Source organism: Bacillus cereus group sp. MYBK101-2, from assembly GCF_051918845.1.
GTDB lineage: Bacteria > Bacillota > Bacilli > Bacillales > Bacillaceae_G > Bacillus_A > Bacillus_A paranthracis.
Genome location: NZ_JBQAIE010000006.1, coordinates 57,672 through 173,014 on the forward strand (window position 1 = coordinate 57,672; position 115,343 = coordinate 173,014).

Sequence of the window (115,343 nt, forward strand, 5' to 3'; positions counted from 1 at the left end):
CAAGAAGCTTTAAAGTTAGAAAGATTACCTTCTAGTTTGTTATCATCGCCAGAATTAAATAAATTAGCAGAAGAAATAAGTTATATAAATACAGGGAGTATGAAAGACTCTTCTTTGCAATTAATCAGTTCACTTATAGAGAATCAAAAGGGTGAAAACCTATCTGATATTCTTAATTATCACATCATTAAATGGTGTAAATTATATTTGGATGACTCCGGGTCAAGTTGGACGATGCCAAATCGAGAGAAAGGTTTGTATCGTGCGTGGCATCACCTTATTACATTTGATCCAGCGCTTAGTAAAAATGAACGTAGTGTTTTAAAAGATTGGCCACAGGATGCTCAGGTAGCTTTAACAAGAGCTTTATTTGAACTAGGAATTCCTGAATCTAACAAGCAAGCTTACCTTGAAGGGCACTTGCTTGCTTTGCCTGGGTGGGCAGGAATGATATTATGGCGTTCCCGACAGTCAACTCAGGAGCAGAAACTCGTTATAGAATATTTAGCCGTTCGAATTTCTATGGAGCTAGCCATTGCAAAACCGTATTTACCTATAAAAAATCAAAAGGCTGATGAAAAAGTTGCGATTGTCCCACTTATAGCTTCTTGGATCCATTGGGGGAATATTTCAACCCTGGAATGGTCACAAATGTCTGCAGCTGAACAAAGCGAATTATTAGCATTTGCCTATCGTTTTGATGAAAATATTCGCAGGAAACTTTGGCTAGAAGCTTGGGAACAGACGCATGCAGAGCAATTAAGGGAGAAGATTGCTTCTAAGCAACGTGCAACTCATGATAAAAAGCGTGTAGTAGCTCAATTAGCATTTTGTATTGATGTACGTTCAGAACCGTTTCGTCGCCACCTTGAAAAATTAGGTCCGTTCGAAACGTTTGGAATAGCTGGTTTCTTTGGGTTACCAATTGCGACTACTGAACTAGGTAGTAATGACAGCCATCCTTCTTTGCCAGTTATATTAAAACCGAAACATCAAATAAAAGAGCTCACAGATGAAAATGAATGTAAATCTTATGAACAACGTAAGATGGTAGGCAGTTCGGTACGTTATACATTTAAAACGATGAAACAGAACGTACTGACAAGTATGTTGCTACCTGAAGTAAGTGGTCCTTTACTTGGTTTACAAATGGTGACAAGGAGTTTTGTGCCAAGAAGAGTAGGTGGCTTCATTCGTAACCTTCGTAAAAATATGTTGCAAAAGCCTGATACAACTTTCTCGCTTAATCATGTTCATGATACAAACTGTGAGATACCGATCGGTTTTACGAAAGAAGAAAAAGTGAACTATGTGCGTCAAGCTTTAAAAATGGTGGGATTAACAGAAGGTTTCGCTCCTTTAGTTGTAATGTGCGGCCACAGTAGTCAAAGTACGAACAATCCTTATGCTGCAGCGCTTGAGTGTGGTGCGTGTGGCGGAGCAGCGGGAGGATTTAATGCAAGAGTTTTCGCTACTTTATGTAATCTTCCAGAAGTGAGAGAGGCGTTGTCTGCTGAAGGTATTAAAATTCCTGAGGATACCATTTTTGCAGCAGCTGAACATAAAACAACAGTGGATGAATTGGAATGGATTTACGTCCCAGAACTTTCGGAAACTGCGCAAGAAGCATTTGATCGTATTGAGTCGGTTATGCCAAATGTGAGCCAACATGCAAATAGAGAGCGTTTAACGCAATTACCTAATTTTAAAACGAAAATAAAAAATCCGAGTAAAGAGGCACATCGATTTGCAGAAGATTGGAGTGAAATACGTCCGGAATGGGGATTAGCCCGTAATGCATCTTTTATTATCGGGCAACGTCAATTAACTCAGGATTGCGACTTAGAAGGTAGGGCTTTCCTTCATAATTATGATTGGAAACAGGATGAAAATGGCGATATATTAGCTAGCATCATAGCTGGACCAGGAACAGTAGCGCAGTGGATCAATCTACAATATTACGCTTCAACTGTAGCTCCTCATTATTATGGTAGTGGAAACAAAACAACACAAACCGTTACGGCAGGTCTCGGTGTTATGCAGGGAAATGCAAGTGATTTGTTATCAGGCTTACCTTGGCAATCCGTTATGCAGTCAGATAGTGAGACGTATCACTCACCACTTCGTTTACTCATTGTAATTCAAGCGCCTATTGAATATATAGAACGCTTGCTAAATAAGGATTTCACATTTCGAGAAAAAGTTCAAAATGGATGGGTCAGACTTGCAAGTATTGATCCAGAGGGACGCTGGAAAAACTGGTAAAAATCATGTAATGAATCATTGTTACTAGCTTAAAAGTTTCATAAATACAATCATGAAGAAGGAGTGCTATATATGAATGCAAAGCATAAAAAGGTTTTATTGTTAACAGACATTGAACAAGGAATAGAGCCTATTATCCAACAAGTAACTAACATTCAACGAGAAAATATGTTGACTATACACAGCTGTGATTCTGTAATTGTACATCCTTTTGGAGATATAATGAGGTCTATTATTATTGCTATTTATCAAGAAAATGTGGAAGAAATTTTTGTTGTCGGAATAGAGGATAAAGAAACTAATGTAGTTAATCTGCAAATTCAACGTGATTCTATAAAAAATAACAAGGAACTAGACTATCTCTTTGAAAATTGTATGCCTGAATTTTCAAGTGGTAGCCTTGAGGAATGGCTAAGTGGAAAAGGAAATGTTAGTGAAAATATTGAGAAGAGTATAGATATGATTCGTCATCATCCGTTAGTGCCTTCTAATGTTAAAGTTCAGGGTTTCAAGATTGATAGAACAGGTGGAAAAGAAACGGTTGTTGAAGTTTCTGCTAATCAAGTAGTAAAACAAATGCATTCTTATGTGTAAATTATCGATAGATAAGCAACTTTTATTTGGACTTATGTCTTTTACAAAGAGCAAAAGAAATCTTCTATAAATGGGGATCTTTTGCTCTTTTTGTTTGAATTTTTAATGTGTTTTATAGGAGATATCTAATATGTACATAATAAAAATATATAACCTTTTGCATGAAATGTTAAGGACGGATTAGCAGGCGGGAAATAAAAATTTATGTTGTGATTTATCACGCTTTAATGGGCAGTAAGACCCCCACCTCAAAATTCAGCGAAAGCAAAGAAGTTAGGCGGGGGATCAACTGCCCATAAAAGTCCGATTGGTTCAACTAATAATCAGTGGGGGATGAAGAAAACCCCCACTGATTAAAGTTTCACTTTATTTTAAGATTATTATTAAAAATAATGGAGATTCTTTAATTATGACAATAAAACAGTTAAAACCTAAAATAATATGGAAAAAAAGAATGTTGTTAACTATTTGTATTGTTTTCGGATTGATTATTGCGGGAGTTGTTTTTTGGAATGTTTCACCTATTCCAAAAGCGTTTCTCATAAAAAAAGCATTTGAAGGTGGAATGTTTGTTCAATCTAACAATTATAAAAATGCTCTAAAAGAGACACGAATTGTTAAAGATATCAATTATAATTCTAAATTTCCTGATGGTACATTAGATATTATTTATCCCAAAAACCTTACGGGAAAAAAATCTGTTATTTTTTGGGTGCACGGGGGTGGGTTTGTAGGTGGAGATAAATCAGACATTACTGGTTATGCAGTAGAATTAGCTGCTCGTGGTTATACAGTAATAAATATAAATTATGCTCTTGCTCCTAAAAGAAAGTATCCTACACCAGTACTACAACTTGGTGAGGCTTACGAATATATAAAAGAAAATGCAAAGAAATATAATGTGAAACTAGATGACCTGTATTTTGCCGGAGATTCTGCTGGAGCGCAAATATCTGGACAATTCGTTACTATTCAAACATCTCCAGATTATGCGAAATTAACTGGAATCGACGCTATTGTTGCTCCTTCTACAATTAAAGGTATACTGCTATTTTGCGGTCCGTATAATATGCCTGCATTAGCTAAAATGGAAACATCCAAAGAAGTGCAAGACTTTATGCGTACTACTGGCTGGGCTTACTTTGGGAAAAAGAAGTTTGAAACATTACCTGAAATGGAAATCGCCTCTATTTATCAACACGTTACAAAAGATTATCCACCAACGTTCATTACAGATGGAAATACTGCATCATTTGAAGAGCAAGCTAAAGCATTAGCTTCTACTTTACAAAATAAAGGAGTACCTGTAGATACACTTTTCTTCGATAAAAATATCTCTGGCGAGTTAGCGCATGAATTTCAATTTAAAATGAACACTCCAGCAGGTCAAGAAGCTTTTAACCAAGTTCTTAAATTTCTAAATGAAAATAAATAATATATATACTATTAACTTTTTATAAGCTTAGTTTAATACCAAATATGAGTGGACAAACATATTGTACTAATAATTTAATGATAGCAAGAATAATTTTGATAAGAAGTATATAGTAAGAATGATTTGGAGATACAGATGGGGATATAACTATTTTATTTAGGACGGTGCACTTTAAATGGATTTACAGACAGGGAAATTATATTGGAACACAACTTTTTCTAATACACCTTCTTATCCTCGGTTGGAAGAAGATATAAAATGTGACGTACTAATAATAGGAGCAGGGAGCTCCGGTGCTCAATCCGCATACTATTTAAGTGAATCAGATTTAAAGATTGTTGTCGTTGATAAAAGAAAGGTAGGACATGGAAGTAACCTTACAAATACAGCACTTATTCAATATTTAGGTGACAAGATGTTTTTTGAACTTGTAAATACATTTGGAGAAGAGTATGCAGTTAAGCATATGAAATTATGTGAACAAGCTATTAATGATATTGAATATGCTGATCAAAATACACCTTATTGCTCTGACTTTAAACGACGTGACAGTTTATATTATGCAAGTTATGAAGAGGATATAAAGAAATTAGAGAAAGAACTGTATTATTTACATAAGCATGATTTTAAAGCGACTTGGCTATCAAAAGAACAAATTGGACAGAGATATCCATTTACAAAACGTGCAGCTATTTATACGTATAACGATGGTGAAATAAACCCGTATAAATTTACACATAGTTTATTAAAACAAGCTTCTAATAGAGGAGTCCACATTTATGAAGATACGGAGATTGTTGGCAAAAAGTTAGCGGAAGAATGTGCTGTTTTTTATACAAAAGGGGGCAATTCTATTACTGCCGATAAAGTAATTGTGGCTGCAGGATATGAAGGTTTGGAATTTAAAAAGGAAAAGAACGCTACACTAATTAGCTCATATGCAATTGTTACTAATCCTGTAGAAGATTTATCTTCTTGGTATAAACGTACTCTCATTTGGGAAACTGCGAGACCATATATTTATATGAGAACTACTGCAGATAACAGGATTATTATAGGTGGGTTAGATGAAGATACAAACATTGCACAAGAAAGAGATTCAAAATTAATCCATAAAAAAGAGAAATTAGTGAATGAATTTAATAAGCTCTTTCCAAATATTACGGTTGAACCTGAATTTTATTTAAGCGCTTTTTATGGTGGTACTCATGATGGTTTACCTATAATTGGAATGTATGAAGAGTTTCCAAATTGTCACTTTATCTATGCGTATGGAGATAATGGATTAGTATATAGTATGGCACTTTCTAAAATTGTTCGAGATGTAATTATTAGCGGTTCAAGTCCAGATTTGAATTTATATTTACAAACTAGACCAAAACTAAATGAATAAGCTACGTGTATGCAAAATCAAAGTAGTATAAAGAAGTGATCGTTTTAACGGTTTTAATTATTTTATATAGGAAGCAATTCTACATTTGTAATCTCTCCAATATATTTTGGGGGGATTTATTTTTTTATTGAAAAATAGTCTAATTAAACTATAATGAGTATATAGTTTAATTAGACTATTTATTCTGTTGGGTGTGAAAAAAGGAGGAAAGAGGCATGGTTGCAAAAGAGACCAACTTACGCTTAGTAATAGCTGGTTTAATGCTAGGCATTTTAATGGCTGCAATGGATAATACAATTGTTGCTACTTCAATTGGTACAATTGTCTCAGATTTGGGTGGATTGGATAAATTCGTCTGGGTTACTTCTGCTTATATGGTTGCAGTTATGGCTGGTATGCCTATTTTTGGGAAATTATCTGATATGTATGGTAGAAAGAGGTTCTATATTTTTGGTTTATTAATCTTCTTAATTGGTTCTGCATTATGTGGTACTGCGCAAAGCATTGTTCAGCTAAGTATTTATCGTGCAATTCAAGGTATAGGTGGGGGCGCACTTATGCCAATCGCCTTTACCATTGTATTTGATATTTTTCCTATTGAAAAAAGAGGAAAAATGACTGGATTATTAGGGGCCGTATTTGGTTCTTCAAGTGTATTAGGACCTTTATTAGGCGCGTATATAACAGAAAATATTAGTTGGCATTGGATTTTTTACGTCAATATTCCAATTGGTTTAATGTCATTAATTTTTATTTTAAAAGCTTATAAAGAAAATAATCCACCTACTAAGCAAAATATTGATTGGTGGGGGGCGATAACGCTCGTAATAGCAGTAATTAGCTTAATGTTCGCTTTAGAATTAGGAGGAAAAGAGTTTAAGTGGGATTCGATACAAATCATTGGGTTATTTACATCGTTTATTGTATTTTTTATTGGCTTCCTATTGGTAGAAAGAAAAGTGAAAGATCCGATCATATCATTTTGGATGTTTAAGCGTAAGGAGTTTGCAATATCTCAAATTATTACATTTTTCTATGGAGCAACATTTGTTATTTTAACAGTATTCATTCCTATTTTTGTTCAGGCTGTATATGGTGGAACAGCAACTAATGCTGGATTAATTTTAACACCAATGATGTTAGGTTCTGTCGTAGGTAGTGCCATTGGCGGAATATTTCAAACGAAAATTAGTTACCGCAACTTAATGTTATTATCTGTAATATCCTTTGGGATAGGTATGTATTTATTAGGAACGATGGATCCGCAAACAAGCCGTGCACTTTTAACGATATACATGATTATAACGGGATTTGGGGTTGGATTTTCGTTTTCTTTACTTCCTACAGTTTCTATTCATAATATGGAACCGAGATTCCGTGGTTCAGCTACTTCAACAAATTCATTTTTTCGTTCACTAGGTATGACAATTGGGGTAACGATTTTTGGCTCCATTCAAAATAGTACCTTTACAGCTAATTTAAAGGATGCTTTTAAGGGAATAGAACACAGTTCCAGCATGTTAAATAATTTAGGTGATCCAAGTGCAATATTTCGCTCAGATATAAGGGCCAGTATCCCTACTTTTATTCTTGAAAAAATTATAGCTGCTATGTCATCTTCGATTACTACTGTATTTCTACTAGCTTTACTTCCCATTATCGTTTCGTTTATGGCGATATTATTTATGGGGAACGTTAAAGCCGGTACAAAGGATAATAAAGTGAATTTGAAGTCATAAATTTTATAAAACAAAAAGATTCTTTGCTTATTTTTAGCTTATACTATTGGTATAGGTTATTAAGGAGTGGAGAGTTATGAATACAAAGCTTTTTATGCTGGGCCTTCTTATGGAGAAAAATAGGCATCCGTATGAAGTCCAGCAACTTTTAAAAAATAGTGAAATGAAATATTATATAAAAATTACAAAAGGCTCTTTATATTATACATTTGAGCAACTTGAAAAGAAGGGCTTTATAGAAGTTGTTGATATTATTCGTAATGAACAACGCCCTGAACGGACTATTTACGGTATTACTCAAAGTGGTAAACAAGAATTTGAGCATTTATTATTAGAGCAAATGATAAAGAAAGAGGATATGCATCGTCCTATATATGAAGCGTTACTTTTTGCACAATACGGGGAGGAACAATTAATTCTAGAACAGCTAAAAATTAAAATTTCTCAACTGACGTTATATCTTACTACTCTTCAAAAAGTATATGAAGAGAAGTGTGGAAAAGAGAGTTTAGCTAAGCTATATATATTATCTAGTGTCATTTTACATTTAAGAACAGAGTTAAAGATTTTACAGAGTTTATATAATAACGTAAAAAATGAAAAGATAGATAATATAGGAAATGATGTACTTAGAGAGATAGAAAATCAATGTTTATAATGAAGAAGATTATAAAATAAAAAGAACGATTGTTATAATCATTTAAAAATAACAGAAGTACTTGTTCGAATAAAGAATGAATTGTACTTTAAGAATGGGAAAGGATAGCCATGCAAAATAAAATCATCGTTATGTTTCAAAAAGATTTTCGTTTAGATGATAACCCAGCTTTATTTGAAGCTGCTCAGTCTGGTGAGGTTCTTCCGCTATATGTATATGATGAAACTTTTTCAATAGGAAGTGCGTCAAAGTGGTGGTTACATCATGCTATAATAGATGTTCAAAAGCAACTTGAGGCATTGGGCTCTACTTTAATAATTCGTAAAGGAAATACACAGGAAGAAATACTTTCTCTCATAAAACAGTTAGGTATAACGGCTGTATATTGGAATATTTGTTATGATCCGGAAAGATTACAATTTAATCAAAAAATGAAAATGATGTTAGAAGATAAAGGTATTACCTGTAAGGAATTTAATTCGCATTTATTATTAGAACCGTGGGTTATTAAAAAGAAAGATAACACTGAATATAAGGTGTTTACGCCTTTTTACAATGCATTTCAAAAGCAGATAGTACCTAAGCCTATTAGTAAAGTGCAGCGTATAAAAGGAGGAAACTCTTTACCAGCAAGTTTATCTGTTTCAGAATTACATTTGTTGCCGACTATACGGTGGACAACTCATATGGAATCAATATGGGATCCTACAGAAGAAGTGGCATACAAAACATGTAAGAAATTTTTCTCTAGCAAATTAGCCTCTTATAGTGAAGGAAGAGATTTTCCAAATGAAAATGCTCATTCGATGTTGGCACCTTATCTTTCATTTGGCCAAATATCAGTGAAGTGGATGTATCATTACTTAATCGATAAAAGTACCGAAAGACAATGTAGTCTTTTTGAAAAACAAGTGAATAGTTTTATCCGTCAATTGATTTGGCGAGAGTTTTCTTATTATTTGCTATATCATTACCCATTTACAGTATATAAACCGCTTAATAAAAACTTTGAACATTTTCCATGGAATAAGGAAGAGGAGTTATTAACAGTATGGCAGAAGGGGGAAACTGGTTATCCGTTTATTGATGCGGGAATGAGGGAACTATGGCAAACAGGTTTTATGCATAATCGGGCAAGAATGGCTGTAGCCTCTTTTCTTGTAAAGCATTTGTTAATTCCGTGGCAAGAAGGTGCAAAATGGTTTATGGATACACTACTAGATGCTGATATTGCAAATAATACAATGGGATGGCAATGGATTGCTGGAAGTGGAGCAGATGCATCACCGTACTTTCGTATTTTTAATCCTATCACACAAGGAGAAAAGTTTGATAAAAATGGAGAGTATATAAGAAAATGGGTACCAGAATTAAGAGATATACCGAATAAGTATATACATAAACCTTGGGAAGCACCTGAGCATATTTTACAAAAGACCAATATTAAGCTTGGTCATACATATCCTTTGCCAGTTGTTGACCATAAGGCAGCACGAGAGAGAGCGCTTTGTGCATATAAAAGTATGAAAGAGTTCGCATAAAATAGATTAAACAATATGTATTTGAAATTTAAATATTAGAATGTTACCCATTAAAGGGACTGAATAATCATATAGAGTTTCTAAAACCTTCTATTGAAAAAGGAGAATGTTTATGAAAAAATCTAGTATTCTAGTATTTTTACTAACATATGGTTTGTTTTATGTTTCTAGTATTTTATTTCCTATTGATCGTATGTGGTACGATGCACTAGAAAAGCCGTCTTGGACACCTTCTGGTATGATAATCGGAATAGTTTGGGCTGTACTATATGGACTTATTGCATTGTCGGTTACAATGATTTACAACAAATATGGAGGTAAGCCAAAAACATTTTGGTTCGTATTCCTTTTAAATTATATTTGCAATCAAGCGTTCAGCTACTTTCAATTTAGTCAAAAAAATTTATTTTTAGCAACAGTAGATTGTTTACTAGTCGCTATTACTACGTTACTTCTCATAGCGGTTTCTTCCAAATTATCTAAAGTATCGGCATGGTTGCTAATTCCATATTTTTTATGGGCTACATTTGCTACATATTTATCTTGGAGCATTTATAGTATAAATTAAAGACGTAAATGAAAACTTGAGCATAATAAAAATGCTCGAGTTTTTATGTGTGCTAATGAAAATCTGAAATATAGAATATATACATCTTAGGGAGGTCATCTTTGTGAAGAAATGGATAAAAATTATTCTGTACTCTTTACTAGGTATTTTACTTATAGGAAGTATTAGTTTTTTTGTTTGGTCCCAGTTTACTTATAAACCGACGACAGAGGCTTTGTCGTTAGTAGATGATAAAAAAGATGGAGAGAATATCGTTTTTGGAGAGAAAGATGCTAAAATAGGGGTTATTTTTTATCAAGGAGCTAAAGTAGAAGCTGAGGCTTATAGTTACTTAGGAGAAGCTCTTGCAAAAGATGGACACTTTGTAGTAATACCTAAGTTGCCATTAAATTTAGCGATATTTGGAATCAATGCAGTAGACAGTGTAATGGAACAGTATCCTGAAGTTCAAAAATGGTATGTTGCAGGGCATTCAATGGGCGGAGCTATGATTTCTAAGTATGCCTTTCAGAATGAAGAAAAGGTAGATGGAATCATTTTCTTAGGCTCGTACCCTGCAGATGACTTCTCTACGAAATCGATTCCGATGTTATCTATTTATGGAGAAGTAGACGCTTTAGCAACTGTAGAAAAAATAGAGAACAATAAAAAGTTCATGTCAAAGAATACAACTATGCACATGATAAAAGGCGGAAACCATGCTCATTTTGGCATGTATGGTGAGCAAAAAGGTGATAATGCGAGCTTAATTACGCCAAAAGCACAACGAGATGAAACAGTGAAAGTAATTGAAGAATGGTTGTTGAAACAATGATAGACGGGAGAGCCAACTCATACGAGTCGGCTCTTTTATTTAACTGCTATCTTCAATTTCCCTCTTATTTTCTCTGGAATATCCTCTTCAGCGATAATATCGTAAGAATACACATACTTTCCTTTTACATGAATTTTCAAGTAAGTTTTTTTTATAAAATCATTAGGGGTACTAGTTCCTACTGTATATTCTTTCTCATTCCTTGATTCATCAACACCTTTTAGGGCGTACATAGCTCGTCCTTTATGATGATAATCCGGAACACCATATCCCTTCGCAATGGCGTATACATTTTTTTCTTCAGCAATCGGATTAAATCTATCCAAATCCCCTCGTAATATGAAAGGTAGTATGTATATAGGTAGGCCTATTCCTAGTATGCAAAGTACAAATTTCTTCATAAGCATTTCTCCTCTTGTTCATTTACATGATTCAGTATAGAAAAAAATTCTTATAAATATAGAGGGAAATTCCTTAAGGTTTTCTTAACAAAGTTTAACCGAGTGAAAAAAGATTAACTTGAGTATTAAGCTTAAGGAATGAATAGCCAAATAACCTGTTTTCTTTATTTTTGATGGTAAGTTATTTAGTTTTACATTGGTATGAGTGAATTAAGAAATAAGTGAGATTTAGGAACTATAATAAATGTATTTTATAGTAATAAGAGAATTATCTAAATAAATTTATAGTGCGAACCATTAAAGAAAGCATCTAGCGAGATGCTTTCTTTTGGAATAGAGAATTCTATGGGATAGTTACATGTAATGCAGCGCTGTGCTTCTATGTCATTGGAAAATCCAATGATAAAAAAGAGGCTTGTCTTCTAAGCAAATTGTTATTTGTAACACTGTTATCAAAGCAAAGTTCTCATGACAGTGCTTGGATATTCAAAAACATTAATAACCTATTGTATAAAATTTTTTGAAAATTTAGGTTTAACATCTTTAAAATAGGTGTATTACATATTACATAACAACTAAATAAAAAAATAAAAAATCTAAAGGAGGAAAAATCCAATGCATAAGAATGAAAGAAAACCGGTGGTTCATGAATATGAAAATGAACAGGAAGTAGTTATGAAAGTAAAAGAGCTAGAATTGCAAGGGATTCACCAAGATGACATTTACGTCTTAACACATGAAAAACATATAACAAAAAAGATTGCGGATGATACAAACACAAATACGATTGGAGTAAAAGAACAAGGATTGGGCACAAGTATTATCAACTTTTTCTCTAAAAAAGGGGACGAGCTCAGAAATCAAATGGAAGAAATGGGGTTGTCGAAGGAGGAAGCTAACTTATATGAAGAAAAACTAGATCAAGGGAGAATTTTACTCCTAGTAACAGATGGAACACTAACGGCGAGTGATAGGCAGCCGCAAAACTATCATTCTCTCTAATAGATTGCAATAGGTAAGGTAATTATTTTAGGTTGTAGCATGGAAGAAATTAAAAGTAGAGAAGGGTGAGAAAAATGAAACATACAATATTTAAATATGCTGTGATTGGGATTACGACCGGAGTGATAGTCTCCTTATTAAAAAAAGAAAATCGGAAAGCTATACAAACAACAGGAAAAAACGTAAAAGACAAACTACAAGAAGGAAACATAAAGGAAACATTAGAGAAGGTAACTGAGACAAGTAAACAATTCTCTGTAACTGCAGCTAATGTTGCAAAACAAACATTACCACAACTGCTTACAGCCACACCAGTTGTTATTTCTACCATTAAAGATTTAACAGAAAACGAAAATAATAAAAAGAAAAAAGATGAAAAGGATTACGAAAAAAATGAAAATAGTAAGGAAATAGACGGGGAAAAAACGAAAAATGAAAAGAAATATGTGAAAGAAGGGAAAGAAGAGAGTGCTTAGATTTAATTCTAAAAATAGAAAGTGAGGAAAAAAGTATGAAATCTTTGTATGCAATTGATGTAGGAATCGGCTTTACTAAGCGAGCATATCGACAGGATGAAGATTCTGAGGTGACGGTTAAGAGTGAAGCTTCCACACTAGCCCCTGTACCTAATCATGATGAAAGTGAAGATTTAACAAAGGTGAGTTTTATAGACTTAGACTTTGCATACTACATGGGAAATGAAGCGCATCAATCTGACGCTTCATTTCTTCCTCCATTTGAAGAAGAAATAGAAAATTATTATGAAAGCGAACAGTTTAAACAACAAATATTTGGTTGCATTGCAAAGGATTATAAAGAAAATGTCGTGTTACCTTTAGTTGTTACCGGGCTTCCTGTCACTTATTTTGGTAGTCAGCATGAGCAATTACAACGTGCGCTAAAAAAAGAAACTTCCGTACAAATTGATGGCAAATTTATTCATATTACGGTGGAAAATGCTTTGATTCTTCAGCAACCGGTCGCTTTACATGCTTATTTCTTAAAAGAGGGAATCATTGAGGAACGAGATCGTATCTTAATTATTGATGGTGGATTTCGTACATTAGAAATGACAGATATGAAACAGAATGTCATTTTAAATCATTATGAGACGGAACTAGGATGTAGCAAGCCTTTGAAAAACATTAAGAATATCGTGCAGAATCATGCGGGGGAAAGTGGTCACTTGCATATTAACGACATGCCAAACATATTAGAAAAAGGATATGGAGGTCGAGAAGAAAATCCTCAGGCAAGTCAGGTTCATACTTTGATTCAAAAAGAGTTGGATACACACTTCCAAGACGTTATGTGTGTATTACAAGAACAATTTAAGTTAGACCAGTATGACACTATTATTTGGACAGGAGGAATAGTAGATCTCCACAAAAAACGAATTGAAAAAATGCAAGGTGAAATTTCTTCTTTCCGTATGGTAGACGCTTCGAAAGAGGCTGCACTTCATGGGTACTATATGATTGGAAGTCAAGTATTTGACGACATCACCAATCAATCTGTATATGAATCTAAATTATAATAACGACCGAAATGGAGTTCGTTGAATAGACGTGCCACATATAAATAAGAAAAGATAAAAAGTGCTTGTATAGAGGAACTGTTTAAAATTGAGAATACAAATAACTAATATATAGGGGGTCTTCCTTGTAACAGAAGAAGACCTCCTATGCCATTTAGTTTGTAATGTAGAGGATCTAAAAACTTTTCCTCCAAGACATGAATACCTACATATAAATTTCATATTACGGATACTATTCAATGAAACATAAAACTATTCAGAAAGGAAGAATAATATGGAATGCATAAAAATGCCGAAATGGGATTGGTATCATGTGAAAACCAGTGAACTTGAAAAACCTTCTTCTATCATCCCTCGTGATGTAACACCTTATTTCTCTCAATTTGTAAAAAAAAGAAGTTCTCCTTGTGAAAATGGATTATATGTTTATACGTTATCACCAAATCAAACTTGTGTATATGGTTCGTTTTTATATGATCAAGATAAAAAGGACGCCAAAATTCAAAAATTTCTTCATTATTTCGTAGCTCATGGAATACTGATAACGGTCCAGGAAAAAGAGGAAGAGGATTTCCAAAAATTAATACATAATTCCTCTTTTAGTGTAAAAAATTGTAATAGTTCCGCTGAAGGATTATGTGCTATCTTATCAATCTTTATATCTCACTACTTGCGAAAGGTTGACTATTTCGAAAACAATTTTAGAAATGTATTATGGGATTTTTATCATCATAATAACATAGCAGTTTTAGAAAGAATTTATCATATTCGTCATGAATTATTTATGAATACACATGTGTTTCGCTTAATACAAGAAGTGTTACAAGGCTTGGAGGAAGCTTGGTTAGAAAACTTAACAAACACCCTTTGTTATAAACAAACACACGTAAAATTAGAGCGTGGATTACAACTTGTTAAAGAGTACCAAGAAGAATTAGACACGATGATTCATTTACAAGAAGTTGTTTCTTCTCATCGTGGGAATGAAATTATGAAAGCCCTTACTGTATTAACTGCTGTAAGTACGCCGTTGACAGCTTTAGGAGCATTATGGGGTATGAACTTTAAATATATGCCTGAACTAGAATGGAAATATAGCTATTTAATCGCTCTCTTATTTATCATTTTTACAACAGGGGGTATGTATTTATATATGCGAGTCAAAGGATGGACAGGTGACTTATTACGAGTAAAGAAAAAGAAATCTTTTTTTAAATCTAATTAATCTTGTTTATAAAAAATATGATAGATATTAACTTAGAAATATGGTTAGTAATATTTATTAATTGGGGTAGTGCCACCCAATAAGCTAAGCTTATATAAGTTTAATTTCACATGAGATTTCTTTCTTTTTCTAAAAATCCAGTGTCAGTTCTTTAAGGATTTGCATACGAAATAAATCCTAACGAGTTTCCTTTTTTGAATTAATCCGTTTAATTATTAGACTTAGTACAAGTGTAAACGACACCTAATATATCAAAGACTGTTTTCTTCCCATACCGATGAGATTTTCGTCCGTTTTGTTGTAGGTGATTGAACAGGCGAAGTAACACCTTTGATAGTTCTTGGGTGTTTTTCTGTATGGTTTGATAAATAAGAAGAAAATAATCTTTAATCATATATATGACCTTATATTCACTCAGTTCTTGTTTCTTTTCATAAGAAGTAATTGATGCATTTGAAACATAATAGCAGAACAGAGTAGGGCGCGATCAATTGACCATACAAATAGTAGGATGCTATTCCGATAATTGTAGTTTGCTAATAATTTTACCTTACATAAATGTAATACAAATGAAAGGTAAATGAATATGTGAAATTCCATAAAACAATTATTCTATATAAAGAGCAAATACAAATTAAAGAAACGGTATACGTATAGATGATGTGCAGCAATTATCTTAACTAGTTAAGCCACCTTTAAACAATAATTCTAAGGAGATTAAAAATGAGAAAAATCATTAACCTATGTATGATTGGAGCCATCTTATTTGGTTTATACTTGGCGTTCACGCCTAAAGAACCAAGAAATGGAATTTTGATGTTGGGAGATAAACAAGCTTTACAAGATATACGAAGTGAAAATAAAAGTAAAATTAAGTCTATCGATTTATATAAAGTTAAAACAGCACAATATAATGGAGAATCAGTATTTATTATGGATCAAAAAACAAGTGAAGCCGTAATAAAAAAAGGGATATTACGAGAGGGAGAAGATCATTTTACACCGATTTCAGATCCAATAAAGTCTATGCCTAAAATAACAAATGATACTGCTGTGTTATTTGCGAGTGAAAAAAATAAAAATATAAAAAAAGTAGTAATTGCTGACAAAGAAATACCGGTAAAATATGATAGTAATACTTGGTTTGGGCATTATCGTAACTCGAATTATGAACAGTGTATTTTAATTGTCAATAATTCTATGTTTACTCAAATTCCTATACAAGAAACCTATATGGGAATTTTTGAACTTAACAAAGTTTATGGAAATAATCATGGAGTTGTCGATACCGAGGATAAAAACTCAGTACAAGTGGAGAAAGAATTTCAAAGAATTATTGAGAGTAGAAAAGATAATTCACAGTTTTTAGAAGCGTTATCAATTATAAAATAATAAGCCTAAAAAAGGTGAAAATTAACTGAAAAATAATATAAAAATTACGGAGGATTCATATGGCTGGCGTTATAGGACATACAGTAGTTACCGCAACTGTAGGATTAGTATATAAAAAACATTTAAATATCACAACTTTATTTTTCGGTATGGCGATTCCAGATGCTATAAGCATGTTCATTGGAAAGGTACCGCTTATACCAGGAGGAGCGGTAGATGAGAGTTTCATAGGTGGACTAGCTTGCGCTTTAGTGTTGACTTTACTAATTAATCTAGGTCTTAAAATAATACCTAGATTAATGAAACTGTTTACTTATAAACAGAGCTCTTCATTAAAAATTATTTTTATTTCTGCTTTAATAGGTACAGAATTACATGTATTGATGGACCTTATTGCCATAAACGGATGGCTGAATGGAACCATATTATAATAGTTTTATTTTAATGAAATATATAATTTAGGAATATCACTTCTTTTATTGTAAGGAGTGGTCTTTTTTATATATAGGCTAAATTCTCACAAATAACTGTAAAGGGAAAATTTCGTTATGGAGGTGTCTCAAAATCTTAGCTTGATGGTGATGGGGTAGTACTATATCCCACCAAGTTAAAGTTTTGATGTCTCCGCAATGATAAAAATGGTGAATATTTATCCCGCGTTAACGGACAGTAAAACCCCCACTGATTAAAACTAGTTGACTTTGTTAATAATGATAATTCGAGCATAGTTCGTATTATTGATCCGACACCAAGTTAAGATATTAATCTTATTCACTTTATGGTAACTTTGTTGTATCTCTTTAAACATACCTATATTAAAACCCAAATTTCTCAATTTAATGCTGAGAAATTTGGGTTTTTCTAAAGTAATCAATTTTTTAAAAAATTTTTAGAAATTTAAAGATAAAGTATTGTATACATGTAAGTATGATTAAAAATGAAAAGTTGTAAATGCTAAATTTAATGAAATACGCCTTACTCTCTTTACCATTGGCCTGAATGAATAGTTTATAGGAGATTACACTGGCTAAAGATGCGATAATTGTTCCAAGCCCTCCAATATTTACTCCTAGTAATAAAGCTTTCCAATCAGAAGTAAAGTTTGATAGAAGAATTGAAGTAGGAAAATTACTAATCAATTGACTCAAAAATATGGAACTAAAGAAGACTGAAGTATCTCCTCTTAAATTAGCGCGAGCGAAGGTCTCCAGTGCATCAGAATGAGAAATGTTTCCAATAAAAATAAAAAAACAGACAAAGGTTATTAGAAGAAAGTAATCAACTTTTAATAGTAAGTTTCTATCTAACGTAAAAGCCGCCATCAGTGTAACTATTAGCGCAATGTAATAATTAATGAAACCAAAAATAGATGCAATGATAGTGATAAGTATCAAAATCCAGATGGTAGCTTTTTTTCGATTCTTCACGGTAATAACAGGTAATTCTATTTTTAAATCTGTTTTTTGAAGTTTTTGAGTAAATATAAATAACAAACTAATTCCAAGTACAGCTAAAAGCAGAATTGAACCTAAAAATGGGATGAGCTTAATTCCATAGTAAGAATATAAGTATAAATTTTGTGGGTTTCCCATAGGCATCAAGCTACTACCGATGTTTGCCGCAATTGTCTGTAGGATGATTGTATCCATCATGTTCATTTGTGTTTTTTTACTAATGACAAGTGTTATTGGTACAAAAGTGAGGAGAGCAACATCATTTGTTACAAACATGGAGCAAATAAAGCATAACAAAATTAGAATAATAGATATTGACCTGCTGTTATTGCATTTATTTAAAATCGCAACGGCAAGTTTGTCTAATATCTTTAGCTGTTCCAAGGCCTTAATGGCCACCATTAGATTAAATAAGCTAATCAACACTTCAAAGTTAATATATTCGATCTTTGGCGAATGTATTAAGCAGCTTACAATTGCTAGTATCAGTGAAATGGTAAGTACTAAATCCTTTTTTAAAAATTCGAATTTCATAAGGAGTCTTTTTTTATTTTGAACGAATACTATTTCTTTCACAATACACCACCTGTAATCTATGTTAGTAAATATACGTTTTTTGGGATAACTCGATATTGCTAGAAAAGAGGATGTCATAAGGTCCTAAATAAGAGTTTTGCAATGTTTCATCCCTTCAACAAAATCCTTTTTTTCTTAGTGTCTTTAATGTTGTAAATATGTGCAATATAGACGAACCCAACTAGGGGGATTAATTGAGAAAACAAATGTTTTTTGTATGATACCATAAATAAATTAAATGTTTTATTTTTTAAATATTCTTATAATATCCTGTTGATTCTTGATTTCAAATACTTTATATGAACTTCTAAAAGAGAAAAAATATGCATGTTTTTATGAAGAAAATAGAGGCTTGTCAGAGATTAGGTAGAACAGCATCCGCGACGTTTGGATACTGTATAAAATTCACAAAATCTCACTGTTTTTTTAGATGAAAAATCTTAAAATATTTTTTTGTTTTTATAAAAATCTGTACTTTTTCGTAACATTCTGTACTTTTAATTATAAATTAAAGACAAGCTTCTCTTAATTGAAGATTGAAAGCGCTTTATAGATTTTTCGTGAAGTTTTTACCTAGACTATTTTGAGATTAGTAGTGAGAAAGGAGATATTTCCATGTTGTTGCAAAAATTAATAAAAAACCAGTTAATCACTATTGATTATTATGATTTAAATGTAAATCACCGGTAAACGAAACAAACATAATAGTACAACAACATTAGTGGATAAGAATATTAGTTTTACAGAAGGGGATAGAGCACCGGGTGTATAAACGTGAAGTTCTTCAAAATTTCAGTTTTACAGTTGCATATTGTAATGTTTGCTTAAACAGACCAATCCTATTAGTATAGGAAATTTTTATCCTTGTTGTATTTGAATATGAATGAGGTATTTATGTCAGGGAATATAGGTGATTTTATATAGATTATGATAGATAAATTTTTGGTATGGGGTGATAATATGGAAAGGTTTTTTGTAGATTTAGTCGGATCAACGAATGATTTTTTATGGTCTAAATTGTTAATTATTATGCTTGTTATTTGCGGAATTTATTTTACATTTAAATTGAATTTTGTACAGTTTCGAATGTTAAAAGAGATGGTCCGTGTATTAATGGAGGGGAAAAGTGGTTCTAAAGATCAAATCTCTCCTTTTCAAGCGTTTTGTATTGGTATGGCAGCCCGCGTTGGAACAGGGAATATCACAGGAATTGCGATTGCAATTGCATTAGGTGGTCCTGGAGCTGTATTTTGGATGTGGATTATTTCTATTATTAGCTCGGCCTCCAGTTTTGTTGAAAGTACATTAGCACAGATATATAAAGTAAAAGATAAAACTGGTTTCCGCGGTGGTCCATCCTATTATATGGAAAAAGGGTTGAATAAACGTTGGATGGGAGTATTATTCTCTATTTTAATCACAATTACTTTTGGTCTTGTATTCAATTCAGTACAATCAAATACAGTTACAATCGCTTTTCAAAACTCATTTGGTACAGATCGTCTAACAGTTGGGATAATCATGGCCATTGCTTTTGCTGCAATTATTTTTGGTGGTGTACAACGTATTGCAAAAATGGCTGAATACAAGGTGGTATTTTTAGCGGTATTATACATTGGAGTTGCATTATTTGTTGTAGTTACCAACATATCAAAAATGCCGGAAGTTCTTTCTCTTATTGTTCAAAACGCATTTGGTTTTAAACAAATAGCAGGTGGTTCAATTGGTGCAGCACTTATGAATGGAGTTAAACGCGGTTTATTCTCAAATGAAGCTGGTATGGGAAGTGCACCAAACGTTGCCGCAACAGCAACAACAAGCCATCCAGTGAAACAAGGACTGATTCAAGCATTTGGTGTATTAACGGATACATTAATCATTTGTACTAGCACTGCCTTTATTATTTTGCTGTCTGATGCATATAAACAACCGGGATTAAATGGTATTGCACTGACACAAGCAGCATTAAGTGAACACATCGGTCCTTGGGCATCGGGTTGTCTTGCTATCTTTGTTTTTTTATTTGGATTTGGTGCGTTAATTGGCAACTATTATTATGGTGAAACAAATATTCGCTTCTTACATACAAGTAAAGTGTGGTTAATGATATACAGAATAAGTGTGTTGGCTATGATTGTATTTGGTTCTGTTGCAAAGATCCAAATTGTATGGGATTTAGCGGATTTATTTATGGGCTTTATGGTTATTATTAATTTAATTGCTATTACCTTACTTTCAAAAGTAGCATTTGCGGCGTTACAAGATTATATAAACCAGAAAAAAGCTGGTAAAGATCCTATTTTTTATAAAGAAAACATTAAAGGACTTGAAAATATTGAATGTTGGGATAGTTATGAGAAAACTTCAAAAAAGAAAAGTGTGTAATAAGAAAAATATTCAGACTGCAATATGTCTGAATATTTTTCTTGGTTCTAGTGCAAATATTATTGATTATAGTAAAGAAAAAATCATTCTATATAAAGTTAATAGTACGGGGGAATATGATTAAATGATAAAGGATTCTAGCGTTCAAGTTGAGGGTCAAGAAAAAGTTTGCTTAGATCAATGGGTAGCTCATTATCGAACGTATGCAGCTAAGGGACGAAGCGCCAGTTATATTCCAGCTCTGGGGGAAATAAATGTATCGCAGTTAGGTATTTGTATAGTAAAGCCAGATGGAACAATGATAAAGTCAGGAGATTGGGAGATACCTTTCACATTACAAAGTATATCAAAAGTAATCGGTTTTATAGCCGCTTGTTTAAGTCGCGGTATTTCTTATGTATTAGAACGAGTTGACGTAGAGCCAACTGGAGATGCCTTTAATTCGATTATTCGTTTAGAGATACATAAACCAGGAAAACCTTTTAATCCTATGATTAATGCTGGAGCAATTACGATAGCTTCACTTTTGCCAGGGACATCGGTGCAAGAAAAATTAGAATCTATATACGTATTAATTGAAAAAATGATAGAGAAGCGTCCCGCTATTAATGAAATAGTATTTCAATCAGAATGGGAAACGGCTCATCGTAATAGAGCATTAGCATACTATTTAAAGGAGAACGGTTTTCTAGAATCAGATGTGGAGGAGACACTAGAGGTTTACCTAAAACAATGTTCGATTGAAATAAATACAGAAGATATTGCCTTAATAGGGCTTATACTGGCACATGATGGATATCATCCTATTCGCAAAGAACAAGTGTTCCCTAAAGAAGTAGCTAGGTTAACAAAAGCTTTAATGCTTACTTGTGGAATGTACAATGCTTCTGGAAAATTTGCTGCTTTCATTGGATTACCAGCTAAGAGTGGGGTATCCGGCGGAATTATGACACTTGTTCCCTCAAAATCTAGGAAGGATTTATCGTTCCTAGATGGATGTGGCATTGGTATTTACGGACCAGCCATTGATGAGTATGGGAATAGTTTACCAGGAATTATGTTGTTAGAACATATTGCAAAAGAATGGGATTTAAGTATATTTTAAAAAGGAGCACAGATATTTTGGTGTTAGAGCGAGTCCAAAAGTGTTCAGACCTTATATTGTGTCTGAACATTTTTGAGTTATAAAGTATCTTTCTAAAGTAGAAGAGTGTAATGAATACTCACAATCTATAATGCTTTCGTTTATATCTTATTTATCAGTTTTTGAAAAAAATAGAGTAAGTATTGTATTAATGCAAATAGGTTTGTATACTGACTGTTAGGCGAAAGTGAGAAGTGATTATTTTGAATCTTAGTAATTTAGTAAAAAAAGACATCTATATTCTCGTTTTAATGATACTTACAGTACCCTTAGTAGGTGAAATAAAGTCATTTCCTTTAAATGAAACATTTAGAATGAGCTTTGGTGCACCAACATTTTTCTTTTTTTTGTTATTGTTTCGACGAATTCCAGCATTTTTACCGGGTTTTTTAACAGCAATAGTCGTGGTAGTATTTCGTATCTCAATGGATGTCATTATAAAGGGAAATATGGATTGGCTAGCCGCTTTTCATACTCACTATCCTAGTTTTTTCTTTTATTTTACGTATTCGTATCTCTTTCATTTAGCAAAAATCAAACGTTTTTATCATCAACCACTAATGATTGGTTTGATTGGTTGCATGATTGAAATACTGTCAGACTGTGTGGAATTAATGATTCAATATTTCGTATTAAAAACATCAATCACATCCGAGGCAATAAATGAGATCATTGTTATCGCATGTTCCCATAGTTTTATAGTTCTAAGCTTTTTCAATATGATGAAATTGTATGAAGCGCAATCAAGGGAGAGACATATAAAGAAGCAAAATGAACACATGCTCATGCTTATCTCTAATTTATATGAAGATGCTGTTCATTTAAAGAAAACATTACAAGATGCTGAGAATATAACAAAAAAATCTTATGATTTATATAAAACCTTAGACTCTTTTGAGCACAAACAGATGGATTTTCAGTTTGGGGATTTAAGGCAACAGGCATTACAAATTGCTGGCGAGGTCCATGACGTTAAAAAGGATAACCAACGTATTTTTGCGGGACTTTCAAAACTAATTTCTGATGAAAGTTTTACAGATTATATGTCTGTACATGAACTAGTAAATATCATTATACGGGCAAATACGAAATATGCACGGTTGCTAGAGAAAGACATCCAATTTGTGTATAAAATTGATGGTGTGCATGCTCATTATCATATTTACACAATCTTATCTATTATAAATAATATCGTTACAAACGCTGTAGAAGCTATCCAAGGTATGGGAACCATCACAATTGACATTAATAAAGACCACCATTTTGTTGAATTTCAAATAGGCGATAATGGTCCTGGTATTTCTTCAAAATATAAAGATTCAATTTTTGAGCCTGGTTTTACTTCTAAATATGATGATTTAGGCAATCCATCGACAGGTATCGGATTATCGTATGTTAAAGAAATGGTCGAACAACTAGAAGGTGATGTTACGCTTGAGGACAGAACCGAAGGAAAAGGATCAATTTTTATAATTAGATTAGGGATTGATCATATAATTTCGAAAGGGTGATTCTATGTATTTTTATATAGTAGATGATGAAAAAGCGGTTCGCTCAATGTTGGCTCAAATTATCGAGGATGAAGATCTTGGAGAGGTTATAGGAGAAGCTGAGGATGGTTTATCTTTAGAGCAACACATGCAAACCCTTAAAAAGATTGACATTTTATTTATCGATTTGTTAATGCCGATTCAAGATGGAATAAAAACAATTCGTCAAATAAAGCCTTCGTTTAAAGGAAAAATCATCATGGTTTCTCAAGTAGAATCAAAAGAATTAATTGCTGAAGCTTATTCGCTTGGCGTTGAATACTATATTATTAAGCCAATTAACAGAATTGAAGTATTAACAGTTGTTCGGAAAGTCATTGAACGAATTCGTTTGGAAAAATCGATAAAAAACATTCAAGAATCGCTTAATATGGTATTAAAATTGGATAGTAATGCAAGTACGCAAGAACAATACCGTAATGAAAAACATTTAAATACTTTTAATCACTTTCAAAATTCCATTCATTTTCTTTTGTCTGAATTAGGAATAGCCAGTGAAAGTGGAAGTAAAGATTTAATGGATATGCTAGATTATTTATATAAATATGAACAAGATAACACGTTGGAACAAGGTTTTCCTTCACTAAAAGAGATTTTTATGAATTTAGCTCAAAAAAAACTTGGGGATTCAGCTGAAGACGCCGAATTAAAAAGGTTCATAGAAGCTTCCAAACAACGGATTCGGAGAGCGATATATCAATCATTAAACCATTTAGCTTCCCTTGGACTTACTGATTTTTTAAACCCGAAGTTCGAAAATTATGCTTCTAGATTTTTTGATTTTACTACCGTAAGGAGAAAGATGACAGAATTGAATAATGAACCAACATTACCTGCTCGTATTGATACGAAAAAATTTATTCAAGTTCTTTATTTTGAAGCAAAACGAATACACTTGGAATTAAGATGATAAACTCTTGCTCATTAGTATTTTCAATTAATAGATTGATAGTTGTTTTCATGTTATTTGTTTTATATAGTCTTTCTAAGAGTGGATTTTCCTTTATTTCATATTGATTTTAAAATCAGAAAATTCCGTATCGATTTGGTAGAAGTGTATGAACTTAGAACAAAAGAATATGTATTTTTTATTTTTTTAAACATTAATATTCATTAAAAAAAACGAGTATTTCCACAATAAAATATAAATACATAGTAAGTTGAGTTGAAAAAAGATGCTATCTTCTAGCATCTTTTTTTCTTTAAGAGGAAATATCATCGATCCTTATATTATTTGAAATTCAAATGCGGGCATATAAATAAGGGAAAAGGAGATAATATTTAACAAATTATAATTGGAAATGGTATTTTAGGTCAGAAATGTTTTTATACTAACTAGGTTATTGGTACGAAATAAGCATAATGTCTTGCTTTTCTGCTCTTTAATCTTACAGTTATTTTTTATTAAGTACATACCGTTCTTTAGAAGTCTCAATCCTAGCAGAGTATATAAATTGGGTGATAAAAATGTGGAACATAATTACTTCTTATCTTCCGGATTGGAAAGTCTTTGTACAAGCTTTTATCTTGTTTTTAATTCCGTATACTATCTCAAGATTTTTTCATTGGGTTCGTATGTCAGAGAAAGAGTGGGAAGAATGAGTTGGTGGAAGTCAAGAGACAAACAAGTGAAAAAAAATAATATTCAAAGTAAAACGAAACAAGAGTATAAACCTTCTCAAAATACAATCGTTCATTTCACAAATGATTTTGCCTCTAACTTAGAACTTATAAAGCAACAAATCGGACATAATTCTGATGTTCGTTTTCGGAAGTTTAATATTGGACGCACAGATATTCAAGCTGGGATCATTTTTGTTGATGGTCTATCAGATAAAGAGATCATTGACAAACACATTATGAAGTTACTAATGGATGATTTTTCTGATGAATATAAAAATGAATCTTCTTATGTGGAGGGGACTGTTTCAAAAGAATATATTAAAAATAAAGTTCTTACAATTAGTGAAGTAGCAGAAGTCCATTACATAAAAGATTTAATACCCAAAGTATTGATAGGTTCAACAGCTCTTTTAATTGATGGTTTAGCAGATGTGTTTATTCTTGGTACAACAAAAGCAAATAAACGAAACATTGAAGAACCAGTATCGGAGGCATTAGTCAGAGGGCCACGGGTCGGTTTTACTGAAGTATTAAGTGATAATACCTCACTTTTGCGACGACATTGTGCGGATGAGAGTTTATCATTAGTAAAGCTACCAGTAGGAGAACGTGCAAAGAAAGAGTTAGTTATCGCATTTATTAACGATCTTGCTAGTACAGAATTAGTGGAAGAAATAAAAAGTAGAATTCAGAAAATTGACATAGATAGTGTACTCGAATCTGGTTATATAGAGCAACTTATTGAAGATAATTATCTAAGTCCTTTTCCGCAGATTCAAAATACAGAACGACCTGATCGTGTTATTAGTGCTTTGATGGAAGGTCGAGTAGCTATTTTGTTAGATGGAACACCATTTGTTTTAATTGCTCCAGTTACATTTAGCATGCTGCTGCAATCACCAGAAGATTATTATGAAAGGTGGCTTCCTGGTACACTTCTCCGCTTATTACGCTTCATGACAGCTTTTGTTTCATTATTTGCTCCAGCACTGTATATTTCTTTCATTTCATTTCATCCAGGATTAATTCCCACTAAGCTCGCTATTTCTATTATCGGATCGCGAGAAGGAGTTCCTTTTCCCGCTTTAATAGAAGCGTTAATTATGGAAATAGCTATCGAAGTTTTACGAGAAGCAGGTTTACGTCTGCCTAAACCGATTGGACCGGCAATGGGAATTGTGGGCGGTTTAATAATTGGTCAGGCTGCCGTAGAAGCAGGAATTGTTAGTCCAATAATGGTTATCGTTGTTGCGGTAACAGCTATTTCTTCTTTTACTATTCCGCAATATAGTGTGGGAATTACGTTACGCATTCTTCGTTTTGTAGCTATGTTTTGTGCTGCGATATTTGGCTTGTATGGAGTTATTCTCTTCTTTCTTTTACTTTGCAGTCATTTAGTGAAACTGAAAAGTTTTGGCGTTCCTTATACCAGCCCTGCTGTTCCATATCGATTCAGTGACTGGAAAGATTTTATGGTTCGCATGCCATTAAAAATAATGAGACGTCGACCGAAAATAATGCATACCAAAAAAACTATCCGCAAAAGGTAGCTGATGACGAAAGGAAGTGACCTTCAGTGATTACTATACCTAAAGATCGAATAACAACTTCACAAGCAGTTGTTATAATTGTAAATTACATACTTGGGACAGGAATTCTCACTTTGCCCAGAGCATCTGTGGAAAAAGTGAAAACACCAGATGTATGGTTAAGTGTGATATTAGGTGGGATACTCGCAATGGTTTCAGGAGTAATTATGGTCAAATTAAGTCAGCAGTTTCCAGAAAAAACATTTTACCAATACAGTCAAGATATTGTAGGGAAATGGATAGGCAGATTGCTTAGTTTTCTTATTATAGGGTATTTTCTTACAACTTCAGCATTTCAAATTCGTTCAATGGCAGAAGTAATAAGCTTTTTTTTGCTCGAAGGAACCCCCACATGGGCTATTGTTATGCCTTTTATGTGGATAGGTCTCTATTTGATTATGGGTGGTATTAATTCAATTGCACGGATGTTTGAAATAATATTTCCTATTACTGTTTTTATTTTTTTAATCATTTCCTTTATGAGTATCGGAATATTCGAGATAGATAATCTCCGTCCCGTATTAGGTTTGGGAATTAAACCAGTGTTAGATGGGATAAAAACAACGTCTCTCGCATATACAGGTCCTGAAATTATGTTAATTCTTTTGGTATTTATGGAACAACGAAAGAAAGCAGTAAAAGCTATTTTAGTTGGAATTTCTATACCGTTAATCTTTTATGTAATAACTGTTGTAATGGTCATTGGTGCATTATCAATTGATGGGGTTGTAACAAGAACATGGCCGACAATTGACCTTATGCGCAGTTTTGAAATTTCTGGTTTGATATTTGAACGTTTTGAATCTTTACTGCTTGTAATATGGATTATGCAAATATTTGCTACCTATACGATTAGTTACTATGCAGCTGCATTAGGATTAGCGCAACTCTTTAAAAAGAGTATTCATCCGTTTATTTTTGCTTTGATTCCAATCATTTACATCATTGCTATGACTTCGAAAAATACAAATGACTTGCTTAAATTGGGGGATATGCTCGGTAATGTTGCATTATTTTTATTTGGTTTACTACCACTGCTTCTTCTTATTATTACGCGATTAAAAGGAGGAGTAGTGTGAAACATAAATTTAATTATATGCGGTTCTATTTGGCTTTGTTAGGGACGCTTTTGCTTCTATTTTTAACAGGATGTTGGAGCAGTAAAGAAGTAGAAGAGTTGAGCTTAACTGCAGGTATAGCACTAGATAAAGGGAAGGATTCAATAATTGAGAAAGAGGATGAGGAAGGAGGTTATCCTAAAAGAAACCTTATAACAGCTACTTATCAAATTGTTAGTTCGCAAGCACAAAGTAAAGGAAATGGACAACAAAAACGTTATATAAATGTTTCTGAGACTGGTGATTCCATTCATCAAATTGTTCGTGAGTTTTCATTGAAAAGAGAGAGCACAATGTTCAGCCCACATTTAAAAAACATTGTTATTAGTGATAATCTTGTACGTACATACAGTTTAGAACAATTACTTGAACAGTATCTCCGTGACAATGAAGTTCGGCTTAGCTGTATGCTCTTAATTAGCAAGGGTCTAGCGAAGGAGGTACTGGAATCAAACAAAAAAGGAGAAATCCCAGCATTTCGTTTGTCTGGAATTGCAGATAATAGAAATAGAACAACAAGGATTTTACCTCCTGTATCGCTCGCTAAATTGGAAGGAAAGATGCGGTCAGGGTCCAGTTTTCTTTTGCAAAATGTAATCTCGATACAAGGAGAAACAAAATTTGCAGGAGCTGCTGTAATTAAAGGGAAGACAAAAAAGTTGATAGGCTTTTTAAATGAACAGGAATTGGAAGGAGTAGTATGGATAAACGGAAAAAGGAATGGTGGTGTGGTAAAAACTTTTGATAAAGAATCAAAGAAACTCATTATATACGAAATAAAGTCAATAAAAAGCAAAATCATACCACATGTTAACGGAAATAATATTTCCTTTGATGTAAACATTGAATCAGAAGGGCGTTTGTCTGAAAATTGGATGCAATCAGGAAAAGATTTTGAAAATGAATTTTTTAAAAGAGAAGAAAAAGCTATTGAAAAAGAAGTAAAGCACTTAGTACATCATGTTACAAAAAAAATACAAAAAGAATATCAAGTCGATATTGCGGGTTTTGGAAACCAATTAAGAATTAAGCACCCGAGAACATGGGAGAAAGTCAAAAAAGATTGGGATCGAACATTTAGTAAAGTACCGATTAAATATCATATAAATGCAACTATACAAGATTATGGAGCATCAAGTTTAAAACGGTGAGACGTCTCAATTGACCTTATATTTACACAAAAACAAAAAGTTACGAAAATTTTAATTTGAAAATTTTTGTAACTTTTTGTTTTTTTATGTCCTTCTTATTATAGATTAAAGAAATGATTTTATTAAAAGTTCATTCTTTATCCTATACACTTCTTTTGCACTATAAAGTAAATAACAACCGTTACTAATGGTGTTTTATTTAGCGTTAGGAAAAAAAGAGGAATCGTTATATATCCTTTACAAGTTTGAATAGGAGGGAGTTTGAAGTGCAAGCGAAAGCAGTGCAAATAGAAGGGGATTTTGAAAATAAGTAATTATTAGAGGTATATGTAAGCTCTATATAGGAAGGAGAATTTTTAAATTCTATTGATAAACCCAGTAATTGTAATAGCCCTTATTTAGAATAATAATTTCAAAATCAATAAAATTTAGAGTAGAAGGAGCAAGAGCAAATTATTATGAATAAACAAATAGGATTCATCGGATGTGGAAACATGGGTATTGCTATGATAGGTGGGATGATTAAAAAAAATATAGTTTCTCCAGATCAAATAATTTGTTCAGATTTAAACGTCATTAATTTAAAAAATGCTAGTAATGAATATGGCATAACTATAACTACTAACAACAATGAAGTCGCTAACAGTGCTGACATTTTAATTTTATCAATCAAACCAGATTTATACTCATCGGTAATTAACCAAATAAAAGATCAAATAAAAAATGATGTAATCGTTGTAACTATTGCTGCAGGAAAAAGTATTAAGAGCACTGAGAATGAATTTGGTAGAAAGTTAAAAGTTGTTAGAGTAATGCCTAATACACCGGCACTTGTTGGAGAAGGAATGTCTGCGTTATGTTTTAATGAAATGGTTACAGAAAAAGATATAAAAGAGGTACTGAACATATTTAATATTTTCGGCCAGACGGAGGTCGTAAATGAAAAACTAATGGATGTTGTTACATCTATTAGTGGTTCTTCTCCAGCATATGTGTATATGTTTATAGAAGCCATGGCAGATGCTGCTGTACTTGGCGGTATGCCGAGAAAACAAGCTTATAAATTTGCGGCTCAGGCTGTATTAGGTTCTGCAAAAATGGTATTGGAAACAGGAATACATCCAGGTGAATTAAAGGATATGGTTTGTTCTCCAGGTGGAACGACGATAGAAGCTGTAGTAACGCTAGAAGAAAAAGGTTTAAGAACAGCTATCATTTCAGCTATGAAACGTTGTATGCAAAAATCTATGGAAATGTCTAGTTTAACTAGTAAGTGAGAAGCGAATTTATATAATATTTCAAATCTATTTAATGTAAAAGAAATATTATGAGGCTAGTTAATAACTAAGTAAATTTATATACAACACTAACGAGATGAACAAACCTTATTTTAAAGGGGATACAGAAAATATGAGTAATTTACTAAAAAAGAAATCCGTTACACAATTGTTAGAGCATAATCAAAGCAAGACTTTAACGAAAACATTAGGAGCATTTGATTTAATTATGTTAGGAGTAGGCTCGATAGTTGGAACAGGTGTTCTTGTCTTAACTGGATTAGTAGCAGCAAGAGATGCTGGTCCAGCAGTTATTTTTTCATTTGTACTTGCAGCAATTATATGCGGATTTATAGCATTATGTTACGCAGAAATTGCTTCTACACTCCCGGCGTCTGGTAGTGTATATACGTACTCATATGCAACAATTGGTGAGTTTGTTGCTCATCTAGTAGGTTGGTCATTGCTGTTAATATATATCGTGGCAACAGCAGCTGTCGCTGCTGGATGGACAGGCTATTTCCACAATTTAATAAAGGGATTTGGATTAGAGATACCTAAAGCTCTAGTAACGATTCCTTCGCATGGTGGTATTGTGAATCTACCAGCAGTAATTATTACATTGATATTGGCATGGATGTTATCCCGTGGTACGAGGGAAAGTAAACGAATCAATAATATAATGGTATTGATTAAAATTGGTATGATTTTATTGTTTATTACAGTTGGTATATTCTATGTAAAACCAACGAACTGGATACCAATTGCACCATACGGTTTAAGTGGGATTTTTACGGGTGGAGCAGCTATTTTATTTGCTTTTACGGGTTTTGATATATTAGCAACTTCAGCAGAAGAAGTAAAAGATCCGAAACGTAATCTTCCCATCGGTATTATTGCATCATTAATCATATGTACAATTATTTATATTATGGTATGCCTTGTTATGACAGGAATGGTTTCCTATAAAGAATTAAATGTTCCTGAGGCAATGGCTTATGTAATGGAAGTTGTAGGACAAGGGAAAGTCGCTGGTGCAATTGCTGCAGGTGCTGTAATTGGCCTTATGGCTGTTATTTTTTCAAATATGTATGCGGCAACACGAGTATTCTTTGCAATGAGTCGTGATGGATTGTTACCGAAATCATTTGCGAAAGTTAATAAGAAAACTGGAGCACCCACTTTTATAACTAGATTGTCAGGAATAGGGAGTTCTATAATAGCTGGGTTTATTGATTTGAAAGAATTGGTTAATTTAGTTAATATAGGTAGTTTGGTGACGTTTGCGTTAGTTTGTCTATCAGTTATTATTCTCCGTAAATCTCACCCAAATTTAAAACGTGGATTTATGGTACCTTTTGTACCTGTATTACCAAGCGTTTCAATTGTTTGTTGTGTGTTTTTAATGCTAAATTTACCGTTAAGAACATGGTTGTACTTTAGTATTTGGATTACTATTGGGGCGGTCATATATTTCTTTTATTCGATAAAACACAGTAATTTAAATGAGGAAACGATCTCGAAATTACATGATAAAATTGCGAGATAATAATGATAGAAAATTTTATTAATAATCATATTGATAGTTGAGTAAAATAGAAACAGTTTTTTGACATTTAGCAAGAAATAAAATGAAAAATCCTAGGACAGCTGAGTGCCTTTTTTAGAAACCTTGCCTGTTTTTCATGATTTAAAACTAATAAGGAGAGGAAAGTATGAGTGAATTGCATTTTATGAGTCTAGAAGAACTGGATAATGAATTAGAAAAAGATGACAGTGGTATTTATTTTATTAAAGATTATAATGACAATATTATTTATATAGGCAAGGCTTTTAGTATAAAAAGTAGAGTATTAGCTCATTTTAATAGTTATTCCAATATTAAGGAATATGTACATTTATTTAATAAAGTAGCGTATCTCATTGAAGATAGTTTGTTAAAACGCTCATTGTTACAAGTTACTTATATGATTAAATATAAACCAGTATTAAACAAAGAAGTCCAAAAAGAATTCCCAGAGTTATATACTCAATACATTAAGCAAACAAATAAAAAATCCATGTTGTTAGAAATTGATGAAGCTAAAGAAAAAAGGGATGAGTTAAAGAATAGATTAGTAAAATTAGTGGGTGGAAAAACTATGTTTTATGACATAATTTCTCTGTTAAACAATGGATATAACTATCATGTCCTCGCAAAAGTATTGAGCATAGAACTTCAAACTTTAATTATAATGAAAGAACACCGAAACAAATTCCCGATACCACATAATTATAAGAGAACAATCAAGCATCAAGATATAATGTATGCTTTATCTGGAAAAAAGAATTTAAGTACGTCAAGGTTAAACACTTAACTTTAAAGTAGTAAATTCGTTGCTTTTGTAGCTTTTGTTGTTATATTGAAATGCAATGTACATTTGTGTTTCAAATTTAATTGGTGGAATAAGGGGAGAGAAAGAGTTCCCATAAAAGTACTAGAAGAAATTAGGTTGCTCATGCTTAAATAGCATAATTAGGCACATGTTATTTATAAATATATTGGAAGTGCAATTATAAATATTCAAAGATACAAAAGTAATACAAATGAAATTCTTACTTCTGCTACTACAAGTACTATTGAGCAAATGAAGTATGAAATTGCTTTTGAACTAGGATTCACACTGGGACCTGATACATCATCATCTGTAAATGGTTCGATCGGTGGAGAGATTACAAAACGCTTAGTTCGAATGGCTGAAAAACAGTTAACAGGTCAATACAGATTACACTAAGAAAATAATCCGTATATATATATATGGATTATTTTTCCTTTAATTTACAAAAAAAATAAATTTTGAAATTGAAAAAACATCTCAGATTCCTTTGTAATAACCTTTTGTGGTCGCTTTAATGTAATAGGTATCGAAAGAAGATTTGTTCAATACAAGCGATGTATGAGCCCTTAAAAGAGTTTTGATGTTATTTGTAATTTTAATTCCATAATACTTAAGCCAATATAATAAAATGTTTTATGTCTAAATCGATATAAGGTAATGATTATTAAGAGATATTTCTTTTTTTATAGAATAAGTAAAACTAATGTTGCGACCAGTAATATAATGCCATTTTTTTGAATATTCCATTCGTTATTTTTAGTTGATGAAAAGACCTTTCTCTCAATTAAAAGTTTAATTGAGTACTTGAATTTCCTTCACCTTGTACTTTTCAAAGCATAGTGCTTCAAAAATAGCCTTATCACTTTCAGCTGTTTCCAATTTTATGACTTCGTTATTATCTTTTTTTAAATTTGGAACGAAGTGGTTTTTCAGTTTCACATTTAAATTAGCAGTATTTATTTTTGGAATTCAATTTGTATAAGTGATTGAATTGGAACTTTGTCTGTTGTTTCTTGCGGTGGTACAGTATCTCCTGTAACTTTCGCTGTATTTTAAATCTTTTTCCAGCTTGGTCCTCGCATTGACTACCACTGTATTTTGTAGTACTTCACTGTTTTCACAAGTTCAATAATATATCTTGTAGAATTAAGAAAAGAACTTAGTGTATTTCCTTTACTTATCTACTCTGATATTTAGATGCTAACTACAACTTAAATAATATATGATTTTTATAAAAAAGATATAGTAATATTTTGTTGTGAATTGTACTAATTTGATATTTTATAGTATTATTTGTCGTGAATTATATGTAACAGAATATATTTTATGGATCTATAAAGGAGAATGTAATGAATACTTCCATCGATATACAACACTTGTGTGATCTTGCACATAAAGCATTTAATGCCCCTGTGCATATTTTGTCTACAGACAGAAAAATTTTATATCATTCTACATCTGATAATGTTTGTAGTCCTTTTTATGCTTCAAAAGAAGAACATCTTACTGATATTTATCAAGAAAACGATCCCTGTAACTTGCCACTTTTCCGAAGTAACAACTATCTTGAAAATTTTGTTCTAATTCATATAGAAAATCATGATGATATTAAAGGGACAATTATAATCGGTCCTACTATACATTCAAAAGATTCAGATGATATGATCATAAAATTTCAGAAAGAATTTAAATCAAATGATAACATTCAAGAAAGACTTGCCTATTATCAGTGTTTATCTGAGATTAAAAAAACTACATTAATTGATATGGGAATTTTATTACATTACATGATTTTCAATGAAAAGTTAGATGTAGATATTGTCTTGGAAAAAAATAAAGTACTAGAGGAAGTTCCTAATAAAATTGTGAAACCTGATTTATATATTTTAAAACGCCGACAAAACAAACCTAAAACGCACAATATGGCATTAGTAAATGATTTCTTTTCGACTATCAAAGAAGGGAATAAAAAAAAGTTAATACAGTATATGTATGCGGTTTCGCAAGAAGATGTTGAACTTATGCTAATAGAGGATCCGCTCAGGAATCAAAAAAACCTTGGAATTATTGCGATTACCTTAGCCACTCGATATGCAATAGAAGGAAACCTGCCACCAGATATTGCTTTTGCTCATAGTATTTTATATATACAAACCCTAGAACAATTAGATAATGTAGAATCTGTAAAGCGATTGTCAGGGGACGCTTTACGTACCTTTGCAGATCGTGTGAAAGAATACAATGCAAAAAAGTATTCTTACGCGGTTACTACATGTATAAAACATATTAATAAAAATGTTTACGATGGAATATCTCTGAATGAACTTGCTAATCATTTAGAAATTACGCCTACTTATCTGTCTAAACTATTTAAAAAAGAAATGGGAATTACTTTGAGCGAATATATTCAAAGGGAACGAGTGGAAGAAGCAAAAAAATTATTAACACTCACTACTTATTCGTTATCAGATATCTGTGCGTGGCTTAACTTTAATGACCAAAGTTATTTTATAAGAGTTTTCAAAAAAATCACTAGTATGACTCCTAGGCAGTACCGTGAAAAATATACAGTAATATAAGCTTGTTATATACTGTCTCCAATGTAAAGACTTAAACAGGGGTATAAGTATCCCAAAAAATGAAAATTCACTAACCATTATTTTGTTAAAGGAAATAAAAAGATAGAAGGCTGCAAAGTGCTCCAAGGAAACTTTGCAGCTTTTTTGTAATTTAAAACCTATGTTTATAACGATGATAAGTTTATAGACTAATATCTTCATACTAAATATTTATTAATTATTATATTAGGATGTTTTTTGAAAAAATCAACAATATAACATATATTACTAAATATATCTACATGTTATGCAATTATACATAACTAAATAAAGGTAAAAAAGTATAAAAAGACCTATTATATTATTCTATAAGTATTTTTTCTAAAATAAAATTTCTTGGTTGAGCTAAAATAGTTATTTTTAATCGTATACACATTAATTTGTAATCATTCCAATTACAGAAATGAAATTTACGAATAACTATATTTATATAATTTTTTTCGGGGCATATTTTTATTTAACAGTAAATTATCGAGCTTAATCGACAAAATTTTTCTATTTACGCATTAAAAATTTAATGTTTTAATGAACAACATAACTGGTATGACCAGACAGAAAGGAGAAGGTTACGCTAATAGGAATTATAGTGAAGTTGTAAGTAACATTATGTCGTTAATAATTTTCTAAATAGTCAATTTGTTTATAGGAGGTCAAGAATCAAATTGGTAATAAACGTGTTCTAAGTTTCTGCATAACAAAAGTGAAGTTATTCCGCAATAAAAGTATAAGCAATGTACAGTATAATTTCATCTTTCGTTGTCTAGTAAGGAGTTTGCTGACAAAACTAAGAGGGATATTATCAAATTGAAATTAAACAATGTTATGACAAGATTAACTGTAAGCATTGGTTTATTGATCCTCACGATTCTGTAAGTTAAACCGCAACTTTAGGAAAGAATTAATAATTTACTACTCATAAGGTGCCTGATTCAAATATAGTTAATAAATTTTTGTTATTTATATTTTAAAAAATAGAGTATCGAAATGAGAGATAAATAAAATCCTTACATCCTATTAGAAGTAAAAAACAACGATATTAACGTATCTGAAAGATTTCTCCTTCTTATCCAGTTTACAAAGAGAGCGGTCGTACAAGTTATATGAATTAAGTTATAAAAACAATGGTAAAGGAGTGTACGGAATGAAAACTAAAATAATGACAGGATTATTAGTCACATCCATTGTAACTGGAGCAACTATTCCTATCAATACTCTCGCAACACCAATCGTTCAAGCGGAAACTCAACAGGCAGGCATGGATATTTCCTCTTCATTACGAAAATTAGGTGCGCAATCTAAATTAATCCAAACGTATATTGATCAATCTTTAATGAGTCCTAATGTACAGCTAGAGGAAGTCCCAGCTTTAAATACGAATCAATTCCTAATCAAACAAGATATGAAGGAATGGTCATCGGAACTCTATCCACAGTTAATTCTATTAAATTCAAAAAGTAAAGGATTTGTAACAAAATTTAATAGTTATTATCCGACATTAAAATCGTTTGTAGACAATAAAGAAGATAGAGAAGGGTTTTCGGATAGACTTGAAGTACTTCAAGAAATGGCTATGACGAATCAAGAAAATGCGCAACGACAAATCAATGAATTAACAGATCTTAAATTACAGCTTGATAAAAAATTAAAAGATTTTGATACTAATGTGGCAACTGCGCAAGGCATACTAAGTACAGATGGAACAGGAAAAATAGATCAGTTAAAAAATGAAATATTAAATACCAAAAAAGCAATTCAAAATGATTTACAGCAAATTGCATTAATACCAGGGGCTTTAAATGAGCAGGGATTTGCTATATTCAAAGAAGTTTATAGTCTTTCAAAAGAAATTATTGAACCAGCTGCTCAAGCAGGGGTGGCAGCGTATAACAAAGGAAAAGAAATTAACAACTCTATTCTAGAAGCGGAGAAAAAAGCGGCGCAAGAAGCGACAGAACAAGGTAAAACTGCTCTAGAGATTGAATCAGCAAAAAAAGCAGCTCGTGAAGCAATTGAGAAAAGCAAACAAGGTGAAATAGCAGCCGCAGCCGCAGCAAAAACACAAGAGTATGACCTGATGAAGGTCATTGATACCGAAAAGATTAAGAAAACATTTGGCGTTTTTGCTGAAGTAAATAAATTAACAGCAGAACAGCGAGCATATTTAGATGATTTAGAGAAACAAAATCAAAAAATATATGATTTAACAACGAAATTATCAATAGCTGATTTACAAAAATCAATGCTTCTTCTTACACAAAATGATTTGCATACGTTTGCAAATCAAGTAGATGTAGAACTTGATCTACTAAAGCGCTATAAAGAAGATTTAAATCTAATAAAAAATAGCATTACAAAATTATCTACTAATGTTGATACAACTAACGAGCAGTCTCAAAAAGATACATTAAGACAATTAAAAAATGTAATAAGTTACCTTGAAGAGCAAGTATATAAATTTTGATATTACGTTTTAGTAATCTACAAAGAGTATAAGCATATAGCGAAAGAAGGAGAATAGTCATGAAAAAATTTCCATTCAAAGTACTAACTTTAGCTACATTAGCAACTGTTATAACTGCTACTACCGGTAACACTATTCATGCATTTGCACAAGAAACGACCGCTCAAGAACAAAAAGTAGGCAATTATGCATTAGGCCCCGAAGGACTGAAGAAAGCATTGGCTGAAACAGGGTCTCATATTCTAGTAATGGATTTATACGCAAAAACAATGATTAAGCAACCAAATGTAAATTTATCTAATATCGATTTAGGCTCAGAGGGGGGAGAGTTGCTCAAAAATATTCACCTTAATCAAGAGCTGTCACGAATCAATGCGAATTACTGGTTAGATACAGCGAAGCCGCAGATTCAAAAAACTGCTCGTAATATTGTAAATTACGATGAACAATTTCAAAATTATTACGACACATTAGTAGAAACTGTACAAAAGAAAGATAAGGCAGGTCTAAAAGAGGGCATAAATGATTTAATTACTACAATCAATACAAATTCAAAAGAAGTTACAGATGTGATTAAGATGCTACAAGACTTCAAAGGAAAACTATATCAAAATTCTACAGATTTTAAAAATAATGTTGGTGGTCCAGATGGGAAAGGTGGATTAACTGCAATATTAGCAGGTCAACAGGCAACGATTCCACAACTTCAAGCTGAAATTGAGCAACTTCGTTCTACTCAGAAAAAACATTTTGATGATGTATTAGCATGGTCAATTGGTGGTGGATTGGGAGCAGCTATTTTAGTTATTGCAGCTATTGGAGGAGCGGTAGTTATTGTTGTCACTGGCGGTACAGCAACACCAGCTGTTGTTGGTGGACTTTCAGCTCTTGGAGCAGCTGGTATCGGTCTAGGAACTGCGGCTGGTGTTACAGCATCTAAGCATATGGACTCCTATAACGAAATTTCTAACAAAATCGGAGAATTAAGTATGAAAGCAGATCGTGCTAATCAAGCAGTTCTTTCGCTTACTAACGCGAAAGAAACATTGGCATATTTATACCAGACTGTAGATCAAGCGATATTGTCTCTAACAAATATTCAAAAGCAATGGAATACAATGGGCGCAAATTATACGGATTTACTGGATAATATCGATTCTATGCAAGACCACAAATTCTCTTTAATACCAGATGATTTAAAAGCTGCTAAACAAAGTTGGAATGATATTCATAAAGATGCAGAATTCATTTCAAAAGATATTGCTTTTAAACAGGAGTAGAACTGAAATTTAAAACCTAAATTGGAGGAAAATGAAATGATAAAAAAAATCCCTTACAAATTACTCGCTGTATCGACGTTATTAACTATTACAACTGCTAATGTAGTTTCACCAGTAACAACTTTTGCAAGTGAAATTGAACAAACGAACAATGAAGATACGGCTCTTTCTGCAAATGAAGCGAGAATGAAAGAGACCTTGCAAAAGGCTGGATTATTTGCAAAATCTATGAATGCCTATTCTTATATGTTAATTAAGAATCCTGATGTGAATTTTGAGGGAATTACCATTAATGGATATGTAGATTTACCTGGTAGAATCGTACAAGATCAAAAGAATGCAAGGGCACATGCCGTTACTTGGGATACGAAAGTAAAAAAACAGCTTTTAGATACACTGAATGGTATTGTTGAATACGATACAACATTTGATAATTATTATGAAACAATGATAGAGGCGATTAATACAGGGGATGGAGAAACTTTAAAAGAAGGGATTACAGATTTACGAGGTGAAATTCAACAAAATCAAAAGTATGCACAACAACTAATAGAAGAATTAACTAAATTAAGAGACTCTATTGGACACGATGTTAGAGCATTTGGAAGTAATAAAGAGCTCTTGCAGTCAATTTTAAAAAATCAAGGTGCAGATGTTGATGCCGATCAAAAGCGTCTAGAAGAAGTATTAGGATCAGTAAACTATTATAAACAATTAGAATCTGATGGGTTTAATGTAATGAAGGGTGCTATTTTGGGTCTACCAATAATTGGCGGTATCATAGTGGGAGTAGCAAGGGATAATTTAGGTAAGTTAGAGCCTTTATTAGCAGAATTACGTCAGACCGTGGATTATAAAGTAACCTTAAATCGTGTAGTTGGAGTTGCTTACAGTAATATTAATGAAATGCACAAGGCGCTTGATGATGCTATTAACGCTCTTACTTATATGTCCACGCAGTGGCATGATTTAGATTCTCAATATTCGGGCGTTCTAGGGCATATTGAGAATGCAGCTCAAAAAGCCGATCAAAATAAATTTAAATTCTTAAAACCTAATTTAAATGCAGCGAAAGAAAGTTGGAAAACATTACGAACAGATGCTGTTACATTAAAAGAAGGAATAAAGGAATTAAAAGTGGAAACTGTTACTCCACAAAAATAGGGAAATATTAATTCTGTTGTAAAGTGAACTAAAACATAGAAAGTCTATGATTACACTGTTAAACAGAAAAGTAATAATTAATAAATCCTTATATAACAGAAAGGCGGAGTCTCATTAAAGACTTCGCCTTTCAATTATATAAGTATGATTCGAATAAAAAATAAGCTTGTAGTTTCATTGCTTTTTTAAATTTGCAACAGAATCGGTTAATTTGAAGCAGGTTATATACATTTTCTTTAATACTTAATGATTTGAAGGCTGCTAAAGAAAGTTCAAACGATAGTGATAAAAGATGTAGAACTTATTTTGAAAGACATCGCTTTTTAAGAAGATTAGAACTTGAAACCATACTCTATAGAGGAGGAATACGAAATGATGAAAAAAATCCCTAATAAACTACTCGCTGTATCAGCGTTTTTAACTATAACAACTACTTATGCAGTCATACCACTAGAAACTTTTGCAATTGAAATTGAACAAACGAACAATGAAAATATATCTCTTTCAGCAAATGAAGAACAGATGAAAAAAGCTTTGCAAGATGCTGGTTTATTTGCAAAAGCTATGAATGAATATTCTTATTTGCTAATTCATAATCCAGATGTGAGTTTTGAAGGAATAACTATTAATGGAAATGCAGATTTACCTAGTAAAATTGTACAAGATCAAAAGAATGCAAGAGCACATGCTGTTACATGGAATACACAAGTAAAAAAACATCTTTTTGATACATTGACAGGCATTATAGAATACGATACAAAATTTGAAAATCATTATGAAACATTAGTAGAGGCGATCAATACTGGAAATGGAGATACTTTAAAAAAAGGGATTACAGATTTACAAGGAGGAATTCAACAAAATCAAAAGTCTGCAAAAGCATTAATAGAAGAATTAATTCAATTAAAAAATGCTATTGGAGAAGATGTTAGAACATTTGGAAGTCATAAAGAGACATTGCAATCGATTTTAAAAAATCAAGGTGCTGATGTGGAGGCGGACCAAAAGCGTCTAGAGGACCTTTTAGGACAAGTAAAATATCAGAAAGACATAGAATCTAAGGGGTTAGACATGGTGAAAATCCCTTTTATTCCAACCTTGATTGCTGGTGGCATAATGATAGGTGATGCAAGAGGTAAGTTAGGTTGGCTAGAACCTGAATTAGCAAAATTACGTCAGACTGTAGATTATAAAATAACATTGAATCGTATAGTTGGAGTTGCATTTCATAATATTAGTGATATGCATAGTATGCTTGATAGTGCTATCACTGCTCTTACTTATATGTCTACACAATGGGAGGATTTAGATTCTCATTATTCGGGTGTACTGGGACATATTGATAAAGCTGATCAAAAAGCTGATCAAAATAAATATAAATTCTTAACCCCTAGCTTGAATGCAGCGAAAAACAGTTGGAAAACATTAAAAACAGATGTTGTCACTTTGCAAGAAGGGATAAAAATTGCAGAGAAAAAAGAACAGGATTTTTTGAATCAGCTTCGTCCATCAAACGTTTTCTACTTTTATAAAAAAATTCATAACGCATACACTTTTGAAATAAAGACTGGAACAAATGCGCCAAATGCGTCTTATAAAGTTATGAATTTAACTAAAAACACTGTTCATAATATGTGGAGTGGAGGGGCTAATACTAACATGTGGGCTGATTGGCTTTCATTCAATCCAAATGATGAATTTGCGGTAGTAGCAGTAGTGGATGGTAAAGAATATGTTGTGTATAAAGACAAAGTACAAAATATAATGAACTGAATCTGAAAAGTAACGAAGTAATTGGAGCTGGACAATAAACTGGACACCAAGTTAATTGAAAAATCTCCTTATATCCTAGAATACTTTGCACAAGAAAAAGAATTTGTTCAACGAAAAAGTAAATATTGAACCAAGGAGTTAGTTGTATTATGTGTATGGTTTTAACAAAAGGTTTCAAGTGCTTTACTCATACAATTATGTAGTTATCCTGAAGTATCTACAGGTGTTCTAATCAACTCTTAAGATCCTAAGTGGAGTAATTTTATACAAAATTAAGTGAACGTTTTTGTACATAGATTAGTTGACGTTTATATAGGCTTTTTCTAGTTTTAAAGATAGTTTTGTTTTTTGTGTTATTTTTCAAAAATTACAGATGAAATTTCTATATTCATGAACTTAGCGCATAATGATTGTTCGATGAAACGACATACCACGTCCCTTAGAGTTTTAGACATATTAAGATAACTTAAAGAAAAAGATAATAGTAGTCAACGGTTACTATTATCTTTTTTGAACTATTTTTCATTAAAATATCTCATCTGCTGTGCCCCTTATTTACTTTTCTAGATTTTATCCTAGTTTAAAATTTATGCATTTGAACTGTTTATACAATTTGTAGGATTTTTAGCTTTTTTGTCGAATGCACTTAATGCAAGGAGGGACATTACATGATTATTAAAGATTATTTCATCAACCTTTCTATTTTTTCTTTATTAGTTAGCGCAGCAATATTTATTCAAGTGTTTACAATTAATTCTAGTCGATATTTCGAAAAGCTCTATGGAGGGATTATTGCAGTTACGTTAATGTTCTTTTCTTTTCCATACATGGGATTTTCCTACGATCTTCGAGTTGTTCCTCTTATTCTATCTTTTATTTACTTTGGTCGTATTGCTGGTTGGATTACGTTAATTAGCATAATTTTAATGCGTATCTTTTTCACTGGAGGGTATTGGGAACCTCCTGTGATTGCTTATTTAGGTATGGGGATTCTATTTTCTACTTTTAAAACTTATTTTAAAAAACTACATCCTTTTAAAAGTGCATCTTTATATTTTTCTGTTTTTATTGGAATAAAGTGGTTAGTTGGCGTATTATTTAATACTACATTACTTTACACAGGAGGCTTATTATATATAGCGTTAGGACTTTTAATTGGGCTATTTCTTATGGAAGCCTACCAGAGATTGTATTATTTAACCCAGGACTTATCTAAAATAAATCGAGAATTAAAAAAATCGAAGCAAGAACTTGCAGATACCGTACATGAGCTTCAAGGAGGAATTTTTAAATTTAAAAAAGTGGGTAAGCACTTTATACACACTTTATGTGATGGACAGTTTTATTATCAAAACGGATTTTATTCTGAACAGGTGGTAGGAAAAAGCTTACGTACTATTGATGCTTCTATTGTTCCTCCACATTTAGTTCCACAATTGATGAAGTACTATCTTCAGGCATGGGAAGGAAACGAAATTATATTTGAATTACCTTGGCCAAATGATAAAACTATTATTCTTATTGCGCTTAGGCCGATTAAACGAAATGGACAAGTTATTGAAGTTGTTGGTTCTACAGTTGATATAACTGAAAGGAAAAAGGTAGAATCAGAATTAAGCGCTACCAAAGAATTATTAGAATCATTTATAAAGCACAATCTAGATGCTATTACCATTTCTGATCGAGAAGGGCATATTTTACAAGCTAATAAAGCTTATGAAAAGATATTTGGGTGGTCATCACAAGAAATCATAGGTAAGAGATTACCGTGTGTACCAGATTTTTTAATGGAAGAATCGCTTGAAAATATTCGGAAAATTCTAACAGGTGAATCGGTAGTTACTAGATTAGAAACTGTTAGACAACGGAGCGATGGGAGTCTTCTTGATATTAGTCTGACAGTTTCTCCTATACTAGATGTAAGAGGAAATGTAATAGCTTTATCAGCAATATGTAGAGACATCTCTGAAAGAAAACAAGCAGAAAGAGAACGGCATCGATTACACCAGCAATTAAGAGATAGTGAAATGAAGTACCGTGCACTAATCGAACAAGCAACTGATGCGGTATATGTAGTAGAGCTGAATGAAGATAATGTTCCAAGTCGATTTATTGAGGTAAACCCTGTTGGGTGTAGAAGATTTGGATATAGTAGAGAAGAGTTGCTCTCATTATCATTTTCAAATATAGTACCACAAGATTCTCAAATAATCGTAAGGTTATTAGAAAAAATTAAAAAGGGACAAACTTCCTTCACTTTGCAAGATGAATATGTTTTTCCAACAGGAAAAGTAATAACAACTGAGTTTAGTGTTCGTGTTTTTAACTTAAATGGGAAAAAAGTTTTCCTAAGTATTTCTCGTGATATCACTGAACGGCTAAAAACAGAAGAATTATTACGAAAATCTGAAAAACTTGCTGTTGTAGGACAATTAGCGACTGTAATGGCTCATGAGATTAATAATCCATTAACTGCAATGAAAGGGTTCATGCAATTACTAAAATCAACGGAAAATGAGAATAATCAGGGTTATATTAATATAGTATCATCAGAGATTGAGCGTATAGAGAGCATAACAACTGAATTTATGGCGGTAGCCAAACCACAGGTGGTAAAAATGCAACCTAATAATATTAGTGTGCTAATGGATCAAGTTTTAATGCTACTACAACCTCAAGCAATGATGCATAATATAAAATTTAGAATCGATCTTAACCCTGGTATTCCATTGATTTCATGTGAAGGAAATCAATTAAAACAAGTATTTGTTAATATATTAAAAAATGCAATTGAATCTATGCCGATGGGAGGAGAAATTCTCATTCAATTAAATATACTTGATAATAATCAATTAAGCATTCGTTTTATCGATCAAGGGTGTGGGATTCCAAAAGAACGTATACCATACCTCGGAGAACCTTTTTATAGTATTAAAGAAGAGGGGATTGGCTTAGGGTTAATGATCTGTTATAAAATTATTGAAACACATCAGGGAAAGATATTTATTGAGAGTGAAATGAATACGGGGACTATAGTTGAAGTCACTCTTCCTATTTGTACACTTCAAAATTAATATATTCTTTTACTGAAATTTTTTAAGAAACCATACAGAATGTAATGCTAATGTTACTTAATGAAATAATAAAGAGAAGAACACTGGTAAATGTACCCGATAGAATAGACACTTGAAAAAGCTTGTTATAAAAACATCCTTTCTTTAGAACCAAAAGAAAGGATGTTTTTAATATTGTAATTATGCTCGAAAAAATTTCTGGTTTTTACTTTTAATACATTTTTTAACTAATTTTGGTTAAGTTATTTTCAAAGACGTTATTATTAATTCAATAAGTATACTTACATATCACCATCCCTAATTTTAAAAATAGCAATTTCCTGAAAACTATATAGTTTCTTTTTGAAAGGAAGGGTATTATCAATTGAAACCGTATGAAAGAGTATCTGTTTACTCTATAGAATCTTTACAGGAGTTAATGAAATTACTAAAAAAATCTAAAGATTTTATAACGTTGGAAATTGCTTCTAATAATTCCTCTATAGTCATTTCATATTTTAGAACATTAATCGATATAAATATATTTCATGAAGAGGTTTTAACTTATATAAAAGAGAAGAGCTTCGATTCATTACAAGATATTCGGTCTGTCTTACCCTTTGAAAATTCAAAAATAACAAATCAAATGGAAGATATTCAGGATAGTATTTTAAACGGCTATATACTTATTCAGTTCGATACAGATGAATCAAATGGCTTGTTAATAAATGTGTCAAAGAAAGAAAAAAGAGATATTACAAAAGCTGAAATTGAATACAATATTGTGGGTCCGCAAATCGCATTTGTCGAAGATTTAGATGTAAATTTAAATTTAGTACGTAGAAAGCTCCCAACACCTTATTTACAAATGAAGGAATTGAAAGTAGGCTCTCTCTCTAACACAACTGTTGCGATTGTATTTATTGAGGGAATTGTAAATGATCAAAATCTACAAGAAATTATAAAAAGGGTAAGTCAAATAAAAACAGACCATGTTTTGGATAGTACTTATTTGATGCAGTTAATTGCAGACAACCCAAATTCTATATTCCCTCAATTTTTGAATACAGAACGTCCGGACCGTGTGGCAGCTGTATTAGCAGAAGGGAAAATTGCACTTTTTGTAGATGGCTCGCCTTATGCCATCACTCTTCCAACAACATTAATTGACTTTTTTTCTACGACAGAAGATTACACCATGCCTTGGATTATTGCCTCTTTTTTTCGTCTATTAAGGCTTTTTGCTTTTATGTTTTCTGTCTTAACGACTCCATTATATGTTGCAATCTTAACATATCATTACGAGCTTATTCCAAAAGAACTTCTTGAAACGTTAATCATATCGAGAAGTAAAGTACCTTTTCCTCCATTAATTGAAGCGCTTTTTTTAGAAATAACGATTGAATTACTGAGAGAAGCGGGGGCACGTTTACCAACTAAAGTGGGTCTAACTGTCGGTATAGTAGGTGGTATTGTAATTGGACAGGCATCGGTAGAGGCAAGTCTTACAAGTAACGTATTAATCATCATTGTTGCACTTTCAGCTCTTAGCTCATTTACAGCACCAATATATCGAATTGGTAATACAATTCGAGTAATTCGTTTTCCTTTTATAATATCTGCACACCTGCTGGGCTTATTAGGAATTGTTTTAACAAGTTCTTTCCTTTTAGCACGCTTATTACGTACAGAATCATTAAGACGTCCTTATTTGTTTCCTTTTTATCCTACACGCCCTACAGATTGGAAAGACAGCATTATCCGTTTGCCAATCTCAACGATGTTCCGACGCCCAATTTTTTCAAGATCTAAACAGCGTTTTCGTTTTAATCCAGAAGAGGTAGAGAAAAATAAAATCAAATCACGAAATGATTTTGATGATTGAAATTAACAGGGAGGAGCATTATGAAACAGATCCCAATTGAGTATCAAGTCTCTCCATATATGGTGTTTTTTTTAATTATTACTATACAGATGGGGGTTGGTATGCTTGGTTTTGAAAGGATTAGTGCAAAATTAGTTGGAAATGATGCGTGGATTAGTACGCTGCTTTTTGGAATATCTGTTAATCTTATGATTTGGATCATATATCAGATTTTAAATCAGGGTAATGGAGATATCATTGCAATCAATCAAGACGTACTTGGAAAATGGATTGGTGGATTGTTCAACTTCATTTTTTTATCCTATATTGTATTGTTAGGTGCAACAACACTACATACTTATATCGAAGTAGTACATGTTTGGATGTTTCCTTCCATTTCATCTTGGGTTATAGCGGGGACTTTTTTAGGCTTATGTTATTACATTGTGACTGGAGGATTTCGTGTAGTTGTTGGAATTGGTTTCTTTGGAATCGTGATCCCAAGCACTCTAATCTTCACATTTTTTTATCCTTTGCAGTATGCAGATTTTCAAAATTTATTTCCAATTGCACAGCATTCATTCCTAGAAATTATGAAAGGAATGAAAGGAAATATGTTTAGTTTTTTTGGATTTGAAATGTTATTGTTGTACTACCCATTTATTAAAAAGGCAAGAACGTCTCAAAAATATGCGCACTATGCAAATTTAGTAACGACTATTGTCTACACATACCTTATGATTTTAACTCTTGCGTTTTTTAGTGAAAAACAACTAGCGAGCGCAATATGGGCATATTTAAGCATGATTAAAATTATACAATTTCCCTTTATAGAGCGGTTTGAATACATTATTGTTTCTGTTTGGGCTTTTTTTATATTACCTAACGTTTCCTTTACATTATGGGGAGTAAGTCGTGGTATAAAAGAGGCACTGGGAATAAAGCAAAAATATGTTTTGCCAGTTATCATCCTGTTCATCTTTGTTTTATCATTTTTCTTGAATAACCGTAATAAAATTAACTTATTAAATACTTGGACAGGTCAAATTGGCTTTGTATATATATATGTATACCTACCTGTATTATGGCTAATTCAAACCGCCAAAATAAAGTTAAGGAGATAAACATGAAGCGATGGATACTTTTCCTTATAGTAAGTGTCTTCTTAATAGGGTGTGCTAAAACGAAAATTGTGGATGACATTGACTTAGTTCAAGTTGCGGCATATGATACTGAAGCAAAAGGTAAGCTAAAAGGAACCTTTGCGATTTCAGCTTATAAAGGAGGCGGGGAAGGTGAAACGAAAATCTATTCAGCATCAGGCCAGACTGGTAGAGAAGTTCTTGCAAGAGCATCCGAAAAGTCTTCTGGACCTCTAGAGTTGGGGCAATTGCGTGTTATTATATTTAATGAAAAAATAATTGAAAAGGGAATGCAGGAAATTTTAGAGACTTTGAACCGAAATCCTAGTGTAGGAAATGCAATTTATTTAGCAATTACAAATGTAAAAGGGGAATCATTATTAAAGGGGAACTATTCTAAAGAAAAAGAAATTGCTTCCTATCTATCCTCTTTACTGGAGCAAAATATGGACAATGGAACGCAACCAAAAACAAATTTTTTTATGTTTTTAAATCAACTTAATGATGATGCGAGAGATTCTTATTTACCGATGATATCTAAAAAAGGTAACGTGTTGGAGTTAGATGGAATAGCACTTTTTAAAAGATGTAAAATGGTTGATAAAGTGAACCCTAAAGATTTATTTGTATTTAAATTGTTGACAGATAATTTTAAACAAGGTACATACCAATTCAAACTACCTGGTTCTTCAAATACGTACGCCACGATAGAGAATATAAAGGCTAGAACAAAATATAAGATGGCGGGAAATAGTAAGCATCCATTCGTAAATGCTTATATTCAAGTTAAAGGTGAAATTCAAGAATTTACAAAAACAAAAAATCTAGATAATCCTAAAGAAATAAAAAAATTAGAAAAAATTATGGAAACAGAAATAGAAAAAAAGGCAACTACATTGATAAAGAGATTTATTAAAAAAGACACAGATCCTATAGGACTTAGAAAGCTTGGTAGAACTCACGTAAGAAAATGGAACAGTCAAGAATGGGAAGAATCCTATAAACATTTACGTTTTCGTGTAACAGCTGATGTAAAAGTAACCCAATCTGGTGTTACAGAATAAATAAATCAAATAAGATATAGGAAATTTCAATAAAAAAATATAGTCTCGCAGGAGATTAGGGAGAAGAGAAACGATTAACAAAGCATTTCATAAACATTAAGATGCTTTGTTAATCGTTTTTATATTTGTAGCTTTATCACTTGCAGTAATTATAATAAAAGAACAACGAAACAAATTCCCGATACCACATAATTATAGGAGGACAATAAAGCATCAAGATATAATGTATGCTTTGTCTGGAAAAAAGAATTAAGTACTTCAAGGTTAAACACTTAACTTTAAAGTAGTAAATTCGTTGCTTTTAGCAATTCAACTAGAATGTGCCCCCCGAAATTTAGAAAGATCGGTTTATTAGGTAGCCTTTAGGGAATGAGCTTAGTACAATACTGGGTTCATTCCCTTTGATTTTCCCTTGATTCTTTCATGATTATAGTACTCTATATACTTTGCTAATTGTTGTTTGAAATCTGTTATACTTCCAAATTCTTTCGATACAGAAATAGACATACAAAAACGCCATCCTTTCTTATAAATCTACAGAAAGAATAGCGTATTTTTTACAAATGAGTTCCTTTATTGAAAAGCTTTAGTTCTATATGACTGATAAAAGGGCAAGTAACGCTAAAATAGCGGGAAGTCCTTGTTTTTAGAAGAATATTTTGCATATGCAAAATATTAAAATGTAATTTATAAATATAAAGTTAATAAAATAAATTACATTTTAATAATATTCCTAAAGCTAATCCTATATATACCGTTTACAAATTAATTGTCTAAGTATTTTTTAGTTTAAAAGTGGAGTGTATTCGTTTTTTATTGAATCAATTTTTACATGTTGGTTCAATATTTTCTATTCTCTTGGAACTTAGTTCTCGTTTACTTCTCACAAAAGCAATAAAATCTATTATCTCTTCTGTTGACAGTGCTTCTCCATCTATTAAAAGTGTTGGATCTGGATCGTTTAGGAGTCTTGTTATATCAATTACATCTTTGTTTGGATGTGAATGTTCAATTCGACCTAATATATAATCTACAGACGTATCAAATAAATCGGCTATTTTTGATAAAGATTGTAAGGAAGGTAATCTATAACCATTTTCATAACCAGCATAGGTGCTTTTCGCAATCCCAAGTCGATCTGCTGTCTCTTGTAGGGACCATTTTTGATTTTTTCTTAATTTAGATAAACGTTCCAGCATTCGTCTCATACCCCATCTAATTTTATTAAATTAATTATAACATAGAAAAAGAATCAAGAATAGAAAAAAAGTACGCGTATTGAATACAAAATCTTGATTAATTTAAATTAAGTTCTATAATGATAAATATAAATACGCATTACGCGAACGATATATTGTTGTTTATTTTATGGAGGGGTTGTGTATGAAGAAAATTTTATTACTTGCAACTGGTGGGACAATTGCATCTGTGGAGGGGAATGAGGGGCTTGTTCCAGGATTGTCTGCTGAGGAATTATTGAATTATTTTTCGAAGTCTTCTCGAAACTTAGAAATAGATTGCAAAATCTTAATGAATATTGATAGTACCAATATGCAACCTGAGCACTGGAAAGAAATAGCTAATGCTGTTTTTAATCACTATGATGACTATGACGGGTTTGTGATTACACATGGAACGGATACGTTAGCTTATACATCTTCTGCGTTATCTTATATGCTGCAAGGTTTAAGAAAACCAGTTGTTTTAACAGGTTCACAAGTACCTATTAGTTTTAAAAAGACAGACGCAAAGAAAAATGTAGCTGATGCTCTTAGGTTTGCCTGTGAGAGTGTTGGCGGTGTGTTTATTGTTTTTGATAGTAGGGTGATTATTGGGACGAGAGCAGTTAAAATGCGAACAAAAAGTTATGATGCATTTGAAAGTGTGAATTATCCATATGTTGCTGAAGTAAATGAAGATGAAGTGAAATATCATTGGAAGCCAACTTCCTCACATAATGAACTTTCAATAAATACTAATTTATGTACGGATGTTTTTCTTATGAAATTGTATCCAGGTACAAAGCCAGAGATATTTGATTGTTTAAAAGATTTGTATAAAGGGATTATTATTGAAAGTTTTGGAAACGGTGGATTACCTTTTGAAGGAAGGAACTTGCTTTCGAAAATTCAAGAGTTGACTGAAATGGGGATTGCTGTAGTGATTACTACTCAATGCCTGGAAGAAGGAGAAGACATACTTCTCTATGAAGTAGGACGGAAAGTGGCACAACATCAAGTAATATTGTCTGGAGATATGAATACGGAAGCCATCATAGCAAAATTGATGTGGACGCTTGGAAAAACTAATAAATTAGAAGAGATTAAAAAAATTATTGAAGAGCCTTTAGCCTACGATTTAACAATAAAATCTGATAAGGATTGGTAACGACTTCATATGATTTATTTAGGTTTTACATTTAATATGGGGGAGAAATTAAAATGGCAATGACAAACAAGAACGTGCGAGTAGAGTATGATTTTTTGGGAGGAAAGGAATTACCTATTGAGGCATATTACGGAATTCAAACTTTACGCGCTGTTGAAAATTTCCCGATTACAGGGTATAAAATCCATGAAAGTTTAATTAAAGCGTTCGCAGTTGTAAAAAAAGCTGCAGCGCTTGCCAATACAGATGTAGGAAGATTGGAATTGAACAAGGGCGGCGCGATCGCAGAAGCTGCTCAAGAAATTCTCGATGGAAAATGGCATGATCATTTTATCGTAGATCCAATCCAAGGCGGAGCAGGTACTTCAATGAACATGAATGCAAATGAAGTCATTGCCAATCGTGCTCTTGAATTATTAGGAATGGAAAAGGGAGACTATCATTATATTAGTCCAAATAGTCATGTGAACATGGCGCAATCAACAAACGATGCATTCCCAACGGCGATTCATATCGCTACATTAAACGCATTAGAAGGTTTATTACAAACGATGGGTTATATGCACGATATATTTGAATTAAAAGCAGAACAGTTCGATCATGTGATTAAAATGGGTCGTACACATTTACAAGACGCTGTGCCAATTCGCCTTGGACAAGAATTTAAAGCGTACTCTCGTGTACTTGAACGTGATATGAAACGAATTCAGCAATCACGTCAACACTTATATGAAGTGAACATGGGAGCAACTGCAGTTGGTACAGGCTTAAATGCAGATCCAGAATATATTGAAGCAGTTGTAAAACATTTAGCTGCAATTAGTGAACTATCACTTGTTGGTGCAGAAGACTTAGTAGATGCAACGCAAAATACGGATGCATATACAGAAGTATCAGCAGCACTTAAAGTATGTATGATGAATATGTCTAAAATTGCAAATGACCTTCGCTTAATGGCATCAGGTCCACGCGTTGGCTTAGCGGAAATTATGCTACCAGCTCGTCAACCAGGTTCATCTATTATGCCAGGAAAAGTAAATCCTGTTATGCCAGAAGTAATTAATCAAATTGCGTTCCAAGTCATTGGTAACGACCATACAATTTGCCTTGCTTCAGAAGCAGGACAATTAGAATTAAACGTTATGGAACCAGTACTTGTTTTCAACTTACTTCAATCAATTAGCATTATGAATAACGGTTTCCGTGCCTTTACAGATAATTGTTTAAAAGGAATTGAAGCGAATGAAGATCGCTTAAAAGAGTATGTTGAGAAGAGTGTAGGAATTATTACAGCCGTGAACCCTCATATCGGTTATGAAGCAGCAGCTCGCGTTGCGAAAGAAGCAATCGCGACAGGGCAATCCGTTCGAGAACTGTGTGTGAAAAATGGTGTACTCTCACAAGAAGACTTAGAATTAATTCTAGATCCATTCGAAATGACGCACCCAGGGATTGCAGGAGCAACTCTTTTAAAGAAAAATTAAAAGAAGAGGGGAACAAGCCCCTCCTCTTTGTTTACAATATAAGGATGTTATAAGTAAGTAAACGGTGGCGTCTAATGGTTCATAGAAACAAAATTAAGAGGAGCAGCAATATAATCAACATCACTTTTAAATAAAGAGGATTTCTTAAAACATCCAATTATATTAACAACAAGCTTACATGAGTTTTTATTAAGAACTATGGCCAACCATGAATAAATAGTTGGCCATAATGATCTTAAAGATCCATATCTTTTAATCCGGGACTATGCTCATTTGGCATTTCAGGAAGTTCTGGTACAGGAAAACCTTTTGGCGGTTCCGTTACTGTTAATGTTCCTTTATTTCTACTTGGAGATTCACCTTGGAATATTTCTCCCATTCTTGTTGGATCTAAGCTGAAATTAAATTGTGCATTATGGAATCCCATGTCTACATATTTTCTACACTCTGGATATTTATTAATATCATAGTTCGGCACAGGAAAGAGTTTGCCCCATTCAACGCCTAGTGTCTCTAAAGCTTTTGCAAAAGCATTTTGATGTGCATTATCACGTACAATTAAGAATGCAAGTGTTTCTCTAAAGGTTTGATTAGAACTCATTTCATAAATTCTAGTTTTTTGAAGTACACCTGTAGATTCAAGTACGACATTATCTAGTAAATCGCTAATTAAGTTTCCATGACTATATACCCAAGATCCATTCCATGGATTTCCAGCTGCATCAACAGGTAATGAACTTTGAGCCCCTACAATAAAGTGATGAGGATTTGCATGTTTAACCGCTTCGTCAAGTGGTGCTGTGTCAATACCAGCATTTCCTGGCATAGGTTCACCAGATCCAGTTAATAGTTGGTTAATTGTATGTTGTACCAGTTCTACATGGCTTATTTCCTCTAAAAAAACACCTCGAAGTAAATCACGATATCGCTTCTCTTTCCCCCTAAAATTTGAGCTTTGGAAAAAGTATTGCATCATTGTACGCATTTCACCATAATGCCCACCTAATATTTCTTGTAAAACTTTTGCAGCAGCTGGATCTGGTTTGTCCGGCTTAATCATATTAATTATTTCTTCTTTATAATAAAACATGAAGTACACCTCTTTTTAAGTTAGTTAACATTGTTATCGTGTCCGCTAATTGGTTACTTGATACTTAAATTCATTTTTTTACCAATTTATTACTATCTCGAAATATAAAGTTTTTGAAAATAACTATTTTCGATGTGAGATGAAAGTGGGGGAATAGATACTTAAAATTTAATAAAAAAGATAAGATTACGGAGTGTAATCTTATCTTTGCACTAAGAATAATGAATTGTAGCTTCAAGGTTTCAGAATGACTTTTATACAGTCATCTTCACGATTATTAAAAATTTGATAACCGTAGCTCGCTTCTTCAAGGGGGATTTTGTGTGTAATAATCTCTTTTGGATCGAATTCTTTATTTGTTATTTTCTTAAATAATTCCGGCATAAAATGAATGACAGGTGCTTGTCCCATTTTCAGATTAATATTTCTAACCCAAAATGCCCCGAGTGGAAAGGCATTATAATTACCACCATAAACACCGGTCATTTGAACTGTTCCATATTTTCTTACAGCTTTCGTAGCGATTTGAATAGGACCGAGGGTACCGCCTTGTAATTTTAATTTTTGTTCCAGAAATTCTAGTGGAGATTTTTTCCCATCCATGCCCACGCAATCAATAACTACATCTGCACCACCATGTGTAATTTCCTTTAAATGTTCTCCCATATCAGGAAATTTTGTAAACTCAAATACCTCAACATTGTTAATCTTTTTTGCATAATTCATCCGATAATCTAAGTAATCCACTGCAATTACACGTTTAGCACCTTGCATCCAAGCAAATTTTTGTGTCATTAATCCAACAGGTCCACAACCAAGGACGATAACAGTATCACCTGGCTTAACGCCTGCGTTTATTACACTCCAATAGGCTGTTGGTAAAACATCTGATAAAAATAGTAGGGATTCATCTTCAAGTTCGCATGATTCCGGTATAACAAATGGAGTGAAATTTCCAAAAGGAACTTTCAAATATTCAGCTTGTCCACCTGGATGGTTACCAAATTTCTCTGTATAACCAAAGTATCCACCAGAATCATAATGAGGATTGGAGTTATCACATTGACTTTCCATTTCATGTTGGCAATAAAAACAATGTCCACAAGCAACGTTAAAGGGGATCACAACACGGTCTCCTTTTTTTACGTTCGTAACATCTGGACCAACTTCTTCAACAATTCCCATTGGCTCATGACCAATAATGTACCCTGGAGGTAGCGGCATGTTTCCTTGATATAAATGTAAATCAGAACCGCAAATAGCGGTTGAAGTAATTTTTACAATAATATCATCTTTTTTCTCTAACTTTGCATCATCCACCTGTTTCACTTGTACTTGGTTTGGCCCTTGATAGGTTACGGCTTTCATCTCAAATCTCCTTAGGAATCATTTTTTATAATTTATATGTATCTCTTGGCAAAACAGAAATCTTTAGTAAAGAGGAATCAATACATAGTGTTGTTATGAAAGTATGGTATAGCAACTCTTCTTTCTTATGTCTTTTTCCCTATTTTAAGAAGAAACCCAATATTTATACATAATTCAATTTCCATAAAAAGGATACTTATTATTTCATAATTTGTAGCATATTAAAAACATCGGAGGTGAAACGATAATGGCAAACAATAACAGTGGAAGTCGTAATGAATTGTTAGTTCGAGGCGCTGAACAAGCTCTTGATCAAATGAAATATGAAATTGCACAAGAGTTTGGTGTGCAACTTGGTGCAGATACAACAGCTCGTTCAAATGGATCTGTTGGTGGTGAAATTACAAAACGTTTAGTAGCAATGGCTGAACAACAACTTGGTGGTAGAACTAACCGTTAAGTGAATTGACATAAAATATAGTAGATATGTAAATCAATTTCTTTTGTATATGTATAAAAAACAAACCCTTATAGTAAATGAATTTTCACTCAAAGATTATTGATAATCTTCTTTCATAATCTTTGGGTATTTTATTTGTAAACTACTTTCCTAAACAATAAACACGTGGTGTTGGAAAGGTGTTTTCCATGCATAGTAGAAAATCTTTTGCAGGAAAAAGCATACTTAAAAATTTGATTTCAATATTGAAATCGATATTTATTATGATATTTTCGAAAGGGAGGAATTTAAAAATGGGTATATTAAGTGGAAATCCTCAAAATGAGCCGTTACATTACGGAGAAGTATTCGACATTTGGAGTTATCTTCTTGCTGCACAGGGTGCGATTGCAAGTCATCAAGTGTTTATGAATCATACAGGTGATGAAGATTTGAAGAAGTTTTTAGAAAGTTTAATTGAAAATGATATGAATTCGGAAATAGAAGAATTAAAGGCGCTTTTAAAAGTTAATGGGGTTGCTTTACCGCCTGCTCCTCCAGAACGACCAGTTGCATCTATCGAAGACATTCCTCCTGGAGCACGTATTAATGATGCAGAAATTGCAGCAGCTGTTTCTACAGGATTAGCAGCTGGACTTGTCACATGTAGTCAAGTAATGGGAAAATGCCTTCGAGAAGATGTAGGTATGTTATTTGGACAATTTCATATGAAAAAAGCGCAGGCAGGTGTAACGTTGCTACGTTTAAGTAAGAAAAAAGGGTGGGTAGTTCCACCTCCGTTACATGTAAGAAATTCAGATCAAGCGTAATAAACAAAAATAAAAAAGTGGCGTTGGCCACTTTTTTATTTTTTAGATGTATCCTTAAGCTTGGACTTATTTATTGTGGAAGAATCTATATATTCATCTGATATTTCCATAGCATATTTATCATGATGAATATGCTTGTGATTTGTTAATTCATTGTCGTTACGCAATACTAGCCTCTTCATATAAATGTGGAAGAAAATTTCTGTTCCACCAATAATTAAAGCTGCTATAAATGAAGAAAGTCCAATATTACGAGTAGCATCTAAATCAGTAAATAAGGATGTTAGTAACCAAATGCCAAAGAAGCTTAAGCCTAAATCTGCTATTGTAGCAATCATATTTCCGTATTTAGGTAAAATGAAGAGATCTCCAATTAAATAGGCAGCTCCTGTAAGGAAAAGAGAAATTAGTAATACTCTAGGAATTGAAATGCCTTTAAAGATACTAAGTATGATTAGTAATACTGCAGTTATCGCTGTATATTTAATTAATAAAGCAACAATATGTTTCATCATTTTCCTCCATTGTTTAAATTTATAAGGAATAAAGTGGAACTTTAATCAGTGGGGGTTTTGTTCATCCCCCACTGATTATCAGCCCTCACCAATCGGACTTTTACGAAGGGTTGATCCCCCACCTGACTTCTTTGCTTCCGCTGAATTTTGAGGTGGGGGTCTTACTGCCCGTTAAAGCGGAATAAAATATTTCATTAAAAATGGGTTATGCTTTTATAGAGCGTAACCCGTTTTAATCATCCTTAAATGGTAAGAAGTACAAGCCGGGTAAGAAGCAGGCTTATACTAGGGATAGTATTTGCGGAATATCGAGCTTTATTCACAAAGGGACGTTCCACTCTTATAATCGAGATGTTGCCTAAGTACAGTATTTTTTTACTAAACTTAATAATTTTTGCAGTTTTAATTCTTTAATATAAAAGCCAAAGTTTCTTGTGCTTAATGTATCTTTTTATCTACATATTTCCCGTAATCGGGTACAGCAATTTTATCAAATTCCTTAACGAGTGTTTTGAGGCTTGTTGATAGCAATTCACCTGACATTGGTATTCCATGTCCTGTAACAGCGGCTAGAGTGTTTAACTTCTCTAGCTTAATAACTGATTCTTTAGCAGCGTTCCAGTCTGTTGTTAAATAACGAGGTGGACCGCTTATTTCCTGTTCCTGAGTAATTACCTTATATAGATATTCTTGCTTCACCGTAACAAAAGCGTCCCCAGCAATTAAAGTTCGGTCTTTTTCTCGGAATAATGAAATATGCCCTGGAGTATGTCCTGGTGTATGAATCCATCTAAACTCTTGCATATGGGGAACAGTTCCATCTGCAGGTAGTACTTTTACGCTATTTCCTAAATCAATCGGTTCATTAGGGAACAGAGGCGACATTTTCGCTACCATACCACCTTCAACTGTTGGATCTGGTTCAGGATAGCTTTGTAGTCCAGTCAGGAAAGGTATTTCCATTTGATGGGCATAGACTGGAATATCCCAATACTTAATGAGTTCAATTATTCCCCCAACATGATCAAAATGCCCGTGAGTTAAAATAATTGCTTTTGGGCGACTATTTGTACCAAATCGCTTCTCAGTGACAGAGATAATTTCATTTGCACATTTAGGCATTCCAGCATCAACTAAAATAAAATCATTGGTATGCGGATGTCCAACAAAACAAATGTTGACGATTTGAATCGTGTAACAAAATAAATCAGGCAATACTTCGAGGCCATGACCACTTTCAATTGAAGTTGCCGGAATAAACTTATAATCACTTCCATAATTCATTTCATTGTCCAATTTTTCTCCCCCTTAATTTATTCCAATATGACATTATAGTTCCCTAATTTTGAAAATCCATTTTGGAGCATTTGAGAAAAGAATGAGTGGGGGATTACAAAAAACAATAACTTAGTCTTAGAATTAAGGGGGAGATATGTCAATTTATATAAAATGTAAACAAAGAATATTGATTTTAAAGTCGTAGTTTATATTATTTTTTTGAGTTTAAGTGTATATCTTTTAAGAGGACATACCAAGTTCTTTTGTTTTGATAATTACTTGAAACTTGAACGGGAAAAACATGATCAAGCGCCCATTCTAATTTGTTTATTTCATTTTCAAATCCTGTTGGATAGAGTAAAAGGATCTTAAAATTATTTTTAACAATATTTGATAAAACGGTTTGTAATTCAAGCGCTTCAGTCAAGCTTCCGCCCCATCTAACAAATAAAATGGATTGTGAATTATGCATTCTTTCGTAAAGGTTATCAATTCTTTGATCTAATTTTTGTTTGAAATCATGGTATGTGATGAACCAATCTTCATTCGGAATAACAGGGAAATCATGATAAGATGTTACGTTATATTTTGTATCTTTTATAATATGAGAAAAAACAGGTTGTATCACGCCATCATTAAACACAATATTTTGCTCCGGCATTGCTTGCATGTTTTTTAAATCCATAAAGTCTACGAAATTATTTTTCAATAATGTGTTGATAGAAGAAAGATTCGGTGATACAAACCAATCTAGAGGACCTGAATATTTCCGCAGATTATATTTTTTTAGATGAATAGCAGTATAACAATTTTCCCCTAAACTAATAACATCATCATACATTCCTTGAAGCTTTTTCATTTCCAATACAATCATCCTTTTTTAGAAAAATTAGAAGGTATATATAAATTCTAAAAAGCGTTATTATGACACAAAATATGCTTTTGAAAAATAGGAGAACGGGTTAATTATAAATAATATATGTATGTATAAAACCTCCTGTGAAAAGGCTCACAGGAGGTTAAACTAAGGCGTATTTTGAGTTATGTACCATTTGTTGAGATAAGAATTGTGTGATAATTCATGGCGTTTCTATAATAAAAGGAGAAAACAGAAATACATTGAAGTTAGTTGTGAACAAATTGTAATTTAAAATTGAGAGGAAATAAGAAGCTCTAGTTGCTTCATTATGCAACTAGGGCATTATTTAATCTCTCCCTAACTTAATTATATCATGTAAATCAAATTCGAAATAGACTGTTTCTTCTCATTTACTCCTGCTACAATCAAGAACACATGCATAGTAAGGAGAGATGTTATATGAGTTCTTTCGTTCTCGATTTTCAGGAAATAGAAAAGGGGCAGCTTTCACTCGTCGGCGGAAAAGGTTTGAATTTAGGGGAGTTATCTAACATTCAAGGTATACAGGTGCCAGAAGGATTTTGTGTGACAACGGTAGGATATGAAAAAGCCATCGAGCAAAATGAAGAGCTTCAAACTTTGTTGCAGCAGCTGACCAAGTTGAAACTTGAAGACCGAGCTCAAATTGGTGAAATGAGTAAGGAAATTAGAGAAGTCATTATGGCAGTACAAATCCCTTCTGATGTAGTGGAAGCGGTAGCTCATTATCTCTCACGTTTTGGAAATGAACATGCGTATGCCGTGCGTTCTAGTGCGACGGCTGAAGATTTACCGTATGCCTCGTTTGCAGGTCAACAAGATACGTATTTAAATATTATCGGAAAAGAAGCGATTTTACAGCATGTAAGAAAGTGCTGGGCGTCTTTATTTACAGAGAGAGCCGTTATGTACCGCATGCAAAATGGTTTTGAACATAATCAAGTTTCTATATGTATTGTCGTTCAAAAAATGGTTTTCCCTGAGGCTTCGGGAATTTTATTTACGGCTGATCCGGTTACTTCTAACCGAAAGGTGCTATCAATTGATGCCAGTTTTGGACTTGGTGAGGCGTTAGTATCAGGACTGGTCTCTGCCGATAATTATAAAGTAAAAGAAGGTAAAATTACTGAAACGATGATAGCGACTAAAAAATTAGCTATTTATGCTGTAAAAGAGGGCGGAACAGAGACGAAACAGATTAATTCGGCTCAGCAAAAGATTCAAACATTGTCTGAACAACAAATATTACAACTAGAACGGATCGGAAGACAGATAGAAGCTTATTTTGGCTGTCCGCAAGATATTGAATGGTGTTTAGCCCGTAATACAGTTTATATTGTTCAAAGCAGGCCGATAACGACTTTATATCCAATTCCGGCAGAAAATGATGGGGAAAATCATGTATATATATCAGTTGGTCACCAACAAATGATGACCGATGCGATGAAACCATTAGGGTTATCTTTTTTCCTGTTAACGACAAGTGCCCCAATGCGTAAAGCGGGAGGACGGCTGTTTGTTGATGCTACGCAACAATTAGCTTCACCTGCTAGCAGAGATTATTTAATAAATACTTTAGGAAAATCAGATCCACTCGTAAGAGATGCATTAACGACTATAATCGAGCGAGATAATTTTATTACATTGTTGCCGGATGATGAAAAAGAAAAGAGTGTTGGTAAAGGTGTGCCACCTGTAAGCACGCAACCAGAAATCGAAAATGATCCAGCAATCGTTACGGAATTAATAAAGAATAGTGAAGCATCACTTGAAGAGTTAAAACAAAATATGCAACTGAAATCAGGAGTGGACGTACTTGATTTTATTTTGGAAGATATTCAGCAATTAAAAAAAGTATTATTTAACCCGCAAAGTATCGCTGTCATTATGGCAGGTATGAATGCTTCAACATGGATAAATGAAAAAATGGAGCAATGGCTGGGCGAAAAGAATGCAGCGGACACCCTTTCTCAATCGGTGCAAAATAATATTACGTCGGAAATGGGTTTAGCATTAATGGATGTCGCTGATGTGATTCGGCCGTATCAAGAAGTTATTACGTATTTACAACATGTAGAAGATGATAGCCTTTTAAATGAACTAGTTCAGTTTAAAGGTGGAGAAGAAGCCCGAGATGCGATTCTAACTTTTCTAAATAAATACGGAATGAGATGTAGCGGAGAAATAGATATTACGAAAACCCGCTGGAGTGAAAAGCCAACTACAATTATCCCGATAATTTTAAATAATATAAGAGATTTTGAATATGGTGCGAGTAAGCGGAAATTTGAAGAGGGACTGCAAGAAGCTTTGAAAAAAGAAGAAGAGTTAATAGAGCGATTACAGCACTTACCGGATAGGAAACAAAAAGTAGAAGAGACGAAGCAAATGATTCGTAATATCCGTAATTTTATCGGTTACCGTGAATATCCGAAATACGGCATGATTAATCGTTATTTCATATATAAGCAGGCGTTACTGAAAGAAGCTGAGCAACTTGTGCAGAGCGGTGTCATTCATGAAGTTGATGATATATACTATTTAACTTTTGAAGAGCTTCACGAAGTTGTTCGCACGAAGAAACTAAATTATGAGCTTATTCATAAACAAAAAAATGATTATAAATTATATGAAAAACTAACGCCTCCTCGTATAATGACGTCTGATGGAGAAATCATTACAGGTAAATATAAACGAGAAAACCTCCCAGCTGACGCGATTGCAGGTCTGCCTGTTTCTTCTGGAGTAGTTGAGGGGAGAGCTCGCGTTATTTTAAACATGGAAGAAGCGAATTTAGAAGAGGGAGATATATTAGTTACGGCTTTTACTGACCCTGGCTGGACACCATTATTTGTATCTATAAAAGGATTAGTCACTGAAGTCGGCGGACTTATGACGCATGGAGCAGTTATTGCACGTGAATATGGATTACCGGCAGTTGTTGGGGTAGAGAACGCTACGAAATTAATAAAAGATGGGCAACGAATACGGGTACATGGAACAGAAGGGTATATTGAAGTGTTGTAATGAAGTAAAAGATCATCCGCTATAAATAGTGGATGATCTTTTTATTTTGCAATAACTCACTTCTTTAAGCCAGCTGCATAAAAAGGTCCATGAACTGCGATTGTTGATAAAATACGAGCAATTTCCTCAGGTGTTTCTTTTTGGCCACTATTTAACCATTGCTGAATGACACCAATATGAGCAGATGCCATATAAGAAGCTAAATATTGGCTTGGGACAAGTAAGTTATCCTTATTAATGAGGGCACCGTTCGTATCTTCAAATAATGTTTTCCACATAAAGTCTTTCAGTTTTGTTTGGAAAGATAAATCTCCTTTTGGGCTTAATACAGCTTTCATAAAATCACTATTTTCATTTAGAAATTCAAGAATAGAAGTGATAAGTAGAAACGGCATTGTTGGAGAAGGATTCGATCCGAGATCCGCAATCACTTCTGGGAATCTCTTTTTTGCAATGTTAGAAAACTCATACATAATGTCTTCTTGGCATTTTGTCATTAAATCAAATTTATCTTGATAGTGCGCATAGAAAGTACCGCGATTAATGTTTGCTTTCGTTGTAATATCTTTCACTGTAATGGCGTCAAAACCTTTTTCTTCAATTAATTCCACCAATGCATTTCGTATGGCAGTTTTCGTACGAACAACACGTAAATCTAAATTACTATCGCGCAAAGCATGTCCCTCCTTCATTTTAGCCAACACATTTTAAGAAAGTGTCTTATAACCGACACATTCACGATTTTTGATTATTGTATAAGGTTCAACTCGAACATATAATTCAAAATATAAATAAACAACACGTTGTTGGTTATTATAAATCAAATGTAAGGAGGAGAAAAGAAAATGTTTAAAAATAAACTTTTATTGTTATCACCAGTTGTTGCACTACTTGTAGTTTTTATTTTTTCATTAACATTATCTCCAACCGTTCAACCTAATCCGAAAAATTTGCCAATCGCAATTGTAAATGAGGATCAAGGAGTAGAAATTCCAAATCAACCGAAAATGAACATGGGGCAAACAATCGTTGATAATATGAAAAAGACATCAAAATCAGAGAAAGAATCTGCGATAAAGTGGATAGAAGTAAAAAATAAGGAATCCGTACAAAAAGGTTTAAATAAACAAGAGTATTATGCAGCATTAGTCATTCCGAAAGACTTTAGCGCAAAACAAGCATCATTACGAACACCACAGCCATCTTCGCCAGAAGTAGAAATATTCATCAATCAAGGAATGAATACAGCAGCATCAACTATGGCAGGACAAATGTTAAATACTGTAGTTGATAATATGAACAACAATGTTCGTAAACAAATATTAGAAGGACTGAAAGCAAAAGGAGCTACATTAACAGCAGATCAAGTTTCAAATGTAGTAACACCGATTACAAAGAAAGTGACAAATGTAAATGAAACCGGAAAAAATAGTGCGAACGGTAATTCGCCAATTTCTTTATTTCAACCGTTATGGATTGCAAGTTTAGCGAGCGCGGCACTTATCTTTATTGCGATAAGTAAAATGCCAGTAGGCACAAGAAAAGAAAACTTCGTATTAAAACTAAAACAAATTATTACAGGGGCTGTCGCGGCACTTGTCATTGGATTTGGTCTTACATGGATTGCGGATGGTATGGTAGGGTTAAATATTTCGAATTTCACTGATACGGCTTTATTTTTAGCCATTACATCGTTTAGTTTCTTCTTAATGATATCGGCGGTACTTTCATTAGTTGGACTAAAGGGAATCGGTGTATTCGCTCTCTTACTATTCTTCGGTGCACCGTTATTATCATTAGCACCGGAAATGTTATCGCCATTTTACCAAGACTGGGTGTACGCATGGTTGCCAATGCGATTTATGATTGAAGGACTTAGAGAAATCTTCTTCTTCGGAAAAGGGTTAAGCTGGAGTACACCTGTAACAGTGCTCGTTTGGATAGGCGTAGTAAGTATCGTTATTATTTTAGCGACTGCTTTCAAACGTAGTGTAGTAAAGGAACATAAAGCGGAAGTAACTGCATAAAAGATAAGAACGTTTCACTAGGAGTGAAGCGTTTTTATCTTTTATTAACTTATAGGTTAAAGGGAATAGAAGAGTTTGGATTTGCGGTTCCTTATTTAATACATGCTCCTGCTATTTCAAATTGCATAAAATGTTATGCGAAATAATGGAGGGGATACGATGTATAATTCGAATGATTATGATTGGTATAGGCAAAATGATAAGCTGATTCGTGATATTGAGAAAGCAATTAACGGAGAGTTTAGTGCTATAAATTGCTATGCAAAATTAGCTAACATGGCCCCAAATGCGGCGGAACGAAATCAAATTCTTGAAATTCGTAACGATGAAATAAAGCATTTTCATCAGTTTGTACAAATCTATACAAATGTAACTGGTCAGCAGCCGAAACCACAAATTACGGAAGAATGTCCAAATACGTACTTACAAGGATTAGAATTCGCTATACAAGATGAACAGAAGACAGTGGATTTTTATTTGGAAATTGCAGATGAGACATCAGATACACATTTGAAAGAGTTACTGCGTAGAATAGCTGCCGATGAACAAAATCATGCGGTGTGGTTTTTATATTATTTTGTGAAGACGAAGTGAATGCTTAAGGAATTAAAACCGTTTCACTAGTAGTGGGACGGTTTTTGTGATGAAATACAAGTTATATATAGTAGCTGAATTTCGTATATAATGTATGAAACAAAAATGGAAACAAATATGTTAGGAGTAAACATATGAAAAGAGGAATCTTTGTAGAAATTCCAAATGAATATAATAATTTACTTTGGAAAGTATTAAAGCCAATTCATATTCCTTCATATGATTGGTGGGTAGGGAGTGAGGAGTCATACTTAGTAGCACGTGGTGGATTGGATGAAGCGTTATTTCCAGAAGAACCAAGTGTAATGGAAGGATCGGATTTGAACAGGTTATTTAAAAACAACGTATATTATCTTATTTTTGCAGATTTAAAAGCATATCTCAAAGGAGAAATAGTACTAGATATTGAAACATATGAAGAGTTTATGGAAAGTAAGTGTGAGATAGTCGTATTAGTAGCAGATGGCGATTACATACAAATTTATGCGAAAGATCAAAAAGTGATTGAATTGATGTATGAAAATGCACTCAATCAAGGTTTTTATGTTGAATATGTTACAGACGAAAATGATGGTAGAACACGTTTGTCAGTATAGTAGTAAATTGAAAGGGGAACGGCAGTATGGAGAGAAACACCATAACGAAAGAATACACAATTCGAACCGCTACTGAAGAGGAAAGTGATAACATTATCACTCTATTAAAAGAGGTAGCGCAGTGGCTACAACATAAAGAAGTAGATCAGTGGCAGTATCTGTTAGGCGGAGAGGCTACGGCTGAAATACTAGAAGGTATAAGAGAGAAATATACATATGTGGTTACGAAAGAAGATGAAATTATCGGTACAGTTACAGTATCTCCTAAACAAAATGAATGGGATGAATATATTTTTGGTAAAGAGGAAGTTTCTAATTCATTATATATTCATAGATTTGCGGTGAAACGGAAGTATAAGGGGAACGGAATCGGAGAATGGATGTTACGGTGGATAGAAGAGAATGTACAACATGACAAAGAGTTTTTAAAACTAGATTGTGTAGGGCATAATCGCATATTGAATGATTTTTATAAGAAAAATGGTTTTGAATATGTTGGCAGTACAGATGGACTTAGTAAGTTTCAAAAGAAAAGGGGATAGTGAATGAATCAAATTGATACTGGTTTAGTTAAAAGATTAATAGGGGAACAGTTTCCTGAATGGGCACATTTAGAAGTGAAACCTGTAAAGTTTAGTGGGCATGATAACAGAACATTTCACTTAGGTGATAAGATGAGTGTAAGATTGCCAAGTGACGTGGCATATGCACCGCAGGTAGAGAAAGAAAATAAGTGGCTTCCTATATTAAGTAAGGAACTTTCTTTACCAATTTCTTCACCAATTGCGAAAGGAAATCCATCTGAAGCGTATCCGTGGCCTTGGTCTATTAATAAGTGGATAGAGGGAGAAACAGTTACGAAACAAAATGTTCGTGACTTAAGTGAACTTGCGGAGCACTTAGGGTCATTTTTAGTAGAATTACAATCTATTGATGCGAGTAACGGACCGGTAGCTGGAGCACATAACTTTTATCGAGGTGGGCTTATATCTGTATACGATGAAGAGGCGAGAGGTGCTATCGAAAATAATAAGGACGTTTTTGATGAAACAGTATTAAAGCATCTTTGGGATTTAGCACTTCAGTCAACATGGGAGCGTAAGCCAGTTTGGGTTCATGGAGATATCGCACCAGGGAACTTACTCGTTAAGGACGGAAAGCTTTGTGCCGTCATTGATTTTGGTATTTTAGGAGTAGGAGATTCTGCTTGTGATGCAGCGATGGCATGGACATTTTTTGATGAAAATAGTAGAAACGTATTTAAAGAAGTATTGTGCATAGATGAAGAAACGTGGAATAGAGCGAGAGGATGGGCACTTTGGAAGGCGTTAATTACATATGATGCGAATAAGAGTAGTAATAAGATAGTGGCAGAAGAATCGTATCGTGTCATTCAAGTAATTGTGGATGATTATGGACAGTAATAGAAAAAGCCTATTTTGAATCATACGATCAAAATAGGCTTTTTTATATGATTAATCGATACTTAAAGCTTTTTTACCCATTTGATTATAACTGTGCTCAAATCGGGATTTTACCATTGGCTGGTCTTTTTTACCGTCTAATGGGTCATTATAATAAATGTTACGATCATCTACACCAGTTATGATAATAGTATGTGCATTTCTGTATCCATTTACGGTTTTTCCTTGCGGTGTTTTCCAAGTTTGTTCTAGTTGTGGAGCAGTTATTTTGTTTCCTACCCACGCTACAACTGGTTTACCATTACGTACATAGCTTTCTAATACAGAGAAATCCTGTCCTGTTAAATCTGTACCTCTTGCATGTTTATCAAGTAATTGTTTCAATGGTGCCGGGTTAATAGAGTAACCCAATCTTTTTCCTGTTACGTCACCAACGAATCCGATGTCTGGATCACCCCAAACTGTAATTTTTCCGCCTTCTTCCATCTGATATCTCGTTGTATCAAATGGCATTTGATTAGCAAAGTCTACTTTATTTAATGAACGTCCTGTATAGTATTCTAAAAGCATTTGTAGTGAAACAACTGCACTTCCTTTTTGTAGTTCGGGCAATTGATTAATGGCAGGAACATTTAAGAGGAGCTTTGGACGTAAGAGATAAGACATGTTTATCCATTTTGGTCCTTTATCTGTACGAATTTGTACCCATCCGTCATCTCCCATAGCTAATTCTTCGATGCCGCCTTGTGGAGCATACTTTCCAGATATTTTAGAAGAAAAATTAGGGCTATCGTAAGCGAAAAATGTTCGTGGTATGTATGTTAGTTCTTTTCCTTCACCCTCTTTTAAATATGGATTCATCCATTGAAGCCCTTCGCTGGTGCGAATTTTTAACCAGATGCTATTTTCTTCAACAACTGTTACAGTTTGAGGGGGATATTTACCAACCACGTATCCTGTTCTTGACGGTCTATCAAAGGTAACAAAGTTTTTATCAATGTATACTTGTTTCTCTTTTAATGGTGTCCACTTTAACCCATGATCCGTAGCAATTTTAATCCATCCATTTTCAGATTCATCGAATACAGTAACGGTTTGTGGTGCATATTCAGCAAGTATACCTGAATGAAGAGAGGTTTCAGGATAAATAAAATAATGTTGTTTCATAGTAACTTGCTTTAATTTAATTTCTTTATCTTTCGATTGGTCTGTGCGAGCAACTAAACTTGCAGCTTCTGCACGGGTAATCGTGTTATCTGGATACCAATGACTACCACCATAGCCCAGTGAAATACCAAGAGCAACAAGAAGATTAGCCGATTTTTCACTCCAATGTCCTTTTAAATCTCGGAATACAGTAGGTAGTTTTTCAGTGGCTTTTTTGTCTAAGTTATATGCATGAACAAGCATAGAGGCCATAGCAGCTCTCGTTAGCTTTCCAGAAGGTTCGAAATTTCCATTCCCGACGCCTTTAATAATCCCAGCTTTTTCAACTGCAGCAATATAAGGAGTAGCCCAATGTTTTTGGGAATCTTTAAATGATGGCTTTGCTGAAGCGTCTATTTGTAAGTTTAATATTTTTGCCATGATAATTGCGGCAGAAGCTCTATCAATTTCAAGATTAGGTCCAAATGTACCGTCTGGTAAGCCAGATAAGACTTTTTTCTTTACTAAATAATCAACGGACGGCTTTGCCCAGCCAATAACATCAGGAAATTGATAGTAGTAATCGTCTTCGTCTTCGTAATTCTCCAATTGCGCATTATTTTTTTGTGTTACAGTTTCACTCACAGCGAAAGAACTAGATGGAGCGATGATAGCACCAAATAGCAACGCACTTGCCATAGTTATTTTTATTGTTTTCAAATTTCCATTCTCCTTCTATTTTTATGTAGGTTAATTTAAAGAGTAAATTGAAAAAAGAAATAATTTAGTTACAAAATATATGTTTGAAATGAGTATATGTAACATATACGAAAGATATTATATGATAATTTTTGGAGACTGACAATAAAAATGTAAGATTATTGCTTGTGTCATTTTCAAATGAAAAGAAGGGATTTAATATAATTATACAGAATATTTAGATAAATAGGGGGTGTCGAATTTTGAGTGAAATTGAATTAAAAAGGAATGTAATTAAGACAGGGAGTGAGAAGAGCATCATTCTTCGGTTTGTACTCGCTAGTCTCGTTGGGGTGTTTATGTTTTTCGTACCAGTTACGATAAATGGCGCTTCTTCCATAATGATTGATCATATCGTGTCGTGGATTAGAGCTTCGGTTCCGAGCGTCGTACCTTATTACGCACTACTCGTTATGGTAATGGGTGCAATTTATCCGTTTTATACGAAAAAATGGAATACATCTATCGTAGATATTTGCTTTTCGATTTTAAAAGTGGTTGGCGTCGTTTTCGGTGTATTATATTGTTTGAAAGTAGGGCCAGCTTGGTTCTTTGCGCCAGATGTTGGGCCGTTTTTGTATGAGAAACTAGTAATATCGGTAAGTTTACTCGTTCCGATTGGTTCGGCTTTTTTAGCATTATTAGTCGGGTATGGATTACTTGAATTTATCGGTACGTTTTGCCGTCCGATTATGAGGCCGTTATGGAAAACACCAGGACGATCAGCAATTGATGCGGTTGCTTCTTTCGTTGGAAGTTATTCGCTTGCGCTTCTCATTACTAATCGAGTTTATAAAGAGGGGAAATATACGACAAAAGAAGCAGCCATTATCGCTACAGGTTTTTCTACAGTATCCGCAACATTTATGATCATCATCGCAAAAACATTAGACATCATGCATTTATGGAATGTTTATTTTTGGACGACTCTCGTTGTAACATTCATCGTAACTGCTATCACCGTAAGACTTCCACCCCTTAGTAGAAAACCAGATACATATGTAACAGAAGAAGGGTTCCCAGAGCCCGTTTATAAGGAGAAAATGCTAGAGCGTGCTTGGGAAGATGCGCTAGAAGTATCGAAATCTGCACCGGGTATTATGAAAAATATCGCATTGAATTTAAAAGATGGTTTTATTATGACGATGGGAATTTTGCCATCTATTATGTCAGTCGGATTAATTGGTATCGTCTTAGCGAAATTCACGCCAATATTTGATTGGATCAGTTATATTTTCTATCCATTTACGTGGGCTTTACAATTACCAGAAGCAGAACTAGCTGCAAAAGCGGCATCCGTTGGTATCGCAGAAATGTTTTTACCTTCTCTTTTAGTTGTAAGTGCACCACTTGTGACAAAGTTTGTCATTGCGGTTGTTTCGGTATCATCTATATTGTTCTTCTCAGCTTCCATTCCTTGTATTTTATCTACAGATATTCCGTTAAAAGTATCGGAACTTATTATTCTCTATGTACAAAGAACGATATTAACGTTGCTTATCATTACACCGATTGCTTATTTGTTGCTTTAAAAAGGGGAAAGGTATAAAAAAGAATCCTTCTATAAAAGGAAGGATTCTTTTGTTTAGTGTTTTTATCAATTAAATACTTTAAAATGTATACTTTTTTGATGTTTTATTTGTTTTTCGAATATGACGTAATACTTCTTAAGAAAATTCCTAACCCTGCAAAAAAGAATCCTAAGCATAATAAGCTTCCTGGCGTTCCCCAAGTAATTTGATCTAGCATGTTTATATCCTCCCATTTACCCCATATGAATTAACTGTAAAATTTTCACTTTATTATTATATAGTATTTTTTGGGTTTAATCCAGAATTATCCATACTATTAAGCTGAAAAATTGATTCATAAATGAAAAAAAAGAATCTTTTTGTAGAAAGAATAGCGTTTTTGGTATGCAAATTTTTAAAGAACGTATATAGACCTTTAGAAAAAGAAAAACCTTACATGAAATGAAACCAATATAAATTCGGCTTGCTATAATGGGATGTACACGGTATTTGTTAGAGGTTTTTGCCGATTATTATGTAAGAAGGTATTAAAACTTTAATTTAAATATCTGTATAATAAAATGTATATTTCTATGATATAGTAAGAAAAAGGGGGCTTACAAATGGAAATGATTCACGAAAGAGCAAAGCTACGGTTAATGGATGGTAATGATGTCGAAACTTTGTTTTCGATTGTAGAAGGAAATCGAGATATTTGGGCGTATTTAATCTCTAAAATGGATAGTGTGCAAGATATGCAGCAATATGTGCAAAAAGCGATACAAGGTTATGGAAAGGGTACGCAAATCCCTTTCGTTGTAGTGGATCAACAGACGAATACGATTGTAGGAAGTACACGTCTATATAATATTTCAGTGGAAGATAAAACAGTCGAGTTAGGACAAACGTGGTATCATCCAAGTGTCCAGCGTACGAGTATCAATACAGAGTGTAAGTATATGCTTCTCCAGTATGCTTTTGAAAAACTGCATATGCTCAGGGTACAAATTAAGACGGATGCAAGAAATGAAAAAGCACAACGAGCAATTGAAAGGTTAGGCGCAGTAAAAGAGGGTGTGCTTAGAAATGAAAGAAAATTACCAAATGGTTATGTGAGAGATGCAGTTGTGTACAGTATTATCTCGAGTGAATGGCCAGATGTGAAAAAACAATTGTTAGAAAAATTAGAGTTGTATAAAGAAAAGCTATAATTCGTGTTTTGAAAGGTATATTGTTTGTGATACATGAAAAATATACCTTTTTTCTTACAAAATGCTACTTTATTTTAATTCCTTTTGTTTCATCGTTCCCTTCTGAGAAAAAATTCGTTACAATGTAGTTGTATGGTAATAAACTTATGAATTTAAAACATGTAATGAAAACCGCAAATGAAAATGAATTGATAATCCTCAATTTTAAATGAAAACCCTTTTATACATAAATAACAAGTAAAGTTCCTTCTTTTAAATAAACTCAAACAAAACGATTTGATATAAATGTTTTTTTATAGAAGTATGGATGATGTACGGAGGCAATTACAAATGAAAGAAAATAAGAAGAGTAAGAAAAGACGAATCTTTCAAGTATTTTTACTAATGATTTGTTCTGCTATTTTATATGTAAGTTATGCAGCTTACGATATTTGGAGTTATCGTTTTAAAACAGATGATAGCGTGAAAACGGATGCTGGTATCGTACTAGGAGCAGCTTCTTGGAATGGAAAACCATCTCCTGTATTTAAAGAAAGAATTAATCATGCGATTTCTTTATATAAGAACGGAAATATTAAAAAGATTATTTTTACAGGTGGTACAAAGTTCGAGGCAGAGCTTGAGGAAGCGCGTACTGCAAGAGTATATGCAATGAAACAAGGTGTAAAAGAGGAAGATATTTTGATTGAAACAAAATCCCTTTTCACTGAAGAAAATTTAAAGAATGCGAAGGAAGTTGGAATAGAGAACGGAATACGCACATACACGATTGTAAGTGATCCACTTCATATGAAACGCGCAATGAGAATCGCAAAACATATTAATATTGAAGCGTATGCTTCACCAACGCCGACATCAGCATATAAAACGTTAGATACAGAAATCCCATTCTTCTTTAAAGAATTATTCTCATATATTGGATATGTAACCTCGTTGCCATTAAAGGCATTGAAGGGAGACTAATAAGGAAAGAATCTATTTTTCAATAGGAACTTTTCTTATTAGTCAAAAACATTGTATTTTTATCGGAATAGTGAAACAATAGAGAGGTAGCTTCATATAATCATAATGACAAAATGAACGGTTTAAGAATCGAGCATAAAGGAGATTATAGTATGGCACTCTCATTTGTTGAAACAGAAAAACAATCTTTCATTATTGAACAAATAAATAAATTGATTCCGAAGTTCATGGAAAGGGAGCATCAACTAAGTGAATTAGGATCATTTCCGTATGAAAATATAAATGATTTGAAAAATATCGGATATACGAAATTAACGTTACCGAAGAAATTTGGTGGTAGTGCGATTTCTTTATATGACTTCGTTCTATTTCAAGAGAAAATTGCGGAAGGCTGCGGGGCTACTGCCTTATCGATTGGCTGGCATCTTGGCATTGTGAAAGAACTAGCGGAAAATCGCTCTTGGAATGATGAGATGTTTAAATGGTTTTGCGAAGAAGTGCGAAATGGGGCGCTCTTTAATAGGGCAGCAACAGAACCGAAAACAGGGAGCCCGACGCGTGGCGGTAAACCAGAAACAATAGCGGTTCAACAAGGCGAGAAGTGGGTTATAAATGGAAGGAAAACTTTTACAACGATGGCGCCAGTACTTGATTATTTTATTATTTCAGCGAGTATGGAAGGCCGTGAAGAAGTTGGTGAGTTTGTCATTCCAAGAAATACAATCGGTGTATCCATTGAAGAAACGTGGGATAGCGTTGCAATGCGAGGGACTGCTAGCCACGACCTTGTCTTACAAAATGTAGAGATAGAAAGCCGTTTTTTTACGGATGTAAAAGGCGGGAAAGTGAAACAAAAGGGTATTGGCTGGTTGTTACATATACCAGCATGTTATTTAGGAATTGCACAATCAGCAAGAAATTATGCAGTTCAGTTTGCGGGATCATACAAACCAAATAGTTTAAACCATTCTATTAGTTTATTACCGAATGTTAGAAGATTAGTTGGAGAATTAGAACTCGAGCTTATGCAAGCTCGCGTCTTTTTATATCAAATTGCGAAAAAATACGATGAGGCAGAAGATAAACTGTCACTGCAAGCAGAATTAGCGGCAGTGAAATACGCCGTAACAAATGCGGCGATATCCATAGTGGATAAATCAATGCGCATCGTAGGAGCAAAAAGTTTATCAGAAAAAAATCCGCTTCACCGTTACTATTTAAACGTTAGAGCAGGACTACACAATCCGCCGATGGATGATGCAACACTATCTATGTTGGCGGATGCGGTGTTTCGGTCGTAGTTTTTTAGCTTGAATTTTATTGTTTATGTACAATATAGTTGTTTTGAAAGCACGTGTTTGATTAGTAATCGAACGCGTGCTTTTTATTCGTTGGATATACTAGTTTAAAAAGCACACGTTTTAATATAAATGGTTATCATGATTTTGTAAGTGTTCCTTGATGGAAAAACATTTGCCATCTTCCCTCTATCAGTTTCCAAATGGAGCTTCGCAAAGTATTCTGCATTCTAGTTTCATCTCTTACACGATATGTTGCCAACACTGTATCGTCCGATATAGGGTATATTTCAAAATTAGAAAGAGTCATTTCTCTTACACTAAGTCCATCTCCACCAACAGAGTCCTTCTTATACCAAACGTTTCCTGAACTTCCAAACTCAAAAAATTGTCTGCAAGTAACTTGTCCAGTTCAGCTGGATTTGTACGAGTTTTAGGTTCTAATAGTTTTTCCTCTAGTGCACATAAATGCTTTTTTAATTCAGAGTGCTTTTTCACGTGATCATCCCCATATATTAATTATTGTACAACAACTAAACTGCTCTTTTTTTAACTAACGAAAAGGATTTTGACTAGTTAGATAATTGGCTGCGTATTATTATAATGCCAGTATAGAAGCGTTGTAAACATTTGTCTTATCTAATCCCAAATTAAAGGTCTTTCCAAATCTACCATTCGTAAATATTGTAAAAATTGACCTGCATGGACCGCATCATGATAAGCAATTCGTAATAGCATATCGCCTAAATATCGTTGATAGCCAACATCGCTTCGATCAATAAGTCTTGAATCTAGATCTGCTATGCTTATTGATTGAACATATTCTATGAAATCGGCAAAACATGATTGCGCTAATTCAATTTCTTTTTTAACACAAGTAATCGGCTCGTCATCATACGGGATATGTACGTCGTTTATTGAGCCGTTGTTTTTTAAAATCATATGATAGTAAAAAGTTGAGCTCCATACGTGACGAATCATTTCACCAAAGGACATAGCCTCATGATCAGGCTTCCAATTAAGAAAAGTATCGGGAAGAGAATTCCATAATTTTTCTGAGCGCCTTCTCGTTTCTTTTAAATTTAGTATACTAAGATCAATTGTATTCATAATACATTCTCCTTTACTATTAAACTTAAAATAATTGTATCAATTAAATAGTTAGGGTATCATCGAAATATGAATGTATATCCGAATATCTCATATATAGCTAAACTCATTGCTGAACCTACAAGAGCAATCATCTTAGATTGTTTAATGAATAATCAGGCACTACCTGCTAGCGAATTGGCTTATAAGGCAAAAGTGTCACATCCAACGATTAGTTCTCATCTTTCTAAATTAGTAGAGGGGAATCTACTTACAGTTGAACAACATGGTAGACATCGTTATTATAGACTTGCTAATCAAGAGGTAGCAGAAGTTCTTGAAAAGTTAGGAACAATTGCACCAACAGTCCAAGTTCGTTCTTTAAAACAATCGGATCAACTAAAACGAATTCGTTATGCTCGAACTTGTTATGATCATCTTGCAGGCAGACTCGGTGTAGAGATAACTGAAAAATTACTACATAGGGAATTTATAATTTTAAAGGAAGGAGAATACATTGTAACGGAACAAGGTAAGCAATGGTTTCTGAATTTTGGAATAAATATTGAAAAGGCAAATATAAAAAGGAGAGTATTTGCAAAACCTTGTCTTGATTGGAGTGAACGACGCTACCATATTTCTGGTTGGTTAGGATCTGCAATAGCAAAACTATTTTTTGAACAGGAATGGATTACAAAAACGGATAAGAATCGGGCTGTCCATCTTACACAAAAAGGTATGAAGTTATTGAAGGACCAATTAGGCATTGATATGGACAATAAAAAAGTCCATCAAAATGCAGTGTCTCCTGTCGAGTGAAAAATATTAAATAACCTGAGTCTATACATAGACTCAGGTTATTTGATTTTCTTTTAATCTTTGATGATATTTGCGCACGGTAACTTTAGCATAATTCGCTTTACGGAAAGAGCTTAAATGAAAATATAGTAGTTCAGGAAGTTCTATTAAATTATTAATCATATTACTTAAAAATTATGCGTAAGAATATAGTAAATGAAGGGAGATATAAAATGAATAAAGTGAAACTGAAAGTATTTAATATAAAGTATGTCATGATATGTCTTTTATTCACAATTATATGTATCCTCACTTCATTCGTCATTTCTAGTAATTCTAGCGTATTTAAATCATTTTATATGAATCAGTTATTAGGAACGAATTCTACTAAAGGTCTTATGTATATGATAGGAAGTGAAAATCGTTATTTTGCAGAAGAATTTCATAAAGAAAAAGGAAGAGCGTCTTTAGAATCTTTTTTACTATCACTTTCTACAAACATTAATGTAAATGATCTCCGTAGTTTATTAACTCGAGAACTTCCAAATATGAATCAATTTTATTCAGAAATATTAATTGCCGGGGAAGGAACAGATTATACGAACATTCCTGAAGAATCCAGCATTCCTTTAGAGAATATTCAAGATAAAGGTACTGCTGTTAAACACCCAAAGAGTGAGAAAGAAAACAATTCAAATACACAAAATAACGGTGAAAATAAAGTTTTTATTTATCATACACATAGTTGGGAGTCGTTCATTCCTCTCATTCCAGGTGCTACTATACCTGATGATGCCTCTAGTACAAATAATGAAGTGAACATTACGTTTGTTGGAAATTATTTAAAACAAAAGTTAGAAGAAAAAGGTATAGGTGTTTCACATGATACGACGAATATGAGGGATTTTCTGCGAAGTAAAAATTTAAATTGGGCTCAATCTTATAAAGGGTCCCGTCAAATATTACAAGATAAATTAGCACAAGATAAAAATATTATGTTTCCTATTGATCTTCATAGGGACGATGCACGAAAAAATATTACGAAGAAAACGATTAATGGAAAGGATTATGCACGACTCTATTTTATTTTAGGTCGAGAAAATCCTAACTATGAAAAAAATAAAAAAATAGTAACGGCAATCAATTCATATTTAGACGAGAAGTATTACGGTTTAAGCCGAGGTATTTTTATTAAAGATCGTAAAAGCGGCAATGGAGTATATAATCAAGACCTTTCCCCAAATGCATTACTTATTGAAATGGGAGGGGTAGATAATACACCAGAAGAATTATATGCTTCCGTTGATGCATTAGTAGAAGCATTTAGCCACTACTATAATGAAGTGACTAAGAAAAACAACTAAATATAGAGGGAAAACTTAGTGTTTTTGTAAAATGAAAAGGAGTGACACCTAGTCAGGCGTTCTAGGGGGTTACTCCTTTTTTGTAGAATATGAAAAATATAAGATTACCAATACACGTTATCAATTGAAAAAATCTTTCTTTTCATTCTTCTTTTTATCGTTTTATAGGAGAATACTATGCTTCTTATTTCACCTACTGTATAATAAGAAAAAAGCACGAAAAGAGGTCATCTCATGCTAGAGGTTATTGCAACATGTTTAGAAGATGTGAAACGAATTGAACGAGCTGGCGGGAAGCGAATTGAATTAATTTCATCTTATACAGAAGGCGGTTTAACGCCGAGTTATGCATTTATAAAAAAAGCGGTAGAAGCAGTACAAATACCGATTCACGTTATGATTCGGCCGCATGCGAAGTCTTTTACATATACGGAAGAAGAAATTGAAATGATGAAAGAGGATATTGTAGTTGCTCAGAAATTAGGAGTAGCTGGTGTTGTATTAGGTGTATTAAATGAAAGAAATGAAGTGGATGAAGAGAAACTAGTGGATTTATTATCTGTGGTAGATGGGATAAATGTCACATATCACCGTGCAATAGATGACATAGAAAATCCAGTAGAAGCGATGAGAACGTTAAAGAAGTTTCATAAAGTGACTCACGTCTTAACTTCAGGTGGACAAGGGAATATAGTTGATAATATTCCGGTGCTTACAGATATGCAAAAGGTAAGCGGGGGTCAAATTCAACTTGTTGTTGGAGCTGGTGTAACGAAAGAAAATATAAAGCAATTGCTAAATGAAACTGGAATTTCGCAAGCTCATGTCGGTACAGCGGTAAGAGAAGGGAAATCATGTTTTGCTGAAATTGATCCTAATTTAGTACAAGAATTAGTTCAAATCATACAATAAACAATTAAGAAAGAGGAGAAACGATGAAGGAAAATACGAAGAAAGAATTATTCTCATGGGCGAAAACTATAGGATTTACCCTTGTATTAATCGCAATTATTCGCGGTGTTTTATTTACACCGTCATTAGTACAAGGCGAATCGATGATGCCGACTTTAGAAAATAACGAACGAGTTCTCGTCAATAAGATTGGTTATAGTATAAGTGGATTAGAACGCTTTGATATTATCGTTTTCCATGGAAAAGAAGGATATGATTTAGTAAAACGAGTAATTGGTTTACCAGGCGATACAGTTGAGTATAAAAATGATGTTTTATATGTAAACGGCAAAGCGATGGAAGAACCATATTTAAAAGAGTTTAAAGAAAAAGCAGCAGGCCGTGTATTAACTCCAGACTTTACGTTAGAACAAATTACAGGAAAAACGAAAGTGCCAGAAGGCCAAGTGTTTGTATTAGGTGATAATCGTGAAGTTTCTAAAGACGGTCGTATGTTTGGATTTATTTCAGAAGATGAAATTGTCGGAAAAGGACAAGCTGTTTTCTGGCCGTTGAAACAAGTAAGAGCGTTATAAAGAAAGAAGTATGGGAGAAATATTCTTCCATACTTTTTTTATGCCTATTTATTTAAACGTTTGGTTTTGCTATAACTTGAGCTTTTGAAAGAGAACCATCATTATTTCTAAAATTTATTTTGTATTCACTTTACATAAAGGTTAAGTAGTTGAAAAATATATTGATAGAATTGAAAGAATATTTTATAATTTAAAATTATATGTTTGTTTCGAAAAATGGAATTTAAGTTCCGTAATTCGGAACAAGAAGGAGATAGAATGAGTATAAATAAAACGGCAGTTAAGACAATGGATATTTTAAAGTTGTTTTATGAGCATGAAGAACTCAGTTTAACAGAGATGGTTCAGCTTACAAGTATGCCGAAAACATCTGTTTATCGTTTAATTGGCTCGTTAGAAGAAATGGAGTTTTTACAAAAAAACGAAAAGGGGAAATATCATTTAGGAGTCGTTTTTTTACGGTTTGGTCAACTTGTATCACAAAGATTATCAGTAAGAAATATTGCGATTCCATATATGAAAGAGCTTAGAGGTAGTTTAGGGCAGGCAGTTAATTTAATTATTCAAGATGGTAATGACGCGATTTATGTGGAAAAGATGGAAGGCGTTCAGCCTGTACGTGTATATACAGCGGTTGGAAGAAGAGCACCACTTTATGCTGGTGCATGTCCGAGAATTTTACTATCGTATTTCTCAGAGGAAAAGAAACGGAAATACATAGAGGAAACGGATTTAAAACAGTTTGCAGATGGAACAATCGTAGATAAGGAACAATTGTTAGAAGTGTTACAAATGGCGAAAAAGGAAGGACATACGATTAGTTATTCGGAGTTAGAAAATCATACAGCAGCTATAGCAGCGCCTATTTTCGCAAGCGACGGAACGGTTGTAGCAGGCATTAGTATTTCAGGATTAGCAATTGAGTACAGCGAAAGTAACATTTCATATTTTATCGCTAAGGTGAAAGAGACAGCGAATCGCATTTCGAAAGAACTCGGCTTTTTGGCATAGAAAGAGGGAGTAGGATGAAATTTTCTGCGTTAGGGGATCAAGCAATTATTGTTACATTTGGTGAAGAAATCGGGATGGATGTATACGAAAAAGTACAACGACTATTTCAAGTGTTGCAGCAACATCCGTTTACAGGAATGATTGAATGCGTTCCGTCATTTACTTCATTGGCCGTTTACTATAATTTGTATGAAGTATGGAAGGGAAATGATAGAAAGATAAGACCGTATGATTACGTATGCCAATACATAGCTAGAATGTTAGATACGTATAAGGAAGAGCTGAAACGAGATGTGAAACATATTTCTATACCCGTTTGCTACGGGGGAGAATATGGACCTGATTTAGAAGAGGTGGCACATTATCACGGTTTACAAGTAGAAGATGTCATTCGCATACATAGTGAAACAACGTATTTTGTGTATATGTTAGGCTTTACACCAGGGTTCCCGTATTTAGGAGGACTATCGAAAGAACTAGAAACACCTAGAAAAGGAATACCGCGGTTACAAATCTCTCCTGGTTCGGTAGGGATTGGCGGAAATCAAACAGGTATTTATCCGCTTGAAACACCGGGTGGATGGAATATTATTGGCCGAACACCAATCTCCTTATTTAATCCGGAAGAAGAAACACCGACCTTTATTCAAAGCGGTATGTATTTACGATTTATCCCAATAACGAAGGAAGAGTACGTATCACTTGAGGCGGCTAAAGAATGGATGTAGAAGTTTTGCATGCAGGTATGTTTACAACAGTCCAAGATTTAGGGCGGTCTCATTACCAACAATACGGCGTACCTGTTGGCGGGGCTATGGATCAAAGTGCACTTCGGATGATCAATATGTTAGTTGGTAATGAAGAAAATGAAGCGGGACTCGAAATGACGATTATGGGACCGAAATTGTTAATAAAGAAAACGACTTTACTTGCGATTGGTGGAGCGGATATGGAACCGTTATTGAATGGGGAACGTATTCCATTGTGGCGTCCCATTTTAGCAGAAGAAGGTAGCATGCTTTGCTTTGGAAAAGTGAAAAGTGGTTGCAGAACGTATGTGACTTTTGCAGGTGGTATCCATATTGATCGCATAATGGGAAGCAAAAGTACTTACATACGTGCTGCGATTGGAGGTATAGAAGGAAGAATGTTGAAAAAGGGTGACTACTTCCAAATTGGTGTACAACCAGAAATGGCGAATCGTTTCATTCAAGACTTACAAAAAGATGAGAGAATAAAAACGAAATGGGCAATTAGCAACAGCGTACTACCAAAGTATAAGAAACATCCTAAGCTTCGTGTCATAGCTGACTTTGAATATGATCAATTTACAGAAGAAAGTAGAAAGGCATTTTTTACGAAAGAGTATAAAGTATCTAATTATACTGACCGTATGGGCTATAGGGTTGAGGGAGAAGTATTAAATAGGATGGAAGAAAAAGAGATTTTATCGAGTCCGGTTACATTTGGGACCATTCAAGTGCCAAATGGCGGACAGCCGATTATATTAATGGCAGATAGGCAAACGACGGGCGGATATCCGAGAATGGGAAATATTATTTCAGTAGATTTACCTCTTCTTGCTCAGTTAAAACCAGGGGACTATGTATGGTTTGAGAATATTACGCTGGAAGAAGCGGAACAATTGTACATAGAACAAGAAGTAAATATGAATCTATTAAAAAAATTCATCGCTTTACGAAGTTGAAATTAGGAGGAAAACACTGTGACTACAATTGATTTAAACTGTGATTTAGGAGAAAGTTTTGGCGCTTATAAAATGGGGAGTGATGATGAAATTCTTCCGTTCGTTTCCTCTATAAACGTTGCATGTGGTTTTCATGCGGGTGATCCGTCCGTTATGCGGCAAACGGTTGAAAAGGCAATGCAGCATAACGTAGCGATAGGAGCACACCCAGGATTTCCTGATTTAATTGGATTTGGTAGAAGGAACATGAACGTTTCAGCAAGTGAAATATACGATTATGTTTTATATCAAATTGGTGCATTAGACGCTTTTGTAAAAGCAGCTGGCGGGAAGATGCTTCATGTGAAACCACACGGTGCTCTTTATAATATGGCGGCAACTAATCCGGAAATTGCAGATGCAATCGCAAAGGCAATACATCATATGAATCCAAGTTTATTACTTTACGGATTAGCAAATAGTGAGGCGTTTATACAGGCTGCGGAAAAATACAACGTAACTCTCGTACAAGAAGCTTTTGCAGATCGTACGTATAAGCAAGATGGAACATTAACGAGCCGGACAGAAGAAAATGCGCTTATAAAAAATGAAGATGAAGCGATAGAGCAAGTGCTACAAATGGTGAAAGAAGGCTATGTAAATTCGGTGAATGGTGAGAAAGTAGCAGTTCAGGCGCAGACGATCTGTTTACATGGTGATGGAGAGAAAGCTGTACAATTTGCGAACAAAATATACAGAACATTCGAAAATAATGAGATTTCTATATGCGCACCGAAATAAAATAATGAGGGGAAGTGTTGGAATTGGTGAAATTAATCGGGATATTACTTGTTGCGGTGGGCTTTTTATTTAGATTGAATACACTTTTAGTCGTTATGGTTGCAGGTATTGTTACGGGGATGGTTTCGGGATTAAGCTTTTATGATGTAATCAGCATGTTCGGTAAATTTTTCATAGAAAATAGATATATGTCTATGCCTATTATACTAACTTTGCCGGTAATCGGAATTTTAGAGCGTTACGGTTTAAAAGAAAGAGCAGAAGCACTTATAACGAAATCAAAAGGCGCAACAACTGGAAGAGTATTAATGTCATATTTCACGATAAGAGAATCATCAGCAGCACTAGGTCTTAATATTGGTGGTCATGCACAAACAGTAAGACCGCTCGTTGCACCTATGGCAGAAGGGGCTGCGCAAGGTAAATACGGTAAGCTCCCTGAAAAGTTAAGAGAAAAGATTAAAGCGAATGCAGCCGCTGCGGAAAATACTGCTTGGTTTTTCGGAGAAGACATTTTTATCGCAACTGGTGCCATTTTATTAATGAAAGGATTCTTCGATTCAGTAGGTATGCATGTCGGTGTATGGGATATGGCACTTTGGGGTATTCCAACTGCAATATCTGCACTTATCGTCAGCTGGATCAGATTTAGAAGATTTGATAAATATATAGCGAAAACGATGACAGCAAAAGAAAAAGAAGAGAAGGAGGCAATATAAGATGAATATTATTACAATGGATACAATCTATTACGTATTAGGTATAATCGTTGCCTTTATCGCTGTTCGTATCGCATTCGATCGTGAACATCCAAATCGATTTGGTTCTAGCCTATTTTGGGCGTTATTTGCAGTTACATTTTTATTCGGAAATGTAATCCCTTCGTTTTACGTTGGCTGTATTGTACTCGCTATGGTTGTGTTAGCTTCACTAAATAAAGTAACAAAATCAGAGGAGAAAGAAGTTCCAGTACAAGAGCGTGTGAAACATGCGGAGAAATTAAAAAATAAAATCTTTATGCCTGCACTATTAATTCCTACTTTTACAATTATCGGTACGTTAATGTTAGGGAAAATGAAATGGGGAAATGTCTCCCTTGTTGATCCAGACAAAGTAACGCTAGTAGCATTAGCACTAGGAGCATTACTTGCATTCGTTGCGGCGATGCGTATTACAAAATCGAAGATAACAACTCCTGTACAAGAAGGAAGTAGACTATTACAAGCTGTCGGCTGGGCTGTCATTTTACCACAAATGTTAGCGGCACTTGGCGGTATTTTCGCGAAATCCGGAGTTGGACAAGTCGTTTCTGATTTAGTCGGACAAGTGTTACCGACAGAGTATCCGTTCGTTGCTGTTATGGCGTATTGTTTAGGAATGATGCTTTTCACAGTCGTAATGGGAAATGCATTCGCAGCGTTTGCCGTTATTACTGGCGGAATTGGTTTACCTTTAATTGTACAAATGCACGGCGGAAACCCAGCAATTATGGCCGCTCTTGGTATGTTTGCTGGATATTGCGGAACGCTGCTTACGCCAATGGCAGCAAATTTTAATATCGTTCCGGCAATGCTTTTAGAGCTAAAAGATAAAAATGCAGTTATTAAAGCACAAGTACCAATTGCTCTTTCAATCTTTATCATAAATATGTTTATTATGTACGGCCTTGTATATCGTTTCTAATTAGGAGGGGAAAACTATGAAAACAGTATTACTAACAGGATTTGATCCGTTCGGCGGAGAAAGCATCAACCCAGCTTGGGAAGTCGCAAAAAGTTTGCATAAAAAAACAATCGGAGAATATAAGATTATTAGTAAACAAGTCCCAACTGTATTTGATAAATCAATACAAGTTTTAAAAGAATATATAGATGAACTAAACCCTGAAATGATTATATGTATCGGACAAGCTGGGGGCAGACCAGATATTACGATAGAGCGTGTCGCAATTAACGTTGATGATGCAAGAATTGCTGACAATGAAGGGAATCAGCCGGTAGATGTACCGGTTGTAGAAGAAGGACCGGCTGCCTATTGGTCTACACTTCCGATGAAAGCAATTGTAAAAAGACTTCAAGAAGAAGGCATACCAGCTTCCGTTTCACAAACAGCAGGTACATTCGTTTGTAATCATTTATTCTACGGACTCATGCATGAACTAGAGAAACAAGATAAGAAAATAAAAGGCGGATTTGTTCATATTCCGTTCTTGCCAGAACAAGCGAGTAATTATCCAGGCCAAGCAAGTATGTCACTTTCTACTATTCGTAAAGGGATAGAATTGGCAGTAGAGGTAACGGCGACAGTTGAGGTCGATATTGTGGAAGTTGGAGGCACGACGCATTAAATAGAAGAATAACTTGGGATACAATTAGAATCCATAGATGATTTTATAAAGTTTTGGAGAAATAGGGAAATGGGTGATACCCTATTCTTCGGAGTAATATTATGTGTCAAGCGTATAGAAGGTTAAATCTAATGTTAATATTTTGTTATACGATAAGGATGTAATAGAAATACAAAAGCAACTTCAAGATGATAAAGTAGCTAAATAGCAGGTTTAAAAAATGTTCACAAAATAATATAATAACTAGTAATAAAGGAAAAGAAATCTTAAAATTGGATTTCTTTTTAATTTGATGAAACTATTTACATTGTATAATATTCCATGGTAAAGTTTTCAAGGGGAAAATAAGTATTAGTAACATCATGGAGGGTACATTATGAAAAAACAAATTTCAGTTTTATTAGGCAGCATCATGCTGACAGGAAGCATTCTTACAGGTTGCGGAAATGAAAAAACATCCACAGAGAATAAAGAAAAAGCAACTTCTGCAGAGCAAAAAGATGTTTCTAACAAGTCCGAAAAAGAGGAAAAAGGTACTGTAAACCTATCTAAAGTAGGGCAGAAAGCTAAAGCAGATGGTAATGAAGCTGAATTAATGAAAATTAAAGAAGTTAACCAAACTGTAGATATCGCACCTATTAAATATACTGTAAAAGATATGAAGATTATTAAGCTTAATAAAGTTAATAAGTCTATGACAGAATTTTTACTTCAATATACAGGTGGGAATAAATTACCTGATGATCTAAATTACATACAAATTCAATATAGTGTAGAAAACACTAGTGATCAAAATGTAGATTTCTATGGTCTTCAAAAAGTTGTTCTGAACAATGGCGAACAGCTGGATGCAATTGGAAATGATTTTATTTGGGAAAGCGAAGATAGTGATAGTAAATTTTATGGTAAAGTAAAAAAAGAGGGAAGTGTAGGTCTTATTATTAAAGGGAAGCCTGAGGAGATTACATCAGCTAAGTTAATCTTTAGTAATACGGTTAATCCTGATGGGTATGAGACTATTACGGAAGAACAACAAGCAGAATTCCAATTTTAAAAGAGAGGCATACGCTTCTCTTTTATATTTTACAGATAATATTAACTTACTAATTAACTAGTTAGAATAAGAAAGGTGTTTACACTGTTAATTAGCAAATAGGGGTAAGTATCATATATTTCTACTGAATTTAAATTATGAAGTGAAAAAGTTAATACATGTTTGCATGCGTTATTGTTATACTATAAATCAAATCATACGACACCTCCTGTAAACAACTGGTATAATAAGTATAGCAATATACATAGAGGTGATTTTTGTGCAACAATTTGAAGAAGTACGTTTGATTTTAGAAAAAGCGAAGAAAATTACAGTATTAACAGGAGCTGGTGCAAGTACGGAAAGTGGTATTCCCGATTTCCGTTCAGCAAATGGATTGTATGCTGATGCGAATGTGGAGATGTATTTATCAAGAGGATATTATAATAGAAGTCCGAAAGAATTTTGGAAGCATTATAAAGAAATATTTCAAATCAATACGTTTCATCAATATAAGCCAAATCGTGGTCATCGTTTTTTAGCAGAGCTAGAAGAGCAAGGGAAAGATATTACGATTTTAACGCAAAATATTGACGGTTTACATCAATTAGGTGGTAGTAAACATGTTATTGATTTACATGGAACACTGCAAACTGCACATTGTCCGAAGTGTAAAACGGGGTATGATTTGCAGTATATGATAGATCATGAAGTGCCGCGCTGCGAGAAGTGTAATTTCATTTTAAATCCAGACGTTGTTTTATACGGAGATACATTGCCGCAATATCAAAATGCGATAAAACGTTTATATGAAACAGATGTGCTTATCGTTATGGGAACGTCATTAAAAGTACAACCTGTCGCTTCATTCCCACAAATCGCAAAGAGAGAAGTAGGAGCAACAACCATTTTAGTAAATGAAGAATTAACAGGACAAGAGTATAACTTTGATTTTGTTTTTCAAAATAAGATTGGTACGTTTGTTGAAGGGGTATCTTCAATAAAATAAGTTATCGAAAAAACTGAGGTATTCACCTCAGTTTTTTATTTGGGTAATCACTGTTTAAAACATTTTAATAATGTAGCAACCACATCTCTATAACCTATAAAAAATGTTTTGGTTGGCAAAATAGCAGAATAGGAAGAAATGTTTTCTTTAACGAATACACAGTCGTCATAAAGTAAACTAATATGTAGCTGTTGTAAAGGTTCTATTTCGTTTTGCTTTAAGTATAAAACTAAATCATTATAAAGTTGCGTACTATACCCACTTACAGAACAGTCTAATGAATGCTGACCTGCTATGCTAGTCCACCATACTTTAAAACTACACAGTAATTCTTTAAAGGATTCCTCATTACATAATTGAGTTTCAAAAAGCTTCTCATAGAAGATATTATTTCCCTCATAAAAAATTTGTAAATCATATCGGTCGTTAGCAATTTGTTTACGAAGTATATGCCATAATTCCTTGAAATGATCTTCAAAGTCAGTAGAGAAATTTACTTGTTTTGCTATGTAAGGAAATCTCAAATTTTCCTTTTTCTCTTTTTGGTTAAGATACATATTTTGAATGTAAATCATAAAGTTTAAACAAAATGATGTATTAGTATGTATTGTAAATGAATCTGTCATTTCATTTTCTCCTTAGTAATGTCTTTTATTGATTTATTTCTTAAGTATACAACCTTTCTTTTAGAATAACATTCATGTTATTCCTTAATAAGGGAATGGTAATAAATAGGATGTGAAATTAAAAAACTGAAAATTAAATCTTTTATTTCTTTTATAATTAATATAAAATTCTATATATATCATATAAATAAATTTGATACATAATGGTTCTACGTAGAAATGTTAATAGAATGAAGCGAGGGAGCGAAATGAGACAGAAAAAGGAGCAGAAGAAACAATCGAAAAAGAAAAAGACTCATATTCCTTTTCGGTTAAATGTACTATTTTTTATCGTCTTTCTTTTATTTTCAGCTATTATAATTCAATTAGGTAAAGTGCAAATCATTGATGGAGAAACGTATAGAAATGAAGTGAACAAAAAGGAAGACGTAACGGTAAGTACACCTGTTCCTAGAGGGAAAATGTTTGATCGACAAGGTCAGGTGATTGTAAATAACAAACCACTACGAACTGTTACATATACGAAAATGAAAGGAGTAGATTCGAAAGAAGTTTTACAAGTAGCAAGACAATTAGCACAGTTAATTGAAATGTCGCCAGAGGATATAGACAAGTTAACAGAAACAGACAAAAAGGATTTTTGGATGCAGTTAAATGAAAAGCGGGCAGCAGAAAAAGTAACGAAAGAAGATGAGAGTAAATTTAGGAAGCAGGAGATAGAAGGGAAAGAATTAGATAAAAAAGTTGAAGAGTTACGTAGGGAAAGAATTACACAAGAAGAATTAAGCGAACTTTCAAAAGAGGATTTAGAAGTATTAGCAATTAAAAGCAAAATGAATGCGGGATATAAAATGACGCCGCAAATCGTTAAAAAAGATGTAAGTCAAAATGAATATGCAGTCGTAAGTGAAAGATTGGCAAGCTTGCCTGGAGTAGATACGACAGTAGACTGGGAACGTGAATATCCAAATGATAAAATACTTCGTTCTATCCTTGGTAGCGTTTCTACTGAAAATGAAGGATTGCCAAGAGAACAATTAGATTATTACTTAGTACGTGATTATAACAGAAATGATCGTATTGGTAAGAGTTACATTGAAAAACAATATGAAGATGCACTCCATGGAACGAAAGAACAGACTAGAAGTATTACAGATAAAACAGGAAATGTGATTCGAAATGAAAAAGTAACCGAAGGAAAAAGTGGAAATAATTTAATGTTAACAGTGGATATGGAATTACAGAAAAAAGTAGAGCAAAGTCTTGAAAAGAATTTACGAGCATTTCATTCTGCAGAGCCGATGATGGATCGTGCATTCGTTGTAATGATGAACCCGAAAAACGGTCAAATTTTATCGATGGCAGGAAAGAAAATTGTAAATAAAGATGGCGGGATGCAAATAGAAGACTACGCTTTAGGAACGATGACAAGTTCTTATGAGTTAGGGTCAACTGTGAAAGGGGCTACATTATTAGCCGGTTATCAAACTGACACAATTAAGCCGTATACGCATTTCTTTGATGCACCAATGTATTTTAAAGGAAGCTCCAAGCCGAAGAAATCGTGGAAAGAATTTGGTGATATTGATGATTTAAGAGCTTTACAAGTTTCATCAAACGTTTATATGTTTAACACGGCTTTAAAAATGGCAGGTATAAATTATGTGCCAAACAATCCATTAGACATTAAACAAGAGACATTTAATAAAATGCGTTACTATTTTAGACAGTTTGGCTTAGGTGTACCGACTGGTATTGATTTGCCGAATGAATCGATTGGTCAAATGGGGAGAACAGATAACATACCTGGTTTTTTACTCGATTATGCGATTGGACAATACGATACATATACGCCGCTTCAACTTGCTCAATATATTTCAACAATTGCAAACGGTGGTTACCGAATGAAACCGCAAATTGTGCAAGAAGTGAGAGAGCAACCACATAGACCAGAGGATGTTGGAAAAGTTATTCGGTCTATTGAGCCAGTTATTTTAAATCGAGTGGATATGAACACCTCATACATTAATCATGTAAAAGAAGGATTTAGAAGAGTTTTTCAAGAGAATGATGGAACTGGTACTGCAACGTTTAAAGGATTACCATATAAACCAGCTGGAAAAACAGGAACAGCTGAAACCGTGTATGGTGGAGAAAGTGAAATTGGAAGAGATGAAAACAATAATAGAAAAAAATGTTATAATTTAACTCTTGCCGGTTATGCACCATATGATGCTGATCCAGAAGTAGCTTTTTCAGTTGTTGTACCATGGGTAAATGATGACAAATCAGGAATTAATTCCGCGATTGGTAAAGAGATTTTGGATGCGTATTTTGAATTGAAAACGAAAAGATCGGGTGGAAATCCAGTCCCAGTAGAGCAGCCGAACAAGGCCCAGTAAAAATAATATCACTGCATTGAGACATATGGTGCAGTGATATATTTTTGATTTAAAAAGCGTTTGAATAAGGTGGGAATGGATATGAAACAGGAGATTAAGAGAGGTTGGGGGAAATACATACTCTTCGTGTTTGTTTTGGTAATAGCTTATCATTCTTTTACTTTATGTAAAGTGGAAGGGAAATCGATGCAACCGACTTTATATGAAGAAGACTACGTATTTGTAAATAAAGCAGCCGTACACTTTTCCGATTTAGAGCATGGAGAAATTGTCATTATAAAGGAAGAGGATGAATCAAAATATTATGTGAAACGAGTAATAGGACTTCCTGGTGACGTAATTAACATAACGAATGGATCTGTATATGTGAATGATAAAAAACAAGAAGAACCGTATACAAATAAAGATTTGTTCAATAATACGCAAGTGTTTTATAACTTTCAAAAGACAAAAATCCCGCCAAATAAGTTATTTGTAATGGGAGATAATCGTGAACTTAGTAGAGATAGTCGAAACGGTTTAGGATATATTGAAGAAGATAATATAATAGGAAAAGTGGAATTTGTATATTATCCTTTTTCAAAAATGAAGATCATAGAATAAGTGGGGATTTACAAAACCCCACTTATTAACGTTTCACTTTACCTTCTTTAAAAAACCTTTTGGGTTAAATGATATGAAAAACTTATGCTTAGATTCATCGATTATGAAATTGTTATTTGTAGCTAAAAACTCTTCAACTGCTTCCATTGGACCAGGCCCCCAATCGGGAGAAACAGGATTTCCATTAATAGATGTATCTTCTACGATAATATAACTGCCTGTAGTAACGATAGATTTATAAAGCAACAATTCTTTTGCTACATGCTCTTTACTATGATCTGAATCTAAAATAACTAAAATCACATCATTAGGTTTACGCATACTTAATATTGTTTGCACAGCGGTTACTGAAACAGAAGAAGCTGTTAAATACGTAATACGATCATGGGATGGACGATTTGGTTGTGGAAATATATCGATAGTCAGAACGTGACCTTTGCCAATTAAATCTAATATAGAAGCTAAATATAGTGCACTACCACCATAACAAGTGCCACATTCAATAATTAAGTCGGGTTTTAATTCGTAAATCATTTCTTGATACAAAAATAGATCAGAAGGAAGTTTGAGAATGGGGACTCCAAGCCAATGTGTATCATATAACCAGACTCGACTATCGTAAAATTGTTTTAAAAATTCGCTGCTTATGTTATCGATTTTGAACACTCCTTTCTGAAACGAAAGTTGTACAATATATTATGTGAAATATAATTGTAAGGAGAATGTTTTTTAATAAAATTGAGCAAAATACCTCATTAAAAGCCAATTATTTGTATAATAAAAAACTTTTTGCAGGAAGTTACAGTTTAAATCTGTAAATGAAGGGAAAAGGAAAGGAGATGAACGTATGTATAAGTACACAATTTGTTTCATTAGAAAAGGAAAGAAAATACTCTTATTGAATAGAAACAAAAAGCCGAATATGGGAATGTGGAATGGTGTTGGTGGAAAAATTGAAGACAATGAAACACCATATGAAGGAATAATTAGAGAAACGCTTGAGGAAACAGGCATAGATTTTCCAAGTGTAACGTATAAAGGGAATGTAGTTTTTAAAAGCAAGGACGAGCCTCAGGGGCGTGAAGGAATGTACGTATTCCTTGCTGACCTGCCAGATGGAGTACATATGGACACACCAGTAAGTACGGCGGAAGGATTATTAGAATGGAAAGAAATTGATTGGATATTAAATAAGGATAATAGAGGTGTAGTTAGCAATTTACCAAAATACTTACCGATAGTATTAACAGAAGAAAATAAGTTAGAGCATATATTCACGTACGATAATGGGAATATTATTCATTACACAACTTCATTTTTGACAGATGATAATGCGAACAAACGATATGTAAAAAAAATCTTTCATACTCAAGTTAATAAAATATTTCAAAGAGCAATTAGCATTTGTATGTTGATTGCTCTCATTATATATGCGAGGTGATGATATGTTTCAGAAATACAATTCATTGGCCATAATCGTTATATGTACGATGTTCCTTTTTGTAGCCTGTTCTAAAAGTGATACAGAACTTAAAGACATTCAAAAAGTAGATTACCTCGTATCCTATTCAAATGCAATGAAAGCCGGTGGTTACATATATGCATATGATAAGAAAGGAAATGAGATTAGTAAAATAGAAGTGGATGGCCAAAGTATAATGAGTAATGCAAAAGATGGGGAGGGGTACTACTTCTCATCAAATAGAAATAACAATCATTATGTAATTAATAAGATTGGTAAGGTACAAGGGATCAATATTCCTAAAGAATTACAAGATGTAAACGCAGGGGCATATTTTATACATGCAGAGCAAGGTTATAAATTTTATGATGTGAACATTGGGCTGGTAGACGAAAAGAAAGGATATACAAGTGAACTCGTATATTGGAAAGAGAATGATAAAAGGCAAGAAAGTGTAGAACTAAAGGGAACGATTCAAGGTGCGCATATTATTGAGAATCATATATACGCATTTTCACAAACGCTAGATAAAGTATATATTTCAGAAATAGATTTGGTCACAAATAAAAAAACAAACGAATTTGAAATTCCTAATGAAAATGTGTATTTTGCACCAACTCCTCAAAAAGTAATTTTTCAAAAGTATAAAGATAAACTAATACTCGCATTAAGTGATAATGTAAATCAAAAGTTGTCTTCTAAATTAATGATGATAAACCCGAAAACTAAAGTAGTGGAAAAAGAAACGGTATTAGATGACAAGCAATTCATACCTGTTTTAGTGCAGGTGTATGATAATAAGGTGTACGTTTTAAATCATGATGAAAAAATAAAAGAGTTAGATGAGAATTTGAATATCATACGTACATATTCATTACAAAGTGACAAAAATACAAAAATCGCTAGAGAGGACAAAGGGATTTCGGATATACAAGTACATGGTAATAAGTTATACATCTTATACAAAGATATGAATCCAAAGAGTGAAACGAAACAATTGGTAGCTGAGATTGAAGGATATGATTTGTTAACAGGAGGAAGTATTGAAAAGACTACTTTACAATTAGAGAGGAAATGGGATGATATTACCTTTCTTGTATTAAAAGAGTAAAAAAATGATTTGAAGGGGGTAACTCAAATTATGACATTCAAAAACGAGGAAGAACTAAATAAAGCTTTCGAGGCGGCCAAAGCGAGTCTAGAAATAGAAGGCATGACTGTTACAAAGGAAATGGAAAAAATTATAAAAGAAAAGGTATCCGGAAAGATAACGCACGAGCAACTTATTACATTAGCTGATGTGATTGCAAGACGTGGACGTACTTAACAATCTAGAAACCATCACAAAATTTTTAAAAATAAACGGGGAAAAAGAGATGGTAGATCCATCTCTTTTTCATATGCTCCATGATTAACTGCGAATCGCCTTAATCAGAAAACGATGTTGCTTCACATCAAAATAACCTTTTTGTAAGATGATTTCATGTATACGATATAATTCCTCACAATACCTTTCAACAGTAAAATTAGGGATTTGCCACGGAATCGCTTTTAAATAATAGACGATAGCGCCAATGTCATAAAAGCGTTGAAAAGGGAACTCTTCTTTTTCTTCTAAAATAGTAAATCCATTTTCCTTTAACTCAATGCATGCAGCTTCGAGCGACCAACTTGCAAATTCGTTATTTAGAGGTGCGTTAAACTGCTCATTAAGTTCCGCGCAATCAAGGCCGCCAACTTGTTGTGTAAGAAATATTCCATTAGGAGCAAGGATTCTGTTTACCTCAGAGGCAGCATATGATTCATGTTGATTTATGATTAAATCAAACTGACCATCTTGAAATGGTAAAGCAGTATCATGAATTACTTCGACGACTGTAACCCCTAGAGGCTCTAACTTTTTTCGAGCAATTGGCACGTTTGGAGCGTAGCCCTCAGTAGCATAAATAGTTAACGGGAACGGTTGTAACATAGATAAAAACTCTCCGCCGCCAGTCCCCATATCGAGCATTGATTTAGCACGCTGCATAAGCTGATAAGCAGTGCTACCATACGACCATGATAAAGGCTCGCTCTTCATTCGGCCCGTTTCTGAAATGAAAGAAAAATCCCAGCCACTAAAGTTTGTATTTGTACTCTCTAATAAAGTTAAAAATAATGGATCACGTTTCATAAATTTGTCCTCCTATTTCATAAATGAATGATATGATGAGAAAGGAAAAAGGGAGGACCTCTTATGAAAGAGAAGCGGTTTTACGTTTCATGTTCGAATAGATTCATATACATTCGCTCCTTGTGAGAATGGTTATTTATATATTCGGGATAGTTGAGTGGAATTCCTTTGAAGTTATTAGGGAAGGTAGTTGCGTAATGAAAAACTGGATAGAGTTTACGGACAAAGAGGATGAACAAATTTGGGACAAGATATATAGTGAACTTAAGTTTTCACCAAGTCTTTCTATATTCCCATCATTTAAGGTGCCAAGTCCTTTTGTTACATATGATATTTCTCATTGCTTTGGAGAGTCGATAAACGATCTGGAAAGTAAAGCGTTACAAGCCTTTCAAGAAATTACAGCATCGAATGAATATATCATGGCACTGGATTGGCAACATGAGTGTTATTGGACGAATCCACATGTAGAGTTTGAAAGAACTGAATTTGATGAGTGGATAATTCCCGTATTTCCGAATGGAGATTACTACTTCTTTATTCAGAAAGACTTTAAGTGGGGCTATTTAGGCCACCCTTGGGAGAAGAGTATAACGATATTTGGAAAAGAACTTATAGAAAGCTTTGAACGAAATAAGCCGGAAATGTTTCAAAATATTTTAAGGCAAGGATAATGTTTGAAAGAGAAAACCGCGTATACTTCATTTTTGAAGCATACGCGTTTTTGTTTAAAATACTCAAAAATAAAAATCTTTTGGTAAAGTATCATTTTTTATTACCGTTCTTAACCCATGTTTTATAATCCAAGGATTAACTGGATGCTGTTTATCACGTAATTGCTGCAACCATTGAAAAACAAGTTCTTTATCTTCTTTCGTAATATCGTTAATATGATTGGCTACAGATTTTTGAACGTATTTAGAAGGGTCATTCATTAAAGGCTCAAGAAGCTGTAAATTGTACTGAAAGTCACCTTTCAGAGCTCCTATTTTTTTAGCCCAAGGAAGTCTAGGTCTCGTACCTTCAGAAACTAATCTTCTAATGTGACTGTTTTCATCATGAATCCACTTTTGTAATATGTTTAGTGTGTCTTCATGGTATGTTTGAAGAAAAGGCCGAATGGCATATTCAGCAGTATTCCTTTTCGTTATTTCATACATGGCGTTGAATGAGGTTTCAAAATCGTTAAGCCCATATTTTTCAACGTATTTTGCGATAGGCATGTACATATATCCGTTTGTAAATGTGCCTACTTCTGTTGTATTTTCTGGGCCTAACGTTTTTAGTAATATATGTATTGCTTCATTAAAATCTTTTTGTAAAGCATTATGTAATTCATCTGCCATTACTTCAATACGCTGCTTTAACTCTAAATTTTCAATTTTACATGTTACGGAAGACACAAAGTTTCTTTTAGAGAAAGTAGGATCGTGTTTACAAATAGAATCAGCCATTTTTTCTGCTAATTCTTCGTTAAACAAAAATTTTAGCGGAACATATTTACCCATTTTTTCACCTCAGTGGTCAGTTGAAAACAAGTTTTATTTTTTAATCGACAATCCATAAACTAAAGTCTCACTCGGAGTCGTAATACTAAAACCTGTCGTCTTATAATCAAGTTTCACTGTATCACCAGTGTAGTCTTTCGTAAATGAATCCATTTGTACGATAAAATCAGCATCTTCATATATAACGTCATCTGCATTATATGTATCCCAAATTAAATCTACATCAACGAAAATACTACAAGAGTTTGTCATTGTCCCTCTAACGCGAATGATCTTTTTGTCTTCACGTTCTAATCTATGTATAGCTGCTATTGCTTCATCAGTAATACGAATGTTCATTGTATCCCAACCTTTATTTATATTTCCTTTATTATTGCAAAAACAGGAGCAATAGGGAAGCAAAGAGGTTTGCAATAAAAAACGAGCAAACAAATTAGTTTGCTCGTTTCACTTTATCCGACTTTAATGGGCAGTAAGACCCCCACCTCAAAATGCAGCGAAAGAAAAGAAGTTAGGTGGGGGATCAACTGTCCATAAAAGTCCGATTGGTTCAACTAATAATCCGTGGGGGATGAAGAAAACCCCCACGGATTAAAGTTTCACTTTATTTTAGTTCACATTTATCAAGTGGAATCACTTTTGTTTTTTTCGTAAATTTATATCCTAACCATAGTGCTAAGAAGAGGGGTAAACCGATGTAAGAAACGAGTACGCCATTCCAATCGATTGATTCACCCATAAATGCGCCGTAGTTTTGTCCTAAAATTACGATGATACAAAGTGTAAATGCGAAGATTGGACCGAATGGGAACCATTTTGCTCTATATGGTAAGTCATTTAAATCTTTTCCTTGTGCGATATATGCTTTACGGAAACGGTAATGACTAATTGCAATGCCGACCCAAGCGATAAAACCAGACATTCCTGATGCATTTAATAACCAAATGTATACAACACCGTCACCGAATAAAGAAGCAATGAAAGCGATACTACCGACAATCGATGTTACGATTAATGCGTTAACAGGTACACCGCGGCTATCTAATTTACCCAGAAACTTTGGTGCTTTCCCTTGGCGAGCTAAATCCCAAAGCATACGAGTTGAAGCATACATACCAGAGTTACCAGCAGATAGTACTGCCGTTAAAATAACAGCGTTCATAACAGAAGCAGCAAAGGCAACGCCCGCTTTTTCAAAAATAAGTGTAAATGGACTTACTGTTACATCACTTGCAGCAAGGCTTTCAGTTGTATAAGGAATTAATAAACCGATAACGAGAATGGCAAGGATATAGAATAAAAGAATACGCCAAAAGATCGAACGAATTGCTTTCGGAATATTACGCTCTGGATCAGAAGTTTCACCAGCAGCTACCCCAAGTAATTCAGTTCCTTGGAAGGAGAAACCAGCTGCCATAAATACTCCGATAATTGCCATGATACCACCGTTAAATGGTGCATCTGCAACAGTGAAGTTTTTGAAGCCAACAGTTTCGCCGCCCATAATTCCGAAAATCATCATGAAACCGACAATTAAAAAGATAATAATGGTAACTACTTTAATAAGTGCGAACCAATATTCAGATTCACCAAACCCTTTAACAGATAAGTAGTTTAAAAGGAAAATAATAGCTAAACATAATCCGCTCCAAATAAGAGAAGGGGTATCAGGGAACCAAAATTTCATAATTAATGTTACAGCCGCTAGTTCAGCAGCAATTGTAATGGCCCAGTTATACCAATAGTTCCAACCAAGTGCAAAGCCAAGTGATGGATCAACAAATTTTGTTGCGTACGTGCTAAAAGATCCAGTAACAGGCATGTAAGCTGCGAGTTCAGCTAAGCTTGTCATTAAGAAGTAAACCATAATTCCAATTGCGGCGTATGCAATTAATGCACCGCCAGGTCCAGCTGAATGGATGACACCACCGCTGGCAAGAAATAGTCCGGTACCAATTGTACCGCCGAGAGAAATCATCGTAAGGTGCCTTGATTTTAGACCGCGTCTTAATTCACCTTTTCCTTTTGTAGTTTCTGTTTGAGAGGTAGTTTGATTCGTTGCGCTATTCATGTTCAACACTCCTTTTCTTGTAAGATAGGAAGGAGCGGGGGAGAAAAATACAAAAAACCGCCAAAGGAATTTGGCGGAACGTTTCACAAATAACCACCCCATCATACCCTTCCGTTAAGATAGCACCCCACGTTTACACGGTAATTTTGTAAACGTGACAGTTCTGTTCCTTTCGGAGACAGCCCCAGCTCATATTTCCAGAGAAGAAATATAAACTTCGGCAACTTTTCCTTTCAAACGGAGTCGGTGACTTTCTCTGTGTCTCGTCCGTTTTACTCTTAAAAGTCGCAACCTCTACCTCATCGGATTGATGAGGATTTGATATATTGCTAAGATTTTTAATATATGGCAATTGTAATGAGTTTCTGAATATATTGCAAGATATTTTGTAGGAAAAAATCAAAAAAGATCGGTTATTGTATAGGAAACGCTTGCAAAACTCCACCCGAACCTACTATTATGTAACAATAAGCAAAGAAAAAATTGTTATACAAATGTTTCGCAAAAAATATTGAAAAATCCTTTAAAAATAAAAAGAAAATTCAGAAAATATAATTCGACATTCATAATAAGGTCATATTTTTTGGTATAATTAGAGTAGCATTTAAGCAAAAAAGGGGAAATCAATATGAAATTAGAAACAGAAAGGCTCTATATAGTGCCGTGTACAGAAGAGAGTATTCACGTTGCTAACGAGCAAGGATATAATAGTGGTCCTCATGTTGTAGGGCATGTAGAAAATGTAAAACAGGATAAGGATTTATTACCTTGGGGCGCGTGGTATGTCATTCGAAAAGAAGATGACATCGTTCTAGGTGATATAGGGTTTAAAGGGAAACCAAATGAGGAGCATACAGTAGAAATTGGTTACGGTTTTATTGAGAAATATTGGAATAAAGGGTATGCGACAGAAGCTGTAAGAGAACTAATAAATTGGACTTTTCAAACTGGAGAGGTAGAAACAATTATTGCGGAGACACTTCTTGAAAACGAAAGCTCGATTCGTGTATTAGAGAAATTACATATGAAGAGAATGGGTACTACAGAAACGATGATTAATTGGAAAATAGAAAAATAAAAAATACCGCTCGAAGTATATCGGGCGGTATTTTTATCGTTAAGGTAGCATTTGTTTTTGATCATTCGGATATCCGGCTGTCGGTGTGTTAGAATGCTTGGAATGATTACGAACAGTAATGAAAATAGAAATAATAACGACAAGACCAATTGCCACGTAAGAAAGGGAAATAATCGTTGGATCCACTTTAAATGTAGTAAGTAGTGTACGAATGTTTGTAAAGATAATAAGGCCACCAACTAATACGCCAAGTAAATGAGAAGGTACGATGCGCACTAACCATGCAGCGATTGGAGCTGCGACAATACCGCCAAGCATTAACGAAAATACCCAAACCCAACTTACTTGTTCCCAACCGAGTGAGATGAAAAAACCAATTGTTGCAGCGAGTGAAACAGGAAACTCACTCGTATCTACAGATCCGATAACTTTTCTAGCTTCATTTCCTCTTGCTAAAAGTACAGGTGTCGTAATCGGCCCCCAGCCACCACCACCAGTTGAATCAACGAATCCAGCGAATAAGCCAAGCGGAACAAGTTGTTTAGCAGACATACGTTTCTTTGAAGTAACAACTTGTTTTTGAATAATGAATCGTAATAAAATATAAACCCCTAAAGTAAATAAAAATACAGAAATGTACGGTTTAATTACATCCCCAGGTAAATTGCTTAAAAAACATGCTCCAATAAATGCGCCAATTGCTCCTGGTAATGTAAGCCTGGAAACGGTGTATTTATCAACGTTCCCAAATTTGAGGTGAGATGCACCAGAAGCGGCGGTTGTAACAACTTCAGCTAAATGAACAGATGCGGAAGCTACAGCCGGTGCGATACCAAACATTAGTAAAAGTGAGGTAGACGTTACCCCGTACGCCATTCCAAGCGCTCCATCGATTAATTGAGCGAAAAATCCAATAATAGCAAAGACAATTAATTTCTGCATAAAAAATCCCCCTGTAATAGTAAATGAAAAAGGCACTTTTCCCGTGTGAGAAAAGTGCCTTTGGTTTTTCCAATCAGCAATATTGAAATTTGTTTCATTATAATACACATTAATCGTATAAATCAACTAGGTTTTAAAGTTTTTTGAATTGAATGAAAGAAAAATAAAATATACAATAAAAGGATGGAGAGAAAGGGGAGAAAGACATGTTACGATTTGATCATCTCGTTCACGCAGTTCATGGCACACCGGAAGAAGCGGCAAAACAAATGCAGGAGCGTGGATTTCATACTGTACTAGGCGGAGAGCATACAAATTGGGGTACTTGGAATAGTTTATGTTATTTTGATTTATCATATATAGAATTTTTGGCAGTTCAGCATGAAGAAAAAGCGAAGAAAGCAGACAATCCATTAGTACAAGAAACAGTAGTGAAATTACAAGATGGAGAAGGAATGCTACAAATCGCAATTCGAACAGATGCCATTGAAGAACTAGCAGTTAAATTTAGTAAGCACGGTATACATACGATAGGACCATTTGAAGGGAAACGCATGAGAAAAGATGGCCGCCTTTTAGAATGGAAAATGTTATTTGTAAAGCAAGAAGAGAACGGGCCGAAATTACCTTTCTTTATACAATGGAATGAAACGGACGAAGAAAGAAGAAACGATTTACGTAACATAGGAACAATTACTGAACATAAAAACAACGTACAACAAATTGAAACGATTCATTACGCGGTGAAAAATGTTCGAGAAACGGTGCAGAAATGGAAAGAAGTAATGGAGTTAACTGCAAGCTCGGTTGTGAAAAATGAAGAATGGAATGCGGAGTGTCAAAGTGTATCGTTTGGTGACATTCAAGTACAGTTTTGTGAACCAATTGGGAAAGGGCTAGTACTACAATATTTGAAGAATCATGGCGAATATCCATTTGCAGTAGAATTTAAAGGGGAAAATAAACGAGAGTATGAAGTGTTAGGTAGTTTGTACATATATTGATAGAGGTGAACGCTTTGGAAGAAATGTATAGAGAGATAGAGAGACAACTAGAATGGCCTCGTATTGTAAAGTGTACAGCGATTTCAAAAGGTTTTTCACATGAAGAGAAATATAAAATAGAATTAGAAAATAGAGTAACATATTTTGTAAAAGTATGTGATGCTGTTCATTTTGAACGTAAACAAGAAGAATATACGTATATGAAACAATTAGAGTTATTACATATTCCAACGCCGAAGTTAATTCACTTCATAAAACTTGAGGAATTAAATAAATGTGTTCAAGTATTTGAATGGGTCCAAGGTGTAAATGGTGAAGAAGGTTTAAGGAAGCTATTGGCGGAAGAACAGTATCATGCAGGAAGAAAAGCAGGAGAAGTATTAAAGAGGATACACTCGATAGAAAAAGAAAGTGCAAGTAATAAATGGGAAACATCTAGATGGAATAAATACAAAAGATACATAGAGGCATTAGCAAATTATGAAGTGGATTTTCTAGATTTGAAGCCAGTATTAACTTTTGTAGAAAATCATAAAGACTTATTAAAAAATCGTCCAATTACATTTTTACACGATGACTTCCATCCAGCAAATAGTATGATTCATAATAAGGAATTTATCGTTATTGATTTTGGTGGATATGATTTTGGCGATCCCATACACGATTTTTATAACGTAGCGATTTTTACTATAAGAATAAGTAAACCATTTGCGGTTGGACAAGTTCACGGTTATTGCGGAGGAGAACCGTCACTTCATTTTTGGAAACTGTACTCATTATATGCAGCAATGACATTCCCAGCGGATATCGTTTGGACAAACCGAAGCACACCGCATTTAGTAGATGATATGAAGGAAAGATTAAACGGAATTTTAGATGATCATAATCAATTTTTATCCTATATTCCAAAATGGTACCAATCAAGTGAATGTAATAAATAAAGGAGGAATACATATGGACAAAATTGCGGTAATTTCAGATATACATGGTAATATTCCAGCTTTAGAATCTGTACTGCAAGATATTAAATTGAGAGGAATCGAACGCATTATTTGTCTTGGAGATTTAGTCGGAAAAGGGCCTCATTCTAGTGAAGCAATTGAAATCATTCGTAAAGAATGTGAAGTAGTCGTAATGGGAAACTGGGATGATTTTATAACAAAACCGACTGAATTTGAAGCGTTAAAATGGCATCAAAAACAATTATCGGAAGAACAAAATGACTATTTAAGAAGCTTACCATTTTCAATCGAATTTTTTATGAGCGGCAAACTCATTCGTATGTTTCACGCTTCACCGAGAAGTTTATATGAAAGAATACAACCACACGCTTCAAGAGAAGAGCGTATTAGTATGTTCGAAAACAGTGAGCTCACGGAGAATATAGAAGGAGAAAGAAAACCAGATGTCGTTTGCTACGGTGACGTTCACCAAGCATTCGTTCAAAATTTCAGAGGGAAAACGTTATGTAATGCTGGTAGCGTAGGAAATCCGCTTGAAATTACACAAGCTTCTTATTTAATATTTGAAGGAACTTACAAAGAAAAAGAAGCAGCAAGCTTTTCTATTCAACTCGTACGTGTACCGTATGATATTGAATTGGCAATTCGATTAGCAGAAGAAATTGATATGCCAGAGATTGCAGAATACAAACAAGAGTTATGGACTGCATTGTATCGAGGATTTAAGGGGAAGTAAACCAATCATAATATATCTATCGTAACTTAAAATATATCAACGATTTTTTTGATATATCGACGATTCGACAAAGGATATCGACTTACCGACGAATAGTGACATGAATTGTTACCTGTAATTATATTATGTTAACTGATTAAAGGGGGATATCATGTGTCGAAAACAAAACATCAAAGAAATTATTGATCGTATTTTAACGTTAAAATTAACTCATCCAATTAGAGTTGGAGTAAGTGGTATTACAGCTTCAGGAAAAACAACATTTGCAAATGAACTAGCGGAAGAAATAAAAAAACGAGGGTTACCAGTAACACGCGCTAGCATTGACGACTTTCATAATCCAAGATTGATTCGCTATGCACAAGGTAAAGAATCTGCAAAAGGGTATTATGAAGATGCACACGATTATACAGCTTTCAAAGAAAGATTATTAAAGCCTTTAGGACCTAACGGGAATTTACAGTATGAAACGATTTCTCATAACTTAATAACGGATATTCCTGTATATAATACGCCTATATTCGCTCAACCCAATATGGTACTCATAGTAGATGGAACGTTTCTATTAAAAAAAGACTATGCGTATTTATTTGATTACAAAATCTTTGTAGATACAAATTTTGAGATTGCGAGAAAACGTGGTGCGAAGCGGGAGACAGAGGCTTTTGGAAGTTATAAAAAAGCTGAAAAAATGTTTTTAACAGGTATCATGCGGCCTGTAAGATGTATATAGAGGAGCATAATCCGAAAGATTGTGCAGATGTTGTATTTCGGAATAGTGATTTAGCAAATCCAGAAGTTATATTTCAAGAGCGAATGTAATACACAATCAAAAGAATATGTATAGCCTTTTATTAATAGTTATAATTCTCGTATAATTATATTAGCTTTAGAAAGTGAAAAACGGGGGATAAGGCAATAAGAAACGCAAAAAGGGGAGAAAAAATATAATGAATGAAGTACTAGAATTAAAAGAAGAACTACTACAAATTAAAAATAATAATTATGCTGTACCAGAAGACGTAGATGCTTATCCATATGCGCAGTGGATGCTAGATTATATCGGATCACCAGATGCTGAATTACGCGATGATTTAATTTATAGTACGCTTCACACATGGATTACAACTGATGTGTTTAGACAAAAAGAATTACGAGGATTAATGTTACAAGCAATTAGTCCTGATTATTTATTTTATAAAATTGGTGAAAAGGGAACAGATTCTGTATTTAAACGTGCGTTCTCCGTATTAATTCCACCACTTATTTTATCTGTTCATGAAAGAGAACCGTTGTTATCCGAAGAACAACTGTACAGTGTAGCAGAACAAGTGCTGGAATATGTATATTTAGAAGAAGATGTAAGAGGTTACGTAGAAGGAAAAGGCTGGGCACACTCTACTGCACACGCAGCGGATGCGCTCGATGCGTTAGCACGTACAATACAAAATCGTGAGTTTTCATATGCAATATTAGCTGCTGTTCGTCAGAAGGTTCGATTGAGTGATTATGTATATGTACACTTTGAGGATGAGAGATTAGTAAAGCCAATTATGTCATTACGTAACCAAGATCTTTTAACGGAAGAAGAGTGGAGCAATTGGCTACATAGTATAGCAACTGTTGAAGACATCCGACATCCGCAGCATGCTATTTTAGTACAAAATATTAGAACTTTCTTAAGAAGTTTTTATTTCAGAGTTTTAGAGACAGAGGGTAGTACAGCCTTTACGGATGATATATTGGAGACTTTGAAGGATTTGCGTAGGTATTAAAAATGCTCCAGCCTTAGAAACCAAGAATAAATATTAATTTTGAAAAATTTATTAGAAATTTATTTTTACATTGTACCCTTTTAGTATAGGCTGAAAGGGGTGTCAAATGAAAAAAATATTGAGGTTAGTGAAAATAATTTTTTTAATGTGTATTAGTATTATTTTCTTTGGTACAGGTGCTGTATTTATATATCATAACTGTCAATTAAAAATGGAATCGAAATTAATGAACAATAAAGGTGAACTTGTTAATTTCGATAATAAAAAAGTGAATGCTTATAATGAGGGGAGCGGGGAAGATACGTTTGTATTTATGGCCGGATCTGGAATTGCCGCTCCTGTTTATGAGTTGAAAGGCTTATACAGTAAATTTTCGAAAGAAAACAAGATTTCTGTAATTGAGAGAGCTGGTTATGGATACAGTGATGTTTTTCAAGATGATAGAGATATTGATACGATACTAGAACAAACAAGAGAAGCGCTTATTCGAAGTGGGAATAAACCACCATACATCTTAGTACCACACTCTCTATCGGGTATTGAGGCCATTTATTGGGCACAAAAATATCCAAGTGAAGTAAAAGGGATTATTGCGTTAGATATTGGTTTACCTAAACAGTACGTGACTAATAAAATAGATATGGTTGATTCATTAAAAATAAAAGGGATGAATATTTTAACGAAAATTGGTTTTCAGAGATTAGCTCCCTCTATTACTTATAATCCCGAAGTCATTCGTCAATCCTTTTTAAACGAACAGGAAAAAGATGTTTATAAAGCGCTTACGTATAAGCGGGCTTTTAATGATGATATGAAGCAAGAACTTTTACAAAGCTACAATAACGGTAAAAAATCAAATTCTTTATCGATCCCAAAAGAAACACCTATGTTATTTATAGATGCGATTGCTAGGCAATATAAAGATTCGAAGTATACAAAGCAAAAAAACAAAGATTATAAGGAGTTTGCTAGCAAGTTATTAATAGCTGATGTGAAAATAATTGAAGGTACACATAGTATTTATTTATATGCTCCTGATGAAATATACAAAATTGCTATGGATTTTATTAAGAATAAAGTAGTGAAGAACTAAGCAATTGTTATTTTAGTGATGAAAGGTCTACATAATGAAAGTATATAACATATTAATTGTTGAAGACGATTTAATTATAGGAGATTTATTACAAAAAATTTTACAGCGTGAGAAGTATAATGTGTATTGGGAGAAAGAGGGAAAGAAAGTTCTTGATATAATTCATGAAATAGATTTAGTCGTAATGGATGTTATGTTACCAGGCGAAGATGGTTATCAAATTACAAAGAAAATAAAAAATCTAGGATTAAATATTCCAATTATATTTCTATCAGCAAGGAATGATATGGATAGTAAACTAAAAGGTTTAACTATTGGAGAAGAATACATGATAAAACCTTTTGACCCTAGAGAGTTGTTGTTAAGGATTCAGAAAATGTTAGGTAATCAATATGGTATGTTCACGCAAATTAACCATGTATTTATAGATGCAGAATATAAAAGAGTTTTTATTAATGATTTGCGTAATGAAGTTGCTTTTACAGCAATTGAACGTAAAATATTCTTCTATTTATATGAAAATAGAGATAGAATTTTATCGAAAGAACACTTCTATGATTACCTATGGCAACTCGAAGATAGAAATCAAAATATCATGAACGTACATATAAGGAAAATCAGAACCAAAATTGATGATAAAACAGGTGATATTATTCAGAACATATATGGAGAAGGGTATAGATTAAATACCTATATGAAGAAATGAACTTAAAGAAAAAATATCAGTTACTATTATTCTCCGCTATTATTAGCGTACCACTGTTATTGTTGTCGATTAGTATCTTTGTATCAGTTATTTATAATGCTGTCTTTAAAACTAAAAATAAGAACATCCCTTTTCACGAATCCTATGCATATCCTACTATGTTAATCATATTTTTGTTATCATTATTAGTATTAGCTTTTGTATTTTCAAGGTCGATTAACACCGTATTAAATAAAATTAATATATTAAATCAAACAATTCGAGATTTAGCGAGTGATAAAAAAATCCCTAATATAATAGATGTTAAAAGCGATGATGAAATGGGAGAACTGATTAAATCAGTAAACTTGCTTATAGAAAGAACAACTTATCGAGAATTGGAACTACAACAACAGGAACAAATAAAAAAGGAACTATTAAATAAATTACGGCATGATATTAATACACCCTTAACAGCGGTCAGATTACAATTATATTATTTAGAAGGTGAGTACAAGGAACAAGCACCAGTACTTGAATCACTGTATGAGCAGATACAATATATAAGTGATTTAACTAACGAATTTAATATGCAATCTACCGAAACCTTAGAGAATACTTATATTGTGCATGATGAAGTGAATATACATAATTTAATAGAAAATATGATTAAAAAATGGAGCTATTTGTATAGCATTCATAAAATTGAATTAGTATATAATCCACAAGATAAAGAGTTGATATGGAATAGTAATGAGTTATGGATTCAAAGGCTATTTGATAATATTTTTCAAAATGTCCTTAAACATTCAAAAGCTAAAAAACTTAAAATCATTATAGATGAAGATATTGTTTATTTTAGAGATAATGGGATTGGGTTCGATATAAATAGTAAAGGAACAGGACTTGGTTTGAAAAATATTGAAGATATATCAAAGATGTTTGATATAAAATACACTTTACAATCAAATAGTGAGGGGACAATGTTTTCATTTGAAAATACTAAAGTTTAGAGAAAATTACATAAAACCAATACCTCCCAACCATACTAATAAAAGGTTTTGGAGGTGAGTTTAATGGACAAAAAAGATTTTGAAAAAGTGTATAATGATTACTTACATCAAGGAGAAGAACAAGCTCAATTTGAAGTAGACCATGAAGTCAATTCAGAAGCAGAACAAATTGTTGCCGTTCGTAAAAATGATGATGGGGATTTAATAGCGTTTAAAACAAGTAGCGGGAGAGAGTTAGATTATATGACTGCTCTTGAAGAAGCAAAATCAGGGAAGTTAGCTCATGTGGATGTATTTCATAAGTATGGCAGAGATATTATACGTAGTGAACCTGATGGAATAAAAGAAAATAACCTAGATAATTTACCTTCATTTTAAACGGGTAAACATCAAGAAGAGAATGTTCATTTGGATATTCTCTTCTTTATTTTACGAAGTTTTTCTTGCAAATAGACGGTTCATTTTTAACGTACGATAAAACTTTTAAAGAGCGCTCTAAATTTTTCTTTATCTTCTGCTGTAAATGGTTTCGGTCCCTTTGTACGTTTACCACTTTTTCGAACCATTGCACTTAAATATCGTGTTTGTAACAATTGTTCAATGTTATCATTCGTATACTTATAGCCTTTATGGTGTAGTACGATACAACCTTTTGCTAAAGCAAGCGAAGCAAGACCGTAATCTTGTGTTATGATTAAATCTTCTTTTTGGGCTAACTGCATAATTCGGTAATCCGCAGCATCTGCTCCAGAATCAACATAAATTGTTTCCACGCCTATTGGCTGCTCTGCATTAGAATAATGAGAAAAGCTTGTAACGAGGGTAACAGGAATTTCTGCCTTCGTAGCTTCAAAAATAATTACATCTTTTACAGGGCAAGCATCTGCATCAACATAGATTTTCATTGGTATCACTCCTATAACTAGGTTCGTGTTGATGATAATGGTAGATTTAGGTTTTGTCAAATGAGGGTTTGTATCTAAAGTTACTTTTCACAAACCAAAATAGCCTCACGTAAACGAGAAATCCCTTCCTCAATTTGATCAATATTCACTTTTCCATAAGATAAACGAATATAACCATCTTTCGCGCCGAAAATACTCCCCGGCATAAAGGCTATTTCTTGTTTTAAGCTTTGCATAATGAGTTGTTTTTCGTTGATCGGTTCTTTTAATTTCCCCCATATGTATATACCACCGGTCGGATTTGAAAAAGAGATTTTATCGTGAAGTAGCTCGTTTAGAGCACGAACGATAACGTCTCTTTTTTCTGCTAATTGTTTTCGTAACGGTACGATATGAGACTGAAATGGTACAGTTTCAAAAAACTGCTGCATAAGCCACTGCGGGAAAATGCTCATACCTAATTCCATTTGATGTCGTGCGTCAGATAACCTTTCTACTACCGATTGCGGGGCGACAAGCCAGCCGACTCGTAATCCCGGTGCAATCATCTTTGATAAAGAATGCACGTAAATGACAGTTCCATTTTCATCAATCGATTTCAACGTAGGGCAAGGTTGTTTCTTTTCTAACGTAAGTAAACTAGACGGATCATCTTCCACAATCGCAATTCGTAAGTCTGCACAAAGTGATAATAGTTTTTTTCTACGGTTTGGATGCAGCATAGTGCCCGTAGGATTTTGGAAGTTTGGATTTAAAAAAATCATTTTAATACGATGCTTTCTATATAGCTCTTGCACATCATCCGGATTAATACCGTGTTCATCGACAGGTAATGGGAAAATACGAATACCTGCTGATTGGAATAACGGTAAGGAATAACAGTGTGATGGACTTTCGAAAGCGACAGCATCACCCGGATTTAATAAACATTGTACGATAAGATGCAAGGCTTGCTGTGCACCAGATGTAATCATAATCGATTGTTCAGTCGCTTCCACTTTTAAATATTCTTTCATATATTTTACTACCGCTTGTCTTAGCGGGAGGTACCCTTGCGGATGATCATAACTTAATGCATGCGTTAACGGTTGTTCTCGTAAAATCGTTTGTAGTTGATCGTGAGGATAAAGATTACAACCAAGCTCTCCGTTTGCAAAATCAATAATATTTTCATTTTGTTGTACTTCTGCCCGAATATGGCGAAGTAACGGTAAGTTTGGTAAGAACGTACCACCTTCTACGAAATTTCTCCAGTTCGGCGTTAATGTTGGAGAAACACCCCACATATGTGTACTCACGCGTGTTCCTTTACCAGTCGTACTTTCTACAATTCCCATAGCACGCAGTTCATTATAAGCAGTCGTTACTGTACTGCGGTTTACATTTAACTGTGTAGCTAATTTCCGTTCGGAAGGGAGGAAGCTACCTGGAGGAAGTTCTCCATATGTAATACGTTTTTCAATAAAGTCAACAACTTGCTGATAAATAGGGATTTTACTGTCGCTATCTAGCTTCCATTCCATAAAAACGCCTCCGTAACTCTTATATACATTCAGTATAACAAATTGGCTGGGTAAAAAAACAGCCAATTGGACGGTGTTATATCCAGCCAATTTTACTATGCTAAATATGGAAGGGGAGATTCGGATGAAACGATGGCAAATGGAATGGCTCCTAGTATCAGTAGCATTAGTATGGGGAGCGAATTATACAATTGGAAAGTATGGCGTGGCATATATGTCATCCATTCAATTTAATAGTTTACGATTTTTAGTAGCATCACCGGTATTATTACTTATTACATTTTTAATGGAACGCTCATTACGCATTGAAAGAAAAGATTGGTTACGATTAGTAGCAGTCGGTATCGTTGGTACGACAATGTATCAAACGATGTTTATGCTATCTGTGAAATATACTTCAGCAACGAACGCCTCATTATTAATTGCGATGTCACCTATATTTACAGGGATATTAGCAGTATTGCACAAACAAGAACGCTTTTCGATGAAAGTACAGATTGGTTCAATAGTAGCCTTTATTGGTGCCGCATTCGTTTTATTAACAGGTCATACAGGAGGAGCTACTTACGAGTATGCATGGCTCGGAAATATAATTGGATTAGTCGCAGCAATTGCGTGGGGATGGTATCCGATATTAGCGCAACCTCTTATTACAAAATACTCCGCAATGAGAGTCACATCATGGTCTACTTTAATTGGAATTGTACCTCTCGTTATATACTGTTTATTCAACGTAAACACATTAACGTGGCCAGTAGACATGCCAAGTTGGGGTTCACTAGCATATTCAATCGTCTTCGCGACAATCTTCGGACTTGCGATGTGGTATGTCGGTATTAGTCAAATAGGCTCAACGAAAGTAATGGTATACATGTATCTTGTTCCATTATTCGCAGTTATCTTTGCGGCTGTAACAATTGGAGAGCAAATAAACATGATGCAACTCGTTGGCGGTCTTATTATCTTCATCGGTTTATATGTTGTAAAAAAAGGTGGAATCAAAAAGCCAGCTCTCAATTTGAAAAAGGTAAGTTAACAGTACAAATGATCTCTTTCATATAGAAGGAGATCATTTTTCATTTCGTAATAAAAGCGCTTGTTCAATCGCCCATTTTTGATGATCATGAAGTAGAAGTTCCACAGCATGTAAAGGAGACATCCACTTTAAAATATGATCCTCTTCACACTTATCGGTTTGTTTCCGTACCATGTTCGCAATATAAAAGAACCCATCGTTTAAATAATATGTATCTTCCTTTTCCGCATAAAAATATCGCATTGCATTACCGATATACTGCTCAATTTCAATTATCCATCCTAATTCCTCTAGTAATTCACGATGTAAGCATTCATCTTTTGTTTCGGTACCTTCCATACCGCCTCCGGGTAAAAAGTAGCGTTCTTCTTTTTGGATAATAGCAATCTTTGAAGAGGTTGAGTTAAAAATAATTGCATAACAACTAGGTCGTAATACATATTGCTCAGTAGGCTTTTTATAGCCAAAAGTAAGTTTAGATATCATAAAACACGTCACCTCTCTATAAAATACATAAAATGGATAATAAGGTAAAAATGGAATTGTATAAGTATAATCTTACGAGATTGGAGTGATAACAAAATGATAAATCGAAAGTGTTCGCGCTGTAAAGAAATAACAGGTACATTGCACGGTGGTAAAAAAATTAAGGAAGAATTTTTATGTGAAGACTGTTTGCAAAAAGGAATTGCGAGTGGAGAAATCGAATTATCACAAGTGGAGCAAGAACAAACTTCGTATCTTTCTATAAAGATATTAAAAATAATAAGTGTGATTTATTTAATAGGATCTATTTTAATGGCTTTTTCAACTGGTCCATTTATACATAATCTTAGGTTTGATGAAATTTCTATTTCGGGATCGGAAGTAGGTTTAATAAGTATTGTGATGTTAGGTTCTATATTTCAGTCAGTTCTTGTATTTTGCGGGATATGGGTATTTATCCTTTTAGTAGAAACAGTCATTAAAATTTATGAAAAAATGAAGTGAGTGAGAGGGAGAAACATATGCGAGTAAGAAACATCCAAGGGGAAGATTATATAAAGATTCATTCTGTTTTAAATGATTGGTGGGGCGGGAGAGACATGGCTACCATGTTGCCAAAATTGTTTTTCGTTCACTTTCAAGAAACGAGTTTTATCATTGAAGAAGATGGCGAAACGTTAGGTTTCTTATGCGGATTCTTTTCGCAAACGCATAAAGAGGAAGCGTACGTTCATTTTATCGGGGTAAATCCGAAGTATAGAAGAAGAGGAATCGCATCGACATTGTATTCTTATTTCTTTGATGTCGCTCGTGCAAATAATCGTAAAGTTGTAAAAGCAATTACGTCACCAGTTAATAAAAAATCGATACAGTTTCATCAAGAAATCGGTTTTCGAATTGAGGCTGGGGATGATGAGGTAGAGGGTGTATCGGTACATACAAATTATGATGGGAACGGCGGTAGTAGAGTTTTATTTTTGAAACAGGTGTAAAAGTAGGCTAGCGAAAAGTTAGCCTTTTTGTTGTGAGGAGATAACAAGTATGGAGAATAAACAAAGTAGAAATGAGTATGTAAGACGCATACATACAGTTCAAGATTATATAGAATCCAACATAGATAGTTCACTATCCATTGAAGAGCTAGCCAATGTAGCAGGATTTTCAAAGTTTCATTTTCATAGAATTTTTAAAGGAATAGTAGACGAGCCGTTATCTCGGTATGTGAATCGCTTGAAGTTAGAAAGGGCAACAAACCTTCTTACATATCGATTGGATATGACGATTACTGATATCGCTTACCATTTTGGTTTCACAGATTCAGCAGTTTTCTCTCGGACATTTAAAAGTTATTACGGTGTAAGTCCGTCTCAATATCGAAACCATAATAGCAAGAATTGCAAAGACGTAAGGGGAATTACTCAATACAATGAATGTAAGAAGGTTCGAGGTAATGTTGAAATTGTAACAGCGGATAATATAAACGTCGCATACATAAGACATACAGGTACATACGAAGAGTTAACTATAGCTTTTCCAGAAATGATAGAGAAACTATTTCATTACGCATCTGAGCAAAACTATCATGTATTTGAGGATACGAAAGTATTAACCATTTACCACGATCATCATGAATTTACTGAGGACTATCATTTAAGAACAAGTTTATGTATAACAATTCCAGATGAATCCGTAATAGAAACGAACGACATAGGAATAATGATAATACCTTCAGGCAAGTATGCAGTAGGACATTTTGAAATATTCCAAGATGAATATAAGGGAGCGTGGGACTTTATATATGGTGAGTGGCTGCCAAATAGCGGATATAAACCGAGAGACTCGTATCCTTTTGAAGTATATAGAAATGATTCGAAGCAGCATCCCGAACATAAACATATAGTTGATATATATGTACCTATCGAACCTTTTTAATTATAGGTTAAAGGGGAAGGAATAATGAAAACTGCTGAAAAGTTAGATCAGATTATAAAAGAAGAATATGAAAATATGAATGGTATGTTAGTAGTGCAGAAAGGTAATGTTATTTTTGAAAAATATTATAACGGTCACGGTCCAGATGATGCATTTCACATAGCGTCAGTCACAAAAACGATAATCTCTGCGCTAATTGGGATATGTATAGATAAGGGCTATATAAACAGCGTTGATCAAAGAGTAATAGAATTTTTCCCGGAATATAACGTTAATTCATCTGAAGTAACAGTAAGCCATCTTCTAACGATGACAGCTCCACATCCTTTCGTAGACTGGCAGGAACAGTTAGAAGAACTATGTACGCAACAAGATTGGATACAGTATACGTTAAATAGGATAGGAAAAGGCGGAGAAATTGGGGCTTTTAAATATTCATCTGCAGGAGCTCATTTATTATCAGCAATTATTACAAGCGTAACAGGAAAAAGTGCGCGTGAATTTGCGAATGAACAGCTATTTCAGCCACTCGGCATGAGAGAAATTCCAAACTACAATATGAAAGCGTTTGGATTTGATGACTTATTCGGAAAAGATGTAAAAGGATGGGTTCATGATCCAAATGGTATTTCGGCAGGCGGCTGGGGACTAGCGTTAACAGTTAAAGATATGGTTAAGTTTGGACAGCTGTATTTGAATGAAGGTAATCATAATGGAAAACAAATACTATCAAAATCATGGATAAAAGAATCGACAGAAATGAACCAAAATCAATATGGTTACTTATGGTGGTTACGAGAAGAAGATGGAATCTTTTCATACTGTGCAATGGGTGATGGTGGGAATATGATTTGTTGTATTCCAGAGAAGGAATTGGTAGTGGTGATTGCGTCTGAAATTATACCGAATGTACGGGATAGATGGGAATTGATTGTGAAATATATTCTTCCTTATATACGGTCAAATAAATAATTTTAGTAAAAAGATGGTGTGAATTGGAGTTTCATACCATCTTTTTGTTTTATGACGAAAAGTTCAGGGGAATGTAAGAGTTGTGTGAAAAAATGTAAATATTAGGTTTTAACGGTATAGGTTTATTTTTTTTTAAGTATAATGAGGACAAGGCCTAAAAATACTTAAATATTTAAGTGAATATTTTAAAAAGGGAGATTAAGGATATATGAAAAGCTTACTTCAAAAAACTTTAGCTGTTACAGGACTAACTGCTTCTTTATTAGGTATGGTTTCTTCCGTTTCATTTGCTTCGATTAGTTGGGATAATAATGCAACGTGGACAGGAAGTGGAGCAAAAGCTAAGGCAACTGCCTATATTGCGAAAAAGAACGAACCTCATTTTTACAAGATGACTGTAAGAGCTAGCTTTGATGATGGGACTTCTAAAGAGTTAGCATTATATGATGCTAAAACTTCAGATCGTATAAACGTTAGCGTTGCATCCAAAGGACCGGTGACCAGAGGTTATTCGGGTCATGAATGGATAATGGTAGGGGATAGTGCGTACACTTCTAAGGAAATGGTAATTAAATAAAAATCAACAAAAACCGTGAAAAAGGATAAATACCTTTTTCACGTTTTTTTAAATAAGGAGGATATATGAATCTAGTATTAAAAGAAATAGTGGTGAACAAAACAATATTCATTATGCTATTTATTGGATTTGTATTGACAATATGGCCAATCCTGATCGCAATGTCGACGCGAGATTATTATGATGAGAAATTTTATGATAGTAAAAATGGTTATTTTAATTATTACTATTCAGTTCAACTTACTAATATGGGGGAAATCGATTTCGAACAATTTCAGACGTTAATAGAATCTGATTTTAAAAACGCTAGTGTTATTACAAATGATATTCGTATTACTATTCCGGATATCGGCCACGTAATAATGAATGGTCTCCTTAATAAAAATTGGTCTCCACCTTTACTAAAAGGTTCTCAGATGGGACAAGATGAAAAAAATAGTGTAATAGTGGGGAAGAAAATTTATAAGGATATGGCAACAATAAAATTATTTAATAAGGAATATACAGTTAAAGGCGTAGCTGGAGAAAATACTGGATATGAGTATAATATTAAAATTTTCGTCTCTCTAAATGACATGCCAGATGAGGTGAAACAGATGATACAAAAAGATAATACATTCCAAATGATTGTTCGTTCTAATGAAAACCCTATCAAGGAAATAGAAACTTTCATACAGCATATGAAACAGAACAATAAAGATATAAATGCCAAAGTGATTAGTGAAAAAGAGAACTATGAAAAGGAAAAAAACTCAAGTGAAGCCGTAGAAGAGTTACTCAGTTTTCCATATAGGCTTTTATGTATAGCTTTCATTACCAGTATAATAGTAAGTTATTATTGGATTTATACGAAGAAAAAAAGTTTGTCGTTGAGGAAAGCTTTGGGAGCAAGTAATATAAATCTTTTTATTTTTATATTTAGTCAATTATTTTTATGTGCAATCACTGCATCAGCCTGTGCAATATGCATACAATGGATTTTTAGCATTTTGAGTGGAAATATTATAGAGTTTACAAGTTATAGTATGAGTTTACAGTCTACTCATATTGTAATGTGTGTATTTCTTTCACTTACTATA

The 115,343-nt window shown here is 33.7% G+C and carries 105 protein-coding genes, 6 pseudogenes and 1 riboswitch (2 of these 112 cut by a window edge); of the genes and pseudogenes, 87 read left to right on the forward strand and 24 right to left on the reverse strand.

Annotation, left to right across the window (positions count from 1 at the left end):
* The 9 genes from ACTFSI_RS14120 to ACTFSI_RS14160 form a co-directional block, all read left to right on the forward strand.
* Nucleotides 1–2,265 carry the 3' portion of a DUF2309 domain-containing protein gene (locus ACTFSI_RS14120; RefSeq protein ID WP_138321660.1) on the forward strand. The gene continues 360 nt to the left of window position 1, outside the view, so the window shows 2,265 of its 2,625 coding nt (coding positions 361–2,625); its start codon lies beyond the left edge, outside the window; it ends in the stop codon at nt 2,263–2,265.
* Nucleotides 2,266–2,337: 72 nt separating this feature from the next.
* Entirely contained in the window at nt 2,338–2,859 is a 522-nt protein-coding gene (locus ACTFSI_RS14125; RefSeq protein WP_138321662.1) for a carbonic anhydrase, read from the forward strand.
* 409 nt (nt 2,860–3,268) lie between these two features.
* A complete protein-coding gene (locus tag ACTFSI_RS14130) occupies nt 3,269–4,294 on the forward strand; it encodes an alpha/beta hydrolase (protein WP_000153200.1) in 1,026 nt (341 codons plus the stop codon).
* Nucleotides 4,295–4,469: 175 nt separating this feature from the next.
* Entirely contained in the window at nt 4,470–5,687 is a 1,218-nt protein-coding gene (locus tag ACTFSI_RS14135; RefSeq protein ID WP_070806454.1) for an NAD(P)/FAD-dependent oxidoreductase, read from the forward strand.
* Nucleotides 5,688–5,902: 215 nt separating this feature from the next.
* Nucleotides 5,903–7,426 carry an MDR family MFS transporter gene (locus ACTFSI_RS14140; protein ID WP_138321664.1) on the forward strand — a complete coding sequence of 508 codons (1,524 nt, stop codon included), beginning with the start codon at nt 5,903–5,905 and terminating at the stop codon, nt 7,424–7,426.
* A 76-nt stretch (nt 7,427–7,502) separates the two neighbouring features.
* Nucleotides 7,503–8,084 (forward strand): PadR family transcriptional regulator, encoded by a 582-nt coding sequence (locus ACTFSI_RS14145; protein WP_001093178.1) that lies wholly within the window; start codon nt 7,503–7,505, stop codon nt 8,082–8,084.
* Nucleotides 8,085–8,194: 110 nt separating this feature from the next.
* Complete coding sequence (locus ACTFSI_RS14150; protein ID WP_138321666.1) at nt 8,195–9,625, forward strand: cryptochrome/photolyase family protein; 1,431 nt, start codon at nt 8,195–8,197, stop codon at nt 9,623–9,625.
* Nucleotides 9,626–9,737: 112 nt separating this feature from the next.
* Complete coding sequence (locus ACTFSI_RS14155; protein WP_138321668.1) at nt 9,738–10,193, forward strand: TspO/MBR family protein; 456 nt, start codon at nt 9,738–9,740, stop codon at nt 10,191–10,193.
* A 103-nt stretch (nt 10,194–10,296) separates the two neighbouring features.
* Nucleotides 10,297–11,007 (forward strand): alpha/beta hydrolase, encoded by a 711-nt coding sequence (locus ACTFSI_RS14160; RefSeq protein WP_138321670.1) that lies wholly within the window; start codon nt 10,297–10,299, stop codon nt 11,005–11,007.
* A gap of 35 nt (nt 11,008–11,042) precedes the next feature.
* Here ACTFSI_RS14160 and ACTFSI_RS14165 read toward each other — a convergent pair whose 3' ends face one another.
* Complete coding sequence (locus ACTFSI_RS14165) at nt 11,043–11,408, reverse strand: YxeA family protein (protein WP_044793051.1); 366 nt, start codon at nt 11,406–11,408, stop codon at nt 11,043–11,045.
* 615 nt (nt 11,409–12,023) lie between these two features.
* Here ACTFSI_RS14165 and ACTFSI_RS14170 point away from each other — a divergent pair.
* The 4 genes from ACTFSI_RS14170 to ACTFSI_RS14185 all read left to right on the forward strand — a co-directional run bounded on the left by ACTFSI_RS14170 (nt 12,024) and on the right by ACTFSI_RS14185 (nt 15,172).
* Complete coding sequence (locus ACTFSI_RS14170; RefSeq protein WP_000549425.1) at nt 12,024–12,410, forward strand: general stress protein; 387 nt, start codon at nt 12,024–12,026, stop codon at nt 12,408–12,410.
* Between the two features lie 74 nt (nt 12,411–12,484).
* Nucleotides 12,485–12,886, forward strand: a complete 402-nt coding sequence (locus ACTFSI_RS14175) for a hypothetical protein (RefSeq protein WP_000683223.1) — start codon at nt 12,485–12,487, stop codon at nt 12,884–12,886.
* Between the two features lie 35 nt (nt 12,887–12,921).
* Complete coding sequence (locus ACTFSI_RS14180; protein WP_138321672.1) at nt 12,922–13,947, forward strand: ParM/StbA family protein; 1,026 nt, start codon at nt 12,922–12,924, stop codon at nt 13,945–13,947.
* 274 nt (nt 13,948–14,221) lie between these two features.
* Nucleotides 14,222–15,172 (forward strand): magnesium transporter CorA family protein, encoded by a 951-nt coding sequence (locus tag ACTFSI_RS14185; protein WP_138321674.1) that lies wholly within the window; start codon nt 14,222–14,224, stop codon nt 15,170–15,172.
* 208 nt (nt 15,173–15,380) lie between these two features.
* Here the strand turns inward: ACTFSI_RS14185 and ACTFSI_RS14190 are convergent.
* A pseudogene (locus ACTFSI_RS14190) lies at nt 15,381–15,678 on the reverse strand (IS4 family transposase); the annotation flags it as partial.
* Between the two features lie 217 nt (nt 15,679–15,895).
* Here ACTFSI_RS14190 and ACTFSI_RS14195 point away from each other — a divergent pair.
* Nucleotides 15,896–16,564: a lipoprotein BA_5634 family protein gene (locus ACTFSI_RS14195; protein WP_044793047.1), complete on the forward strand. Its 669-nt coding sequence runs from the start codon at nt 15,896–15,898 to the stop codon at nt 16,562–16,564.
* A gap of 59 nt (nt 16,565–16,623) precedes the next feature.
* Nucleotides 16,624–16,995 (forward strand): hypothetical protein, encoded by a 372-nt coding sequence (locus ACTFSI_RS14200; protein WP_000929331.1) that lies wholly within the window; start codon nt 16,624–16,626, stop codon nt 16,993–16,995.
* A gap of 447 nt (nt 16,996–17,442) precedes the next feature.
* Here the strand turns inward: ACTFSI_RS14200 and ACTFSI_RS14205 are convergent, their stop codons facing one another.
* Complete coding sequence (locus tag ACTFSI_RS14205; RefSeq protein WP_138321676.1) at nt 17,443–18,594, reverse strand: anion transporter; 1,152 nt, start codon at nt 18,592–18,594, stop codon at nt 17,443–17,445.
* Nucleotides 18,595–19,554: 960 nt separating this feature from the next.
* On the opposite strand from ACTFSI_RS14205, the gene ACTFSI_RS14210 reads away from it, so the two are divergent.
* From ACTFSI_RS14210 to ACTFSI_RS14315, 22 genes and pseudogenes are all read left to right on the forward strand, one after another.
* The gene (locus ACTFSI_RS14210) at nt 19,555–20,979 is read left to right on the forward strand and encodes an alanine/glycine:cation symporter family protein (protein WP_000439277.1); all 1,425 of its coding nucleotides are present in this window, start codon (nt 19,555–19,557) and stop codon (nt 20,977–20,979) included.
* 124 nt (nt 20,980–21,103) lie between these two features.
* Complete coding sequence (gene glsA, locus ACTFSI_RS14215) at nt 21,104–22,084, forward strand: glutaminase GlsA (RefSeq protein WP_440045439.1); 981 nt, start codon at nt 21,104–21,106, stop codon at nt 22,082–22,084.
* A 233-nt stretch (nt 22,085–22,317) separates the two neighbouring features.
* Nucleotides 22,318–23,634, forward strand: coding sequence for a sensor histidine kinase (locus tag ACTFSI_RS14220; RefSeq protein ID WP_138321678.1), 1,317 nt, complete (start codon nt 22,318–22,320; stop codon nt 23,632–23,634).
* Nucleotides 23,635–23,638: 4 nt separating this feature from the next.
* Nucleotides 23,639–24,583, forward strand: coding sequence for a response regulator (locus ACTFSI_RS14225; protein WP_138321680.1), 945 nt, complete (start codon nt 23,639–23,641; stop codon nt 24,581–24,583).
* Between the two features lie 688 nt (nt 24,584–25,271).
* A complete protein-coding gene (locus ACTFSI_RS14230) occupies nt 25,272–26,846 on the forward strand; it encodes a spore germination protein (RefSeq protein WP_138321682.1) in 1,575 nt (524 codons plus the stop codon).
* Between the two features lie 26 nt (nt 26,847–26,872).
* Complete coding sequence (locus tag ACTFSI_RS14235) at nt 26,873–27,964, forward strand: spore germination protein (protein ID WP_000628608.1); 1,092 nt, start codon at nt 26,873–26,875, stop codon at nt 27,962–27,964.
* Nucleotides 27,961–29,154, forward strand: coding sequence for a Ger(x)C family spore germination protein (locus tag ACTFSI_RS14240; protein WP_138321684.1), 1,194 nt, complete (start codon nt 27,961–27,963; stop codon nt 29,152–29,154). Before ACTFSI_RS14235 ends, ACTFSI_RS14240 begins: the two co-directional genes overlap by 4 nt.
* Before the next feature lie 458 nt (nt 29,155–29,612).
* Entirely contained in the window at nt 29,613–30,431 is an 819-nt protein-coding gene (proC, locus tag ACTFSI_RS14245; protein WP_001041295.1) for a pyrroline-5-carboxylate reductase, read from the forward strand.
* A 133-nt stretch (nt 30,432–30,564) separates the two neighbouring features.
* Nucleotides 30,565–31,980 carry an amino acid permease gene (locus tag ACTFSI_RS14250; RefSeq protein WP_138321686.1) on the forward strand — a complete coding sequence of 472 codons (1,416 nt, stop codon included), beginning with the start codon at nt 30,565–30,567 and terminating at the stop codon, nt 31,978–31,980.
* 166 nt (nt 31,981–32,146) lie between these two features.
* Complete coding sequence (locus ACTFSI_RS14255) at nt 32,147–32,788, forward strand: nucleotide excision repair endonuclease (protein ID WP_001292174.1); 642 nt, start codon at nt 32,147–32,149, stop codon at nt 32,786–32,788.
* 198 nt (nt 32,789–32,986) lie between these two features.
* A complete protein-coding gene (locus ACTFSI_RS14260) occupies nt 32,987–33,205 on the forward strand; it encodes an alpha/beta-type small acid-soluble spore protein (RefSeq protein WP_041184118.1) in 219 nt (72 codons plus the stop codon).
* A gap of 953 nt (nt 33,206–34,158) precedes the next feature.
* A complete protein-coding gene (locus ACTFSI_RS14265; protein WP_001097928.1) occupies nt 34,159–35,388 on the forward strand; it encodes a helix-turn-helix domain-containing protein in 1,230 nt (409 codons plus the stop codon).
* A 1,180-nt stretch (nt 35,389–36,568) separates the two neighbouring features.
* Nucleotides 36,569–37,888 (forward strand): hemolytic enterotoxin HBL lytic component L2, encoded by a 1,320-nt coding sequence (gene hblC / locus ACTFSI_RS14270; protein WP_000850232.1) that lies wholly within the window; start codon nt 36,569–36,571, stop codon nt 37,886–37,888.
* Nucleotides 37,889–37,947: 59 nt separating this feature from the next.
* Nucleotides 37,948–39,168, forward strand: coding sequence for a hemolytic enterotoxin HBL lytic component L1 (gene hblD, locus ACTFSI_RS14275; RefSeq protein WP_000714437.1), 1,221 nt, complete (start codon nt 37,948–37,950; stop codon nt 39,166–39,168).
* A gap of 36 nt (nt 39,169–39,204) precedes the next feature.
* The gene (hblA, locus tag ACTFSI_RS14280; protein ID WP_138321692.1) at nt 39,205–40,332 is read left to right on the forward strand and encodes a hemolysin BL binding component B; all 1,128 of its coding nucleotides are present in this window, start codon (nt 39,205–39,207) and stop codon (nt 40,330–40,332) included.
* Between the two features lie 372 nt (nt 40,333–40,704).
* Nucleotides 40,705–42,105, forward strand: coding sequence for a hemolysin BL regulatory component HblB (hblB, locus tag ACTFSI_RS14285; RefSeq protein ID WP_000976157.1), 1,401 nt, complete (start codon nt 40,705–40,707; stop codon nt 42,103–42,105).
* Between the two features lie 21 nt (nt 42,106–42,126).
* A pseudogene (locus ACTFSI_RS14290) lies at nt 42,127–42,342 on the forward strand (hypothetical protein); the annotation flags it as partial.
* A gap of 431 nt (nt 42,343–42,773) precedes the next feature.
* The gene (locus ACTFSI_RS14295; RefSeq protein WP_440045440.1) at nt 42,774–45,179 is read left to right on the forward strand and encodes a PAS domain S-box protein; all 2,406 of its coding nucleotides are present in this window, start codon (nt 42,774–42,776) and stop codon (nt 45,177–45,179) included.
* Nucleotides 45,180–45,543: 364 nt separating this feature from the next.
* Entirely contained in the window at nt 45,544–47,043 is a 1,500-nt protein-coding gene (locus tag ACTFSI_RS14300; RefSeq protein ID WP_242261302.1) for a spore germination protein, read from the forward strand.
* Between the two features lie 20 nt (nt 47,044–47,063).
* The gene (locus ACTFSI_RS14305) at nt 47,064–48,146 is read left to right on the forward strand and encodes a GerAB/ArcD/ProY family transporter (RefSeq protein ID WP_000809700.1); all 1,083 of its coding nucleotides are present in this window, start codon (nt 47,064–47,066) and stop codon (nt 48,144–48,146) included.
* 2 nt (nt 48,147–48,148) lie between these two features.
* On the forward strand, nt 48,149–49,228 hold the full coding sequence (locus ACTFSI_RS14310) for a Ger(x)C family spore germination protein (protein ID WP_000832877.1): 1,080 nt from the start codon (nt 48,149–48,151) through the stop codon (nt 49,226–49,228).
* Between the two features lie 145 nt (nt 49,229–49,373).
* A pseudogene (locus ACTFSI_RS14315) lies at nt 49,374–49,504 on the forward strand (excinuclease ABC subunit C); the annotation flags it as partial.
* 99 nt (nt 49,505–49,603) lie between these two features.
* On the opposite strand, the pseudogene ACTFSI_RS14320 reads toward ACTFSI_RS14315, so the two are convergent.
* Both ACTFSI_RS14320 and ansR read right to left on the reverse strand, forming a co-directional pair.
* Nucleotides 49,604–49,717 (reverse strand): annotated as a pseudogene (locus ACTFSI_RS14320) (IS3 family transposase); the annotation flags it as partial.
* A 332-nt stretch (nt 49,718–50,049) separates the two neighbouring features.
* On the reverse strand, nt 50,050–50,427 hold the full coding sequence (gene ansR / locus ACTFSI_RS14325; RefSeq protein WP_000893565.1) for an HTH-type transcriptional regulator AnsR: 378 nt from the start codon (nt 50,425–50,427) through the stop codon (nt 50,050–50,052).
* A 184-nt stretch (nt 50,428–50,611) separates the two neighbouring features.
* Between ansR and ansA the strand changes: the two genes are divergently transcribed.
* A complete protein-coding gene (gene ansA, locus ACTFSI_RS14330; RefSeq protein ID WP_440045441.1) occupies nt 50,612–51,616 on the forward strand; it encodes an asparaginase in 1,005 nt (334 codons plus the stop codon).
* Between the two features lie 53 nt (nt 51,617–51,669).
* On the forward strand, nt 51,670–53,100 hold the full coding sequence (gene aspA / locus ACTFSI_RS14335; RefSeq protein WP_138321698.1) for an aspartate ammonia-lyase: 1,431 nt from the start codon (nt 51,670–51,672) through the stop codon (nt 53,098–53,100).
* 235 nt (nt 53,101–53,335) lie between these two features.
* On the opposite strand, the gene ACTFSI_RS14340 is transcribed toward aspA, so the two are convergent.
* Complete coding sequence (locus tag ACTFSI_RS14340; RefSeq protein ID WP_044793011.1) at nt 53,336–54,190, reverse strand: manganese catalase family protein; 855 nt, start codon at nt 54,188–54,190, stop codon at nt 53,336–53,338.
* A 234-nt stretch (nt 54,191–54,424) separates the two neighbouring features.
* Nucleotides 54,425–55,558 (reverse strand): zinc-dependent alcohol dehydrogenase, encoded by a 1,134-nt coding sequence (locus ACTFSI_RS14345; protein ID WP_138321701.1) that lies wholly within the window; start codon nt 55,556–55,558, stop codon nt 54,425–54,427.
* A 247-nt stretch (nt 55,559–55,805) separates the two neighbouring features.
* Here ACTFSI_RS14345 and sasP point away from each other — a divergent pair, with 247 nt between their 5' ends.
* Together sasP and ACTFSI_RS14355 are read left to right on the forward strand one after the other, a co-directional pair.
* The gene (gene sasP / locus ACTFSI_RS14350) at nt 55,806–56,018 is read left to right on the forward strand and encodes a small acid-soluble spore protein, SasP family (RefSeq protein ID WP_000002842.1); all 213 of its coding nucleotides are present in this window, start codon (nt 55,806–55,808) and stop codon (nt 56,016–56,018) included.
* Nucleotides 56,019–56,311: 293 nt separating this feature from the next.
* Nucleotides 56,312–56,827 (forward strand): DUF3231 family protein, encoded by a 516-nt coding sequence (locus ACTFSI_RS14355; protein WP_000512126.1) that lies wholly within the window; start codon nt 56,312–56,314, stop codon nt 56,825–56,827.
* A 35-nt stretch (nt 56,828–56,862) separates the two neighbouring features.
* Here ACTFSI_RS14355 and ACTFSI_RS14360 read toward each other — a convergent pair whose 3' ends face one another.
* The 3 genes from ACTFSI_RS14360 to ACTFSI_RS14370 form a co-directional block, all read right to left on the reverse strand.
* On the reverse strand, nt 56,863–57,339 hold the full coding sequence (locus ACTFSI_RS14360) for a YndM family protein (protein ID WP_138321703.1): 477 nt from the start codon (nt 57,337–57,339) through the stop codon (nt 56,863–56,865).
* Between the two features lie 441 nt (nt 57,340–57,780).
* Entirely contained in the window at nt 57,781–58,638 is an 858-nt protein-coding gene (locus ACTFSI_RS14365; protein ID WP_138321705.1) for an MBL fold metallo-hydrolase, read from the reverse strand.
* 193 nt (nt 58,639–58,831) lie between these two features.
* Complete coding sequence (locus ACTFSI_RS14370; RefSeq protein ID WP_138321707.1) at nt 58,832–59,494, reverse strand: DUF1796 family putative cysteine peptidase; 663 nt, start codon at nt 59,492–59,494, stop codon at nt 58,832–58,834.
* 444 nt (nt 59,495–59,938) lie between these two features.
* Between ACTFSI_RS14370 and ppsA the strand changes: the two genes are divergently transcribed.
* Nucleotides 59,939–62,545: a phosphoenolpyruvate synthase gene (gene ppsA / locus ACTFSI_RS14375; RefSeq protein ID WP_138321709.1), complete on the forward strand. Its 2,607-nt coding sequence runs from the start codon at nt 59,939–59,941 to the stop codon at nt 62,543–62,545.
* A 56-nt stretch (nt 62,546–62,601) separates the two neighbouring features.
* Here ppsA and ACTFSI_RS14380 read toward each other — a convergent pair whose 3' ends face one another.
* Nucleotides 62,602–63,219, reverse strand: coding sequence for a TetR/AcrR family transcriptional regulator (locus tag ACTFSI_RS14380; RefSeq protein ID WP_088299011.1), 618 nt, complete (start codon nt 63,217–63,219; stop codon nt 62,602–62,604).
* A gap of 171 nt (nt 63,220–63,390) precedes the next feature.
* Here ACTFSI_RS14380 and ACTFSI_RS14385 point away from each other — a divergent pair, with 171 nt between their 5' ends.
* The 5 genes from ACTFSI_RS14385 to ACTFSI_RS14405 all read left to right on the forward strand — a co-directional run bounded on the left by ACTFSI_RS14385 (nt 63,391) and on the right by ACTFSI_RS14405 (nt 67,186).
* Nucleotides 63,391–64,572 carry a YhgE/Pip domain-containing protein gene (locus tag ACTFSI_RS14385; protein ID WP_138321713.1) on the forward strand — a complete coding sequence of 394 codons (1,182 nt, stop codon included), beginning with the start codon at nt 63,391–63,393 and terminating at the stop codon, nt 64,570–64,572.
* A gap of 159 nt (nt 64,573–64,731) precedes the next feature.
* The gene (locus tag ACTFSI_RS14390; RefSeq protein ID WP_044793000.1) at nt 64,732–65,166 is read left to right on the forward strand and encodes a ferritin-like domain-containing protein; all 435 of its coding nucleotides are present in this window, start codon (nt 64,732–64,734) and stop codon (nt 65,164–65,166) included.
* Between the two features lie 134 nt (nt 65,167–65,300).
* Nucleotides 65,301–65,762: a DUF2691 family protein gene (locus tag ACTFSI_RS14395; RefSeq protein WP_000820159.1), complete on the forward strand. Its 462-nt coding sequence runs from the start codon at nt 65,301–65,303 to the stop codon at nt 65,760–65,762.
* A gap of 26 nt (nt 65,763–65,788) precedes the next feature.
* Complete coding sequence (locus ACTFSI_RS14400; RefSeq protein ID WP_044792998.1) at nt 65,789–66,304, forward strand: GNAT family N-acetyltransferase; 516 nt, start codon at nt 65,789–65,791, stop codon at nt 66,302–66,304.
* 3 nt (nt 66,305–66,307) lie between these two features.
* Nucleotides 66,308–67,186, forward strand: a complete 879-nt coding sequence (locus tag ACTFSI_RS14405) for an aminoglycoside phosphotransferase family protein (protein ID WP_044792997.1) — start codon at nt 66,308–66,310, stop codon at nt 67,184–67,186.
* A gap of 51 nt (nt 67,187–67,237) precedes the next feature.
* On the opposite strand, the gene ACTFSI_RS14410 is transcribed toward ACTFSI_RS14405, so the two are convergent.
* On the reverse strand, nt 67,238–69,052 hold the full coding sequence (locus ACTFSI_RS14410) for an S-layer homology domain-containing protein (RefSeq protein ID WP_000848938.1): 1,815 nt from the start codon (nt 69,050–69,052) through the stop codon (nt 67,238–67,240).
* 242 nt (nt 69,053–69,294) lie between these two features.
* Here ACTFSI_RS14410 and ACTFSI_RS14415 point away from each other — a divergent pair, with 242 nt between their 5' ends.
* From ACTFSI_RS14415 to ACTFSI_RS14430, 4 genes are all read left to right on the forward strand, one after another.
* Nucleotides 69,295–70,623 carry a YjiH family protein gene (locus ACTFSI_RS14415; protein ID WP_044792996.1) on the forward strand — a complete coding sequence of 443 codons (1,329 nt, stop codon included), beginning with the start codon at nt 69,295–69,297 and terminating at the stop codon, nt 70,621–70,623.
* Between the two features lie 602 nt (nt 70,624–71,225).
* The gene (locus ACTFSI_RS14420) at nt 71,226–71,813 is read left to right on the forward strand and encodes a GNAT family N-acetyltransferase (RefSeq protein WP_000425201.1); all 588 of its coding nucleotides are present in this window, start codon (nt 71,226–71,228) and stop codon (nt 71,811–71,813) included.
* A gap of 330 nt (nt 71,814–72,143) precedes the next feature.
* Nucleotides 72,144–72,776, forward strand: coding sequence for a YdcF family protein (locus ACTFSI_RS14425; RefSeq protein WP_000662223.1), 633 nt, complete (start codon nt 72,144–72,146; stop codon nt 72,774–72,776).
* A gap of 152 nt (nt 72,777–72,928) precedes the next feature.
* On the forward strand, nt 72,929–74,077 hold the full coding sequence (locus ACTFSI_RS14430; protein WP_138321715.1) for an acyl-CoA dehydrogenase family protein: 1,149 nt from the start codon (nt 72,929–72,931) through the stop codon (nt 74,075–74,077).
* 136 nt (nt 74,078–74,213) lie between these two features.
* On the opposite strand, the pseudogene ACTFSI_RS14435 reads toward ACTFSI_RS14430, so the two are convergent.
* Nucleotides 74,214–74,572: pseudogene (locus ACTFSI_RS14435) on the reverse strand (nuclear transport factor 2 family protein).
* A gap of 141 nt (nt 74,573–74,713) precedes the next feature.
* The gene (locus tag ACTFSI_RS14440; RefSeq protein WP_138321717.1) at nt 74,714–75,184 is read right to left on the reverse strand and encodes a DinB family protein; all 471 of its coding nucleotides are present in this window, start codon (nt 75,182–75,184) and stop codon (nt 74,714–74,716) included.
* A 69-nt stretch (nt 75,185–75,253) separates the two neighbouring features.
* Here ACTFSI_RS14440 and ACTFSI_RS14445 point away from each other — a divergent pair, with 69 nt between their 5' ends.
* The 13 genes from ACTFSI_RS14445 to ACTFSI_RS14505 all read left to right on the forward strand — a co-directional run bounded on the left by ACTFSI_RS14445 (nt 75,254) and on the right by ACTFSI_RS14505 (nt 86,700).
* Nucleotides 75,254–75,982 (forward strand): ArsR/SmtB family transcription factor, encoded by a 729-nt coding sequence (locus ACTFSI_RS14445; protein ID WP_138321719.1) that lies wholly within the window; start codon nt 75,254–75,256, stop codon nt 75,980–75,982.
* 212 nt (nt 75,983–76,194) lie between these two features.
* Nucleotides 76,195–77,325, forward strand: coding sequence for a stage II sporulation protein P (gene spoIIP, locus ACTFSI_RS14450; protein WP_138321721.1), 1,131 nt, complete (start codon nt 76,195–76,197; stop codon nt 77,323–77,325).
* 234 nt (nt 77,326–77,559) lie between these two features.
* Nucleotides 77,560–78,237 carry a copper homeostasis protein CutC gene (locus ACTFSI_RS14455; protein ID WP_000895095.1) on the forward strand — a complete coding sequence of 226 codons (678 nt, stop codon included), beginning with the start codon at nt 77,560–77,562 and terminating at the stop codon, nt 78,235–78,237.
* 23 nt (nt 78,238–78,260) lie between these two features.
* Nucleotides 78,261–78,812: a signal peptidase I gene (lepB, locus tag ACTFSI_RS14460; RefSeq protein ID WP_000662493.1), complete on the forward strand. Its 552-nt coding sequence runs from the start codon at nt 78,261–78,263 to the stop codon at nt 78,810–78,812.
* Nucleotides 78,813–79,070: 258 nt separating this feature from the next.
* On the forward strand, nt 79,071–79,823 hold the full coding sequence (locus tag ACTFSI_RS14465; protein WP_044792990.1) for an IclR family transcriptional regulator: 753 nt from the start codon (nt 79,071–79,073) through the stop codon (nt 79,821–79,823).
* Between the two features lie 14 nt (nt 79,824–79,837).
* Nucleotides 79,838–80,551 (forward strand): 5-oxoprolinase subunit PxpB, encoded by a 714-nt coding sequence (gene pxpB, locus ACTFSI_RS14470; RefSeq protein WP_440045442.1) that lies wholly within the window; start codon nt 79,838–79,840, stop codon nt 80,549–80,551.
* Complete coding sequence (locus ACTFSI_RS14475) at nt 80,542–81,531, forward strand: biotin-dependent carboxyltransferase family protein (protein ID WP_138321723.1); 990 nt, start codon at nt 80,542–80,544, stop codon at nt 81,529–81,531. Before pxpB ends, ACTFSI_RS14475 begins: the two co-directional genes overlap by 10 nt.
* 18 nt (nt 81,532–81,549) lie before the next feature.
* Complete coding sequence (gene pxpA / locus ACTFSI_RS14480) at nt 81,550–82,311, forward strand: 5-oxoprolinase subunit PxpA (protein WP_138321725.1); 762 nt, start codon at nt 81,550–81,552, stop codon at nt 82,309–82,311.
* A gap of 23 nt (nt 82,312–82,334) precedes the next feature.
* Nucleotides 82,335–83,030 carry a DUF969 domain-containing protein gene (locus ACTFSI_RS14485; RefSeq protein ID WP_000239802.1) on the forward strand — a complete coding sequence of 232 codons (696 nt, stop codon included), beginning with the start codon at nt 82,335–82,337 and terminating at the stop codon, nt 83,028–83,030.
* Nucleotide 83,031: 1 nt separating this feature from the next.
* Nucleotides 83,032–83,994 (forward strand): DUF979 domain-containing protein, encoded by a 963-nt coding sequence (locus tag ACTFSI_RS14490; protein ID WP_138321727.1) that lies wholly within the window; start codon nt 83,032–83,034, stop codon nt 83,992–83,994.
* Nucleotides 83,995–84,010: 16 nt separating this feature from the next.
* The gene (pcp, locus tag ACTFSI_RS14495; protein WP_138321729.1) at nt 84,011–84,658 is read left to right on the forward strand and encodes a pyroglutamyl-peptidase I; all 648 of its coding nucleotides are present in this window, start codon (nt 84,011–84,013) and stop codon (nt 84,656–84,658) included.
* A gap of 376 nt (nt 84,659–85,034) precedes the next feature.
* Nucleotides 85,035–85,712, forward strand: coding sequence for a hypothetical protein (locus tag ACTFSI_RS14500; RefSeq protein ID WP_000744245.1), 678 nt, complete (start codon nt 85,035–85,037; stop codon nt 85,710–85,712).
* Between the two features lie 259 nt (nt 85,713–85,971).
* Nucleotides 85,972–86,700, forward strand: coding sequence for an NAD-dependent protein deacylase (locus tag ACTFSI_RS14505; protein WP_138321731.1), 729 nt, complete (start codon nt 85,972–85,974; stop codon nt 86,698–86,700).
* A gap of 47 nt (nt 86,701–86,747) precedes the next feature.
* Here the strand turns inward: ACTFSI_RS14505 and ACTFSI_RS14510 are convergent, their stop codons facing one another.
* Nucleotides 86,748–87,326 carry a hypothetical protein gene (locus tag ACTFSI_RS14510; RefSeq protein WP_138321733.1) on the reverse strand — a complete coding sequence of 193 codons (579 nt, stop codon included), beginning with the start codon at nt 87,324–87,326 and terminating at the stop codon, nt 86,748–86,750.
* A gap of 248 nt (nt 87,327–87,574) precedes the next feature.
* On the opposite strand from ACTFSI_RS14510, the gene ACTFSI_RS14515 reads away from it, so the two are divergent.
* A complete protein-coding gene (locus tag ACTFSI_RS14515; protein WP_001249214.1) occupies nt 87,575–89,728 on the forward strand; it encodes a peptidoglycan D,D-transpeptidase FtsI family protein in 2,154 nt (717 codons plus the stop codon).
* 81 nt (nt 89,729–89,809) lie between these two features.
* Entirely contained in the window at nt 89,810–90,331 is a 522-nt protein-coding gene (lepB, locus tag ACTFSI_RS14520) for a signal peptidase I (protein ID WP_000806877.1), read from the forward strand.
* A 33-nt stretch (nt 90,332–90,364) separates the two neighbouring features.
* On the opposite strand, the gene ACTFSI_RS14525 is transcribed toward lepB (ACTFSI_RS14520), so the two are convergent.
* Nucleotides 90,365–90,997, reverse strand: a complete 633-nt coding sequence (locus tag ACTFSI_RS14525) for a CmcI family methyltransferase (protein WP_014481705.1) — start codon at nt 90,995–90,997, stop codon at nt 90,365–90,367.
* Nucleotides 90,998–91,178: 181 nt separating this feature from the next.
* On the opposite strand from ACTFSI_RS14525, the gene ACTFSI_RS14530 reads away from it, so the two are divergent.
* Genes ACTFSI_RS14530 through ACTFSI_RS14540 form a run of 3 tightly spaced genes read left to right on the forward strand, consistent with a single transcriptional unit; the run spans nt 91,179 to nt 93,120 of the window.
* Nucleotides 91,179–91,772 carry an NUDIX hydrolase gene (locus tag ACTFSI_RS14530; RefSeq protein WP_241747723.1) on the forward strand — a complete coding sequence of 198 codons (594 nt, stop codon included), beginning with the start codon at nt 91,179–91,181 and terminating at the stop codon, nt 91,770–91,772.
* Nucleotides 91,773–91,776: 4 nt separating this feature from the next.
* On the forward strand, nt 91,777–92,904 hold the full coding sequence (locus ACTFSI_RS14535; RefSeq protein WP_000487032.1) for a hypothetical protein: 1,128 nt from the start codon (nt 91,777–91,779) through the stop codon (nt 92,902–92,904).
* A gap of 30 nt (nt 92,905–92,934) precedes the next feature.
* The gene (locus ACTFSI_RS14540) at nt 92,935–93,120 is read left to right on the forward strand and encodes an antitoxin VbhA family protein (RefSeq protein WP_000143190.1); all 186 of its coding nucleotides are present in this window, start codon (nt 92,935–92,937) and stop codon (nt 93,118–93,120) included.
* Nucleotides 93,121–93,204: 84 nt separating this feature from the next.
* Here the strand turns inward: ACTFSI_RS14540 and ACTFSI_RS14545 are convergent, their stop codons facing one another.
* A complete protein-coding gene (locus ACTFSI_RS14545) occupies nt 93,205–93,966 on the reverse strand; it encodes a class I SAM-dependent methyltransferase (RefSeq protein ID WP_138321737.1) in 762 nt (253 codons plus the stop codon).
* A 197-nt stretch (nt 93,967–94,163) separates the two neighbouring features.
* Between ACTFSI_RS14545 and ACTFSI_RS14550 the strand changes: the two genes are divergently transcribed.
* Nucleotides 94,164–94,640 carry a DUF2716 domain-containing protein gene (locus tag ACTFSI_RS14550; RefSeq protein ID WP_138321739.1) on the forward strand — a complete coding sequence of 159 codons (477 nt, stop codon included), beginning with the start codon at nt 94,164–94,166 and terminating at the stop codon, nt 94,638–94,640.
* A 63-nt stretch (nt 94,641–94,703) separates the two neighbouring features.
* Here the strand turns inward: ACTFSI_RS14550 and ACTFSI_RS14555 are convergent, their stop codons facing one another.
* The 3 genes from ACTFSI_RS14555 to ACTFSI_RS14565 all read right to left on the reverse strand — a co-directional run bounded on the left by ACTFSI_RS14555 (nt 94,704) and on the right by ACTFSI_RS14565 (nt 97,545).
* On the reverse strand, nt 94,704–95,474 hold the full coding sequence (locus tag ACTFSI_RS14555; RefSeq protein WP_138321742.1) for a DNA alkylation repair protein: 771 nt from the start codon (nt 95,472–95,474) through the stop codon (nt 94,704–94,706).
* A 33-nt stretch (nt 95,475–95,507) separates the two neighbouring features.
* A complete protein-coding gene (locus ACTFSI_RS14560; RefSeq protein ID WP_044792978.1) occupies nt 95,508–95,813 on the reverse strand; it encodes an iron-sulfur cluster biosynthesis family protein in 306 nt (101 codons plus the stop codon).
* A gap of 265 nt (nt 95,814–96,078) precedes the next feature.
* Nucleotides 96,079–97,545 (reverse strand): amino acid permease, encoded by a 1,467-nt coding sequence (locus tag ACTFSI_RS14565; RefSeq protein WP_001083411.1) that lies wholly within the window; start codon nt 97,543–97,545, stop codon nt 96,079–96,081.
* A gap of 112 nt (nt 97,546–97,657) precedes the next feature.
* Nucleotides 97,658–97,850: riboswitch (Lysine riboswitch) on the reverse strand.
* Nucleotides 97,851–98,173: 323 nt separating this feature from the next.
* Here ACTFSI_RS14565 and ACTFSI_RS14570 point away from each other — a divergent pair.
* Nucleotides 98,174–98,623: a GNAT family N-acetyltransferase gene (locus tag ACTFSI_RS14570; RefSeq protein WP_000764629.1), complete on the forward strand. Its 450-nt coding sequence runs from the start codon at nt 98,174–98,176 to the stop codon at nt 98,621–98,623.
* A gap of 39 nt (nt 98,624–98,662) precedes the next feature.
* Here ACTFSI_RS14570 and ACTFSI_RS14575 read toward each other — a convergent pair whose 3' ends face one another.
* Nucleotides 98,663–99,565, reverse strand: coding sequence for a sulfite exporter TauE/SafE family protein (locus ACTFSI_RS14575; protein WP_080776530.1), 903 nt, complete (start codon nt 99,563–99,565; stop codon nt 98,663–98,665).
* A gap of 206 nt (nt 99,566–99,771) precedes the next feature.
* Between ACTFSI_RS14575 and ACTFSI_RS14580 the strand changes: the two genes are divergently transcribed.
* From ACTFSI_RS14580 to ACTFSI_RS14620, 9 genes and pseudogenes are all read left to right on the forward strand, one after another.
* Nucleotides 99,772–100,569, forward strand: a complete 798-nt coding sequence (locus tag ACTFSI_RS14580) for a VOC family protein (RefSeq protein ID WP_044792974.1) — start codon at nt 99,772–99,774, stop codon at nt 100,567–100,569.
* 14 nt (nt 100,570–100,583) lie between these two features.
* Complete coding sequence (locus tag ACTFSI_RS14585) at nt 100,584–101,510, forward strand: aminoglycoside phosphotransferase family protein (protein ID WP_044792972.1); 927 nt, start codon at nt 100,584–100,586, stop codon at nt 101,508–101,510.
* 13 nt (nt 101,511–101,523) lie between these two features.
* Nucleotides 101,524–102,267 carry a metallophosphoesterase family protein gene (locus ACTFSI_RS14590; RefSeq protein ID WP_440045443.1) on the forward strand — a complete coding sequence of 248 codons (744 nt, stop codon included), beginning with the start codon at nt 101,524–101,526 and terminating at the stop codon, nt 102,265–102,267.
* Between the two features lie 151 nt (nt 102,268–102,418).
* Nucleotides 102,419–103,089 (forward strand): annotated as a pseudogene (locus tag ACTFSI_RS14595) (hypothetical protein).
* Between the two features lie 128 nt (nt 103,090–103,217).
* Complete coding sequence (locus ACTFSI_RS14600) at nt 103,218–104,042, forward strand: DUF2785 domain-containing protein (protein WP_074602020.1); 825 nt, start codon at nt 103,218–103,220, stop codon at nt 104,040–104,042.
* A gap of 106 nt (nt 104,043–104,148) precedes the next feature.
* A complete protein-coding gene (locus ACTFSI_RS14605; protein WP_440045444.1) occupies nt 104,149–105,135 on the forward strand; it encodes an alpha/beta fold hydrolase in 987 nt (328 codons plus the stop codon).
* A gap of 34 nt (nt 105,136–105,169) precedes the next feature.
* Nucleotides 105,170–105,841 (forward strand): response regulator transcription factor, encoded by a 672-nt coding sequence (locus tag ACTFSI_RS14610; RefSeq protein ID WP_000870359.1) that lies wholly within the window; start codon nt 105,170–105,172, stop codon nt 105,839–105,841.
* Complete coding sequence (locus ACTFSI_RS14615) at nt 105,838–106,833, forward strand: sensor histidine kinase (RefSeq protein WP_001049580.1); 996 nt, start codon at nt 105,838–105,840, stop codon at nt 106,831–106,833. The genes ACTFSI_RS14610 and ACTFSI_RS14615 overlap by 4 nt, the downstream gene beginning before the upstream one ends.
* A gap of 63 nt (nt 106,834–106,896) precedes the next feature.
* Nucleotides 106,897–107,211 (forward strand): DUF3892 domain-containing protein, encoded by a 315-nt coding sequence (locus ACTFSI_RS14620; protein WP_000358165.1) that lies wholly within the window; start codon nt 106,897–106,899, stop codon nt 107,209–107,211.
* An 86-nt stretch (nt 107,212–107,297) separates the two neighbouring features.
* On the opposite strand, the gene ACTFSI_RS14625 is transcribed toward ACTFSI_RS14620, so the two are convergent.
* Both ACTFSI_RS14625 and pdxR read right to left on the reverse strand, forming a co-directional pair.
* The gene (locus ACTFSI_RS14625; protein WP_000708746.1) at nt 107,298–107,738 is read right to left on the reverse strand and encodes a YaiI/YqxD family protein; all 441 of its coding nucleotides are present in this window, start codon (nt 107,736–107,738) and stop codon (nt 107,298–107,300) included.
* Nucleotides 107,739–107,818: 80 nt separating this feature from the next.
* The gene (gene pdxR / locus ACTFSI_RS14630; RefSeq protein WP_000454924.1) at nt 107,819–109,261 is read right to left on the reverse strand and encodes a MocR-like pyridoxine biosynthesis transcription factor PdxR; all 1,443 of its coding nucleotides are present in this window, start codon (nt 109,259–109,261) and stop codon (nt 107,819–107,821) included.
* Nucleotides 109,262–109,385: 124 nt separating this feature from the next.
* On the opposite strand from pdxR, the gene ACTFSI_RS14635 reads away from it, so the two are divergent.
* Nucleotides 109,386–110,297: a DMT family transporter gene (locus ACTFSI_RS14635; protein ID WP_000832969.1), complete on the forward strand. Its 912-nt coding sequence runs from the start codon at nt 109,386–109,388 to the stop codon at nt 110,295–110,297.
* 33 nt (nt 110,298–110,330) lie between these two features.
* Here ACTFSI_RS14635 and ACTFSI_RS14640 read toward each other — a convergent pair whose 3' ends face one another.
* Nucleotides 110,331–110,783: an NUDIX hydrolase gene (locus tag ACTFSI_RS14640; protein WP_074568266.1), complete on the reverse strand. Its 453-nt coding sequence runs from the start codon at nt 110,781–110,783 to the stop codon at nt 110,331–110,333.
* 96 nt (nt 110,784–110,879) lie between these two features.
* On the opposite strand from ACTFSI_RS14640, the gene ACTFSI_RS14645 reads away from it, so the two are divergent.
* The 6 genes from ACTFSI_RS14645 to ACTFSI_RS14670 form a co-directional block, all read left to right on the forward strand.
* Nucleotides 110,880–111,287 (forward strand): DUF3980 domain-containing protein, encoded by a 408-nt coding sequence (locus tag ACTFSI_RS14645; RefSeq protein ID WP_048555117.1) that lies wholly within the window; start codon nt 110,880–110,882, stop codon nt 111,285–111,287.
* A gap of 17 nt (nt 111,288–111,304) precedes the next feature.
* Nucleotides 111,305–111,775 carry a GNAT family N-acetyltransferase gene (locus ACTFSI_RS14650; protein WP_270363824.1) on the forward strand — a complete coding sequence of 157 codons (471 nt, stop codon included), beginning with the start codon at nt 111,305–111,307 and terminating at the stop codon, nt 111,773–111,775.
* Nucleotides 111,776–111,824: 49 nt separating this feature from the next.
* Nucleotides 111,825–112,715 carry an AraC family transcriptional regulator gene (locus tag ACTFSI_RS14655; protein WP_277616855.1) on the forward strand — a complete coding sequence of 297 codons (891 nt, stop codon included), beginning with the start codon at nt 111,825–111,827 and terminating at the stop codon, nt 112,713–112,715.
* A gap of 24 nt (nt 112,716–112,739) precedes the next feature.
* Nucleotides 112,740–113,687 carry a serine hydrolase domain-containing protein gene (locus ACTFSI_RS14660; RefSeq protein WP_139895267.1) on the forward strand — a complete coding sequence of 316 codons (948 nt, stop codon included), beginning with the start codon at nt 112,740–112,742 and terminating at the stop codon, nt 113,685–113,687.
* A 208-nt stretch (nt 113,688–113,895) separates the two neighbouring features.
* Nucleotides 113,896–114,264 (forward strand): hypothetical protein, encoded by a 369-nt coding sequence (locus ACTFSI_RS14665; RefSeq protein WP_440045445.1) that lies wholly within the window; start codon nt 113,896–113,898, stop codon nt 114,262–114,264.
* A 65-nt stretch (nt 114,265–114,329) separates the two neighbouring features.
* Nucleotides 114,330–115,343 carry the 5' portion of an FtsX-like permease family protein gene (locus ACTFSI_RS14670; RefSeq protein ID WP_139895268.1) on the forward strand. Its footprint extends 72 nt past the window's final position, so the window shows 1,014 of its 1,086 coding nt (coding positions 1–1,014); it begins with the start codon at nt 114,330–114,332; the stop codon falls past the right edge of the window.

What these genes read in the sequence shown, in the direction of transcription:
- ACTFSI_RS14125 (WP_138321662.1), top strand. Translation starts at nt 2,338, where the DNA reads ATGAATGCAAAGCATAAAAAGGTTTTATTGTTAACAGACATTGAACAA.
- ACTFSI_RS14130 (WP_000153200.1), top strand. Translation starts at nt 3,269, where the DNA reads ATGACAATAAAACAGTTAAAACCTAAAATAATATGGAAAAAAAGAATG.
- ACTFSI_RS14135 (WP_070806454.1), top strand. Translation starts at nt 4,470, where the DNA reads ATGGATTTACAGACAGGGAAATTATATTGGAACACAACTTTTTCTAAT.
- ACTFSI_RS14140 (WP_138321664.1), top strand. Translation starts at nt 5,903, where the DNA reads ATGGTTGCAAAAGAGACCAACTTACGCTTAGTAATAGCTGGTTTAATG.
- ACTFSI_RS14145 (WP_001093178.1), top strand. Translation starts at nt 7,503, where the DNA reads ATGAATACAAAGCTTTTTATGCTGGGCCTTCTTATGGAGAAAAATAGG.
- ACTFSI_RS14150 (WP_138321666.1), top strand. Translation starts at nt 8,195, where the DNA reads ATGCAAAATAAAATCATCGTTATGTTTCAAAAAGATTTTCGTTTAGAT.
- ACTFSI_RS14155 (WP_138321668.1), top strand. Translation starts at nt 9,738, where the DNA reads ATGAAAAAATCTAGTATTCTAGTATTTTTACTAACATATGGTTTGTTT.
- ACTFSI_RS14165 (WP_044793051.1), bottom strand. Translation starts at nt 11,408, where the DNA reads ATGAAGAAATTTGTACTTTGCATACTAGGAATAGGCCTACCTATATAC.
- ACTFSI_RS14170 (WP_000549425.1), top strand. Translation starts at nt 12,024, where the DNA reads ATGCATAAGAATGAAAGAAAACCGGTGGTTCATGAATATGAAAATGAA.
- ACTFSI_RS14175 (WP_000683223.1), top strand. Translation starts at nt 12,485, where the DNA reads ATGAAACATACAATATTTAAATATGCTGTGATTGGGATTACGACCGGA.
- ACTFSI_RS14180 (WP_138321672.1), top strand. Translation starts at nt 12,922, where the DNA reads ATGAAATCTTTGTATGCAATTGATGTAGGAATCGGCTTTACTAAGCGA.
- ACTFSI_RS14185 (WP_138321674.1), top strand. Translation starts at nt 14,222, where the DNA reads ATGGAATGCATAAAAATGCCGAAATGGGATTGGTATCATGTGAAAACC.
- ACTFSI_RS14195 (WP_044793047.1), top strand. Translation starts at nt 15,896, where the DNA reads ATGAGAAAAATCATTAACCTATGTATGATTGGAGCCATCTTATTTGGT.
- ACTFSI_RS14200 (WP_000929331.1), top strand. Translation starts at nt 16,624, where the DNA reads ATGGCTGGCGTTATAGGACATACAGTAGTTACCGCAACTGTAGGATTA.
- ACTFSI_RS14210 (WP_000439277.1), top strand. Translation starts at nt 19,555, where the DNA reads ATGGAAAGGTTTTTTGTAGATTTAGTCGGATCAACGAATGATTTTTTA.
- glsA (WP_440045439.1), top strand. Translation starts at nt 21,104, where the DNA reads ATGATAAAGGATTCTAGCGTTCAAGTTGAGGGTCAAGAAAAAGTTTGC.
- ACTFSI_RS14225 (WP_138321680.1), top strand. Translation starts at nt 23,639, where the DNA reads ATGTATTTTTATATAGTAGATGATGAAAAAGCGGTTCGCTCAATGTTG.
- ACTFSI_RS14230 (WP_138321682.1), top strand. Translation starts at nt 25,272, where the DNA reads ATGAGTTGGTGGAAGTCAAGAGACAAACAAGTGAAAAAAAATAATATT.
- proC (WP_001041295.1), top strand. Translation starts at nt 29,613, where the DNA reads ATGAATAAACAAATAGGATTCATCGGATGTGGAAACATGGGTATTGCT.
- ACTFSI_RS14250 (WP_138321686.1), top strand. Translation starts at nt 30,565, where the DNA reads ATGAGTAATTTACTAAAAAAGAAATCCGTTACACAATTGTTAGAGCAT.
- ACTFSI_RS14255 (WP_001292174.1), top strand. Translation starts at nt 32,147, where the DNA reads ATGAGTGAATTGCATTTTATGAGTCTAGAAGAACTGGATAATGAATTA.
- ACTFSI_RS14265 (WP_001097928.1), top strand. Translation starts at nt 34,159, where the DNA reads ATGAATACTTCCATCGATATACAACACTTGTGTGATCTTGCACATAAA.
- hblC (WP_000850232.1), top strand. Translation starts at nt 36,569, where the DNA reads ATGAAAACTAAAATAATGACAGGATTATTAGTCACATCCATTGTAACT.
- hblD (WP_000714437.1), top strand. Translation starts at nt 37,948, where the DNA reads ATGAAAAAATTTCCATTCAAAGTACTAACTTTAGCTACATTAGCAACT.
- hblA (WP_138321692.1), top strand. Translation starts at nt 39,205, where the DNA reads ATGATAAAAAAAATCCCTTACAAATTACTCGCTGTATCGACGTTATTA.
- hblB (WP_000976157.1), top strand. Translation starts at nt 40,705, where the DNA reads ATGATGAAAAAAATCCCTAATAAACTACTCGCTGTATCAGCGTTTTTA.
- ACTFSI_RS14295 (WP_440045440.1), top strand. Translation starts at nt 42,774, where the DNA reads ATGATTATTAAAGATTATTTCATCAACCTTTCTATTTTTTCTTTATTA.
- ACTFSI_RS14305 (WP_000809700.1), top strand. Translation starts at nt 47,064, where the DNA reads ATGAAACAGATCCCAATTGAGTATCAAGTCTCTCCATATATGGTGTTT.
- ACTFSI_RS14310 (WP_000832877.1), top strand. Translation starts at nt 48,149, where the DNA reads ATGAAGCGATGGATACTTTTCCTTATAGTAAGTGTCTTCTTAATAGGG.
- ansR (WP_000893565.1), bottom strand. Translation starts at nt 50,427, where the DNA reads ATGCTGGAACGTTTATCTAAATTAAGAAAAAATCAAAAATGGTCCCTA.
- ansA (WP_440045441.1), top strand. Translation starts at nt 50,612, where the DNA reads ATGAAGAAAATTTTATTACTTGCAACTGGTGGGACAATTGCATCTGTG.
- aspA (WP_138321698.1), top strand. Translation starts at nt 51,670, where the DNA reads ATGGCAATGACAAACAAGAACGTGCGAGTAGAGTATGATTTTTTGGGA.
- ACTFSI_RS14340 (WP_044793011.1), bottom strand. Translation starts at nt 54,190, where the DNA reads ATGTTTTATTATAAAGAAGAAATAATTAATATGATTAAGCCGGACAAA.
- ACTFSI_RS14345 (WP_138321701.1), bottom strand. Translation starts at nt 55,558, where the DNA reads ATGAAAGCCGTAACCTATCAAGGGCCAAACCAAGTACAAGTGAAACAG.
- sasP (WP_000002842.1), top strand. Translation starts at nt 55,806, where the DNA reads ATGGCAAACAATAACAGTGGAAGTCGTAATGAATTGTTAGTTCGAGGC.
- ACTFSI_RS14355 (WP_000512126.1), top strand. Translation starts at nt 56,312, where the DNA reads ATGGGTATATTAAGTGGAAATCCTCAAAATGAGCCGTTACATTACGGA.
- ACTFSI_RS14360 (WP_138321703.1), bottom strand. Translation starts at nt 57,339, where the DNA reads ATGAAACATATTGTTGCTTTATTAATTAAATATACAGCGATAACTGCA.
- ACTFSI_RS14370 (WP_138321707.1), bottom strand. Translation starts at nt 59,494, where the DNA reads ATGATTGTATTGGAAATGAAAAAGCTTCAAGGAATGTATGATGATGTT.
- ppsA (WP_138321709.1), top strand. Translation starts at nt 59,939, where the DNA reads ATGAGTTCTTTCGTTCTCGATTTTCAGGAAATAGAAAAGGGGCAGCTT.
- ACTFSI_RS14385 (WP_138321713.1), top strand. Translation starts at nt 63,391, where the DNA reads ATGTTTAAAAATAAACTTTTATTGTTATCACCAGTTGTTGCACTACTT.
- ACTFSI_RS14390 (WP_044793000.1), top strand. Translation starts at nt 64,732, where the DNA reads ATGTATAATTCGAATGATTATGATTGGTATAGGCAAAATGATAAGCTG.
- ACTFSI_RS14395 (WP_000820159.1), top strand. Translation starts at nt 65,301, where the DNA reads ATGAAAAGAGGAATCTTTGTAGAAATTCCAAATGAATATAATAATTTA.
- ACTFSI_RS14400 (WP_044792998.1), top strand. Translation starts at nt 65,789, where the DNA reads ATGGAGAGAAACACCATAACGAAAGAATACACAATTCGAACCGCTACT.
- ACTFSI_RS14405 (WP_044792997.1), top strand. Translation starts at nt 66,308, where the DNA reads ATGAATCAAATTGATACTGGTTTAGTTAAAAGATTAATAGGGGAACAG.
- ACTFSI_RS14420 (WP_000425201.1), top strand. Translation starts at nt 71,226, where the DNA reads ATGGAAATGATTCACGAAAGAGCAAAGCTACGGTTAATGGATGGTAAT.
- ACTFSI_RS14425 (WP_000662223.1), top strand. Translation starts at nt 72,144, where the DNA reads ATGAAAGAAAATAAGAAGAGTAAGAAAAGACGAATCTTTCAAGTATTT.
- ACTFSI_RS14430 (WP_138321715.1), top strand. Translation starts at nt 72,929, where the DNA reads ATGGCACTCTCATTTGTTGAAACAGAAAAACAATCTTTCATTATTGAA.
- ACTFSI_RS14440 (WP_138321717.1), bottom strand. Translation starts at nt 75,184, where the DNA reads ATGAATACAATTGATCTTAGTATACTAAATTTAAAAGAAACGAGAAGG.
- ACTFSI_RS14445 (WP_138321719.1), top strand. Translation starts at nt 75,254, where the DNA reads ATGAATGTATATCCGAATATCTCATATATAGCTAAACTCATTGCTGAA.
- spoIIP (WP_138321721.1), top strand. Translation starts at nt 76,195, where the DNA reads ATGAATAAAGTGAAACTGAAAGTATTTAATATAAAGTATGTCATGATA.
- ACTFSI_RS14455 (WP_000895095.1), top strand. Translation starts at nt 77,560, where the DNA reads ATGCTAGAGGTTATTGCAACATGTTTAGAAGATGTGAAACGAATTGAA.
- lepB (WP_000662493.1), top strand. Translation starts at nt 78,261, where the DNA reads ATGAAGGAAAATACGAAGAAAGAATTATTCTCATGGGCGAAAACTATA.
- ACTFSI_RS14465 (WP_044792990.1), top strand. Translation starts at nt 79,071, where the DNA reads ATGAGTATAAATAAAACGGCAGTTAAGACAATGGATATTTTAAAGTTG.
- pxpB (WP_440045442.1), top strand. Translation starts at nt 79,838, where the DNA reads ATGAAATTTTCTGCGTTAGGGGATCAAGCAATTATTGTTACATTTGGT.
- ACTFSI_RS14475 (WP_138321723.1), top strand. Translation starts at nt 80,542, where the DNA reads ATGGATGTAGAAGTTTTGCATGCAGGTATGTTTACAACAGTCCAAGAT.
- ACTFSI_RS14490 (WP_138321727.1), top strand. Translation starts at nt 83,032, where the DNA reads ATGAATATTATTACAATGGATACAATCTATTACGTATTAGGTATAATC.
- pcp (WP_138321729.1), top strand. Translation starts at nt 84,011, where the DNA reads ATGAAAACAGTATTACTAACAGGATTTGATCCGTTCGGCGGAGAAAGC.
- ACTFSI_RS14500 (WP_000744245.1), top strand. Translation starts at nt 85,035, where the DNA reads ATGAAAAAACAAATTTCAGTTTTATTAGGCAGCATCATGCTGACAGGA.
- ACTFSI_RS14510 (WP_138321733.1), bottom strand. Translation starts at nt 87,326, where the DNA reads ATGACAGATTCATTTACAATACATACTAATACATCATTTTGTTTAAAC.
- ACTFSI_RS14515 (WP_001249214.1), top strand. Translation starts at nt 87,575, where the DNA reads ATGAGACAGAAAAAGGAGCAGAAGAAACAATCGAAAAAGAAAAAGACT.
- lepB (WP_000806877.1), top strand. Translation starts at nt 89,810, where the DNA reads ATGAAACAGGAGATTAAGAGAGGTTGGGGGAAATACATACTCTTCGTG.
- ACTFSI_RS14530 (WP_241747723.1), top strand. Translation starts at nt 91,179, where the DNA reads ATGTATAAGTACACAATTTGTTTCATTAGAAAAGGAAAGAAAATACTC.
- ACTFSI_RS14535 (WP_000487032.1), top strand. Translation starts at nt 91,777, where the DNA reads ATGTTTCAGAAATACAATTCATTGGCCATAATCGTTATATGTACGATG.
- ACTFSI_RS14540 (WP_000143190.1), top strand. Translation starts at nt 92,935, where the DNA reads ATGACATTCAAAAACGAGGAAGAACTAAATAAAGCTTTCGAGGCGGCC.
- ACTFSI_RS14545 (WP_138321737.1), bottom strand. Translation starts at nt 93,966, where the DNA reads ATGAAACGTGATCCATTATTTTTAACTTTATTAGAGAGTACAAATACA.
- ACTFSI_RS14550 (WP_138321739.1), top strand. Translation starts at nt 94,164, where the DNA reads ATGAAAAACTGGATAGAGTTTACGGACAAAGAGGATGAACAAATTTGG.
- ACTFSI_RS14555 (WP_138321742.1), bottom strand. Translation starts at nt 95,474, where the DNA reads ATGGGTAAATATGTTCCGCTAAAATTTTTGTTTAACGAAGAATTAGCA.
- ACTFSI_RS14560 (WP_044792978.1), bottom strand. Translation starts at nt 95,813, where the DNA reads ATGAACATTCGTATTACTGATGAAGCAATAGCAGCTATACATAGATTA.
- ACTFSI_RS14565 (WP_001083411.1), bottom strand. Translation starts at nt 97,545, where the DNA reads ATGAATAGCGCAACGAATCAAACTACCTCTCAAACAGAAACTACAAAA.
- ACTFSI_RS14570 (WP_000764629.1), top strand. Translation starts at nt 98,174, where the DNA reads ATGAAATTAGAAACAGAAAGGCTCTATATAGTGCCGTGTACAGAAGAG.
- ACTFSI_RS14575 (WP_080776530.1), bottom strand. Translation starts at nt 99,565, where the DNA reads ATGCAGAAATTAATTGTCTTTGCTATTATTGGATTTTTCGCTCAATTA.
- ACTFSI_RS14580 (WP_044792974.1), top strand. Translation starts at nt 99,772, where the DNA reads ATGTTACGATTTGATCATCTCGTTCACGCAGTTCATGGCACACCGGAA.
- ACTFSI_RS14590 (WP_440045443.1), top strand. Translation starts at nt 101,524, where the DNA reads ATGGACAAAATTGCGGTAATTTCAGATATACATGGTAATATTCCAGCT.
- ACTFSI_RS14600 (WP_074602020.1), top strand. Translation starts at nt 103,218, where the DNA reads ATGAATGAAGTACTAGAATTAAAAGAAGAACTACTACAAATTAAAAAT.
- ACTFSI_RS14605 (WP_440045444.1), top strand. Translation starts at nt 104,149, where the DNA reads ATGAAAAAAATATTGAGGTTAGTGAAAATAATTTTTTTAATGTGTATT.
- ACTFSI_RS14610 (WP_000870359.1), top strand. Translation starts at nt 105,170, where the DNA reads ATGAAAGTATATAACATATTAATTGTTGAAGACGATTTAATTATAGGA.
- ACTFSI_RS14615 (WP_001049580.1), top strand. Translation starts at nt 105,838, where the DNA reads ATGAACTTAAAGAAAAAATATCAGTTACTATTATTCTCCGCTATTATT.
- ACTFSI_RS14620 (WP_000358165.1), top strand. Translation starts at nt 106,897, where the DNA reads ATGGACAAAAAAGATTTTGAAAAAGTGTATAATGATTACTTACATCAA.
- ACTFSI_RS14625 (WP_000708746.1), bottom strand. Translation starts at nt 107,738, where the DNA reads ATGAAAATCTATGTTGATGCAGATGCTTGCCCTGTAAAAGATGTAATT.
- pdxR (WP_000454924.1), bottom strand. Translation starts at nt 109,261, where the DNA reads ATGGAATGGAAGCTAGATAGCGACAGTAAAATCCCTATTTATCAGCAA.
- ACTFSI_RS14635 (WP_000832969.1), top strand. Translation starts at nt 109,386, where the DNA reads ATGAAACGATGGCAAATGGAATGGCTCCTAGTATCAGTAGCATTAGTA.
- ACTFSI_RS14640 (WP_074568266.1), bottom strand. Translation starts at nt 110,783, where the DNA reads ATGATATCTAAACTTACTTTTGGCTATAAAAAGCCTACTGAGCAATAT.
- ACTFSI_RS14645 (WP_048555117.1), top strand. Translation starts at nt 110,880, where the DNA reads ATGATAAATCGAAAGTGTTCGCGCTGTAAAGAAATAACAGGTACATTG.
- ACTFSI_RS14650 (WP_270363824.1), top strand. Translation starts at nt 111,305, where the DNA reads ATGCGAGTAAGAAACATCCAAGGGGAAGATTATATAAAGATTCATTCT.
- ACTFSI_RS14655 (WP_277616855.1), top strand. Translation starts at nt 111,825, where the DNA reads ATGGAGAATAAACAAAGTAGAAATGAGTATGTAAGACGCATACATACA.
- ACTFSI_RS14660 (WP_139895267.1), top strand. Translation starts at nt 112,740, where the DNA reads ATGAAAACTGCTGAAAAGTTAGATCAGATTATAAAAGAAGAATATGAA.
- ACTFSI_RS14665 (WP_440045445.1), top strand. Translation starts at nt 113,896, where the DNA reads ATGAAAAGCTTACTTCAAAAAACTTTAGCTGTTACAGGACTAACTGCT.